Genomic DNA, 98,064 nt, shown 5'->3' on the forward strand with positions numbered 1-98,064 from the left:
CTACGAACGCAAACCCAGCCACTACCTCGCCTTCCTCGCCCTCGGCGCCGCCATCACCTGCTACAAGAAACTCACCAAATGAGACATGCTCTAAGCGTTCGTTGGCGACGGGCGCAAACGTCGGAGCGGCACAGGCCAGCGGCCCTTGTTCCAGAGGGCGCGGATCGCGGTCGATATTGGAAAGGTCGCCTGGTACCGCAGCGGGCCACAATGGCCAGTCGGCCTTCGTGGCCACATGCCCGTTGCTGCCGTTGACAGTCGGCGGAACAAGCATGGCCGTATGAGTGGTAAGCCGGGTCGTGGCCGTCAGATCGATCTCCGCGATCGAAGCGAGCGGAAGGTCGAATGATTGCGCACCGGCGGCAGCAAGTTTTCAGGCGCGTCGACGTTGACGGCACCAGCCAGATCATCAAGCTCAACGAACGATCGGCTGTCGCCGATCACGGTCGCGTCGGCGCGAACTTCCACGATCGGCTCGCAGACGCCGCCTCATCGTGTCGTGGCCTCTCGCGCCGCGCGCCGGAATCCAGTTCAGCTGCCTTCGGCGATCAAGCGCACGACGCGGGCCAGCACCGCCGGGACCACGAGGACCGCTCCCGTCCTGCAAGGTTCACTTCTTCCGCGCCCGCCTCTTTCGACCGGGCGGGTGCTGATCACGCCGGACTCGATCGCGCCTGGCACTCCGACCGCGAAGTTCACATCGGCGCAAGCCGCCAAGCGTTACGGGCGTGCGCGGACGCTATCCGGCGCCGAAGTATCACCGGCGGCAGCCTGGTCGGCATCGCCCGTCGGTCGCGAAGAACCTCGGCGATATCGCCCAATCGGTCGACTGCTCTGGAGCAGAGTCGGTGCCCAAATTCAAATGGGGTCACGGTCTGCTCTAGGATTGCTCCAGCTACTGAACGGTAGCTGAATTTCGGCATCGTAAACCTCAAGATCCGGCAGTACGAAAAAACCGCCCTGCCTGGACCTTTGGATCCCACGGGCGGTTTTTCGTCACTGTGGAGCTAAGGGGACTCGAACCCCTGACCCCCTCACTGCCAGTGGCCGGGGCGCGTCCCTGACCTGCAGTTATCGAGAACCTGCAGAACGGGCGCCGCAGTTGACCGCATCTGAGCGCGGTTCAACGGTGTTCGGCGTCATTGGAACCATGGCCCTGCTCCAGATCTGCTCCAGGAAAATTCGCATGAATGCGCATGCGCATTCATGCCCACCGTGTTGTCTCGCGGTGCGGGTGTGTTGTCCAGAGCCTGGGGTGACGAGGAAGGCCGGGATCGGTCGTCGGTTGTGATCGACGATGTCGGCCCAGGTCGAGCGGGGAAGCACATCGGTGACTTGCGCCGCAAAGTGCGGCCGGCCGGTCATGCCCCCGCTCGCGCGGGGAGTGCGATGCCGCGGTGGCGACTCAGCCGATCGCGCTGGGACCACCCCGCACGCGCGGGGAGAACTGGGACATGACCAGTCCGCAACGGACCGGGCAAGGACCACCTCCGCACGCGAGGTGAAGACAAGACGATGGTGCCGACCGATCGGGAGCGCGAGGGACCACCCCCGCTCGCGCGGGGAGAACTGGAGCGGGGGCTTCGGCCTTTCTGGAGGCAGCGGACCACCCCCGCTCGCGCGGGGGGAACACTTCTTGACCTGGGAGTTTACCTGGCGGTTGGTGGATTTTCATTCGCTTGTGCTGAGTCCGCGCGAGGAAGACGCACGATCGTGCGGCGCGCTGCGGTCGCGGGGCGGACCACCTCCGCTTGAACAGCGGAGGCAGGGATGCGGACAGGGTATTGCAGTGTGTGGTCAAGGTCGGGCAGTTTGGGTGGTGGCGGCGCGCAAGGCTTGTGGCTCTAGGTCCTCGTTTTGCCTGCCAGCTGTTGGGTCGGGCCTCGGTCTCTGAGATCGGCGACGGTCTTCCGCTGATCGGTCTCGTTGGTGCGGATCGGCGTGCAGCATCGGGCGGCGGACGCAGGCTTCTCTGATCTAACGGCACACGCTGTCGGGTCCTAGGCCGGTCAGTGGATAGCCGTGTTAGCGGTCGGCCGGGTTCCGAGTCGAAAGCCCGAACGTGCGAGCTGCGGTGGAACACGCTCTGCACAAGGGCGCGGTGGTCGTGGCGGCAGCAGGCAACACGTCCCAGACAGGCCCCTCGGTCGGATACTCGGCGTCGTTCCCCGGCGTAGTCGCCGTGACCGCGGTCGACGTCGACAAACGCTTCTGGCCCGGAAGCGCATCAGGGCCGCAGGCGGTCGTGGCCGCACCAGGCGTGGACATCCGATCGGCGAACGATCATGGAGGCTATCTTCGCAGCGACGGCACGAGTCTCGCCGCGCCCTACGTGACCGCGACGGCCGCACTTCTGTGGTCGAAATACCCCGAGCTGACCGCAGGACGAATCATTCGCCAGCTTATCGACACCGCGGACTCCCCGAGTTCCGGTCGGCATGACGACCAGCTCGGCTTCGGCATCGTCGATCCGCTGCGTGCGCTGACCGCGCCGGTTGCCGCTGACTCGGGATTGCCGTCGGGCAGACCGGCACCAGCCAGTGCGACGTCCTGGCGGTGGTACGCCGTCGGCGGTGCAATTGGCGTCGTGCTCCTTGTTCTGCTCGGAGCTGTCGTGCGGCGCAGGCGACGAGCTGGAGCTTAAGGCTGGTCGTGTGATTCAGGGGCCACGCTGGCTGGTCGACCGAGCGGGCGTCTCGATCTGCGGGTGAGCGTGCCTGCCGTCGCCCTCGGCTCCCGCGCGGAGCCCCGCTCGAGCGGGAAGATGTCGAGACAGAGGGAATCGGCGCGGTCGCAGCGACTACCCCTGTTGCCTAATGAGAGCAGCAGTCCGGCGAGTATCGCGGAGAGGATCTTGCCTGCGGGCCGCGCGGCCACTCTGACCAGGAATTTCGCTGCCACATCGGTGATCGGATCGAAAGTCACGGCACCGATGACTGCTGGCGGATGACCTCACCCGCATCGGTCGGAATGCAGGTTCGGATCGGCCGGATGGCTGATCCGCAGCTGCGCCGTTGTTACACATTCACTTCCCGTACCACGAGATCGTAACGATTGCCTGCCATGGGAAACGCTCGTCCTGAAACTGGCGACCACCGAAGAAAGCGGAAGTGCCGAAACTGTCGGTGGCCGGGGTTACCGTCTCGGGGAGGTTCGGGTCCGGCACGGGGAGGGTATGTGAGCGAGGTCGTCGGCGAACACGCCCGGGTGCGAGATGCCCTTGAACGGCCCACGCTCCGGCTGCTGGACGGCAAGTGGGCGGCGTTCCGGGTAGCGGTTTTCCGGTGTTCCTTCTCCCGCGATCGTCGTTCGGTGCAAGCCGATCGGCTGCACGTGCAGGTCGACACTCTGCTCGACGAATTGCAGGGGAACGGCGTCGATGTGCCACCGAACACGACTGGACGATCGTTGTGCAACTCGTGGGTGAACGACCAGTGGTTGTTCAGGGACAACGCTCAGGACGGAAGCCTGGAATATTCGCTGACTTCGTTCGCCTTGGAGGCGATCGACCTCGTACAGAGCATGTCCCGAGATCGAGTGCTCGTATCGGAGTCGCGGTTGACGACAATCCTTGACACGGTCCGAAGATGGGCGCTCGAAGCCGCGCCGGACGCCGATGCACGCATCGAGCGGTTGAACGCGCAGATCCACGAGCTAGAAGCCGAGCGGGACCGACTGCAAGCGGGCGGTGAAGTGGCCGCCGCGTCCGACGACCGGATGCTGGACGGCTACACGAACCTCATCGACCTGATCGGGCAACTACCTTCGGACTTCAAGCGCGTCGAGGAATCGGTGCTCGACATGCACCGCAAGATCCTCAGGGACTTTCGCGACGAGGACCGTGCCGTCGCCGAGGTGCTCGACGAATACCTGCGCGACCAAGACGAGCTGGTGAAGGCGACTCCGGAAGGTCGGGCGTTCGATGGAGCTTTCGTGCTGCTGCGCGACGACGTGCTCCTGCTCGAGCTGCGGGAGAACGTCCAAGTGATCCTCGCGCACCCCGCGGCCGCCGTTCTCGAGACCCAGGACCTGAGCGAGATCCGTGGTGCGGAGGCGGTGATCCGGCAGGGAACCAAGGACGTGCTCGCGCAGCGCCGGCGGCTCACCGCGACGCTGAAGGAGCACATCGTGAACCACGACGTCCTCCAGGAGCGTGAGCTGGGGCGGGTGCTGCGCGGCATCGACCGCGAACTGGCGACGTGGATGGAGACAGCCGGGCCTCGGGCGACGGTCCCGGTCGGGCTCCTGCCGCCGACCGCGAAGGTCGGTCACTTTCGTGAGCGCTTGTGGGATCCGGCCTCGGCAGCGCCACCCCCGCCGTTGGAAGAGGCCGAGGAGGACGCCCCGGAACCGCCGACCGTCGAGGAGCTGCGCTTGCGAGGCGGTCCGTCCTTGGAAGAACTGCGGCTCGCCCTTGTCGACGCGTTCGCGACCGGCGATATGGGCACCGTCGGCCGGATGTTCAACGAGCTGCCGGCGCGCCTGCGCCGGCCTGTCGAGGTGCTCGGGCTCCTGCACGTCGTGAACGGGGTTGGTGCTCTTCGGGACGACGCCGGTCCGGAAGTCTTCGAATCCATCCGCCCGGACGGGAATCGACGGAACTTCCTGGTGCCTGCCATCACGCTCACCCCGGACGAGGTGGCGACACTCGATGGCTGGTCGCTCGAAGGAGCCGGCGATGAGTGACGAAACGGCCGACTCTTCCGGGGCGGAGTTCGACGACGACACCGGCTTCATCGACGAACCCGGCGACGCCGTCGAGCCAGAAGAAGGCGAGTCGACGTTCGCGCTTTTCGAGGGGGACACGGGTGGGCTCTCGCTCGCTCAGCGCCGAGCCCTGGTGATCCTGCTCAAGAACCGGTTCATTTCGGCCGCGCAGCACCCCGCGGAATGGCGGGTCATCCGCGAGGATCCCGCGCCGATAAAAGCCCGCCTGAACGACCTATTCCTGGACCTCCACCTGGACCGGCACTTCGAAGTCGCGTTCAAGCGGCAGGCGGTCGCGGAAGGCGGCGCGAAGGAGTTCCCGACGCTCCTGCATGACACGGCGTACACACGGGAAGAGACGATCATGCTGGTCTTCCTCCGGCATCGGTTCCAAAGTGAGCAGGCTGCTGGGCACGACGACGTCACCATCGAGCGGGACGAACTCGTCGCCCACGTCGCCTCGTTCCGCCCCGCCTCCGCGACCAACCGGTCCGGTGATGAGGCAAAGGCCGTCAACGCGGTTGAAAGCCTCCTCAAGGCGAAGGTCCTCGCGCGGACCAACGACTCCACCCGCTTGCGGGTCTCCCCGGTCATCGCGGTGCTGCTGCCGCTGCCCCGGTTGCACGAGCTGTGGGAATGGCTCATCGACGAGAACCGCGCCGATACCGCCGTGACGGAGAGTGAGGTGACGTCGTGACGGCAGATGCGACCCAGCCCTCGGTCCGGTACCTGCCCGGAGCCGGCGAGGGAACGCCGCAGTGGAAGGTCGAGACGCTGCAGCTGGTTAACTGGGGTGGGTTCCACGGCCACTGCACCGTCGAGTTCGCGAGCACCACGACGCTGCTCTCCGGTGCTTCGGGCACTGGTAAGTCGACGCTGCTCGACGGCTACATCGCGCTGGTCATGGACGCGAACACGCCGTTCAACGGGGCGTCGAACGACGCCACCGTCGGCCGGGCGCGCAGCGCCGACCAACGCAGCCTGGTTTCGTACCTGCGAGGCAAACTGGACACCGGCCGGGACACCGGCACCGGCGAGCTTTCCGACCAGGTTCTGCGTGGTCGTGACTCGGCAACCTGGGGCGCCCTGGCGGTGACCTTCATCGACGACAGCGAACGCCGCTACACCCTCGCGCGGCTGTTTTACGTTCCGCGGTCCGCTGCACGAGACAGCGATCTGACCCGCAAGATGTGCACCATCGACGGTGCCATCGACCTGCGGGAACTCGAGCAGTTCGCCGAGGGCAAGTTCGACAAACGTGCCGTGACCGCCCGGTTCCCGAACTTGAAGATGCACGAATCCTATGGCGCCTTCTCCCAAGCGTTCTTCACGCGGCTCGGCATCGGGGCTCAGGGCGACGGTGCCAAGGCCGTCCGGCTGCTTGCCCGGATTCAAGGTGGGCAGCAGGTTCGCACCGTCGACGACCTGTACAAGTCGATGGTCATCGAGACACCGGGAACCTACCAGGCAGCCGACGCGGCGATCGGTCACTTCAAGGACCTCGAAGACGCCTACGAAGCCATGGCGACTGAGGCGAAGAAGGCGGAGGCCCTTGCGCGGGTGCCAGAACTCTGCGAGGAGCGGGAAAAAGCGCTGGCGGACGCCCGGCTCATCGACACCTTCGGGATACACCGCACCGGGGACAGCCCGTTCGAGTTGTGGAAGCTGGCTACCGAGGACACCTTGCTTGAGGAAGCCGAAGACGACCTTCGCGACCAACGCAAGCGAAAATCAGAACAGAAGTCCGTTGCGGAGAAAAGGGAAGCGCGTCTTCACAAGGAGAAGCTAGCCGTCGAAGCCGACCTCGGTGACAACGAATCTCAAGCGACGCTCGAGCGGATCGATGCGGACGTCGCTGTGCTGGAGCAGGATTTCCTGGCTGCCGAAGTACATCGCGGCAGCTTCGACCGATCGACGGCCTGTCTCGGCGCGCGGATCGACACGGAGGCGGAATTCGGAGCGGCGCAGGAGCGAGCGAATGACTTCCTTGCCGGGTTCGGGTCTGCGCTTGAAGCAGTCGAGGAACGCCGAAGGGCGCTTTACACCGACCTTTATGGGCCTAGCAACGAGAAAAAAGAGCTCGGCGAAGAGCTCAGGTCACTGCGGGATCGCGACGGCCGCATGGACCGGGGCCTGCACGACGCTCGGATGCTCATCGCCGAAGCGACCGGCATCGATCCGAAGAACCTCCCGTTCGCCGGAGAGCTCATCGACGTCCGGCCCGAGCACAAACAGTGGCGGAAGGCCGTCGAAACGACGCTGTTCAGCGTCGCCCGGATTCTGCTCGTCGACGTCCGGCACCTCGACCGGATTTCCCGCCTGATCGACGGCGTCCGACTGCCGCGGCGGGTTAACTTCGAAGGGATCGACCTCGCGCAGTTCGAACCGGAGAACATGGACCCGCGGTTCGTGTCGGGCAAGCTCGCCTTCAAGAACACGCCCTTTACCGCTTGGGTGCAGGACCGCATCACCGCTTCGAACACCGATGCGCTGTGCGTCGAAACCGCGGAAGAACTCGGCGGCGGGGGACGCCGGGTCACGGTCAATGGTCAGACCCGGCAGGGTCGTTCCGGTGCTCACGGTGAGCTCAACGCCCCGTACGTGATCGGCTTTTCGAAGGAAGAGCGGGTCGCCGAGATCAAGCTGCGGCTCGGCGAGCTCGAGGACATCCTCGACGGAATGGACCGGCGGCGCCAAGCCGTGGACATCGAGTTCAACGGCCTGCACACCGCGAAGGCAGCACACGAGCTCGTGCTGGCGACCGCGTGGCGCAGTATCGATCCGGACAGCATCCGGGCGGACATCGAGCGGCTTCAGGAGCAGAAGAAGCGTCTTCTCGAGTCGGACGACGCGCTGCGGGCGCTCAACGAGGAACTCGAGCGCCTCAAGTCCGCGTTGACAAACGCCGGCCGGGAAATCGGTGCACTCGGCGCTGAACTCGAAAGACTGGAAGCCGAGCGCGGCAAAGTCATCAAGCGCAAGGACCACGTCGTCGACGAAATCCAGCGCATCGAGCGGGACCAGGTCGTCACCCTGACCGAAGAACAGGCCGAACTGCTGACCGCCGAGTTCGCGCTGGTCGCGACAGTCGGTGACCGCGCCGGATTCCAAGTCGGCGCCGGACGGCTGAAAGGCAAGCTCGCCGAGCGCGGCAAGGGTGCCAGGGGGAAAGCGGACAATGCCGAAAGATCGCTCGAGGAGACGTTCCGGAATTACCTTGGACGGTGGCCCGACCCCAGCCTCTCGGCCTCCGTGGAGGACCATGTCTCGTACCGGCGCATCCTCGACGCGATCACCGGGACCGGATTGCACGAACGCCGGCGGGAGTGGACGAAGCGGCTCACCGACTGGTCCGGCCAGGACCTTGTGCCGCTCGCCGGCGCCTTCAGCCTCGCGGTCGAGGACATCCGTAACCGGCTCGAACCAGTCAATGCGATCCTCGCCCGGCTCCCGTTCGGGGCCCACCGGTACCGACTCAAGATCGATCTCCGGGAGCTGCGCCGTGACGATGTAGTCAAGTTCAAGAGAGAACTCAGCGTTCTTTCCCGGGCGGACACTGACACTTTCAGCGACGAACAGGTCCAGAACTGGTTCACCCGGCTTCGCCGCTTCATGCGGCACATCCGCACCGACGCCCCTGGCAAGTCCCACCGCGACTATTTTCTCGACGTGCGCAAGCACATCGAGATCACCGCGGTGTCCTACGACGACGAAGGTCGCGAACGGTCGACTTACGCGGCTCTCGGGGGTAAATCCGGCGGGGAGACCCAGGAGCTGGTCGCCTTCATCGTCGGAGCCGCGCTCCGGTTCCAGCTGGGCGACGAAGCCCATGCCCGCCCGCGGTTCGCGCCGGTGTTCCTGGACGAAGGGTTCGTCAAGGCCGACAGTGAGTTCGCCGGGCGGGCCGTCGACGCGTGGAAGGGGCTTGGTTTCCAGTTGATCATCGGCGCGCCGTACGGCCAGTTCACCGCACTCGAACCGCACGCCGACCACGTGCTCTACATGGCAAAGAGCGCCAGCGGCTATTCGTCGGTGAAGGCACTGCCGCCGACGACCCGCCGTGCCGTGCGGGCGCTGGCAGCGGAGGAGTCCGCGTGAAGGCGCCCGCTGCCGTCGCCGGTGACATTCGCAGGAGACTCGGCAACACGTGGGCCACCGACCTCACGGGGACGACCGTGTCTTGGCCGCACCGTTTTTCTCTGGGGACGACTACGAAGACCGTCCTGGAGAACGAGTGGCAAACCACGTATGAACCGCTGAGGCGGGCGTGGCGCGAATGGGTGAGCGGTCGCCCGGCTCGACTGCTCACGGCTCCGAAGCGCGTGTACAGCACAACGCAGGACATCCCCACCCACGTCGAAATCGATTCGATTGAGGCGGCGGCCTCGGTTGCCGGGGACGGCTGGGACGTCAAGCTGAGCCGGGCTCGAGAACGGCTTGCGCGTTTGATCGACGCGTTCCCGGCGTCGGAGAACCTTGCCACTGTGATCCGGGCCGTGCACGAATACAGTGACGTCGATTTCGACCTGCTCCAGACCGTCGCTCGCTGGTTCCAGGTGAACGACGCGGCGGGGCTCACCCCGCGGCAAGTGCCTGTGCCCGGGGTGCATGCCAAGTGGTTGAACACTCATCAGTCCTTGATTACGGCGCTCAGCTGCAAGGAGGGACTTGGCCTTCTGCCTCCGCATCCGGCTCGTATCCACTTCACCTATCTGGACCCGGGATACCGCAAGCTGGGTAGGCGTCGCTACGACAGCGCGACGGTCGGCGACGCTTTCGCGCCGACCTACCGCCCGGAGGTCGTCGTGATCTCCGAAAACAAGGATACCGCCCTCAATTTCCCGCCGGTCGAGGGCGGTATCGCAGTGGAGGGCGACGGCTTCGGCGGCAAGACTGCGGCGGCGTTCCCTTGGCTGACCGGCGCGCCCCGCCTCTGCTACTGGGGTGACATCGACACGCACGGTTACGAGATCCTGAACGGCTGGCGCGAGGATGGCGTCGAGGTTGGCAGCATCTTGATGGACCGGGCGACTTACGAGACTTACGAGCGATTCGGCACCGACACAGACAAGAAGGGCGTGCCGTTGAAACCGGCCATTCCCAAAGCCTTGCCGCTGCTCACGCCGGGGGAACGCGAGGTCTACGAGCTGCTGTTGCGCCCCGACCTGCGCGGTCATCGGCGGATCGAGCAGGAGCGCCTACCGCTGTCGGTGGCTGCTGATGCGGTAGCGGAGCTGCGTGGAATAGGGCGGACTCGATCGACCTAGACCCGTCGTCGTGCCTGACCGACGAGCACCAAGCCAGCTCCAGGCCATTCGGGACTTCGTCGGGAGGTGGGGCTGACCCGTTTTGACGGACGGGGTCGTTGAGGTGGTCAGGCTATCCGGTGGGTGGATTCGTAGGTGTTGGAGCTGGGTAGCCGAGGCTAGGAGGCAGCCGGCGGGTGTTGTGCCAGCCTTCGATGTAGCCGAAACCGCCTTGTGCGCGGCAACCCGGGTAGGCCGGCCGCGCCGATCGATCAATTCCGCTTTGATGGTAGCGAAAACTATTCGGCGACGGCGTTATCCCAGCGCTGTCCTTTACGCCCCCGCCGACAAACGTACGCCGTGCTCGTCGGCGAGAGCACCGAACCGACGGAAGCCCTCGACCAGATCCGCCAGATGCTGGAATCCGATCCGCGGTACAGCGTCCGCCATGAACTGGAACGGGGTCCCAGCGAGTAGGCCTCCTGGAGTATCGCTCAAGCCTTCAATGACGCGCTGGAACTGCCTTTATGCAAGCGGCAGCCGGGCGGACGGGCGGCGGCTGACGGAACGACGGGTGTCGCCAGTCGAACTAGGGGCGATTTACTGTCGATTTTGGCCACAGATTGAGGGCGATCGAGATCGAATCAGGGCATGAACTTTTGCAAACGTTCCAGCTGGGATCGAATGGCATCGAATCGAAATTGTTTGCAACAATTAACCGGAGGGTTCTTGGTTCGAGTCCAGGCGGGGGAACAAAGCCCAAGGTCAATGACTTGGGCTTTTTTCCTACCCGTAAGTAGGGGCGATTTAGTGTCGATTTTGACGGTCGTCCAAGCGGTCAGCTGTCGGGGCCGCTGACGGCCGACTGTGGTAGCCGGTGGCAGTTCGGGGCCGTGGGGCGGCGACGCCGCGTTGGCCGCTGGCGGTACTGGCGTGGCTACCCCCCGCTCGACATGTCGACTCGTCGCTCGGCGTGTGCATGCGACGTTCGTGGCAGCTTCGGTTTGCTGATCGAGTCCTGGAACGGTGCCAGGCGTGCACGGTCAGGCAGCCGGTCTCGTGCGGGTCTGCGATGCCTCGCTGCGCGGTTCGGGCCTGGAGATCGTCGGGGTCGTCCGCGGACGAGTTGATCAGTGTGGCCTGCGGGTCAAACGTCGCAGCTGTTTGGAAGAACCGGAGACGTGATGAAGCCGTGGATTGTGCGTTGTCCGGAGATCCTGCGCTAGGACGTCAGTCGTCGTGTTGTGCACCGTGATCGGGTGCCGTACAGGCGTGACGATCGAGCTGGCCGTGCTCGGGGAGCTGCGCTTGTCGTGGTGGCATCGCGGCGTGATCCAGAATTCTAGAGCGGAGTTCCGCTCGGCAGCGCGGTCTTCCAGGTCGCTTGGATATAACGGCGTCGGCCTTAAGACCTGGTCTCAAAACTTAAGGGTGTGTCACTGCGTAACCTGCCGGTCCTGGTCGTCGATCGTGGGCAGTCGTGGCGAGGACGACGCAGCAGCGGCGGGTCGAAGACCGGCTCTGGGAGCTGATCGAACCCCTGATCCCGTCCCGACCAGCGCCGCGCGGGCCGGGTGGGCGGCCCCGGATCGATGACCGTGCTGCGCTAGAGGGGGTCTTGTTCGTGCTCGACACCGGCTGCCGCTGGCGAGACCTACCTGAGCAGCTCGGATGCGGTTCCGGGCACACCGCGTGGCGGCGGTTACGTGAGTGGCAGGACGCCGGCGTGTGGGACCGGCTGCACCAGCTCGTGCTCGACGAGCTGTCTAACATCGACGAGCTCGACTGGACCAGAGGCTGCATCGACGCGGTGTCGGTGCGGTCGGAAAGGGGGGCGAGCTGACCGGCCGCAGCCCCACTGACCGGGGTAAAGCCGGCTCCGAATACCACGTTCTGTGCGACGCGAACGGGCTACCGCTGCACATCATGTTGTCGGCGGCAAACACCCACGACAGCATGCTGTTCGAGCCGCTGCTGGACACGAACCCGACCGTGCGTGGCCACCACGGCCGGGCGGGCCGGCCTCGATGCCGACCGGACAAGCTGCACGCCGACAAGGGCTACGACTACCGCCGCTGCCGCCGCTACCTGGCCCGCCGCGGTATCAAGGTCCGTATCGCCCGGCGCGGGATTGAGGGCAAGTCCCGCCTCGGCCGGGTCCGCTGGGTCGTCGAACGCACCATCTCCTGGCTGCTGCGGTTCAAACGCCTCGAGCTGCGCTACGACCGGACCGAACGCACCACGCTGGCGCTACTCACGCTGGCCTGCACCGTGATCAACGTCCGTCGGCTCATAAAGATCGAGCTCTGCGACCAGGTCTAACGCATCCATTCACTCGTTTGGGATACATCGGTAGCTCTGTGTCGTTGGGTGGGGGTGACTGGTGAGCTTCTGAGCGCGGAGCAGGTCCTCGGGTCGGCACGGGGCCCCCGTCACCACGAGGGAGATCGATCTCCTGGAGGAGACTGCAGCCGCGTTGCTGACGGCACTATCGACGGGGATGAACGAGCACTCTCGTCGGGGAAGTGATCAGCCATCGGTGGGGCCGCCTCTTCAGAGGCGTTCGATGCGGTCGGCCTGCGGGCCCCGGTCGCTCTGACGCACCGCGTACCGGACCCGGTCACCCTTCTGCAGCGGCTCCGACCCCATGATCACGGACGCGTGGGCGAAGAGATCGTCGCCGCCTGCGTCCGGGGTGATGAAGCCGAAGCCGCGGTCGTCGTCGTAGCGCGCGACGACGCCCTCGCCGCCTCGTGCGGGCACGTCCCGCGCCGCCGGCCCTGCGGCCGCGGCAGGTGCCGGCCGCTGCGGCGCCGTCTGGGGCTCGGCGCCCCGGACCAGGTGCACGTCGCGGGCCTGCGGGCCCTTGTCTCCACTGGCCACCTCGTAGGCGACGCGGTCGCCCTCCGCGAGCCACGTCAGCCCCTCGGTCAGGGCCCGGGCGTGAACGAAGACGTCCCCGGCGCCGGAGTCGGGGTTGATGAAGCCGAAGCCCTTGTCCTCGTCGTACCAGGCCACCGTGCCGTCGGCACCGTCCGCGTTACCAGCCGCGGCGGGTGAGCCGGCCCCTGCTCCCAGCGGGATCACGTGCCCGGCCTGCGGGCCGCGCTCGCCTTCGACGATCAGGAAGGCCACCCGCTGCCCCTCGGTGACCACGCCGCCGGTCACGATGGCGGAGCTGTGCACGAAGATGTCGGCGCCACCGCCGTCCGGCGACGCGAAGCCGTACCCCTTGCCCGGCTCGTACCAGTTGATGGTGCCGAGCAGGCCCACGGCGCTGCCGGTGGCCGCATCGGCGGTGACGCGAACGCGCAGCGCCTGGGGACCGCGGTCGTTCTCGCCGACCTCGAACGCGACGGCCTGACCCTCGCGGAGCAGTTTCGCGCCGCCGTCCCCGACGATCTCGGAGGCGTGCACGAACACGTCCGGCGAGCCGTCCTCGGGCGCGAGGAAGCCGAAACCACGTTCGGCGTCGAACCAACGGACGGTTCCTTGCGGCATCAAAGGCTCCAGGTCGAGAGGGCGGGCACTGGCCCCCAGTCTCCCTGACAGACCTCCGGTCCGTCGGGCCGGGCCCACAGGCGGGCGGTGCGGAGCCAGGGGCGGGCCGTTGGTTCACCTAGCGACACGCCGAGTTTTGAGACCAGATCTAAGGAGCCGAAACTGTGCGTTCCGAATACGGGGTGGGTCTTTTCGACGTCTCAGCGACGACTGTCGCGACAGATTCTCGACGGGCTGTGGCCCTGTTCGTGAATTCAGTCGACGAGCAGGAAGGTTCTCGTAGTGATGTCGACGTGCGAGAGTTCGGCTTAATCGACGGCGGAAACATCGTTTCTCGCATTAACGGGCATGGAGGAAGGGTACGGTGACTGGCATGTTCGACTGCATTATTCGAAGAACCGTCGGGAGATAGTTCGCGGCAGTGCGTCCGGCGAGTTGTTCAGCGGGCTACACGTCTTGCGGCACTGCCCCAGGCTGCGGGGAACCGTGTTGGACGGGCAGTTCTGACCTGCGGGAACAGCACTGCTGACCCTCTCACTGCCAGTCTGGCCCGGGCAAGCCTCTGACCTGCAGTTATCGAGGGCCTGCTGGTCGGATGGAGCAGTTGTCCTCTGATCAATGCGGTTCACCGTCGTTGAGCGCAGTCGGAACCGACGCCTTGCTCCAGATCTGCTCCAGGGAAATTGGTGAGAAACGACGCTGGCCGCTTCCTGAGGGGCGAGCACCCTGACTCCCGTCCTGCGTCGGTGCCTGGTTCAACTGTGGGTCGTGCGTTCTATGGCCGTCGATACTGCTTGGCGTTGCTGATCGGTCAGTGTGCAGGAGTGCAGAAGGGTTCCGTAGAGGTCTCGTGCCTGGTGTGGATCTTTGTCTTCGATGTACTCGATGGCGTCGAGGCGATGAGTGCAGGTCACCGTGTCGTCTTTGATGAACAGCTTGAGCAGAGTCGGTGTATAGCCTTCTCGTTGGTCATCGGTGAGAATGGTTGTTAGCCATCGCGTCGTCGTGAAGCTGCGGAGCAGGCGGTATGCCAACTCTTGGTCGTACCTCGCTAGCTCGCAACATGCCTCGATCTGGTGATCCATTGGGAGTTTGGTGCTGCTGGCGATGAGACGGAGCCCGCGTGCTCGGTCTTCATCGGACACCGAGAACGAGACCAGCGGCGCAACCTTGAAGTTCCAGTCGGAATACATCGGGCTGTCGAGGGTCTCAAAGGTCAACCACTGGATGGCGGCAGCAACGTGACCACCGTGACGGACCAGGCCGGCGATGACGTTTAAACGGTCGTCATCTTCCATGTCGAGATTGATGCTCAGCGCGAGCCGCCGTTGGATGCCTTCGCCCGGTTCGATGTCGTCGAGCGCAGCCGCAGCCTGTGCCTGGACTTCTAGCGGCATGTAGCGGTCGTCCGCGATTGCTGTCAGGGCGTTGGCTGTTCGTTTATCGAGGTCGTAGTGCTCGAAGTGCTCGATGACGACGGTGACGGCGCTCGGGTAGGCCTCCAGGATGGCTGCGATCGCGGAGTCCGCGTCGCCGGTTCTCTCCACAAGGAGTTCTAGAGGTTGGAGGTTGGCGCTCACGAGCTCTTCGACGCTGTAGTAGCAGAGTTCTCGATCGGCGAGCATGTCGACGAGGTCGTCGGGGGATGGATCGGGGAACGCGCGTAACGCGTAGTGCTCTTCGAACAAGGCGTGGACGAAATCCAGTTGGTCGCCGCTTTTGGTGATCAGCCCGGATCGGAGCAGGACTTCCTCTACAGTCCGATGCCAGTCGGCCGCGAGGGGGGCGGGGGGAATAATGCCGTGAGCTGCGGCCGACTTGATGGTCAGATCGAGGAGACTGGCTTCGGGGTCCTCGAACAGGCGGTGTGTGGCTGCGTCCTCGACCAGTGTGTGGATCTGGTTTTGGAGGTTGTCGGTGACCGGTTCGCCGGATGGTGTCAGGCGGGAGACGAGTCGCTCGGCGAACTTGGCGTAGATCTGGTCGAGGGTTTCCGGGAGTGGTTGCCCCGGGTCGCTGTCGTCCAGCGTGCAGATCATCAGAAGAAGCAGGGGAGACGGGTCCCACCTGCTTCGATCGAGCAGTGCCTTCAGCGCATATGTGTTTCGTGAGCCGAGCTCGGAGGGGCGGTTGCGAAGTTCGAGCCACCGTCCGATGAATCGGCTCACGTCGGCTGAGTCGAACTGCCGCACCTCGTAGTAGGTAAACGGGCCGGGGATTGTGCTTGCACTGCCTGGTCGGCTTGCGATGACGAACTGCATCGCGGACCTGCTGGCCGCTGACTCGGCAGCTCGGATCGCCTCTTGGCGCTGATCGTCGTCGCGCACTTCGTCGAGCCCGTCGATCAGGACCAGCCATCGCGCGGACAACGGTTCGTGGTCGAAGAAGCCCGTGTCCAGTGGCTGGTGCAGCAGACTGCCGAGTCGCTGTTCGACGCCTTCGCGGATCGCCTGGATCAGGGGCTTTCCCGCAGCGAGATCGCGGGCGTGGATCGGTACGGGCATCCAGGGCTGCGGTTCTTTGCCGAGCCATCGGCTGGAGAGGACGGCTCCGATGTGCCGCATCAGGCTTGACTTGCCTGCTCCCGCGGGGCCGGTGACGAACACATGCTCGGATCGCTCAAGTGCTTCCTGCCAGGTGCAGGTCGAGCGGTCAGCTGCCTCAAGCAGTTGCGGCTGGTACAGCTTGTCCAGATCCGGAATCTGATCGACGAATGACCACGGATGCTGGCTGCTCGCTTCCTTGACCGCGGTCAGGTAGTCATGGAACTCAGGGCGGTACGAGTCGCGAATCGTCTCCCTTGCCCAGGTTCGCGCTTCGTCGGTCGTGCGGACTGCGGTGGCCAGAGACCGTTGGTCGAGGTTGAGCCTGCGGTAGGCGATCTCCGCGAAATCCGCCCGAGCCATCGCTTTCGCCAGGCGATTTCCGTCGAAGACTTCCAGCTTGATGTCGTAGTGTGTTTAGCTTCTTCCTCGAGGCGCTGGATCCGAGTAACCTGCAGGTCGGAAGCGAGGAAGGCGTAGACCGCGACAACGCGCGTATCCGCAGCGACCGCGCGGAGGTCAGCTCGGATCTTCTTGACGAGGTCACCTCTGCCGATGGTGCAGATGCCGACGACCTTGTCCGCGACCTCTATCCCCTTGCCTTCCCAGGTGAGGCGCATGTATGACGCAAAGTCCTGGCCGCCGTCTCCTCCGTCGCCGACCGGGCCTGTGGCAGGCACGAAATGACCGCCCAGGGCCGCGTTGGCGAAGTCGAGGCACAACGCCTCGAACTCATGAAACCCGTTGTTGCGGCGTAATCCTTGCAAGCCGTCATAAATCTGCCGCGCCACCTCAGGGCCCAGCGGCCTGTATCCCCCCACCCTCTCAGGCTATCGACTACTGCACGCTCCGTCGATAGCACTTGCCGCAGGACCGGCCAGACAGCTCCTCACCACTGCGGGTTAGGAGCGCGCGGCTGCTCTGGGCTGCTTCCAGGAAGATTCACGGTAGTGCACGTTGGATGAGTCCTTCATTGCGATGTTCGACTCGGTGCTGCCGTTGGCGTGTCTCCGCCTAGGTCGACGAGCAAGGCGAGAAGGCTGCGCGCGACGGCCGGTGTCAAGTCGGGCGGCTCGGTTGGCAAGAGCACCTTGATCTGCTTGTCGCGGCTGTCATCGGCATGGCTCATCAGTACAGGCCAGCGTTTGCAGCAGCTGGCCGCAAGCTCTCGAATGGCTGAACTCCGAGTCGTTCGTACTACGCTTCGAGGGCGGTCGAGGAGACCTGGGCCTGCCGGTGTCGAACTGTGCTGGCGTGCTCGGTGGCGACGAGGTACCCACTGGGGTTCGTTTCTGACGAGCAGCAGCCGCGCGCAACGACGGCCGGCGGGGCCGAAGGACGCTGGGCGGCCGAAGCTTCGGTCGCCCAGCTGCGCGGTGGTTCATGCGGTGCCGTGCTGGTCTGTCGAATCCGCGCTCGGCGCTCCGCCGGCGTCCGCTCCGTCCAGGGCGATCAGTGCTTCGTCGAGCAGGCGCTGGACGGCTGCGTTCAGGGTCGCGCATTCGCTGTCGATCTTCGTCGCCGACTTCTGAATGTGGCGGAGAGTTTCTTGACGGAGTCGATCTTCGCGAGGTGGGTCAGCGTTTCGGTGATCTTGTCCTCGGCGGTGACGATCTCTTGGACTCCCTTGCGCCCGGACGTCGCGATGGCCGTCGTTCGCAGGAGCATGATGGCGGTGCGCAGCAGGTTCGGGTCGTCGGTTGCCGGGTCGAACGCGAGGATGACCCGCTGCGAGTCGAGGACTCGGATGGTCTGGCCGCTGTTCTGGTCGGCGGTGCGGACCAGGCCGAGCGACGCTGCTCCGTCCCCAGTCGCGTTTGGCGTCGTCCAGCACGCGACAAGCTGGCTAAGCTCCTACGGATCATGCCCGCGCTGCTGGAGGAGTCTAAAAGCGTCTGACCTGCGAAGACGAGAACCGTGCTGTGGTTGACTCGGCCGATCGGAGGCGATGCTGGTCAGTGAGCGGACACTGACGAGCGTTTCACAGCCTGTAGCCAGCCTGGGCCAGCACCGTGCCGGAGTGCGTCAGCACGGGACGTCGGGCCCCGTTGGCGCGATGAGAAGGTGCCTGGCGACCTGTCGGCGATGTGGCAGCCGCGCACCCGCTATTCGGGGGCGTCGGGACTCTTCTTTCGGTCTTCGTCGATAAGGTCAGACCTGTGGGAGTCGAGGAAGGCCATGGGGTCCGGACGGCAGTGCCTGAGCCAGGCCAGATCGTCAACGTCCGGGGTGCCAACTGGGCAGTGACCAGTGTGCAGCAACAAAGCCTGCCGCGCAGCGCGCAGGATGACGCGATGCAGCAGTTGCAGCACGCCGTAGGTCTCCAGTCGGTTGAGGACGATCGTCTCGGGGACGAGCTGCGCGTTGTCTGGGAGCTTGAGCCTGGCCGTAGCCTGACGCCGCCCCAAGACCTCCCAGCCGAGATCAAGCCTGAGCGATTCGACAACCCTGCCCGACTGGCAGCGTTTATCGATGCGCTCCGATGGGGTGCAGTGACCAGTGCGGACGACAGCACGCTCCAAGCCCCGTTTCGCTCCGGTGCCAAGATCGAGCCTTACCAGCTCGAACCGCTCGTTCGGGCACTCCGTGCCCCGCGTGTCAACCTCCTCCTTGCAGACGATGTAGGTCTAGGTAAGACCATCGAAGCAGGCCTGGTAATGCAGGAACTGTTCCTTCGGCACCGTGCCCGCACTGCGATCGTGGTCTGCCCGGCTGGTCTGACCTTCAAGTGGCAGGAAGAGATGGCCGAGAAGTTCGGTCTCGACTTCACCATCATCAATTCCGACACGATGCGCGCGGTCCGCCGCAGCCACGGCGTCCATGCGAACCCATTCACTCTCTTCCCGCGCATCATCGTCTCGATGTCCTGGCTCCCGGGCGCCCGCGCCCAGCGTCAACTTCGCGATGCCTTCCACGCCCAGGATCGCTCCGCCTCCCGGTTCGCCTACGACGTCCTCGTTGTGGACGAGGCCCACCACGTCGCCCCGAGCGCGCCCACGCGGCGCGACAAAGCCGGCCGCACCCAGGGGTACGCTGTCGACTCCCAGCGCACCATCGCAGTCCGCGACCTCGCCGAGCGATGCGAGCATCGCCTCTTCCTCTCAGCGACGCCACACAACGGCTACACCGAGTCCTTTACTGCCTTGTTGGAGATGATCGATCCCCAGCGCTTTGTGCGCGGAACCGCGCTCGATGAGAAGGCTCTCGAGGAGGTCGCCGTACGTCGCCTCAAACGAGACATCGAGGGTCGCTTTGCCCAGCGCGAGGTCAAAGCGCTGCTCTATGAACCGACGACAAGCGAGTCCGACGCGTACGAACGGCTTCTAGCCTTCACCAAACGTCGAGACAAGGCTGTCGCCGACAGCAAGCGAAGCCGTACCGCCAAGGACATAGTGACGCTGTTGCTGAAGAAGCGGTTCTTCTCCTCTCCGGTCTCCTTCGCCAGGACTCTCGATGCCTACCGGCAGACCCGCACGGGCAGCCTGCCCGAGGACTTCGACCGCCTCTACGACGAGACCGTCGGGCTTGATGCTGACGAGACCGAGGAGGGAAAAGTCGAACACCCGGAAATGCAGACGCTGCAGAAGACCAAGAACGCCCTGCCTCCGCTCGCCGACGAAGACAAGCAGGACCTTGAATGGCTGAGCGCCTGGGGCCACAGGTACGACGCCCGCCCCGACTCCCGCCTGACGGCGTTGCTCACCTACCTTGAGGTGGTTTGCCGACCGGACGGCAAGTGGAACAACGAACGCGTTGTGGTTTTCACCGAGTACGTCGATACGCTCGACTGGATCCATTCCCTTCTTCGCCAGAAGGGCTGGGAGCCCGACCGCATCGACGTCATTGCAGGGAGCACGGACACCAGGGACCGCGAGCTGATCCGCGAGCGTTTCAACGCAGACCCGGGCAAGGAGCCCATCCGAATCCTGCTTGCCACCGACGCGGCCGGAGAGGGCATCGACCTGCAGAACCACTGCCACCGGCTGGTCAACTTCGACATCCCGTTCAACCCCAACCGGCTCGAGCAGCGGATCGGCCGTGTCGACCGCTACGGCCAGACCCTCGCGCCGGAGATTCGTCATTTCCGGCCCGCCGTAGCCCATGATGACCTGTCAATGGATGTCGACCTCCTTGCGAGGGTAGCCACCAAGGTCTCGCAGATCATGAAGGACCTCGGCTCGGCCAACGAGATCATCGCGCCGGACATCCAGCGTCAGCTCGGAGGTGTCGACGTGATCCCGAAGAAGGCGAAAGCCGAGAAGGATCCGATGCGTGCCATGCTCGCCGGAGGCCGGGGAATGGGTGCCGAACTCACGAGGCTCGCCGACGAGCTCGCAACCAGTCGCGACACACTGCATTTGCGCCCGGCGAACTTGCAGCGGGTCGTCGAGACCGCCTTCGAACTCGATCGCATTCCGCCGATGGAGGAGGTCGGTTCGGACCGCGCCGACGTGCCGGTTTTCCGGCTTCCGTTACTGGATCAGTCCTGGGACCAGGTAACCCGCGGCCTGAGCACGCGGCTCGACCCCGACAACCTCCGGTCGATCGCTTTCGACCCGCAGATCCTCGCGCCAGTCGACGATGGTGGTGACCCGGATGTGGTCTACCAACACCTCGGCAGCCCGCTCTTGCAACGAGCAACCAAGCGGCTCCGCGCTGCTCTCTGGGGCACCGAACGCTCCCTCGAACGCATAACTGCTGTGATTGTCCCTGGCCTCGACGAGTCTTTCGCCGCTGCCGTCACGCGCATGGTCTTGATCGGCGAGGCCGGGCTCCGGCTCCACGAGGAGGTCTTCCTGGCTGGCACTCGCCTCGCCAAGCGCCAAGCAGTGGGCGAGCGGAAGGCCGAGACCCTGTTGGAGCAAGCGCTGGATTCCGGCAGGCTCCAGACTCCGCCTGAGGGCGTCATCCAGCAGCTCGCCGACGCATGGAGCAATGACGGCGCGGACGGCCTCCGCGCCCGAGTCGCCCGTGCTGTCGAGGACCGAGTCGCACGACGCCGGCGCGACGTCGAACAACAGCTCGCCGAGCGCCACCAAGCCGACCGAGACCGGGTGAAGTCGATCTTCGATCGCTTCGGCCACACACTGACTGAGGCGCTGCGCCAGGCGAAGCGCCTCGCCGACGACGACCAGCTGGCCCTCTTCGACGACGAACGCCGCCAGTCCGAACGTGACCTGCGCCAGATCCGCGAGCGTATCGAGGCCCTCGGTGACGAACGTGAACGCGAACTGGCTGCGGTCGACGCCCGGTACGCCGACATCCGACCCCGCACGTTCCACGCCGCGGTGGTCTTCGCGCTCTCACCCGACGACGCCCACCCCGGGGAGGTGACCATTCGATGAGCAAGCGACGCAAGACCGATGTCGACCACTCCTGGCTCGATCAGTTCGAGACCGACGGCCCGTTCCTCAGCTTTCCGGTGGCGAAGTCGGTCTGGCCCGCTGGCGTGGACCGGATCGGGGACACCGGCGACCGTGCCACCACGTTCAAACAGGCCCACACCGAATGGTTGCGCGCCTACGATGCCCGCACCGCGGACAACTGCGACGAGTACGCCGAGATCACCCGCGCTTGGATCGATACGGTCCTCGACCAATTGGCCGACTGGGACGGTCTCCGCGTCCCCGCCGCCGACCTCCCGCCTGTCTTCGAAATTCACTCACCGGGCGAGCAGATTCGCGTTCGTCCGGATGGGGCCCTCAAAGGCCGTGACACCGAGCATGCGGCCCTGCTGCGCATCGTCGAGCCGAGCGACGACCTCCGCGGCCCCGGTCTCGACGGCTGGTCCGCCACCGAGATCGACCGGATGGCCGTGCTCCTCCGCAAGGCGGATGTAGAGATTGGCATCGTGACCGACGGTCGCTGGTGGGCCGTCGTCTGGGCGCACCACGACAAGCCGACCGGGTCTGCAGTCACCGACTCCGCAACCTGGGGCGAAGAACCTCTGGTCCGTGACGCCTTTCTCGCCCTGATCGACCAGAGGCGATTCCGTGCCAAGGATTCGGACGAGCGCCTTTCGAAGCTGCTAGAACGTAGTGAGCTTGAGGCCGAGGAGATCACCGAGGCTCTCGGTACTCAGGTCCGCAAGGCTGTCGAGCTCCTCGTCGGTTCGTTCTCACGCGCTCGCCTGGAGGCGGCGGCCGGCGACGCGGACCCGCTGCCCGAGGGGGCCGACGACGTATACCAGGCTTCGGTCACTGTCATGATGCGCGTGGTCTTTCTGCTCTTCGCCGAGGAACGCGGGATGCTCCCGGTTGAGCGGCTTTACTGGGATTCCTACGCAATCCGTGACGTCCTCGACGATCTGCAGAAGCGCACCGCTTACGGCGAGGAGCTCCTCGACGAGACCTACGACACCTGGCACCGCCTGCTCGCTGTCAGCAATGCCCTGCACAGCGGCGTCAACTACGACGAGATGCGAATGCCCGCCTACGGGGGCAGCCTGCTCGACCCTGAACGCTTTCCGTGGCTCACCGCGACCGACGACAGAGGCTTGCGTATCAAGGTCAGCGACCGAGTCATGCTCCACATTTTGAAATCGGTCCAGGAAGCCGTCGTCCGAGGCGAGCGCCGCCGCATTTCCTTCCGCGACATCGACGTCGAGCAGATCGGTTACATCTACGAAGGCCTCCTCGGGTACACCTGCACGACAGTGGAGAACGAAGTCGTCATCGGCCTTGAGGGAAAGGACGGCGAAGAGCCCGAGATCGACGTCGCCACCTTGCGCGAGCTGTACGACGCCAGCGCCGACGGCAAGTCCTTCGCCGCAGCGCTCCGAGACTGGGTTAAACACGACCAACCGTCCGCGAAGCCGGACACCGCAGTCAAGATAGCCAAGGCGTGCGACGCCGAACTCTCCGACGAGCAACGTGCCGAGGTCGTCCGCCAACTCAACCCCATCGTGAAGGACGACCAGGCCCTCCTCGATTTTCTCGTCGACTGGAGCGGCCTGATTCGGCGAGATTTGCGTGGCATCCCGCTCGTGGTCCCGGTCGGTGGCCTAGTCGTCACCGAGACGCCGTCGCGCAAGCATGCCGGTGCCCACTACACGCCCCGTTCGCTGGCAGAGGAGGTCGTCCAGCACGCCTTGGAACCTCTGGTCTACGAACCGGGACCGCTGCAAGAGAATGACCGCGACAAATGGCGGCTGAAGGGCAGTACGGCGATCCTCGATCTCAAGGTCGCCGACATCGCGGTCGGCTCAGGTGCCTTCCTCGTCGCTGCAGCACGATTCCTCGCTCACCGGGTCGTCGAAGCGTGGACCGCCGAGGACGCGATGTCCAGGGGAGAGAAGGCGAAGCCCGGCCAGGTCTACGAACGCGCCATCCGTGAGGTCGTCGCCCGCTGCCTGTACGGTGCAGACATCAACCCGATGGCCGTCGAGATGTGCAAGCTTTCCCTCTGGCTGGTCTCCCTCGATCCGACGAAACCATTCTCTTTTGTCGATGACAAGGTCTTCTGCGGCAACTCGCTGCTCGGCATCACCGACCTTGCTCAGCTGAAACGCCTACACATCTATCCTGGCGAGAAGGAAAACGACCTCATAACCGAGTTGGTCGATATCGACGCCAAGCTTACCGAGGCGACTCGGCTTCGCCGGGAACTCGCCAGTCCGGTGGCCGAGCATGATCCAATGCGCTCACGGGTTGGCAAGGAACGGCTGCTTCGCCAGTTCCAGGAGGTCACGTCAGAGCTGCGCGATATTGCCGATGGAATTATCGCCACTGGATTAATTCACGGCGGCAAGCCTGGCAGGAAGCTTGACGACTCGTTCGCCGTGCTTGCGTGGGCGCTAACAGCGGCCTTTCCTCAACGTAGCACCGCTGAAGATGTCCGAGCAAAATTTGAAGCGATCCTCAAGGAAGGGTTGACGCCCACGGTCGAAACCGATTATGCACGGTGGCGACCGTTGCACTGGGTTATTGAAGCCCCTGACGTGTTGGTGGATCATGGAGGCTTCGACGCAGTGATTGGAAATCCTCCTTTCCGGGGTGGAAAAAAGATATCCGGCGACTCGGGATCGAATTTTCGAGAATTCCTCGTGAATGTTTTAGCTGAGGGTAGAACGGGTGAGTGTGATCTCGTTGGATATGTTTTCCTTCGGGCGGCTCAGTTGACGGGGAGGGCGGCGTTTATTGGACTTATAGCTTCAGAATCATTGTCGGAAGGTGAAGCGCGTCGGGTTTCTTTGGCGCCAATGCTTGCTGGCGGTTGGGTCATTTTTTCGTCTCAGAAGAGGCGAAAGTGGCCGACTGAAGCGAGTGTCCACATCTCGATTATCTGGGCGACCCGTCAATCACTCGGGGAGGGGGTGTCCTGTCGATGTGATGGAAACCCTGTTGCGAGGATCAACGAGAGTCTGGAGCCGTCGTCCCGGGTCGAAGGCTCTCCTCTTCGTCTCAGGGCGAATGAAAACCTCGGTTTCATGGGGGTGATCCTTTCCGGTCAGGGGTTTGTTCTGGATGGAGACGAGGCTCGAAATCTGATGGAGTGTGAGCCTGACTCTTCCGCGGTGATTCGTCCCCTCGTGTCGGGCGATGTTAATGCGATGTCTGCGCCCGGGTCGTCGTCGTACGTGATCGACTTTGCGGACCTGAGTCTGGAGGCTGTGCAAGCCCGCCACCCCTTGGCGCTTGATCGTGTCCGAAGGTTGGTCAAGCCAAAACGCGATACTGTAAAAAAGCCTCAGTATCGAGAACGGTGGTGGCAGTTTGCCGAGCGCGGGCGCGGGTTGCACCGTGGGCTCGCGACGGTGGAGTCGGTGCTGGCGCTAGTTCTCACGAGAGGCAGCCTAATGCCTCTCCGGCTCCGATCCGGTGCCGTTTTCACAAATTCTTTGGGAGTTTTCGTGCTTGAGGATTTGGCATCGCTCGCGGTGCTGAGCTCGGCGTGTCACCAAAGTTGGGCGATGAGGTGGGGATCGAGTTTCGATGGAGCCAGCAGGTACACTATTTCGGATGTATTTGAGACTTTCCCGCGACCGGATTCGTCCAACCGCCTACAGGCGGTGGGACAGACGCTCGACGCGGAGCGCAGGGCGACCATGTTGCGCCGCGAACTTGGTTTGACCAAGCTCTACGGTTTGGTTAACGACAGGGACGTCCATGGTGCCGCGGACGTCGACAGAATGCGCGAGATCCATGTCGAGGTCGACGAGGCCACTATGGACGCCTATGGTTGGGACGACGTCCCTCTCGAACACGGTTTCCATACCTACCGCCACATGGAACGCTGGACCGTCTCACCTGCAGCGCGTGTTGAAATCCTTGACCGCCTCCTGGAACTGAACCACAAACGCGCGCGCGCCGAGGGACAAGATGTGCCCCACCAAGGGCAACTGTTCGAGGTAGAGGGATGAGGGGAAAACAGCGCAGCGTCGTGAGGCAGTCATGCTCGCCGATTTGATCGGCGCTAACACGGCAGAGCAAGATGCCGTGTTGTCTGTGTCGGTGCATCGGCTGTGACACCGGCGAATACGCCGCGTCGGGTCAGCTGGCGGCCCGGCTGACAGCGCGACTCGGCATTGATGCGCCGGGTGGGTGAGCGGCTCGATCGCGTGTCGGCTGGTGTGGCAAATTGGCAGTGCTTGAACCCTTGGAGGACTCGTTGATGGCTGGTACTTCGTCGACCCAAATCCGGGCCGATCTCGTAGATCTCATCGAGCAGGAGTTGCTCGGGCCGCGCGAGGGTGCCGAGGAGGAGATCGTCGGAACTCCGCGGGCGCAGTACAACGTCGGGGCATTGGCACCGGTCACCATCGATCCGGAACTGCAAGAGGTCTCGGCGTTGGCTGTCGGAGGCGATGCATGGGATCCGGGGGAGACTGGCGAGGCCATCTCCGACGTCGACCGACAGCACTTGCCGCAACAAGGGGTGCCGGTCGACACGAATGAGGAGACTGGAACTGCGGATGACGACGAGGATCGTGACGAGGGGCCCAAGGGTGCGCTGACGCACCCATCATCGATGGGACTGAGGTTCCAGGTTCCGCGAGATTGTGGCGTTCTCGCTGTGACGGCCGTCTGGGGGAGATACGAAGGCAGTCGGCGTGAGAACGCGGACGGGCGCAAGATCCTCTACTCGCAGCGGACGCCGTTTGAGCGATCGGCCGAAATCGATGTCCAGGACCCCGACGAGCACGCGATCCTGGAACCGATCGAGCTTGACCGTGACGTCACGCTGCGGGTCGAGCTGTTCCCGCTCGCGGACCGCACAATCGTCGAAATTGCCCTCTCCAACGACCGGGTTACCGGCATGGATGCGCCGCCGAGGGACTGGTTGTTCCAGACCAAGCTGAGGGTCGAGGCAAACAGCGGTGAGGCTGTCTTCCTGCCCACGCGGGACGTCATGGAGGGCAACTACGACGAGGACGACGACGAGCGACGACGCTTGGACCTGCAGTACCGGCATCGACTCGAATTCGCCATCGGCCGGACCTGTTCTGCCACCTGGACCGCCGACGAGCGGGTGCGGAAGGCTTATTCGGTCGAGACCACGTGGCTCCCCACCGCTGACGTTGCCCAGACCGTGCCGGGCGGTGCCGCCGACGCAATCACGGCGATGAAGGCGCTCGCGGAGCTTGACGCCGATGGTGCCGAGGCGGCATTCGGGCCATTGATCGTCGGGTACTCCGAGTGGCTGACTGAACAACAGGCGATCGCCGAAGAGTTGCCCGAGCACCTGCGAGAGACCGCCGAAGACGCGATCGGGGAGGCCGAGGTCGTCGCAGAGCGGCTCCGCGAAGGCGTGCAGCTCTTGAAGAAGGACCGACAGGCGCTGCAGGCGTTCCAGTTCATGAACCGGGCCATGCGGGACCAACGGATCCACAGCCAGATCGCCGCCACCCGTGCCGGCGCCGAGTCCAAGAAGATCAACGACGTTCTCGCTGAACTCATCGCACGAGAGCCGGATGACCCGTCGGTCGCGTCGTGGCGGCCGTTCCAGCTCGCGTTCGTACTGCTCCAGCTGCCGGCCCTTACCGAACCGGCGCATCCCTACCGCAGCGGTGACGCAGCTAACGTCGAGTTGCTGTTCTTCCCGACCGGTGGCGGCAAGACGGAGGCCTATCTTGGGCTCGCTGCGTACACGTTCGCGATCCGGCGGTTGCAGGGCAAAATTGAGACCGACGACGGCATGCTCGACGGTGGCGACGGTGTCGCCGTCCTCATGCGCTACACGCTGCGGCTCCTCACCTCGCAGCAGTTCCAACGCGCCGCTGCGCTCGTGTGCGCCGCTGAGCTGATCCGGCAGGAGGACATCGCGACCTGGGGCGAGAAACCGTTCACCATCGGCCTGTGGGTGGGTTCGGCTGTCAGTCCTAAACGCTACAAGGATGCCGAACGCCAGGTCGTCGAGGCGCGGGGCGAGAATTCGTGGCGCGCTCACGGCCTCACCGTGCTTCAGCTTCAGCGCTGCCCCTGGTGCGGAACCAAGATCGACCCCAAGCGTGACGTCGACCCCGATCCCGTCACCGAACGCGTGCAGGTCTACTGCGGTGATCGCAAGGGAGGCGACTGCGCGTTCTCCATTGATGGTGACGCCGACGGCGCACTTCCCATCACCACCGTCGACGACGAGATCTACCGCAACCCTCCCACCTTCCTCCTCGCCACCGTCGACAAGTTTGCTCGACTCGCCCGCGAAGGCGAGGCAGCCAGCCTGTTCGGCTATGTCGACGAGTGGTGTCCCCGCCACGGCTACCGGCATCCAGACGCCCGCAGCGGGTGCGGGCAAGCGCAATCACACAACGCCAGGGGCATTCTCCCCAAGGTCGTCATGCAGAAGGTCGACCGACTACGCCCACCCGACCTGATCATCCAGGACGAACTGCACCTCATCACGGGTGCGCTCGGCACCGCTGTCGGCGTCTTCGAAAACGCCGTCGACCTCCTGTCGTGGTACCCGCGCGACGGCAGGACGATCCGCCCGCTCGTAGTTGCCTCCACCGCAACGGTCGCCAACGCCGACCGGCAGGTCGAAGCGCTCTACGGTCGCGGCATCGACGTTTTCCCGCCCCAGGTGCTCGACGTCCGCGACACGTATTTCTCCAAAGAAAAGCCGGTCTCCGACGACGATCCTGGGAGGAAGTACCTCGGCGTCTGCGCTCACGGCATCCGGCTCACCCTGGCCGAGATCCGGCTCGCGGAAGTTCTGCTGCTCGCCGGCCAGAAGCTGCTGGACACTCATGGCGACGCTGCAGATCCCTACCTGACGACCGTCGGCTACTTCTCCGCCACTCGCGAGCTCGCTGGCATGCGACGCTATCTCGACGACGACGTCACCACACGCGTCACCGGGAACACCGAGCCCTTCCCCCGCCGCACAACCGATCGGGAAGGCCTGGAGATCGGCGAACTCACCTCACGCATCTCAGCTGAGGACATCGCCAAGACGCTCGACAAGCTGTCACGGCCGTTCAGCCGCCGCTGGAGTACGCACGGCCGAGCGGAGCACCGCAGGGCGGCCGCCGAGGCCAAGGAAGCGGGGAAGGCACCGCCGCCGTGGGGGGAAAAGCCGTACGACGTCGTCCTCGCCACCTCGATGCTGCAGGTCGGTGTCGACGTGCCTCGGCTGGGTCTGATGCTCGTGGTAGGTCAGCCGAAGAACACCGCAGAGTACATCCAGGCATCCTCACGTGTCGGTCGTGACGCGAAGAAGCCCGGGCTCGTGGTGTCGCTGGCGAACTGGTCGCGGCCGCGCGACATGGCGCATTTCGAGCAGTTCCGGCACTACCACGAGACCTTCTACGCGCAGGTCGAGGCGCTCAGCGTCACGCCGTACTCCGACACTGCGATGGAGCGAGGCCTGATGGGTGTGCTCGTCGGCGTGGCACGGGTCACCCAACGATCGCTGTCCGCGGAAGGCGGTGCCGGACGGGTGGCCAGCAAAATGCAGGTGGTGCAGAACCTGATCGAGCAGCTGGTCGGTCGGGCGGGGCCGGCGGCGGACACGCCCGAGGCCGCAGATCGGATGCGGCTGAAGCTGCTGCAGCGGCTCGACCGCTGGCACGACAAGGCTGAAGAGGTCTACGGACAGCTGTTCTACGAGCGCCCGCCGCAGAACAAGGCCGGTTGGCCGCTGTTGATCAGCCCCGAAACCAAGCTGCCCACACAGGCCGACCGGGTGTTCGTCGTCGCCAATTCGATGCGCGAGGTCCAGCCCGAGATCAACCTGCTGGTCAGCCCCAGCGCGGATCGGCTCGCCTTCAAGGAGCCGCGGGAGCGGCCGGATTGGAAGTTCCCCGAGGAGGTCACGCAGTGACTGAGCAGGCCACGGACAACGCTCTCGTCAACGCATCCGAACCGGTCTCTGTCGGAGTCGCCGATCTGGACCCGACAGGCGATGTCGAAGAGAACAATCCCAAGAACCGGGCACGTGTCGGATCGATCCGCCCGTCGGCGATGCTCTACACCAACGGCATCGGTGCGACCATCGACCTGCCCCACCTCGCCGTGATGCCACACGGCCTCGAGGCATGGGACCGGATCTACGACCGCCGCCCTGTTATCGACGTGATCCTCGAGCGACGCCTCCTGGACCTCGTCCGTTCCCACCTCGGCGACCAGGTCAGCGAGCTCCGGAAGCCGCCGTGGGCCCCAGAAGAGAAGGGACATGCTGGCACCGACGCTGTCGACCTCGGCATACCCAGCCGCATCTTCCCGCAGTGGCTGCGCTGCACGGGCTGCGGTCTGCTCGCGCCGGTCTCGCACGAAATGTTCGCCTACCAGAACACCAACCGCTACCGCCCTGACCAAGCGAAATTCGTGCACAAGCGATGCAAGGGGTTTCAAGGCAAGGGCAGTGGTGCCGACCAGGCCGTCGTTCCAGCGCGCTACCTGATCGCCTGCGTAGCCGGCCACCTCGACGAGTTTCCGTACGTCGCCTGGGTGCATCGTGGTCGCACATGCGCGAGCGGCGACGCACTCCCACAGCTGCGCATGCGGGAATGGAAGAGCAACATCGGTCCGGACGTCCAGCTCATGTGCCTCTCTTGCGACTCTCGACGCGGTATGCGGGAAGCGACTGGTCGCGCGGCGGAAGACAAACTCCCGTATTGCCGCGGTCGCCACGCACATCTCGACGCGTTCTATCCCTGTGAGCACCAAGGCCGGTTGATGATGCTCGGTGCGGCCAACCAGTGGTTCCCCTCCACGCTGAGCCTGCTGGCGCTGCCGCGCGAAGAAGCAGCGACGCCGGAGGAACTCGTGCCGGAGTTGCGGGCACTCCCCAAACACGCGTTGGACGCACCGCAGGACGAATCGGCCATCGGCATGTTTCGGATGATGGTGTCGAGCATCGCGCAGACCGACGCGTTCGACGACGTACCCGACGACGTGCTGTGGCAGGCCGTGCAGCTCGCCCGCGGCGAGTCGGTACCCAGCGCGGTGACAGCACCCGAGAAGCGTGCTGATCCACGGACGATTCTCGGCCCCGAATGGGCAGTCCTGACCGACGAGCAGAAGTACACCCGCCACTCCGGCATGGCCGACTTCCGCGCCGTGCGACGCGACGTCACTGCCCTGTTGTCGGACGTCGTCGTCGAGACTGTCGCGGTCGAGAAGCTGAAGAAGGTCAACGCCTTCATCGGCTTCACCCGCATCGATGCGCTCGACCGCATGGACGATGCAAGGGAGCGGGTCGTGCCCTTGACCCGGAACGGGAGGCCGACCTGGGTCCCCGCCACCGAGGACAGAGGCGAGGGAGTGTTCCTGCGCTTCGACGAATCCGTGATCGCTCAATGGGAAGAATCGGTCAAGAATCTCGGGGTATGGGGCCGGTTCGAGGAGGCGCATCGCCTCAACTTCCGGCGCCGAACTAGCAGGACCGCGGACGACCTGGACCCGGACGAGCGGTTTCCGCCGCCGCGTTACTGGGCGATCCATACGTTGTCGCACCTGTTGATCCGCGAGGCAGCGATGTCGAGCGGCTATGGGTCGGCGAGCCTCACGGAGCGGATATATGCGTGGAAGGGCGATGACAAGCACCCGCCGGCTGCAGGGTTGCTGATCAGCACCACAGCGTCCGACAGCGAGGGAACGCTTGGGGGGCTCGTGGAGCTTGCCAAGCCGGACAAGCTGGAAGACCTGGCCGCGAAGGCGCTTCGTCGAGGACTGCGTTGTTCATCGGACCCGATCTGCAGTCACCGCGTGCCCGAGGGAAAGGAGGAGTTCCTGCACGGAGCGGCCTGCCATTTCTGCCTCTTCCTGAGCGAGACCAGCTGTGAGCGGACCAACCGCTTCCTCGACCGGCGAATGTTGCTCGGGCTTGTGGACGATCAGAAGGTTAAGACCCCCGGACTGCTCGAGAGCCTGGTCGAGGTGCGCTGAGGTGTCAGCAATCGCGCGACTGGGTGCGCTGCTCACGCCGGAGGAAGCCGCGCGTATCGCTGCCGATCTCCGGCAGCGCCGCCGCACGAACCTCGCGGCGAAGAAGGCGTACCGCGTCAACCAGATGGATGTAAAGATGCTGTTGCGAGACCTAGTTCGCAGCGACGCAGACGTCGACTGCGCCGTCGCGGCACTTGAGGGCATAGCAGCGGTGCCGAGGATCTCGCGGCCAGATATCGTTTGGACCAACCCTCGCGACGTGCCTGGCGCCGAAGGAAGGACGACCAAGGCCGCTCTCGACCTCATCAACCGGGCGGAAGGTTCGGTGTACGCTGCGACATATTCCGCGAGCTGGGGTTCACCACACCTAGTCGCGCTGCGAAACGCGCTCAAGCGCGGCGTCGAAGTCACAGTCGTGGTCGACACCGCCCAACGTCGTGAGACGGCGGAGATGGTCGCGGGTATGCTCGTCGGGGCCCAGATCTGGACCCTTGAGCAACCCGCCAACGAAGCCTACGCCATACAACATGCCAAGCTGATCACCGTCGATGATCGTGAAGCCCTGGTCACCAGCGCCAACTTCTCCAAAGCTGCTGCCGAACGCAGCCTTGAATGCGGTTTGTTGAGCACTGATATTGCCATTTCCACCGGCCTGCGCGAGCGCCTAGAGCTGCTGCACCAGCACGGCGTCCTGGTCGACCTGGACTGACAGCAAGGAACAGGACGGAGATGGCGCGTTCAGAAGCTTCGTGAAGGCCGCCGAGAACGTCAGGTGCGTCCCGGGAGGTGGACTGCTCGTGTCAGGCAATCACGGCAGCGGTCCGCTCGCGGCTCCTGCATCTGAAGACCTTCAGATCGAACCATCGGCGCAGCGGGCTGAAGATCAGCCAGTACCTCCAGTCGACGAGCCGACCGTGCCAGAGATCATGAAAGTCATCACGGGTGCCTTCCCGAAGATTGAAAAGAATCGGAGCGGCGCCTTGCTTCTTCCCCCGAATCGCTCGAGGATGTCCCCGTGAGGTCAGTGGGACTGTTTTCAGGCATCGGCGGGCTCGAACTCGGGTTGGACAGGGCTGGGATCGAAACCGAGTTGCTGTGCGAGTACTGGGAGCCCGCGGCCACCACGCTCCGGCGACGATTCGACGCACCTGTCGTGGGTGATATCCGCGAACTCGGAGCCTTACCTGACTCTGACGTCGTGACAGCAGGGTTCCCATGCACCGATCTGAGCCAGGTCGGTCGAACGGCCGGAATCACAGGCGGCGAGTCGGGCCTCATCCGCGAGGTCTTTCGTCTGATCGCTGATTCTCCGCCGACGTGGCTAGTCCTGGAAAACGTGCCCAACATGTTGACGCTCCATGGCGGGGCACCGATCCGCCACATCACCGAGTGGCTGGATGAGAACGATTGGAACTGGGCTTACCGGACGGTGGATTCTCAACACTTCGGGGTACGACAGCGCCGCCGCAGAGTCTTCCTCGTGGCTTCACAGCTTGAGGACCCCCGCCAGGTCCTTCTGGCCGATGAGGTCGGTGCGCCGGTCGCCCGGAAGCGCCACAGCGCCTACGGCTTCTACTGGACTGAGGGCAACCGTGGCATCGGCTGGGGCGAAGGAGTCACTCCGACCCTCAAAGGCGGCTCGAAGCTGGGCATCGCCTCGCCTCCCGGCGTGTGGATTCCCGGCGCAGAAATCGGCAAGGCGATCTGCCGCCCCAGCATTCATGCCGGTGAGCGGTTGCAAGGTTTCAGAGCAGGTTGGACCGAGGGTGCTGGCAAGCTCGGGGAGCGCTGGAAGATGGTTGGCAACGCTGTCACGGTGCCCGTGGCGGAGTGGATTGGTCGTCGTCTCGTGTCTCCAGGGGTGCCTGTGGACGTCGACCGCCGTGTGTTGACCCCGGGGCAGCGCTGGCCGGCTGCTGCGTCGTCGGTGGCAGGGAAACGGGAGGCATGGCAGCTCAGCGAACGGCCAATCGTCTTGCGACCGCGTATGTCGCTGGCGGCCCTTTTGGAGCGATTCTCTTCCGAGCCGCTCAGCCTCGGAGCAACGACCGGATTCACCGAGCGGTTGAAGGCCAGCACTTTGCGGCGCGACGACCATTTCGTGGCGGCACTCGATACGCACATCGCCGCAATGGCCGCGAATTGATACGCCTGAGCGACTCCACGCTATGAGGTTCCCCTCGGTGGGTCGGACACCCTGATCCATGGCTTCGGCTTGGGGAAGGATGCGTTTGTATGTGGTTCGTCGAAGTATCCGCAGGAGTATCAGAGGATGCGGCCGCGTTGACGTGTTCCGCGTTCCTCCGGTGGCGCAGGTAACTTGTCAGCTGGAGGTTAACCACCAGCCGCTGCGGAGGTGGGCGCGGACTGCCGATCGTGCCGGTGTGGAGCCGAACGTCGGTGCCAGGCGGATGTGAAGCTCGTGCTGCACGAGGGCAAGCTGACGGGACGGAGCGGGATCTGAGCTGAGCCTGGGACCCGTCCCGTTCTGCCCGCGTCAGCGACGTGAGGCGGCCCAGTCTGCTGTGCCGTGCCGCTTTTCCTTTCGGTCGTGACGACCTGGACGAACTTGGCGGCCCGGGTTTGACCGCCCGCGGCATCGAGCACAGACGCCGTTACAACGGAAGCTTGAGTGCGGGTGAGGTGCGACGTTGAGCCGCAGCGTGCACCAGATGATGTCTGGGCAGACCCTTCTTGGCTGCCATGGGTTGACTTCTCGGTTGTCTGGGCGCATGACGGAAACGGCGTGTTGTCGCGTGTCGGGAGGTTGTGATGGCGTGGGTGGAGCAGTCTGGGCGGTGTTCGTGGCGGGTTCGTTATCGCCGTGCGGGTGGTGGTGTTGGTTCGGTGCCGGGGTTCGCGTCGCGCAGGGCGGCTGCCGGGTATGCCGGGGACATGGAGTCTGACCAGCGCCGCAAGGTGTGGATCGATCCGGCGGATGGTCGTGTGTTGTTTGGGGATTGGGTGCGGCGGTGGTGGCAGGCGCAGGATCTTGATCCGCGGACGGTGGACAACTACGACAGTTACTTGCGGTGTCATCTGCTGGCGCGTTTCGGGTCGATGCCGATCGGGGAGATCACCGCGCTGGAGGTGGACGGGTGGAAGACGGCGGCTGCTGAGGCCGGTTACGCGGCGGCGACGGTGTCGAGTTGGGCGAAGCTGTTGTCGATGATTTTGGCTGATGCGGTGGACGAGCGGTTGATCGCGGTGAATCCGGTGCGGCAGCGCCGTCGCCGCGGCCGGCGCTGCAGGACTCTGGTGCGGGAGCGGGTGTGGGCGACGCCGGAGCAGGTGCTGCGGATCGCCGATCAGGCAGCCGCGCTGGGCGGTGACATCGCGCGTCTGCTGGTCATCACCGCGGCGTGGACGGGGTGCCGGTGGGGCGAGCTCGCCGCGCTGCACCGCGACAACCTCGACCTCGACACCGGGCATCTCGTCGTGGACCCGGAGCGGGGGTCGTTGCACGAGAGCCGGGGCCGGCGATGGCTGGGGCCGCCGAAGACGCCGTCGTCGGCGCGGCGGGTCGCGTTGCCGCCGTTCCTGGTCCGGTTGCTGTGCCGGCACTTGGACAGCCATCCGTTCGAGTTCGTGTTCACCACCTCGCGCGGGACCTGGCTGTGGCGCTCCACCTTCGACCGCAGGGTGTTGCGTCCGGCGATCGAAGGCTGCCACCGGCCCGGGGTCCGGGCCTACTCGGTGTGTCCCGGGCTGACGTTCCACGGGTTGCGGCACAGCCACAAGACCTGGCTGATCGCGGGCGGGGCTCCGGAGATCGCGCAGGCCCGCCGTCTGGGTCACCATCTGCCCGACCGGGTCGTGGAGACGTATTCGCACGTGGCGCGCGAAGTGGAGACCCGGTTGCTGGCCGACCTGCAGCGGCGCTGGCGCAAAGCCTCCCGCAGCCCGCGTCCCACCCGGCCCGCGCAACAGGAAAGGGCATCGGCGAAATCTCGTCCTCCCATTCCGCCGTCCCGGACACGCCGGCAAAGGCCGAATCTTCCCGCCCCTATCACCGATGGAAAGAGGGACAACTCCCGCCTTGCCCGGCAGGGGAGAGGAAACGGCACTGCCCGCAAGCGCGTGCCCTGGAGCAGCACGCCCCAGAAACTCCCCACCTGGGGCACCCCGGATCGGCTCCACTCGATCACGCAAGATCAACCTGCGGACACGAGAAAACCCCTCCGACCAGCGCCAACCGCGTGATCAAAGGGGTTCACCGAACCTGTGGAGCTAAGGGGACTCGAACCCCTGACCCCCTCACTGCCAGCCGGACGCGTCCCTGACCTGTGGTTATCGAGAACCCGCAGGAAGGATGCCGCAGTTGACCGCACGTGATTGCGGTTCAACGCTGTTCGGCGTCGTTGGAACCACGGCCCTGCTCCAGTTCTGCTCCAGGAAAATTCGCATGAATGTGCATTGCGAATTTCCCGCATTGTCTCGCGGTGCGGACGTGTTGTCTAGAGTCTGGGGCGACGAGGAAGGCCGGTGTTCGGGTCGCCGGCCGAAGAGTTCGAAGATGTCAACCTTAGTTCGAGCGAGGAGCACAGCGCCCGAGGTCACGCGGGACGTTGATCCAGTCAGGCCACCCCTGCTCACCCGAGGGCAACACTTCTTGACCTGGGAGTTTGCCACCCTGAGGTTGTATTTTCCTTCACTTCTGGCTGGAGGCGGTGATGGGCGGGCTCAGGCGAGTGTGGTCGTTCGGCGCGCGGTGTCTGCGCTGGTGCAGTGTGCCGATGGCAGGAGTTGTCGCCGGGGGCCCCGAGCCTTTAGCGAGTTGCCGTCGGCTTGATGTGGCTGGCGAGGGTGCTGAGCAGTCGCGTGGCTCGGGTTTCGGTCAGACGCTGTAGCAGCTGATGTCGAGGTTGTCGGCGCAGCGGTATCCGTCCACTTTGTCCTCGTCGGACCAGTTCGCGTCAGCGGGCAGCGGGCCGGTGAGCGGCTTGGCCAGTATCAGCTCCACCCATGTCGGAACACCGGGCGGGTCTGATATCAAGGTGGCCATCGCGATCTTCCGGTTTCAGCTAGTGATCACTGCTGTCACTGTCAAGGCGTGTTGTGTCACCCTCTTCTTGTATGAATGATTCATTTATGTTAAGAGAGGAGGGTTTGGCCGGGTCGAAAATTTCGGTGCGAAGTTCTTCTGATGCATGCCAAATGCTGGAAAGTTCGGCATAGGGGTCGCGGCCGGACTGGCTGGATGCGGGAATGTGAAGGCGAATCAGGTCTGTATAGTGTGGACGGGAGCCGAACCAGATGTCCGAGAGCTTGAGTGCTGTGGTTATTCCAGTGCTGTCGTGCACGTGCAGGATGGTGAGTCCGTCGCTGGCGGATTCTCCTGCTGAACGGGAATTGGATACGAAGATCTTCCATAAACGGTCTGCGCCGGTGCCCGGTTCGCGGGCGATCGGATTTTCTCCGATGCGGGCCAAAGCTGTCTCGATGGCGGGGATTAGCTCATCGAAGGAAGATGGCAGCTGTACCTCTGTGTTGCGAGCTCGCGACACCGGCAAGACGTCTGTTTCGAAGAGTTCGCGTAGCCGGGAGATGCCGTCGGTGCTTGCGTAGCTGGTGTCCCGCCATAGGGCGGCGACCTGGGCGCAGAGGGCTTCTTGTTCTTTGAGCCGGGCTGATCCGTGCACGAACAAGGTATGCCTGTCGAATACTTCGCCAACCTGCGAGGTGCGATGAATCTTCATCGCACCTGTCAGCACGAACGCGTCCATCGAGGTCACAAGGCCGCGTTCCTGCGGATCGACGCGGCGGACGAAGGCAGCTTCTCCCGATCTGGCCAGGTCCCGCTGTTCGACTGGTACGTCCCGGCCGGTGTGCTGGAAGGTGTCGGGGCCAATGTGTTCGGCGGGTCTCGGCAAGTCGACGACGAAGTCGATTCCGTCGTCGGCTAGAACGTCGGCAAAAGGACTGTAGGCGTAGGTAATGTGCTGAGCATTTGGAAGAGTGCGGAGCAATTTGTTGACATGTCGGTAAACGGCGGATCCTGGCTGTGCTATGTCGGTGTCCAGGTCGACAATGAGGGCTGGGATCTCGGCAAGCGAGAAACTGGCGTTCAGATCGACGTTTAGCTTTCGTAATACCGCAGCGTTTTTCTTGACCACGAGCAGGCGTACTGCGGTGTTATTCAGGTTTTCCGGTGAGTTCAGTGGCTGGTCCGGCCGCTGCTTCTCGAACTCCAGCGCGCGCAAGCGCGGGCCCAGCCTGCTGTAGTCGAGGTCCGCGCCGGTTAGCCGGACGATGGCAGGCTCACCTGGCAATGAGGGGAGCGCTTCGTCGAGGCGTTCCTGGACCTGTCGACGGAGTACGTTCCGGTTGCCGCCGAGGACGATGACCAAGCGGTATCCTGTGTCAATAGCCTTCGCGATGAGGCCGATAGCGGCGGCGGTTCGGCCGCTTCCTGGCTGGCCGATCACCAGCCCTTTGCTGTGACCAGGCGCGATGGTGGAAGGGGTTGCTAGGTGCGAGAGTACCGAGGCGGCCACGGAATCGGCATTGGCGATCGCCTGAGTAGACCAGCCCTGGGCTTGCAAGGATTCCCGGTAGAAGCGCCAGTATCCTCCGTCGATCACCCGCGTGCCCGGCGGATGGGCGGCGGCCGAGTCGTCAAGACGCGCGAGGAGAGTGGCGCGTTCATTCTCGAGTTTGGTGATCCGGTTCTGCGCTACCCGCAGCTGCTGGCGTATGGACTCGCTCGCTGCGGACTGGCCGTTTCTGAGCTCGCGGTTCTCTTCGAGCAACTCCTGACGGCTCAGCTCGAGAGACTCGAGACGAGCTCGGAGAGCTGCCGCCTGCTTCTGCAGCCCCACGTCCCGCTCTGAGCGTCTTGAGCGGCGTACAGCAGGCTCAACAGCTGTCGGGGCTGCCCAGGTTGTGGTGCGTGGAGCCGAAGCTGGACCTCGTCGACGAGGTCGTTGATGAAGTCTTCGGACGGTAGCACCGCGCCGGCCAAGTAGCGGGTCACCGTGCTTGCCTGGAGTGCTTGCTTCCTTGCATATTCACGCAGGGACATCGGAAGCAGCACCCTGAACTGCGCGCGTAGCGCATTCGCGAGCGCGGCTCGCTCGGCGGGGAGGTTCGTTCTAAGCGGCTCAAGGTGACCAGAGGTGTGCCGCACTCGCCAAGTAAACCCCAGCAGCTGCGCGTCGGCCAGCTGTTGCACAAGCTTTTGCAACGCGCTGCAATCGCTGCAACATCAGCTCGGACGGCAGTGTGACCTGCATCGACCCACGACAAGGAGGAACGGGCATGACTGAGAAGAAGGCTGAACAGTTGCAGGGGACGTGGCGGCGGGCAGGCGCGGAGATCGCGCTGGGGTTGCTGAAGGGGCTCGCCAGCGGTTGCGGGGGACTGATCATCACCGCGATCAGCTGGTGGGTCGCATGCCGGTAGCAGGCGCGAATTACGGAGACGGTCCTTTGCCCTGACAATGGCCGATCCGCGGCGCAGCACCCTGGCGATCTGCCGGCTTGCGACAAACCGGCAGATCGGGCGGGGTCAGGCCCGCTGTGGGCCTGAACCGCGATCGGTAGCCGACTTGTGTCGTATGGGCGCGATGGTCGAGCACTCCGGGCCCGGGGAGTTTTGATTGTCGTGAGGTGGCGGTATCGCGACGCAATCCAGAATTTCTGGAGCGAATTCCCGCTCGGTGCTGCGGTCTTGCGGACGATCCTCGATGGCCCCTGCCCTTGTTCTTGAATTCAGTCGGCGGAAAGGTAGTCAGAGCAGCCGGCACCTGGTTCCGGATGGCCGAGGACGCCTACCTCGCCGAGAACTGCTGGGCTGAAGTGGCCGAAGCGACCACTCCGGAAGAGGTCAAGCACGAAGCCGGACAGGCGTGGAAACAGGCGGTCGAGGACGACCTGAACTAACGGCGGACCACGAAGCCCTCACGGACCGCGTGGGGCTTCGCCGTGTCGAGGATCAGCTTTAGTCCTCCGGCAGCGCGGTCCGGACGAATCAGTCCTTCGCCTCTAAGAGCTTCCGCAGCCCGGTCGTCAGCTCCAGCCCGTTCGGCAAAGCATCGGTCACCGCGCGCGAAGTCGTGGCACTGCTAGGCCACCGAGCGCGTGCTCTCGGCAACCAGGTGCTCGGAACGGAAGCACCGGGCTGGCTCCAAAGGCTCCAACCGATAACGGGACGCAAGCTACGTCGGCGCGTTCGTGCTGAAGCTCGCCAAGATCCACGCCGAGCCGTTCGACGCGTGGCTGAAGCGGGCGATCGAATACGACACGATGCGGCGCCATCCGAACGAAGCGGCCAAGCCGGCCTGAACCGCTTTCGGCGGAGTCGATCCGGTCAATCGAAGCGGACCGTCTCCGCGAGCGGCAGCTGCCAGGTGACCACCGCCCTCGCCGCCCGCGCGGGCGGCGAGGGCGAAGTCTCCGCCGAACCGCGTGCTGTGGCTGGCCGACACCGTTGGAGTTCCGTCGTCCTCGACTCGCGCGTAGACGCGGCCAGGCGCCGGTTCGGGGCGCAGTTCGGCGATGACGAGGATGTGCCGGGCACCGGGACGGCCCGCTACGTCGGACAATGCGGTGTTCAGCATTTCCAGCAAGGCCGCCGCGGCCTGATCGCCGAGTGCGGTGCCCAGCCTGCTGTCGGCCCGGGTCGTGGTGGCGACCCCGAGCGTCGCCGCGGCGCTGTCGACGAGGTCGTGGATCCGCCGGTGCAGGTGGCGTTGCGGGGCGGGGTCTTCCGGTGCCTCGAAGACGGCGGAGTTCAGCAACCGGATGACGTGGTCCAGTGCTTCGACCGCGTCGTGCACGCGCTCGGCCGCGGCCGGACGCTGGATGAGCTTCAGCGCCGCGGTCAGCTCCATGCCGATGCCGGAGAGCCGCGCGACCACGGACGTGTTGAGCTCGCGGGCGATCCGTTCCCGGTCGTCGAGCAGCGACAAACGCACCGTGTCCGACCTCCGCTCGGCCAGTTCCAAGGCGATCGCCGCCTGCGCGGCGAACAGCTCCAGCGACCGCACGGCCTGGTGCGCGGCGACGGTGTGTCCGGGTTCGTTGACGACGGCGAGGACGCCGCGCACCGCGCCCGGCGACCCCAGCGGCACCCCGAGCGCCGAGCCCACGGCGACCTCCGGGGCAAGGCCGGCGTCACGGCCGGCTTGAGCGGCGTTCTCGTTGACCGCTGACTCGCCGGTCCGATAGACCCGCACGGCCAGCGGTTCCGCGCCGGAGCCCCCGGCGAGCGGCAACCGCAGCGCCCGGTACGCCTGCGACTGCGCGCCGGCCGCGGCCGCGGTGACGAGATGGTCTCCGTTGTCGTCGGGAGCCAGCAGCAGCGTCTGGTCGACTTCGGCGATCTCGCGCGCCCGGGCCGCGATCAGGTCCAGCACCTCGGCGGGCGGGACGTCCGCCAGCAGCGCCGTGGAGATGTCCGCGGCCGCGGCGAGCTGCTGATTGGCCTGGTGCAGTTCCCGGCTGCGCGCGAACACCTCGGCCTGCATCGCCTGCACCTCCCCGGTCTCCGGTGCGGGCCCGGCCGCGCGCAGCTGACGCAGGAAGCCCGTCACTTCCTCGACGCGGTGCAGGATGAACCGCACCGAACCGCCGGACCCGAGGACCGGTGCGTTGACCGGGCTCCGATAACGCTGCTCCACGACGCCCGGTCGCTCGGGGACCTCGACGTCGTAACGCTGCAGCGGCATCGTGTGCCGTTGCCGGGTGGACCGCACCCGTTCGAGCGATGCGCGCAGCGCCCGCGCCCCGCGCGGGTCCTGCGGATCGTCCGGGAACGCCTCGAACACGTTCCGCCCGACCAGATCGTCCCGGCGGCGGCCCGAAACCGCCTCGTAAGCGTCATTGACCGCGAGGATGACGAATTCCCGCGACAGCACCGCGGTCGGCGACGGCGCGGCCAGGAACACCGCTTCGAAATCAACTGAGTCCGACATGACGCCCCGATCTTCCTCCGCGCGGGACCCCCGCTCGACAACCATGCCATTCGGGCAACGGGGATGACCTGGGGCGCGCCGGAATCGGGACTGTCCCCGCGGAGAGAGGCGTCGCTTGGAGGTCACCGGTGGATCGCGCGGGTACGCCTCGACGATTTCGCGAGGGTGACTTTGGTCCCCGTTCTCAGGTCGCATGTCTCTGCCGGTACCGGTGCTCGCCCGGCACGCTCATAGCGGCAGGGACGGGTGCGTGGGGCGAGGGGACGACCGCGGTGGCAGACGAGCAGGGCTTCAGAGGTTCGACCGGCTATTGCCCGGCCGGTTCCCGCGGTGCCGACGTCCTGTCGCGCACCGAGTTCCGGTCCGGCACCGGAGTTTCGGTGCTCGACGTTCCCGCCGCGGAGGAGGCGGTTGGCCGGGTCTCCGGGCGGCTGGCCGACGAGGACCTGGCCTCGCTGGTGCGCGCGGCCGGGAACCGCGACCAGACCGCGATCGCCCGCCTGCTCGCGGTTCTTCGTCCGGCGGTCACGCGATACTGCCGGGCCCGGATGGGCGGGCGGGATCTGCGGTACGTGTCCGCGGACGATGTCGCCCAGGAAGTGTGTGTCGCCGTCCTGCGAGCGCTGCCCGCCTACCAGGACCGCGGCGGCTCGTTCCTGAGCCTGGTGTTCGCGATCGCGGCGAACAAGGTGGCCGACGCCTACCGGGCCGCGGCGCGCGACCGGCTTCAGCCCGTCGCCGAGCTGCCCGAGGTCGAGGTGTCGGGAAACGAGCCCGAAACGCAGGCGCTGCGCCTCGACCTGGGCAGCACCCTGCGGGAGCTGCTCGCCCGGCTCGCCCCGATCCAGCAGGAGATCCTGACGCTGCGCGTCGTGGTCGGCCACAGCGCCGACGAGACCGCGCGGGCGCTGGGCATCTCGGCGGTCAACGTCCGCGTCACCCAGCATCGCGCGCTGGCCAAACTGCGCGAGATGCTCAAGGACCGGGACTGGTGACCCGAGCGGACGGCCTTGGCACACCGCTCGCCCGATGCCCGTCGGCCGAGTGGGGATGGCACTCGCGGATGTCCGGGCGGCTCGGCCGGTATCGGCTGGTGCAACTGCCCGGCAGGTCGGGCAGTTCCCGCTGGCCGCCGAGGTTGGCGGCAAGTCCGCGCGGTGGTGGCGGTGTCGTCGGCATGGTCGGAATTCGTGACGGACATGTCGTGGCCGGCGATGATCTGGATCGGCGGTGCGCAGGGAGCGGGCCACCAGGAGCGACTTCCCGCAGCGAGCACGACCTTGGACGAGCAACTCGCTCAAGGTCCGGAGCATGCTGCTGCCGCATTCCTCGCCACCGCGCACGCGCGTCTCCCGCTCATCATCGCCGACGTGCGCGCCCGAGCCGTCGAATCCGTGCCGGTGCTGGTCGAAGGTCCGCAGTTGATGCCGTCGATGGCTGTCGCTCCCGATGGGAAGCGCCGTGTTTCTCCTTCCCTCGCAAGGGCGGACACGCTCGGCACGCGCGGCTCGGGCGGATGCTGAACCGGAGCTTCTCGAGCGCCTCGTCGCTCGCGACGCCGTGTACTCGGCTCTCGAATCCGGCATCACCGGCAAGCTCGCCGCAGGGCGCGAACTAGCGGAGCAGCGAGCGTTCGAGAACGACGTCGCGGCCACCGCGATAAAGCCACGGCACCGGCTCTTGCCCGCGACGAATGCGGCGAGGGGCCGCGCTAGCGCTGGATCATTCGCGGCAGGGTCGCCCGGTGATTGCGATATTCGCTTACGAATGCTTGCACTATGCGGAAAAACTGCTGAATCCGCTCCGGCTGCGTGCTTTGGCGACGATTTCATCTATCCATGGGGGAGAGGCGGGTGTTTCGTTGAAGGTTTACGGCGGCTCCGGTTCGGTTGCCTGTCATGGCGGTCCGAGTCCTGCTGTCATCGAATGGATCAGCAACCGCCGCGAAGCACATTGATTTGCGACAACTAGGTGACTCTGGGTTTTGCTGAAAGGCTGGACGAGTGGCCGTCTCGGAATGGTGCGACATCAACGTGCAATTGCCGGTCACAGAACCCCGTCACTAAAATCCCTCCCGACCCGTCGAATCGGGTCGTGCCCGTAGTGACAGGAGGCTGATCGTGTCACATCGTCGAATATTCAAGCGATTTCTCGCCTTCGCTCTCGCGGGCCTCATCGTGGGCATGGGGCTCACCGGCAGCGCGTCGGCCGCGCCGAGGCTGGCTGCCGAGGGACCGGTCCTCACCGCCGTGCTCGCGCGCGACGGCGGCGCCGACGTGTCGTTCATTCCCTACTGCCGGCTGGGACCGCCGCTGGGCGGCAATGACAGGAACAAGCTCGTCATCGTGGCTTCCCCCGGCGGCGCCACCGCGAGCACTGTCCAGGCCGGCGTGCTCACGTTGCGTTTCAACGGGTTGGCCAACGGCACCAAATACACCTTCACCGCCTACGAGGTGAACGGGCGCAACGTCGGGATCACCCCGGACTCCGAACCGTCCAACCCGGTGGTCCCGCATCCGGCGGCGCCGCCCGTGGCGCCGGTGATCACCTCGCTGCACGGCCGGACGGCTTCCGCTGCCGTCGCCTGGGACCCGGCGAACGACAACGGTTCCCCGGTCACCGGCTACACCGTCACCGCAAATCCCGACGGTCGCACGGTGACCACCGACGCGAACGCCAGGAGCGCCGTAATCCCCGGGCTGGCCAATGGCACCGAGTATCGCGTCTCCGTCGCGGCGCGCAATGCCAAAGGCACTGGCCCCGCGGCGACCGAGCCCGTCACCCCTCGCGCCCCGTATGCCCCGAGCGCGCCACGAGAGCTGCGGGTCTTGCCGGTCCAGGGGCAAGCCGCGCTGGACGTGTCCTGGCTTCCGCCGGAGGACGACGGCGGCAGCCCTGTCCTCAGCTACACCGTGTCCGGCGGACCGCGCCCGCAAACGGTTCTCGGCACGTCCACCCGACTGTCCGGTTTGGACCCGAAGACGCGGTACACCCTCTCGGTCGCAGCCACTACCGCGGCCGGTGCCGGTGCCGGTGCCGCCGACAGTTCGTCGCACGGCGTCCGTCCCGTGGCGGAAACCAGCCCGGACACGGTGGTGCTGTCCGCCGAGTCGGCGCGGACGCTCACCGGGAACACTCCGGACCGGCTGGTGTTCAACCCGGCGACCGCTCAGGTCAAGGGCGTCAAAACCGGTGCGATCCTGGTGGCACCGGCGCTTCCGGACAGCAACGCCGATCAGGACGGGCTGCTGCGCAAGATCACGAAGGCGGCCGCCAGCGGCAACCAGGTCACCCTGGACACCACGAGCGCCACGCTCGACCAGGCCGCGCCCAAAGCGGAAGCCGAGGTCGCCGGCGAACTGAACGCCAACCAGATCACCGGCTTCCGGCCGCTGCGGCCGGGCGTGCGCATGGCCGAGCCTTCGCTCAGCGGGAATCTCGGGCTCGACGTGAGCTTCCCGGTCAGCGAGGAGGGTTCCGCCCAGGTCGCCCTGCACAGCGAGCTGCACGGAGAGCTGTCGGTGAAACCGACCTGGGATTTCTATCTGAGCCTCGGCGTCTTCAGTTCCCCGGTATTCCGTTTCGCCGCGGCGGCGGAGGTCAAAGCCGGGGTCGACGGAAAACTCGCCGCTTACATCCAGCAGACGCTGGCGAAAAAGGATCTCGCCGAAGTCCGGTACGCCTGCCAGACCTTCTTCGTCGGACCGGTGCCGGTCGTCGTGTGCCCCGTGTTCACCCTCTCCGCCCAGCTCAATGCCAAGGGCGGGCTGGAACTGGCCTTCCGCGGCACTTACGAACAAACTGTCGGCGGGCGGATCAGCTACGAGAACGGCGCCTGGGCCAGCACGAATCTCACCACGAAACCCAAGGCCTCGTTCCAAGCCGATTTCGGCGCGACGGCCGGCATCGGCATCGAGTTCCCCGCCAACCTGACCTTCCTGCTCTACGACGTGGCGGGACCAGGACTCAGCCTGACCCCGTTCCTCGCCCTCACCGCCAGCACCGCCGGCAATCCGTGGGCCGCCGTCGAGGTCGGGATCCGCGCCGATCTCACCTTCAGGGTTTCCTTGCTCAAAGCGGACTACTCCACTGTCCTCGGGCAGGTGTCCGCACGAGTGCGGGACAGCGGCGGACCCTACGACGGGCTCGAACTGAACCCGGTTGTCGCCGAGGTCAAGGTGAAACAGACCGTGCGACTGTCGGCCAAACGGGACGGCTGTGCCAGCACCGCGCCCATCACCTTCCGGCTCGCGCCCGGCGCGCTGGGCACCATCACCCCGGACGGCGCCTACACCGCTCCCGGCAAGATCGATGGTCTGTCCGATTCGGACGTCGTCCTGGCCGGCCAAGCGGCCGCGGGCAACTGCCCGGCCAAAACGACCAAGGGCGTGCTGCACATCGGCGCGCTCAAACCCGGCGAGCCTCGCAACGTTCATCTGAAGGCCGGCCCCGGCGCCGATCAGGTCACCATCGCCTGGGATCCGCCGGGGAGCGACGGCGGCAACTCCATCACCGGTTGCGCGCTCATCATGCACAACGATCTCCGCGCGCTGTACGGACCCTACGTGCAGCAGCGTCTCACCGGAACCAGCATCACCATGGACGGAGCGAAGGTCCTCTCCTACGTCAGGACCGGCTACCAGGTGATCGCCAAGAACCAGGTCGGGTGGGGACCGCTGTCGGGCGACGCCACCTGACCGGAGTCCGGCGTGGCCCGGCCGTGGGGGAGGCCGGCCCACGGCGGACATTCCGGTGATCGGTGGGGGCTGAGCACAGAAATCGCCGAAATCGGAACAGTCCTGCGCACTGGACCTCAAAGAACGGCGCCGGGGGAGTGCGACGCCGTCCGCATCGCCGGGAATCTTGATTCGCGCGGCGTCCGGCCGGGGCTGATCAGCAGTGCGATATAGGTGCTGCTGAACGGTTTTCGGCCTTTCTTCGCCGACCGGCCGGAACCGATCTTCATTCGGTTGGCCTAGCTCTGTAACGCCGTCCGCCTGCTCGCGACCCATTCGTGTGCGAGCCGGCCCCTGCCGGTGCGACAGTGGGGAGGACGGGTGGTCGAACCGGGCACTCGCGTCGACGTCGCCGGTGATTTCCGCGGGCAGTTGGTGGTCGGGGACCACAACATCACCGTCTACGCCGAGCAGTCGGTGGTCACTATCGTGCCTCCGGGCCAGCATCCGCGGCCGCTGCGGCGGACCAGCGCACGGCTGCTGCCGCGGCGGACGAACCCGCCGGTCGGCCGGGAGCGGGATTTGGCCGCGGTCCGCGCCGCGGTGACCGAGCACAGCTTGGTGCAGCTGCACGGGGTTCCCGGCGGGGGCAAGAGCACGTTGCTGCGCTACGCCGCCGGCGTGCTGGCCGAGGACCGTGCGGACGTGGTGTTCCTGCCTGCCCGCGGCCGGGACGTCGCGGATCTGGTGCAGGAGGTGTTCGAGGCTTGCTTCGAGGCACCCGGTTATCGCCCGTCCCGAGCGGAACTTCGCCGGCTGATGGCCGATGTGCCGTTGCTGATCCTGGTCGACGATCTCGACTGGTCCGCCGACGAGCGGGCCGTGCTCCTGGACGGAGCGCCCGAGGCCACCGTGGTGTGCACGGCCGTCGAGCGCAGCGTGTGGAACGAGGGCGCGGCGCTGCCCGTGTCCGGCCTGACCGAGGAATCCGCTCGCACGCTGCTGGCCACCGCGTTGGGGAGGCCGTTGCGGGACGAGGAACAGGCCATCGCGGCGGAATTGTGGCGGGTGAGTGACGGTCTTCCCTTGTTGCTGCTGCGTGCGGCGGGGGCGGCGGGAGCCGATGGCGAGGGGACGTTGCCTCGGGCGGCGGACATCGGCGAATTGCTGCCCCGGGTGCTGAGCGGCCTGAGCGGATCCGCGCGGGAAGCGCTCACGCTGCTGAACCTGCCCGGGAAGCCGGTGCTCTCTCCCGCGGTGCTGCCCTGGATGGTCGGTGATGCGGCCGCACTGCCCGCGGCATTGGCAGAATTGGCCGCGCACGGCCTGGTGCTGGAGGACGGCTTCGGTTACCAGCTGGCCTCCGGCGTCGCCGATGCGCTCGGCTCAGCTGTCTCGCCTGGCACTGCGGAACGTATGGCCGCCGGCCTGCTGTCCTGGATCGCTTCGCCGCAACCATCGCCGCAACTGGTGGCTGAGCACGCCGAATTGATCAGCGCGGTCGTCGACGCCACTGTGGCCGCCGGAGCGGCCGGTGCGGGCGCGCGGCTGGCCAAGGCGGCCGCGCCGTTCGCCGCGTGTTCGCTGCGGATGGGCGCGTGGCAACGCATCCTCGATCGCGGGAAGATCGCCGCCGAGCGCGCCGGGGACCGTTCGATCCTGGCGTATCTCACCCACGAGGACGGGATTCGCAGCCTGGTCACGGGCAAACGCGTGGCCGCGGCGGCCGCGATCGGGGCGGCGGTGGCGGTTTGGCACGAACTGGGGCAGGCCTCGCACGTCGCGCTGGCACACCAGATCCCGGCGATCATCGGCTCGGTCGCGCACGCAGGTGTGGGCGGTCAGGCTGCCGCGCATGCAGTCGCTCCAGCGGCGAAGACCGTTGCGGTCAGCGCGAAAGCCGCCGCGGGCGGGGCCAAAGGGACCGCGCTCGGGGTCAAGGCCGGTGTCGGGCTGAGCGCGAAACTCGCTGTCGCCGGGGTGGCGACAGTGGTCGTCGGCGGGGCGAGCTACCTGGGAGTGCAAGCCCTCCTGCCCGCCGCCCCGCCCCCGGCGGCGCAGGAACAGCCGGCGGCGGTGACCGCGCCACAGTTGACCGGTATCCAATTGAAGGACGCGTTGGCGCCGCAGTCCTCGTTCCCGGACGACATGGGGGTCGCGGAGGGCAGCGAGGTCACCAGCGGCGCGACCCTGAGCACGGCTCAGCCGCAGCACAACCTGGCCACGATGAGCTGCACCGACTGGTCGACGCTGCTGCTGAAAACCACATTCGTGCCCGGTTTCGGCGAATCGGCGTTCGCCGCGAACACCCATGCCACCGATCCGGACCGCCAGCAGTCCATTTATGTGGACCAGGCCATCTATCAATTCCCCTCGGCCACCGCCGCGTCGGCGTTCTTCACCGGGGTGCGCCGGGTGCTGTCCAGCTGCGGAAAACCGGACAGCCAAAGCGGGCCGCCGCTGAGCGATGCCGCCTTCGAAGGGCATTCGGGGTTCACCGTCGGCCTGACCCCGTTGCTGCGCACGGCCAACAGCTACGACCTGTACGGCACGACCGATCCGCATTACGTGCTCGACGACGACTACGTGTACGCGATGGCCCAGGGAATCGGCCGCAACAGTCTCGTCGGCACCCTCCACGGCCTCGATTACCTTGTCCCGCAAGGACTCTCCCGGATGATCAGCAATGTCACCGCGGCGAACCCGGCCGCGCGAACCGGCCCGGCGACCACCTCGCCCACCGGCACGGCACCGAGCGCCACGGACCCGGTGCCGACCGGGCCTGCCGCCGTGGTGCGGAACTACATCGACGCGATCAACGCCCGCCACTACCAGCAAGCGTGGGCGCTGGGCGGCGACAAACTGCACGAGACCTACAGCCAGTTCGTCGCCGGCTTCGCCCGCACCGACCACGACGAACTGACGATCGTGGCCACCCAGGGCGACGTCGTCACCATCAGCCTGACCGCCGTGCAGACCGATCACACCCGCCAGACCTACGCCGGCACCTACACCGTCAGCGGCGGCGCCATCACCGCCCACTCGATCCACCGCACCGGCTGATTCCCACGACCGCAGGAAGGCCAGACCCGATGACCGAACCGGGACAGGACCGGATCACCATCCACGTCGGAGGAGACCTCTCCGGCCAGATGGTCCTCGGCAACGACAACATCACCACCGGCGGCGACCACCACGCCGCGGGCTCGCCCGGCCAGTCCGATCTGGCCGCTGTCGCCGCGTTGCTCGAAGAGATCCGCGCGGCGCTGCCCGCCGACCTCGCCGGGGCAGGCGGCGCCCAGATCGACGACCTCGAAGAGGCGATCACCGCGGACCCGCCGGATCTGTCCACAATGGAGCGAGTGCGTAACTGGTTCTCCCAGCACATTCCCGCGCTCGCCAGCGCGATCGGGCGGACGGTGCTGCACCCGGTGGTGGTCCGGCTGGTCACCGCGGCCGGTGACACCCTGGTCGCCGATTTCCGCCGCCGCTTCGGCAGCTGAAACCCCGTTGCCGCAATACCTTGGGCGGATCCCGTGTTCACCGTCGCTCGCGAGCAAAACGGACTGGACGGCGCACGACGGTCCGAGGCATCCGTCGACCAAGTCCTGCGCAGCCCTCCGGGCAGCAGCGTCTGTCGCACAGGGTTTCAGCCAGCTCCCATGGCGGCGATGTGAAACGGCTTGTAGTGGGCGAGGGATCGCTCTTGCACGGGATATTGACTCTGTCCGTTCCCTCGCCGCATCAAGCAATTTCGCACCTGCCCACGGCACCCCCCGCGTCCGGAGCTCTCAACGGGACCCCGACCTCGGGATGCGGACACCGGCGGAGCGGAGCTTGCTCTCGACAAGCGCGAGGGCCTTCGCCGCGGCCGATCCCTGTTCTTCGCCGTGGTGGGCGATCAGCTCGTAGCGGGTCGCGGCTTCGGTGCGGGCTTGCAGGCCGGTCACGATCCTCAGGTGGGCGGGGTTGGCGAGATAGTGCTCGGCCATCTCGGTGGCGAGTTCGTCGATGCGGGGGTCGTCCGGTTCCCAGGCCGCGGCTTCGGCGCCGCGCTTGATCAAGGTGACGTAGCGGGGGTCGTCGAGGGCGTGTTCGAGGTCGGCGAGGTACTCGTCGAAGGCTTCGGGGGCGAGGGCTTTGGCCAGCACCCAGCCCTCCCTGGCAGCCGCCACCTCGGATGCGGGGAAGCCGAGGCCGGGCATCCGCTCCAGCAGCGCCGCGGCGCGGTCCGGCAGCAGGGCCCGGTCGCCGTCGGCGAGGCGGCCCAGCAGGTCGCGTCGCTCGGTCAGTTCCTCGATCTGTTCGGTGAGCTGCCGTTCGACGTCGGCGAGCGCGGTGGCCAGCGTGGCGGCGTCGGCGTCGAGCAGGGTTCCGATCTCGGCCAGCGGCACCCCGGCGGAGGCCAGGGTCCGGGCCTGGACCAGCCGCAACAGCTCGGCCGATCCGTACCGCCGGTACCCGGAGCTGTCGCGTTCGGGCTCCGCGACCAGGCCGAGTTTGTGGTAGTGCCGCACCGTCTTCACCGTGACGCCGACGAATGCCGCCGCCTGCCCGATGGTGACCCCGTTCTTCATCCGCTCAGCCTGCCCTGTCCTCCCGCGGCATGGTCCGGTTCCCGTCAGAACACTTGACGGAGAAGGCTTCGCTGCGCGCTCTGGAAGGCCGCCGCGATGGACATGCTGGCGTCGTCCACACAGTTCAGGGCGGCAGTCAGGGTCTTGCTTCCGTCGGGAGTGCTGTACATCAGCGCCGCGTGGCCGCCTTGGGCTCCGTTGTGGGAGATGACGGTGCCGCCGTCCTCCGTGGTCAGCACGAAGACTCCCAGGCCGTAGTCCATGTCCGGGATGCCCGTCGGATGCGGGGCGCACATCTCGGCCAGCAGCTCAGCCGGCAGGAGTTTGCCGCCCAGCAGTGCGGGGAGGAACGCGGCCAGGTCCTGGACGGTCGAGATCATGTCGCCGCCGGCGGACACCCAGGAGGGGTCCTGCCGAGTGATGTCGACGGTCTTCTGCGCGCCGCTGTCCTCGTGCCGGTAGTAGGCGTGCGCGTGCGGTTCGGGGATCTCCGGGTCGCTGGGCACCAGTGTGCCCGACAGCCCGAGCGGCTCCACGATCCGCAGCCGCGTCTCCTCGGCGGCCGATCGCCCGGTGACCTTCTCGACCAGCAGCCGGGCCAGCACGTAGTTGGTGTTGGAGTAGCTCCAGCCCGTCCCCGGCTCGAACCGCGCCGGGCCGGCCAGCGCCAGCTCGACCAGTTCCCGCGGCCGGTACGTCGTGAACCGGCGGTCCAGCCACTCCTCGCCCCGGGGGCCGTAGGGCACGGGAATCCCCAGCGCGAGGGTCCCGTCCTCGTTGACCTCGCCGGTGAAGTTGAACAGCCCGCTGGTGTGCCGCAACAGCATCCGCACCGTGATCCGCTCGTCCAGGCCGAACTCGGGCAGGTAGCTGAGCACCGGGGTGTCCAGCCCGATGCGGCCCTCGGCCACCAGCTGCAGCACCAGGGTCGCGGTGAACGTCTTGGTGTTGCTGCCGATCCGGACGTGCCCGCCGGCCGGCGGCTTCGCGCTTCCGCCCAGCTCGGCCGCTCCGGCGCTGCCGGTCCACACGCCGCGCTCGTCCTGTACCCGCAGCGACACCCCGACGAAGCCGGAATCGACGATCTCCTCGAGCGCCTGCCGCAGCTCCGGACGGTTCTGGTCGGAAAGGGTGCTCGTCATGGTGTTTCGCTCCTGCGGATCGGTACTGGCGGGTCGGCTTCGTGCCGCTGCGACGAGCCTCCACCCTGACCCGAGGTCAACCTCAACCATGACCTGGCTCACACCTCCTCTTGGCCGGGCCGACGCCGTCCAAGCGGCCAGCCGGGCGCAGTTCGGCTGATGGCCCGCGTGCCTGTCGGCGGGAGAACACGACCGCATCCCCGCCCGGCAGCTCCCGGTTTGCTGCCGGTTTGCGGGCTGGTCTGGGACGCGCCGCGGTCGCATGGTGGTCGGTGGCATTCCGGCAACCGATTCCCGCTCGCCCCGCGGAGTCCGCCGCAGTCCGCCGTGAACCGCGCGGCCGGGGCTTGCTCTCTCGGAAGGGATTCTCGCGATGACCCTTGTTGCGCGTGGCAGCCGTTCGCGCTGCTTGGCCGGGGACCACGGGGCCGCGCTGCGTACGCTGCGCGCGGCGGCCGAGAACTACGCCGCGCGGGGCTGGCCGGTGCTGCCGGGGCCGGTGTGCGACGGGCTGACGAGCTGGGATCCGGTCACTCTCGAGTTGCTCGGCGGCCGGGAGCCGGCGGTGTCCCCGTCCGGCGCCACTGTCGACCGCCGCGTTATTTCGGAATGGTGGTCGGTGCATCGGCAGGCGATTCTCGCGCCGGTCGGGCCGCGCTTCGACGTCCTGCGCACTCCGACCCACCTCGGCTGGCGCACGCTCGCGGCCTTCGACGGCGGCCGTCCGCTCGGTCCGATGGCGCTGTCGCCGCACGGGGCGTTCTTCTTCGTGGAGCCCGGCACCCGCGTGGACCGCGATCTGGCGCCCGGGGTCGAGATCCTTTCGACGGGAGACCTCGTCGTCCTTCCGCCGAGCAGGGTTGTCTCAGGGGTCGTGTGGTGGCGCATCTCCCCGTTGGATCGCGACGCGCTCGGCGACGGCGCCGGGATTCTGGGCAAGCTTGCCGAACTTTCCCGCGAATCCGGGTAGTTCATCCCCCTGGAAGAAACGCGACCGCCCGTGCCGGAGGGGAGGCGCACCAACCCCTCCGGCACGGGCGCGACGATCAGACCCCGGAGGTCTGCTGGATCCAGTCCCGCCCCGCGGCCACGCTGCCGTAGGTCGTCACGCTGGAGCGGTCGCTCGTCGAGCACACGCCGACCTGCACTCCGTCGTCCACCATCGGGCCGCCCGAGTCCCCGCCGGCCACCGCGCCGTTCGGCGTGCTCGCGGTGATCGCGGGTCCGCCGGAGTTGTCGCTGTCCTGCGTGTTGGAGATCGTGACCACGGCCTGCTTCAGCACGCTCGACTGGTGGTGGCCCTCGTCGGTGCTCTGCGTCGCGCCCCAGCCGTACACGGTGGCGCTGTCGCCCTCCTGCGCGTCGCTGGAGCTGCTGGCGAGACGGGCGAACGTGCTGCCGCCGTCGGTGTCCAGTTTGATCAGCGCCAAGTCGCCGCCGGAGTAGACGTAGGTGGAGGAGGCTTTGGCGTGCACGCCGCCGCTGGCGCTGTTGGAACCGATGTACAGGTCGATGTCCTTGAGGCGCTGGCCGTTGTTGTCGTACATGCAGTGTTTCGCGGTCAGCACCCAGCGGCTGCCGATGAGCGTGCTGGTGCAGAAGAATGTGTACCCGTTGGCGTGGCCGTTGAACCGCGTGAGGTAGCCGGGGTTCTGCGCGGTGCTGCCGCCGATGATCGACGGCTGGGCGTCGGGCGTGGCGGGGCTCGCGGACGCGGGGGTCACCGCGACCGCGCCGAGCACCGCGCAGGAACCGGTCAGCACGGCGAGGGCACGGGTGAGTGCGCGCATGTCGCTCCTTGGGGAAGGCGTTTCCGATAGGGACGCTCCCGAACGTAAGCAGCGCGGCCGGACAGCGGAATCCGCCGAAACGCCCGTGGCGGGCAAGCGGCGGCGACGCGACTTTCGACGGGTTGCCAACCGGTGAAACAGTGCCGACAATCCGTCTCAGTCCGTTTTTCCAGGAGGGGCGAAATGCGGTTGTTCGCCCCTGCTCCGGCGCGGGAGCGGCTGGCCAAGGCGCTGGCCGAGGGCCCGTTCGAGCGCGCCCTCTCGCTGGCGATCGAGCGCAGCGGCCTCGGCCTGGCACGGCTGCGCGAACGGCTCGCGGCGTCCGGCGTGCCCGTCAGCACGACCACGCTCAGCTCGTGGCGCACCGGCCGCAGCCGTCCGGAACGGCCGGAATCGTTGCGGGCGCTGGCCTTGCTGGAACCCGTGCTGGACGTGCCGCCGGGTTCGCTGCGCGCGCTGCTGGACCGTCCGCGCACCGGCACCCCGGCCCCGCGCGCGGCGCGGTGGGACCGGCTGTGGGAAAACCGCAGCCTGCTTCCGATGGTGCTGAACTCGTTTGAGGACTCGTCGCCGGAATCGGTCAGCGTGCACGAGACGCTGCGTGTCGACGCCAAAGGCCGGCTGCGCAGTCTCCACGTGCGGGAAGTGCTGCGCGCGCTGGACGAACCGGCGTTCGTGCGAATCGTGGCGCTGCGGGGATTCACTCTCGGACAGTCGCCGCAGCTGGTGTCGGCGCGGTATTGCCGTCCGGGGATCGTGCAGGCGACGCCGGAGCAGGCGTTCTCGGTGACGGAGCTGGTGCTGGACCATCCGCTGGCCCCGGGCGAGACGGCGATCGTGGAGTACCGGTTCGCGTTCCGGGACGAGGAGCCGGACTCGCGCTACGACCGGCGGTTCCGGCTGCCGATCGCGGAACACCTCCTGGAGGTGCGTTTCGATCCGGCGGCGCTGCCCGCGGAATGCGTGTCGTACCGCCAGGATTCCCCTGCGGGGCCGGAGCTGGAGACCGCGGAGGCGCGGGTGCGGTCCGGTGTGCCCGTCCACGTGATCCGGACCGGGCAGGGGCCCGGAATCCACGGGATGCGGTGGCGGTGGTGATCCGGTGACCGTCCGCGATCCCGCCGCGATCCACTGAGGACACCGGTGCCGGGTTCTCCGCTGACTGGCGGGGCGGCGCTGCGCTGTTCGGCCCGATTTCGATTTTCCTGACGAGTAGCCAGTTCTGGCCGGGTCGGCCCGGGCAGCCGACTCCACATGTTTGATCGGACTGGCGAAAGTGGACTCGGCGACGGCCGGGGGCGGCATGGCTGAGGAACGCCGGTCGCCCGCCGGTCTGCTGCGTGACGCGCGTTCGGTGTTCGAGGAACTGACCGAAAAGGACATCGAGTCCGTGTCGGCGTTCACCAAGGACGGCGACGGATGGAAGCTGCTGGTGGAAGTGCTTGAGCTGGAACGGGTTCCGGACACCACCAGCCTGATGGCCACGTACTGCGTCCGGGTCGACGCGCGGGGCGGCTTCCTCGGCTACGAGCAGGTGCGGCGGTACGCGCGCGGCCAGACCGACGCGTGAGGAAGGAAAGGGGATTTCATGACCATGGCGACCGGACGGTCGGGCTCGGGCAGTCAGCTGCAGCGCGGGCCGGGAACCGGGAACCTCTACGACATTCTCGAGCTGATCCTGGACAAGGGTCTGGTGATCGACGCGTTCGTCAGGGTTTCGCTGGTAGGCATCGAATTGCTCACGGTGGACGCGCGGGTCGTGGTGGCCAGTGTGGACACTTACCTGCGGTTCGCCGAGGCCTGCAACCGGCTTGACCTCACCCGCGCTTCGAGCGCGACGACGCTGCCCGACCTGCTGGGCGAGGTGACCGAGAAAGGCGCCAAAGGAAAGTCCAAAGGCGCGCTGACCGGTGCGGTCGAGACCTTTGCCGAGCAGTTCCAGAAGTCCAGCGACAAGGACGGTGAAGAGGCCGAGGAGCGGCCTCGCGGCCGCAGTCGGCGCAGCAGTGCGAGGTTGAGCGAATGAGCACTTACCTGTACGGAATCACGTTCGCTGATCATCCGGCCGAGGTGGGCAGTCTGCGCGGCGTCGGACCGGTGCCGGCGCCCGCGCGGGTGCTGCCTGCCGGAGGCGAGCTCAGCGCGGTAGTCGGCGATGTCGAAGGCGAACTGCGGGCGAAACGCCGGGATCTTCTTGCCCACCAAGAGATCCTGCAGGCGTTGTGCGACGGCGGGCCGACGTTGCCGATGCGTTTCGGGGTCGTCGCCGACGACGACACCGCTGTGGCGCAGGAGATCGCGGCCAAATCCGAGGTGTATACGGCCGTGCTGCACCGCGTTCGCGGGCACGTGGAGATGAACGTCAAGGTCACGCACCGGGAAGAGGTCGTCCTCGGCCAGATTCTCGCCGGCGACGAGGAGATCCGGAATCTGGCCGCGAGCCTGCGGGAGGACGCCGGACGCCGGACGCGGGGAAGCGGACCAGGTCCGGTTCGGCGAACTGGCCGCCGGGCGGCTGGAGGAACGCGAGGCCGAGGACGCCGACGCGGTTCTCGGATATCTGCTTCCGCTGGCGTCCGAGCACGCTCCGGGGCCGCAGGTCGCCGGATGCTTTTTCAACTGCTCGTTCCTGGTGCCCCAGGAGAAAACGGCCGAATTCCAGGACGCGGTGCGGAAGCTGACGACTCTCGTCGAAGAAGTCGCGGAGGTACGGGTGCAGGGACCGTTGCCGCCCTACAGTTTCACCGAGGATAACTAGTGGGTCTGCTCGGCGAGCTTCTCCTGCTTCCGCTGGCGCCGGTGCGGGGCGTCGCCTGGGTGGCGGAACGGGTCGTCGACGCCGCCGAGCGGGAACAAATCGCGCAATTGCGGAGAGAGCTGGTCTCCCTGGAAAAGGAGCCGATGGCCGGCGGCCTCAGCGAGGAGGAGTTCGACCGCAGGGAAGACGAAATACTCGAACTGCTCGAAGAATTCGACCGGGGGGTTGCCGGATGAACGGAGCGAAGAGATGACACCGGGAATGAAGGTCGCGGCCGCCCTGGTCGGCGGATACGTGCTCGGGAGAAGGAAAAAAGCCAAGCTGGCCATCACCATGGGCGCGTGGCTCGTCGGGAGGAAACTGAATCTCGACCCGAAGAAGCTGCTGTCGGACATCGCGCACGAGCTGGCCTCGTCGCCCGAACTGGCCGGGGTGCGGGATCAGGTGCGGGACGAGGTAGTGGGAGCGGGCAAGACGCTGGCCGCGGACATCCTGGCGCATCAGGCGGGGCGGCTCGCCGGTTCGCTGCAGGGGCACACCGAGAACCTGCGCGACAAAGCCGCCGGTCTTCCCCTCGGCGGCAGCAGCCAGGACGAAGACGCGGAAGACTCGCATGATCGAGAGCCGGAGGACGGCGACGACAGCGAGGACGGCGGTGCGGAAGAAAGCAATGCCCGGCCGCGCAAACGTCCGGCGAAACCGCGCAGTACGGCTCAAGGGGAACGCAAGCCCGCGCGCAAGACGTCCGGCAGCTCGGCTAGTTCGTCGTCGCGCAAACGGGCTTCTTCCAGCAGCCGGACGCAGAAGCGTTCGGGCGCTTCGGGGGTGAACCGTGGCTGAATCCCGTTCTGGCAGCGACGAAATCGGACCCTTGGCGAAGCTCCGGGAACTGGCCTCGCGCAATCCCGCGACCGAGCAACTGCTCCACGCCGGCGAGGAATACGCGCAGGCGAAGGTGGAACAGGTGATGTCCTCCGCGGGCACCAAACTGGGCGAGGCGTCCCGGAAGCTGGCCGACGCGGGCGGAAGCGGCTCGCTTAAGGGCTTGTTCAGTGCGAGCGAGAAAATCGCCCAAGGGAAAACCCCGGTCAAATCGATAGTCGAGGCCGGCGGCAAAGCATTGAAGAACTCCGTGTCGGGTCTCTTCGGCAAACGCGGGGGAGGCTCCGGCGGCAAGAAGGTCATCAACATCATCGAGGACATCGACGTCGGCGTGCCGGTCCGCGAGGCGTATGACCAGTGGACGGAGTTCCAGAAGTTCAGCAGCTTCACCAAGGGCGTCGTCAGCGCCGAGCAGACCGGCGACATCACTTCGCAGTGGCGGTTCAAGATCTTCTGGTCGAACCGGTCGATGAAGGCCACGGTCACCGAGCAGGTTCCCGACGAACGCATCGTGTGGAGCACCGAAGGGGCCAAGGGCACGATCAAAGGCGCGGTGACTTTCCACGAACTCGCCCCGAACCTGACAAAGGTCCTGCTGGTCATCGAGTACTACCCGTCCGGCCTGTTCGAGAAGACCGGCAACATCTGGCGCGCGCAGGGCCGCCGGGCGCGGCTGGACCTCAAGCACTTCCGCCGGTTCATCACGATGGCCGGGCAGGCTTCAGGTGACGGCTGGCGCGGCGAGATCCGCGACGGCGAGGTCGTGCGCACGCCCGAGCAGGTGCACGAGGACGAGCACGGCTCGCCCGAGGACGAACCGCGCGAGGAGGAGGACACCGGCGAGGAGCCCGAGGACGAGGAGTTCGCCGGCGAGGAACCCGACGACGTCGAGGAAGACGAAGATCCGGACGACGCCGAGGAAGACGACGCCGAAGCCGAGGACGAACGGCCCCGCGGCCGCCGGGCAGTTTCGGCGCGGTGACGAGGAGGCAGCAGATGAGCGAGCCCAGCCTGCCGACCGGGAGACCGCTCGGCGTGTCCCGCCAGCCGGGTTCCGGCGGCGGCGCGAACCTCGCCGACATCCTGGAACGGGTGCTGGACAAGGGAATCGTGATCGCCGGGGACCTCCAGGTCAACCTGCTCGACATCGAGCTGCTGACCATCAAGATCCGGTTGCTGGTCGCGTCGGTCGACCGGGCCGGGGAAATGGGCATCGACTGGTGGGAGCACGATCCGTCGCTGACGTCGGGCTCGCGGCGGAACGATCTGCTGGAGGAGAACGAACGACTGCGCGCGCAACTCGAACTCGCGCGGGGAGAGCGAGCGGAACAGTGAGCTGGTATTGCTACGCGGTCGCCGAATTCTCGCCGGGAAATCCGGTCGAGGGCCTGACCGGGCTCCGCGACCGCCCGGTTTCCGCGATTTCCGGGGCTGGGCTGACCGCGCTGGTCAGCCCGGTCCCGGACGAGGAGTTCGACGAGGCCGCCCTGCAGGCCAATCTGGAACACCTTCCGCGGCTGGAAGAAATCGCCCGCGCGCACAACGCCCGTGGTGGACGAGGCGAGCCGTCGCACCGGAGTGCTGCCGCTGCGGATGGCGACGATCTATCGGGACGCGGATCGGGTGCGCGAAATGCTCGCGGAGCATTCCGTGCAATTTACCGCAGCGTTGCGTCGGGTCCGGGATCATGCCGAATGGGGCGTCAAAGTCTTCGTCTCGCTCCGCGATTCTGTCGAGGACGAGGCACCCGCCGACGGTCGTTCCTATTTGCGGCAACGACTTCGCCAGCGCAAGGCGCGGGATGCCCGTACTGACGAGGCGGTCGATGCCGCCGAGCGGATCGAGCGAGAACTCGCGCGGCTGTCCGCGGAAATCCATCGGCACCGCAACCGGGATCCCGCCCTGACCGGCCGCGAGGACAGCAACATCCTCAACCTGGCGTGTCTGGTGCCCGACACCGGCCGTGAACGATTCCTGGCCCGCATCGAGGAACTGCGGCAATCGGAGGCGGCCGGAATCGAGGCCACCGGCCCGTGGGCCCCGTACTCCTTCGCGGGGCTCTCGTGAGCGCCGCGGTGGAGCGGAACCGATCGGCTCGCGCTGGTCGATCTGCTGGACCGGTTGCTGGCCGGCGGTGTAGTGCTCAGCGGCGACTTGGTGCTGTCGGTCGCCGAGGTCGACCTGGTGCATATTTCCTTGCGCGCACTGATCACCTCGGTCCGCGAAGACCGCCCGGCGCCGTGGTGAAAGGAGCGACGATGGACGAGGCTGAGGAACTCCTCGGAGCAGCGCTCCGCGACGCGCCCGCTCGCCTCGAGACCGATGCCGATTCGGTGGAACGCGACCTGATGAAACTGGTCCTGACCATCATCGAACTGCTCCGGCAGCTGATGGAACGCCAGGCCCTGCGACGCGTCGAGGAAGGCGGGCTGACCGAGGACCAGGAGGAGCGGCTCGGCCTGACCCTGATGCTGCTCGAACGACGGCTGACCGAACTTCGCGACCAGTACGGTCTTTCGGCGGCGGATCTGAACCTCGACCTGGGTCCGTTGGGGACGTTGTTGTGAGAAAGGCGTATCTCCGCGGTGTCTAGCGCGCCCCGAGAAACGCCCTCCCCAACGGCGTAAGCGAATGATGCACCCCCGCCCCCTCCCGAGTCGTCGTAATCAACCCAGCCGTTCGCAAAGTCCTCGTATGCTGGCTAACCGCCGCCGGCGAAACCCCCAACCGCGCGGCCAGCGCAGTCGTAGACGCCTCCGCCGCCAATTCGCACAGCAACCGCGCCCGCGTGCGGCCCACGAGCCCGGCCAGCTGATCCTCCCGAGTGCCCACCGGTTCAGGCGGCACCAGCCCCACCGCCGGGCAGACCAGCATCGGCTGTTGCGCGGCATCGATGAACGTCACCGGCCCGCCCCAGCAAAAATGGGCAGGCACCAAAACCAGACCCCGGCCCTCCAGGGCCACCGTGCGATCGCGCGGGTAGTCCGCCTCCAAAACCGGATTGCGCCACCGGATCGACGGGTGCAGATTCCCCAGCAGCGCCTCGACCCCGCCGCTCAGCACATGCTCCGCATACCGGCCGCGGTCAGTCCCGACCCGGCGGTCCAGGACCGATCGCGCGGGATCGAGGACCAGGTCGCTGTACTCGCGCAGGGCATGCACGACATCGCGGGTGCTGCCGTCGGCGTAGACCGTGCGGGCCCAGCGCGGTACGCGGCGGTGCCGGGCGAACGTGCGGACGATGTCCTCGCGCAGGGCGGCTTTCGGCTGGGACAGGATGGTTTCGAAGTGGGCTCCGACGTCCGTTTCGTCCAGCGCGGGCGTCAGGAAGTCCGGGAAGTTCCCGGCCGGGACCAGCTCCGCGGCGGCTTTCAGGCAGCGCCAGCGGGCGGGGGAGCGCCGGGCGCCGGTCAGGACCGCCGCTCGCCAGCCGCGGTACTCCAGGGGCAGGTGAGGGTCCTGGAGACTGTTGATGCTCAGGATCAGCTCCCACGTCGGGTGCACGCCGCCGGCGACTCGCACCCGGCACAGGTCTTCGGCGGTGAAAATCATCCGCAGCATAGAAACCACCCCTGGTCCGCGCCTCCCCAGCGCGGCTCTGCGTCCAGGATGCGGCCCGGGACCGCGGTCTGGGAAGGGGCCTCCGACGACCGGCGCGGATCCGTCGGCGGGCGGGGCCGCGACTTCGGCCGGGCTTAACGGCGACGGCTTCCCAGACCGCGGGCGGATCAAGCCTTGCTGCGGATCACGTCGATCAGGCTGGTCCAGCTGTCCCGTCCGCGCCCGGCGGCGACGGCGCGGTCGTAGTGCTCCTTGACCGCCGCGGGCAGTGACACGTCGATGCCCGCGTCCCGGCTCGCGGCGAGGATGTGGTCGGCCGTCGCGCCCATCATCTGGGCGTTCGCCTGGTCGCCGGGGTGGGTGCCGCTGTCGACGTTCTTCGCGGCCTCGTCCAGGAACGTCTGCACGAGCGTCAGCAGTTCGGTCGCGTACGGCACCAGCGTCGCCGCGGGCACCCCGGCCGTCCCGACGAGCGCGACGGAGTGCATGAACGCCGAGAGCGTGGTGAGGAACAGGTCCAGCAGCGACTGGTAGTACAGCTGCGCCAGGCCCGGGTCCGCGCCCCGGTAGTCCGGCCGTCCGATGACGCGCAGGGCGGGCTCGATCCGGTCGAACGTCGGCTGCGCGCCGCTGTAGAACACGAACGAGCCCTCGGTGCCGACGACCGTCGCGGGCACCATGATCCCGCCGGCGATCATCTCCGCGCCGCGCGCGGCCAGCCATTCCGCGGCCACCCGGGTCCGCTCCGGCGTGTCCGAGCTGAGGTTCACCACGATCTTGCCCCGCAGCGCGTCCTCGGTCGGCGCGAGAATGTCGTACATCGCCTGATAATCGGTGAGGCTGAGGAGCACCAGTTCATTCGCGGCCAGCGCTTCGGTGACGGTCGCCGCGCGCTTCGCGCCTTCGGCCACCACCCCGTCGGCCCGGCTCGCGGTGCGGTTCCACACCGTCACTTCGCGGCCCGCCGCCAGGTAGGCCCGCACCATGGCCTGGCCCATCGGGCCGAGGCCGAGCAACGTCACATTCACGGGTTTCTCCTTATTTCTTCAGCAGTTCGATGACGCTCGTGAGGTTTTCCGCGCCGTGGCCGTCGGCGGCCCGGCGCAGGAGCAGCTGGTGCAGCGGCGCGAGCAGTTCGGAGCTGACGCCCTGGTCGGCGGCCGCGGCGGGCAGGTTGTCGAACGCGGCGGCCTGCATCCCGAGGTTCGACACGACGCCCTGGGTGTAGTCGCCGCTGTCGATCTCCTCGGCGGCGCGTTCGGCGAAGGTGCCCATCGCGGTCAGCCATCCGCTCAGCAGCGGCGCGAACTCGACCGCCGAGAGCCCTTCGCTGCGGATCAGCGCGTAGGCCTGCAAGATGCCGACGAACTGGCCATACATCCCCGACAGCAGCGCGAGGTCGTGCAACGCGGCGAGCCCCGGGTCCTCGCCGACGTAGTTGCTGCCGCCGAACGCGTCGAACGCCGCGCGGTGCGTGTCGAACAGATCCTTGGGCCCGCTGTAGAACACGAACGCGCCCGGCTGCCCGATCATCGGCGGAACCGCCATGATGCCGCCGTCGAGGAACGTCCCGCCCCGCTCTGACACCCATTCGGCCAGCTCACGCGCCTGTCGAGGGGTGCCGTTGGCCAGGTTCACCACCGCCCGGCCCGTCAGCGAAGCCGTGCCGAGCACCTCGCGCACCGACGCGTCGTCCAGCAGGCAGACGATCACCAGCTCGCTCGCCGCGACCGCTTCAGCGGCCGACTCCGCCGCCACCGCACCCCGTGCCACCAGCGGTTTCGTCTTGTCCGCCGAGCGGTTCCAGACCGTCACCGGCCGTCCCGTTCCCAGCAGCGCGCCGGCCAGCGCGCTGCCCATCGCACCGAGCCCCAGCACGGTCGCCGAGGTCGCATTCCCGGACATGTCGTCCCTCCAGTTCGTTGATCTGCCGACCACGGTGCCGAGGCGCGCGCACGGTTCGCTGGGGGTCCGCGCACGGGTGCGGTTACGGTGGATCTGTGCGATTCGGCATCCTGGGGCCCTTGGCCGTGAGCAGCGACGACGGCCGGCCGGTCCGGGTGCCCGAGGCCAAGGTCCGGACCCTGCTCGCGGTCCTTCTCGTGCACGAGGGCCGCCCGGTGCCGGCGGACCGGCTGGCGGACGACCTGTGGGGCGACCAGCTGCCCGGCAACCCGGTCAACACTCTGCAGACGAAGGTCTCGCAGCTGCGCCGTGCCCTCGAAGGCGCCGAACCGGGGCAGGGCGGCGCGCTCGTGTTTCAGGCACCCGGTTACATCCTGCGGATCGAGCCGGAGGCGCTCGACGTCGGACGGTTCCGGGCATTGGCCGCGGAGGCGGACACGTCGGCGGACCCGCGGTCGAAGGCCACGCTGCTCACCGAAGCGCTGGCGTTGTGGCGGGGCCCGGCGCTCGCCGAGTTCGCCGACGAACCCTTCGCGCGGCCGGTGATCCAGCGGCTGGAAGAGAATCGTCTTGTCGCGACAGAAAACCTCGCCGACGCCCGGCTCGCGCTGGGCGAACCTGCCGCGCTCACCGCGGAACTCGCCGATCTCGTCCGGCAGCATCCGTTGCGGGAACGACTGCGTGCGCTCCAAGTGCGCGCACTCTATGCGGCGGGGCGGCAGAGCGAAGCGCTGGCCTCGTACGACGACCTGCGCCGCCGCCTCGCCGACGAGCTAGGCCTCGACCCCGGCCCCGAACTCACCGCGCTCCACCGGTCGATCCTGGCCCAGGACCCGGCGCTGACCGCCGTCGTCCCGCAGCTTCCGGTGCCGCTCACCGAACTGGTCGGGCGGACCGCCGCGGTGCGCGCGGTCAGCACGCTCGTCGGCGAATCCCGGCTGGTGACGCTCACCGGGCCCGGCGGCGTCGGCAAAACCCGGCTCGCGCTGGAGACCGCGCACCGGCTCGGCGGGGACTTCGCCGCGGGCGCGTGGCTCGTGGAGCTGACCGGCATGGACCGGCACGAATGCGCGTTGAGCCAGTGCCCGCCGATCGAGTGGGTCGTGGAGGCGATCGCCGCGACAATGGGAATCCGGGACGCGGCGGCGCCCGCACCGGCGGATCCGGCGCGGCGGCTGGCCGAATCGTTGCGCGGCAAGGAAACCCTGGTCGTCCTGGACAACTGCGAGCAGCTGATCGAACCGGTCGCCGCGACCGCCGCGCACCTGCTGGCGGCCGCGCCCGGGCTGCGGATTCTCGCCACCAGCCGGGAACCGCTCGGGCTCGCCGGGGAAACGCAATTCCCGGTGCCGCCGCTGGACCACGACAGCGCCGCGCGATTGTTCACCGCACGGGCCGCCGACACCGGATCCACTGTGGACAGTGCTGATGCGGCCGCGGTCGCGGAGATCTGCCGGAAACTGGACGGATTGCCGCTGGCGCTCGAACTCGCCGCGACTCGCGTGCGCGCGCTGGGCGTGCCGGAGTTGCTGCGCCGTCTGGACGATCGCTTCCGGCTGCTGGACACCAATCGCCGCGGCGTGCCCGCCCGGCAGCAGACTCTGCGTGCGATGATCGACTGGAGCTGGGAACTCCTGAGCACGTCGGAACGCCTTGTGCTGCAACGCTTGTCAGTGCACACGGAGGATTGCGCGCTCGACGCGGCCGAAGCGGTTTGTGCGGGTGACGGCGTCGAAGAAGGCGAGGTGCTGGGTCTGCTGGCGAAGCTCGTCGACCGCTCGCTGGTCGTGCCCGCGAACACCGGCGTGCCGCGGTACCGGCTGCTCGAATCGGTGGCGGTTTACGGGCTGGAGCGGTTGCGCGAAGCCGGTGAAGTCGAAAAGACGCGGCGTCGGCATGCGGAGTATTACGTCCGGCTCGCCGGTGCCGCGGACGCCGGTCTCCGTGGCCGCGATCAACGTCGCTGGCTGCAACGGCTCGACGCGGACTTGCCGAATCTCCGTGCCGCAGCGGAGAATCTGGCCGGTTGGGGAAGCGCCGACGATGCGTTGCGGCTGGCGAACCGGCTGTCCTGGTACCGGTTCCTGCGCGGCCGGATGGCCGAGGCGATGCGCTCCCTGCACGCCGCGCTCGGCTTGCCCGGCGGCGATCTCGGACTGCGTGCGGAAGCACAGGCGACGCTCACCGCGCTCGGCGTCCTGGCCGGCGACCGGCCCGACTGGCGTCCGGTGGCCGAACAGCCGATGAGCGGCCGGGCCAAGTGGTTCATCGGCTACGCACTGTCCACAGTGGCCGACCTGCCCGGTGCCGAACCGCTGACCCTGGACGCTCTTGCCGTCTTCGAAGCCGAAGGCGACCGGTGGGGGATCGCCGCCGCCAGTGGCGATCGCGCTAGCCAAGTGTTGTCGAGAGGCGATATCGCCGGAGCGCGGCGTTACGCCGATCGCTGCGCGGAACTGTTCGCCGAAATCGGCGACAAATGGGGCCAGCTGCAGGCAATTTTCGCGCAGGGCACGCTCGGCACGCTTTCCGGGGATTACGCTCGATCCGAGGCCGGGTACACCGAAGGATTGCGGATCGCCGAGGAACTGGGCTTGTGGCCGGAAGCGTCGTACCAGCTCTCGTGGCTGGGACGGGTTGCGTTGCTGCGCAAGGAATACCCCGCGGCCAGGGAGCTGCATCACCGAGCGCGAGACCTCGCCGCGGAGCACGGCTTCACGCCGGGGGAGATGTATGCGTTGACCGGGCTCGCTCTCGGCGCCCGGCGCGAGGGCGACCTCGATCTCGCCGAGGAGCATTTGCGGACGCTGCTCGCGTGGAACCGGCAGGTCGATTTCGAGCCGGGAAACACGCTGATCCTCGCGGAACTCGGTTTCGTCGCCGAATTGCGCGACGATCCGGAGACTGCGTTGCTGCGGCAACGAGAAGGTTATGAGATCGCGCGCCGGACGAGGGATCCGCGGGCGATCGCGTTGGCGTTGGAAGGTTTGGCGGGCGCGCACGCGCTGGCCGGTGCGGCTCGCGACGCCGCGCGGTTGCTGGGCGCGGCTGCGGCTTCGAGGGCTGGTGTCGGCGCTCCGCTGCCAGCAGCGGAGCGGGAGGACGTGGACCGGATCACCGCCCGCGCGAGTGACATTCTCGGTGCGGAGGAGTTCGCGGCTGAGTTCCGCGCGGGCGGCGAGACGGGTGCCTCAGAAGACGGGCCGCTGATTCCCGTACCCGGTGGCCTGCTCGAAAGCGTGCGCGGCGCGCAACAGTCCTAGCTCGCCCCGCAGCGGTGCGATGATCTGCAGCCCCACCGGACGTCCGTCGCCGGTGAACCCCGCGGGCACCGACAGCGCCGGGCAGCCGGTCGCCGAGATCGAGTACGCCGAGCGCATCCACTCCAGGTAGTCGTGCATCGGTTGCCCGGCAACGGTTTCCGGATACTCCCACTCCACCGGGAACGGCGGCACCTGGCTCACCGGCGCGAGCAGCAGGTCGTATTGGGTGAAGAACTCCCGCATCCCGGTGATGAGCCGCAGCTGCCGCGTCTGCGCGTGCGCGATGTCGGCGCCGGAAAGCGTCGCGCCGAACGCGATGTTGTCCGCGAGTGTCTGCTTCATCTTGCCGGGATGTTCTTCGAGCAGACCGCTGAACCCGGCGTGGAAAAGCCATCCGCGCAAGGTGCGGAACACCTCGTCGGCGGCGGCGAGGTCCGGGCAGGCCGGTTCGACGCGGCAGCCGAGATCGGCGAACACCTGCACCGCCGGTTCGAGCACCGCGCTGACCGCCGGGTCGACCGGCAGACCGCCCAGATCCGGCGACCACGCCACGCGCAGACCGGAGAGGTCGGCGTCGAGCGGCCCGGCGAAGGGCGCGGCAGGCTGGTCGAGCGCGATCGGGTTGCGCTCGTCGTGCCCGGCGATCACGGAGAGGAGCAGCGCGACGTCCGCGACCGTCCGGCCCATCGGCCCCTGCACGCCCAGCGCTTCCCATGGCAGCGTCGCCGGCCAGGTCGGCACGCGTCCGGGCGACGGACGCAGGCCGACGACATTGCAGAACGACGCCGGATTGCGCAGTGAACCGCCCATGTCACTGCCCTCGGCGAGCGGCTGCAGGCCCGCGGCCAGCGCCGCCGCCGCGCCGCCACTGCTGCCGCCAGCGGACAGATCCCGCCGGTACGGGTTGCGCGTAGCCCCGAAGACCGGGTTCATCGTGTGCGAACCGGCACCGAACTCCGGCGCGTTCGTCTTGCCGAGCGTGATCGCGCCCGCGTTTCGGATCCGTTCGACGACGAGCGTGTCGCTGTCCGGCACATGGTCGGCGAAAATGGGGGAGCCGTAGGTGGTGCGGACCCCGGCGACGTCGTGGGTGTCCTTGTGCGCCACCGGAATCCCGTGCAGCGGACCGACCTCCTCGCCGTGCGCGAGGCGTTCGTCGGCGGCCGCGGCTTCGCTCAGCGCGCGCTCGGCGGTGAGCGTGACGATGGCGTTGATCTGGGGGTTGACCTGCTCGATCCGGTCGAGATGGGCGCGCAGCACCTCACGCGCGGACAGCTCGCGGGTGCGCAGCCGCCGGGCCAGTTCGCGGGCGGACAGGTAACAGATCTCCTCGGCGCTCACTGGCTTCCTTCCTGACCACGGTGTCCGTTCGCGACGTCAGCTTCGCGCGTCGTGCCGGGGCCGGACAAGAGCTGCTCGACAAATGACGAAATCAGCCACAGTATTGGCTGATGACCGCACGGTTGGACCCCCTCGACCGCCGGATCGCCGGCGCGCTGCAGGTCGACGGCCGCGCGTCCTGGCGACGGATCGCCGAGGTGCTGGACGCGCCGGAGCGCACGGTGGCCCGGCGCGGGACGCACCTGCTGCGCACCGGCGTCGTGACGGTTGTCGCCGTTTCGCCGCACGGCGTGCCGCTGCTGGTCCGCGGCCGCTGCCGGCCCGGGCTCGGCCGTCCCGCGGGCACCGCGCTCGCAGGACGGCCGGAGACGAGCTTCTGCTACCTGATCACCGGGCCGGGAGAACTGGTCGCCGAGGTCTTCTGCGACCGCAACCGGCTGCCGACCTTCATGTTCGACGAGATGGCGGCAATCCCCGGCCTGCACGATCTGACGGCCGATACCGTCACCCGCTACTACCGCACCATCCACGAATGGCAGCCCGGCCTGCTGAGCCCGGCCGAGTCAGCGGCGATCTCCTCGCTGCCGCAGCCGACCCCGCAGCCCCGGCAGCCCGACGGCGTCTCCTTCAGCGGCGACGAACGCTCCCTCGTGCGAGCGCTGCGCGAGGACGGCAGGCGGACCCACGAGGAACTCGCCCGCGCCGCCGGGATCTCGGAATCGACCGTCCGCCGCCGGCTGGAAGCGTTGCGGCGGGAGGAAAAGGTGTTCATCCGGGCGGTGGTGGAGCCTGCCGTGCTCGGGCTGCCCGTCGAGGCACTGCTGTGGATCCGGTGCCGCCCGCACGACGTCGACGACCTCGGCCGGGCGTTGCTGGGCTCGCCGTACGTGCGGTACGCGGCGGCGATGACGGGCGAGTATCAGCTGCTGGCTGACGTGACCTTGCCCGACATCGCCGCGTTGCACGAGTTCGTCGGCAGCTCCGGATGGTCCCGGCAGGCGGATTCGGTGCATACCGGGGTGGTGCTGAAGGCGTTGAAGCGCAGCAGCGTCCTGACCCCCGAGCTGCGCCCCTGACGGTTACCCTCGCTCCTCCAACCCGTTCAGCACCGACGGCAACGCGCCCCGGTGCAGCACGCCGAGCCGTTGCGTCGCACGCGTGAGCGCCACGTACAGCTCGGCCGCGCCGCGCGGACCGTCCGCGAGAATCCGGTCCGGGTCCACGAGAAGCACGGCGTCGTACTCCAGCCCCTTCGTGTCCGACGCCTGCACCGCACCCGGCACATCAGGCGGCCCGATCACGACACTGGTCCCTTCCCGGCCCGCCTCGTCGCGGACGAATTCCTCGACCGCGGCAGGCAGCTCGTCGTCAGTGACTTTCCGAGACCACGGCCGGACTCCGCACGCGCGAACCGATTCCGGCGGCTCGACCCCCGGCGCGAACTCGGCCAGCACCGTGCCCGCGATGGCCATGATTTCCGCCGGGGTGCGGTAGTTGACGGTCAGGGATCGGTAGACCCAGCGGCCCGGGACGTACGGATCCAGCATCGTGCCCCAGTCCGTCGCCCCGGCCGCCGAGCGACGCTGCGCCAGGTCGCCGACCACAGTGAACGACCGGCTCGGACAGCGCCGCATCAGCACCCGCCAGTCCATTTCGGACAGTTCCTGCGCCTCGTCGACCACGACGTGCCGGTAGGTCCAGTCCCGGTCCGCGGCGGCGCGTTCGGCGAGGTCGCGGGTGTCGTACTCGACGAACCGCTCGGCCAGATCGGTGTCGTAGAGCAGGTGCTCCGCCGACAGGCCGATGTCCTCGTCCATCTCCTCGCGGTCGAGCCGCATGATGTCCAGCACGCCGGCCGCGTACTCGGCCTCCGCCTCGCGTTCGGCCTTGTCCTCCTTCTGTTTCGCGCGGTCCGGCGCCTTGCCCAGGAGGTCGATCAGCTCGTCCAGGAGCGGGACGTCCGACACCGTCCAGGCGTCGCCCTGCTCGCGCAGCAGCGCCGGGCTGGCACCGGCCGCGGCGAGCCGGGCGGGGGAGGAATACAGCGTGGCCAGCAGGCTTTCCGGGGTCAGGATCGGCCAGAGGCGGTCGATGGCCTTGACGAACGCCTTGTCGGCGAGGAGTTCCTTGACGAGCGTGGAACGGAGGTCCTCCCATTCCTCCTTGTCGTCGCGAGTGAGCCAACCGCGCCCGATGCGGGCCATGGCGCGTTCCGTGAGCACGTACGTGACGATCTCGACGAACACCGCCCGCGCCTCGTTGTGCGGCCGTCCGCTCTGCCGCGCCTCGTCGCGGGCCCACTCGGCGGTCGCCGCGTCGATCCGGACCGTGGTGTCGCGGAGCTCGATCAGGATGGGTTCGCCGGGCAGCTCCTGCCGGTCCGCGACCGCCGCGCCGAGGACGTCGAGCATCCGCAGAGATCCCTTGAACCGCGCGATTTCCGGCTCGTCCTCGGCGTGCGCGCGCAGCCCCGGGAGCAGCCCGCCCGGGGTGGTGAACACCACGTCGGACTCGCCGAGCGACGGCAGCACCCGGCCGATGTGGTTCAGGAACGACGGATTCGGCCCGAGGACGAGGACGCCGTGGCGCTCCATCCGCTCGCGCTGCGTGTAGAGCAGATACGCGACGCGGTGGAGCGCCACGACGGTTTTCCCGGTTCCCGGTCCTCCCTCGATGACCAGGACGCCGGGATGGTCGAGCCGGATGATGCGGTCCTGCTCGGCCTGGATCGTCGCGACGATGTCCCGCATCCCCTCGCCGCGGGGCGCGTTGACCGCGGCGAGCAGCGCGGCGTCGGCGTCGTTCTCCTCGTCGCTGCCCGGACGGCCGAAAACCTCGTCGGTGAAGGACGTGACGTGCCGCCCGTGCGTGTGGAACTGCCGCCTTCGCCGCATGTCCTCCGGGGTGGCGGCGGTAGCGGTGTAAAACGCGCTCGACGCCGGGGCGCGCCAGTCGAGAAGGACAGGTTTGTACTCGTCGTCCTGGTCGAAAAGCCCGATCCGGCCGATGTAGGAATGGTCGCCTTCGAGCGTGTCGAGCCGCCCGAAACACAACCCGGAGTCGGCGACCGACAGCCGCCGCGTTTCGCGAGTGAGCGCACGCACCTCGACGTCGCGCTCGCCCGGAGTCTCGTCGTTTCGCTTGAGGGCAGCGGCATAGCGCTCGCCGGCCCGCCGGCGCTCGTCGTCGAGCCGCCGGTACAGACCGGCGACGTAGTCCTGTTCGGACCGCAGTTCTTCTTCGTACCCCTGAGTTGACACGTGCCCCTCGCTGCTGCTATTCTGAACACAGATTCGGCGCGAACTTCTGCTTTCTTGGTGAAGACGCGTCGATTTTTTATTGTCCACCTTGTGTCAAGTGGCGTGGTTGGGCTGCTGCTTTTCCGGCTTTTGCCTCGGCGGGAGGCTGGGTCGATGGGTGTCGGCTGTCGGCTGTCGGCGAGCCAGGTTCGTCGCGGACGTCTAGGTGCTGGCGAGTTCGGGAGCGGCGGGCTTGGGTCGAGTCCTCGGGCGGGCTGAGCTGAGTTCCCGGGCTAGGCGGCGGAGTTCCCAGGTGAGCCGAGTCCTCAGGCAGGCAGGCTGAGCCGAGTCCTCAGGCGGGCCTGGGCCGAGTCGCCGGGTGGGCTGGGCCGAGTCCCTGGGCGGGGCTGCGGAATCCCCAAGGGAGCGGAGTCCTCAGTCGGGTTGAGCCGCGTCCTCGGGCAGGGTGGCGGAGTCCTCGGACGAGACGAGCCGAGTTCCCCAGGCGGACTGAGGATCCGGGCGCGGCAAGCTTGGGCCGAGTCCTCAGTCGGGTTGAGCTGAGTTCCCGGGCCGGGCGGGGGAGTTCCCAGGTGAGCCGAGTCCCAAGACGAGCCGAGCCCCCAGTCGGGTTGAGCCGATCCGGGCAAGGCAGCTGAGCCGAGTCCCCAGGCAAGGCGGTCGAGTCCCTGATGGGCTGAGCCGAGTCTCCGGGCGAGCCGAGCCAACTTCCCGGGGGGCCGGCCGAGTCCCCCGCACGCTCCGCGTGCAAGAGGGCGAGCCGAGCCAGGCCCTCAGCAGGGCGGCCGAGTCCGCACGCGGGCTGAGCCGAGTCCTGCGGCAGAGCAGCAGAGTCCTCAGGCGAGCGGAGCCGTGTCCCCAGGCGAGGCGAGCCGGAGGCCCCGGGCAGGCGGGGCTCGTGACGGCGAGGACCGAGCCCCGAGCCGGGGTATGCCAAGCCGTCCCGATGTGGCGGGCGGGCTGGCTCCTGCCATGTGGACGTCTCGTCGGCGGAGCGCCCTGCCCGTCTTCTCGCATGCCCCGAGTCCTGATCTTGCCCGCGCCAACCGCACGCTCGCTCCCGACAGCTCGAATTCCGTGGACGAGCAGCGATTCTGCGGCATCCCCCGGGGCTTGCGGCAAGCCCCGGGGTGCGCTATATCTTAGAAAGGGCGGAGGAAATCATTCTTCACAATGCGCGGAATCCCGCGCGGTTCACGGCTGCCCCGCCGGCACCCAGTTGCGCACTGCCGGCCGATAGCCCTCCGGCTTGTCGCCCACCTTCGCGCCCGGGTTGACCAGCCACGACTGGTAGTCCGGCGTGAACATCCGGTACGGCCCGGCCGGCGGCACCTCGCTCGCGCGGTCCAGGGCGTCGCGCAGGTCGGCGGGCAGGGTGAAGTCGAGCGCGTGCATCGTCGCGTCCAGCTGGTCCGCGCTGCTCGCACCGACGATCGCCGACGCGATGCCCGGCTGCGTCGCCACCCAGTTGATCGCGACCTGCGCCATCGTCGCGTTCAGCTCGTCGGCGACTGTCTCGAGCGTCTTCAGCAGCTCCCACTGGCGCGCCGTCCAGGTCCCGGACGCGCCGGTGCCGGTCAACCGCCCTTCGCCGCTCAGCCCCTCTGACGAGCTGCGATATTTGCCGCTCAGGAATCCGCTGCCGAGCGGGCTCCACGCGGTGATTCCCAGCCCCAGCTCCTGGCCCGCCGGGACGTGCTCGGTCTCGATCGTCCGCTCGATCAACGAGTACGGCAGCTGAAGACTGATCATCGGCGGCAGCGAATGCGCGTCGGCGAGTGTCTGCGCGCGGCTGGCGTACCACGCGGGCACGTCGGACAGCCCGGCGTACCGGATCTTCCCCGCCCGCACCAGATCGTCGAATGTTCGCAGCACTTCCTCGACCGGCGTGATCCGGTCCCACGTGTGCAGCAGGAACAGGTCGAGATAATCGGTGCCCAGCCGGCGCAGCGACGCCTCCACCGACCGGATCATGTGCTTGCGCCCGTTGCCGCCCGCGTTCGGATCGCCCGGGTCGACGCTGTTGGTGAACTTCGACGTCACCACGAGCCGATCCCGGTCTCCCGTCTCGGCGATGAACTTGCCGAGCAGCCGCTCGCTCTCGCCCGCGGTGTAGAAATCAGCGGTGTCGATGAAGTTGCCGCCTTCCTCGACGTACTTGCGAAAGATCGGCCGCGCCTGCTCCTCGGACTTCCCGTAGGCCGCGTGGAACCCGTCGGTGCCGAAATTCATCGTGCCGAGCGCGAGCCTGCTGACCCGCAATCCGGACCGGCCGAGCAGGTAATACTGGTCAAGAGACATCGGGGTCCTCGCTCCGTTCCACTAACACGCGCGGGCCGCGCCCGCCTGGCTCGGCCAGCGTGCCCGCGGAAAAATGGACCAGCAAGTCCAAAATCTGAGGGTGTCGGGCAGGCGGGTAGGGGTTGTCAGGGAACCAGCCACGGCAGGCCGGGGTTCTGGAGAAACTGGCACCCGTGAAGGGCCGCTCGACGCCGGGCGACCTCGAGCGGATCGCGAAGCGGACCGGAGTAGCAGCGCCAGCGAAAGAAGTGTCGGCTGAAGCGAGCGACAAGCCGAATGTTCCGCGCCGAATAATCCACCCCGCAGTGCTCTCGCTTCCTTGCCTACCAATGACTTCGCTGAAGGAACACCGCCTGTTCCGTCCGCCTGTGAGCCGCCGAGCCGCTACACGTCTAACCCCTGCCCGCCGAGCCCGCCGACGCAGCCGCTACTCGCCGAGTAGTAACCGGCCCAGCCGCAACCCGACCGCGATCGGCCCAGCAGCAACCCTGCCGTGCCCCGCCGAGTCGCGACCGGCCGAGCCGCAACCCGCCGAACTGCGCCCCGTCCAGCCGCGACCCACCCAGCCGAGCCGCGCCAGCCGCGGCCCAGCTCACCTCGCCCGCCGCAACCCGCCCCGCCCGAACCCCCACCAGGACGTAAGCTGCGGAACATGCCGTCGAACATGATCAGCCTCCGCGGCGTGCGCACGCACAACCTCGCCGACGTGGACGTCGACATCCCGAAGCACCAGCTGGTCGCGGTCACCGGCGTTTCCGGGTCCGGCAAGTCGTCGCTGGCGTTCGCGACGCTGGCGGCCGAGTCGCGGCGGCAGCTCTACTCGACGATGCCCGCGTTCGTCCGGACCAAACTGCCGCACGATCCGGCTCCCGAGGCCAGTTCGCTCAGCGGGCTGACCACCGTCGTCGTGGTGGATCAGCGGCCGCTCGGGACTAACTCGCGGTCGACGGTCGGCACCGCCACCGAGGTGTGGACGATGCTGCGGATGTTGTTCTCCCGCCTGGGAGAACCGTCCGCGGGCTACTCGCCCGCCTACTCCTTCAACGATCCGTCCGGCATGTGCCCGGCTTGCGCGGGGCTCGGCACGGTCACCGACATCGACGGCGAGCGGATGATCGACCGCAGCCGTTCGCTCAACGACGGGGCGATGGTCTTCCCCAGCTTCGCGGTCGACAGCTGGATCTGGAAGCGCTATGTCTACTCAGGATTCTTCGACAACGATCTGCCGTTGCGGGAGTGGCCTGAGGAACTGGTGCAGTTCCTGCTGCACGGGCCGACGCAGAAGCCGCCGAATCCGTTGCCCCGCTTCCCGGCCAGCGCCAAGTACCAGTCGATGGTGCCGCGGATCCGGCGGCTGCTGGTCGAACGCGAGGCCAAGATGGGACCTGCGGTGCGGGCGGCGCTGGCCGACGTGACCCGGCAGCGGCCGTGCCCGGACTGCGGCGGCAGCAGGCTCGCTCCGGCCGCCCGGGAGAGCCGGATCAACGGGGTGTCCATTGTGGACCTCGGGTATCGCGACGCGGCGGGACTGCTGGAATTCTGCGCCGGAGTCGCGCACGAGTGGGCGCGTCCGCTGGTGGCGGCGCTGCGGTTGCGGCTGGAATCGATGATCACGCTCGGTCTCGGCCATCTGCACTGTTACCGCGCGACGCCGACGTTGTCCGGCGGCGAATCGCAGCGGCTGAAGCTGGTGCGGCACTTGGGGTCGAGCCTCACCGACCTCACCTACGTGCTCGACGAACCGACGGACGGGCTGCATCCGGCCGATGTCGCGTCCCTCGTTGACGTATTACGGCGGCTGCGTGATCACGGCAACACGGTGCTGGTGGTGGATCACCACGAAGCTGTGATGGTGGCCGCGGACCACGTGATCGACTTGGGCCCGGGAGCGGGGGAAGCCGGTGGACGCGTGGTGTTTCACGGTTCGCCGGCGGAGTTGCGGAAGGCGGACACGACGACCGCGCGGGCGTTGCGCACGGGGGTTCGGCTCAAGGACACGCTGCGGGAACCGACCGGCTGGCTGCCGTTGCGCGGGCTGGACCGGCACACTCTGCGCGACATCGACGTCGATGTGCCGACGGGCGTGCTCACGGTGATCACCGGGGTGGCCGGCTCCGGGAAGTCGACGCTGGCCGGCGAACTCGCCGAGCGGCACCCGCGGTTCACCGTCGTCGACCAGAGCCAGATCGTCGCGACGGCGCGCTCGACGGTCGGCACCTGGCTCGGGCTGGCGGATCCGGTCCAGCGCGCGTTCGCGGAGGTGAGCGGCGAGTCGCCGAGGCTGTTCAACCCGCGCTCGCAGGGCGGGTGCCCGGCCTGTCGCGGCACCGGCGTCCGGCGGACCGATCTGGCCTTCCTGGAGGACGTCGACACCCCCTGCGAGGAGTGCGACGCGACCGGATTCCGGGCCGAGGCACTGGAAACGCGGCTCGAAGGGCGGACTGTGCTGGAGGTGCTGGGCACGCCGGTGTCGGCGCTGGCACGGTACGTGCCGCATCCGGACGTGGTCCGGCTGGCCGCGCTGCTCGGCGAACTGGGGCTCGGGCACCTGGCGAGCGGCCGTACGCTCGACACGCTTTCCGGCGGCGAGCGGCAGCGGCTGAAACTCGCCCGCCAGCTCGACTCGACCAGCGACGACCTGCTCGTCGACGAACCCACCGCGGGCCTGCATCCCAGCGATACGACGCGGATGGTGGCGCTGCTGGACCGGCTCGTCGACGAAGGCCGCACGCTCGTCGTGGTCGAGCATTCGCTGCACGTGGTCGCCGCGGCGGACTGGGTGCTCGACCTCGGCCCCGGCGCGGGTGAGAACGGCGGCCAGGTGCTCTACACCGGCACGCCGAAGGGGCTCGCTGAGCACGACGGGGCGACGGGACGGTATTTCCGGGCGGCGCTCGGCGGATAGCGGCGGCCCGCCGGGACGAGGGTCTGGTGCTCACGCTGCCGCCGCCCGTTGGTTCCGTGAGGGCCACCTTCAGGGACACTGATTCCCTCAGGGTTCCCCTCACAGCCCAAGCGACCCATGGGGCGTGACGTGGGGGAGCGCGGCTAATGCGGGAACCGGCGCGCCCCCGCGCCGCCCTGCCCGAGAACGTCGTCCGGATTCGAGTAAGGGCAGGACTTCAGCGACAGGCAGCCGCAGCCGATGCAGTCGGTGAAGCGGTCTCGCAGCGCGGCCAGTTCCTCGATCCGGGCGGTGAGGCGGTCGTGCCGGCGGCGGGAGAAGCGGGCCCAGTCGCGTTTGGTGGGGATGCGGCGGTCCGGCAGTTCGGCGAGCGCGTCCTTGATCTCCTCCTGCGACACCCCGACCCGCTGCGCGGTCTGCGCAGCGGGTCGCGGCGGTACTCGCGCCGGTTGCCGCTTGTTCGCCTGCTCGCGATGAGCCCGCGGCTCTCGTAATAGTGCAGCGTCGGGACGCTCACGCCGGCGCGTTCGGCGATCTGTCCCGGCTTCAGCCAGACGACCTCGCGCGTGATCTGGGGCATGGCAGCTCTTTCCGTGCTTGACATCAAGTCCGCTTGATGAAGTCCACTGTGAGCACCGCCCGGCAAGCGGCGGCGGATCGCTGAGGCCGCGGTTGTGGAATGGGGGCGGCGCCGGGACCGGATCGAGCAGGCGGGGCGCGCGGACGAGCTGACGATTCGCATGGATACCGCGGCGCTCGAATTGCAGCGCGACGAGGTGTTCGCGCTCAGGGATAATGAGGACTACGCCGCGGAAGTACAAGCGGATCACGAAGAAGAACAAGTGCGCGGGATCAATTCCGTGCCGACAGTCGTGCATGGCAGCCGCGTTGTCGCCGGGGCACAAAGCGTCGCGGAATTGACGGAATTCGTTCGGTCGGCAGCGAAGGCGGTGGCGTGATGTCCGGGATTCCGGCTGTGATGCGTGCTGCCGCGATTGACGAGTTCGGACCTGCTGAACGGCTGACCGTTCACCAGTTGCCGACGCCGGTCGCGGGGCCGGGACAGCTGCTGGTGCGCGTCGAAGCTGCTGGCGTTCAGCCGACCGACGTCGCGATCCGGGACGGCTGGACGCCACCGGGGGCGACTATCGAATTCCCGCAGATTCTGGGCAACGAGTTCGCTGGGACGATCGTTCAAGTCGGCACGGGGTGACCGAATTCGAGACAGGTCAACAGATTGCCGGGTTTCGATCGCTGGGCTGCTACGCCGAGTACGTCGCCGTGCCAGCCAGCCAAGCGACGCTCAAACCGGAGAAGGTCGATTGGCTGACGGCGGAGCGTTGTCTGCTTCCGGGCAGACGGCGCATACCGCGTTGGAACGGCTCGGCGCACGGTCCGGTGAGACGATCCTGATTCACGGCGCGGCTGGTGGCGTCGGCTCGATGGCAGTCCAGCTGGCGCGCCATCGCGGTCTGCGGGTGATCGGGACCGGCAGTGCGCAGAACCAGGAATATCTCCGCGCACTTGGTGCCATACCAGTGATATACGGCGAAGGCGAGCTAGCTCGCGTGCGGGAAGCCGCTCCGGACGGTATAGGCCTCGCTTTCGACACGGCCGGGCACGGAAACCTTCCCACCGCGGCGGAAATCGTGGCTGATCGTGGCCGGATCGGGTCCATTGTGGAGCCGGTGTTGACCGCGGAACTCGGCGCGCAGTGGATCACCAGCGACCGATCCACCCGGCGGCTCCGCGAACTTCTCGACCTGTGCGCAGGAGGCGAACTGCGGGTCACCGTACGGGCGGAGTATCCGCTCGACGCCGCCGCGAGCGCCCATCGCGAGGTAGCCGCCGGGCACGGTCGCGGCAAGGTGGTGCTGCGGATCGGCTGAATTAAATCGGTGGACGGGGGCATAAGGCGCCGTTATGGTTCGCCCCGACCGTGACTCGACACCGGGAGGTGAGCCCCATGAACGCTGTTTCGATGTGGGTGCTCCCCGTGTCGTCACGGTCGGGCGACTGACGTAGGGGTTGCCAGGAGCGCCTTGAGCTGAAGGCACTCCGAAAGGTGACCATCATGGACACTGTGCGTTTCACCGAGGGCGAGCCCGCGGTGAGCATCACCCGGGTCGAACCCGGACTGTGGCAGGCGCTGGACGACGGCAGGCTGGCCGGTCGCGGCGAGGCCACCACGCGGCCCGACGGGCGGGTTTTCCTGAGCGTCGACGCCTGGCATCGCTCCGTCTTCGACCAGCTCGCCCGCGAAATGCTGGCAGCGCTGCCGGAGCCCCTCCACACCGTGGTCGACGAGACCGACCACGAAGTGCTGGACGGCTGGCAACAGGTCGGTTTGACGATCCGCCGGCGCGAATGGGAGTACGTCGTGCCTACCGATCCGCGCGGCACCGAGCCGGTTGTCCCGCTTGGCGTCACGCTCGTGCCTGCCGGTTCCGCTGAAGAGGGTCCGTTGCGCGAGCTGGACCGTGTCGTCCGCGCCGAGGTCGAGGCGACCGTCGGCTGGTCGGAAATGCCAGCCGAGGTGCTGCCGCGCCCGGCTGGCGACACTGTTGTGGATCCGTCGAAGTACGCCGTGGCTGTCGAGGACGGCGAATACGTGGGCCTGGTCCGCGTGGTTCAGGTGACGCGGCTGCCCCGGATCGGGCTCATCGCCGTCCGTGCGGACCGGCAACGCCGCGGCATCGCGCGCGGGTTGCTGCTCCATACGCTCGGCGTCCTGCGCCGTGCGGGGATCAAGACGGCGTCGGCCGAGGTCAACGAGTCCAACGCGGCGGCGACGGCCCTGTTCGAGGGCATCGGCGCGCGGCGGGCGAACAGCACGGTGGAGCTGATGCGCGATGGCCGGTAAAGGCGGGATCGAAGTGGAAGGAACCGTGGTCGAGTGCCTGCGCGACGCCCGGTTCACCGTCGAACTGGCGAACGGGCACCACGTGCTGGCCCACATCAGCGGCAAGATCAGGAAGAACTTCATCAAGATCGTGCCGTACGACCGGGTTCTGGTGGAGCTGAGCCCGTACGACCTCGACCGGGGCCGGATCCTGTTCCGGTACCGGAACTAGCTTGACCGGCTCCTGCGGTCCGCGCCGGGACCGCGGGAGCCGGTCAGCTCGTTTTCGCGGTGGCGAGCCGGGTCAGCGCGGCGCATTTCCGGTCGAAGTTCGCCACGATGTCGCCGCAGATGATCCGCACCATCACCGCCCGCAGCGGGGTGTCGAGGACGAGGTGCTGGGTCAGTTCGGCGCCGCCGGGGACGGCCGCGACGCTCAGGCCGAGGTCCATCCGCCCCAGCGGAACCGGCTGGCGGAGCCGGATCTCGTGCCCGGGCCGCCAGCCGGTGAAGGTGAAGTCCTGCGCGATTCTCGCGTGCACGCGGCCGCGGATTCCGCCGGTGGGGTAAAGGAATCCGGTCGACCCGGCCGCGATCGGCCCGTGCAGTTCGACGCGCGCGACGTCCGGGTCCCAGCGCGGCCAGTTCTCGACGTCGGCGAGGACGTCCCAGAGCGCGGCCGGGTCGACGGCGAGGCTCCGGGCGGAGGTTCTGTCCCAAGTCATGCCCCCGAAGATATACGGAACTGTCAGTCTCGTAAACTGTGCTCCATGACGCACACCCGGCGCGGACGGCCGCGGGAACAGGGGATCGACGAGGCGGTGCGGGCCGCGGTCAACGAACTGCTGGAGGAGGTCGGCTACCAGCGGTGCACGGTCGACGCGATCGCCGCGCGCGCCGGGGTCGGCAAGGCGGCGCTCTACCGGCGCTGGAAGTCGAAGGCGGAACTCGTCTTCGCGGCCGTCGTGCACGACGACGCACTGGCACCGCCGCCCGACACCGGCACCTTGCGCGGTGACGTGGCGGGCGTTCTCGCCGCCATTCAGTCCGCTTTGGACGGACCGCAGGTGCGAAACGCGTTGCCGGGCCTGCTCGCCGACCTGCGCGCCGACGACGCGCCCACAGCCCGGATCGGCGAGCTGTTCCTGGTGCGGGAACGGGCTTATCTGGCAGAGGTGCTCGACCGCGCAGTCAACCGCGGCGAGCTGGTTCGACGCCCCGAGGTGCCCGTAGTGCACGCGATGCTTCTCGGTTCAGTTTTCGCCTGGCTGCACCTCTTGCGCGAGGCAATACCGCCGGGCGGTCTTGCCGAGACGCTCGCGCCAGGCCTGTACGTCGCCATTGCCGAGCTAGGAGGCGTTGCTCATTTTCCCACGTAACCGCAACGGATTCCGCGTCATCGACGAGGTCGCGGCGAGGGTTTGCGCCGCGCCAGCTCGTCCGCGATTATCGCGTCCAGACGGGTGTTCGCACTGCGAAGCGCACGGTATCCCCGGTGTGCCACCACGATTACCGCAATCCCGACAACCAGCGCGATCGACAGGACCGGCCCGTGCGAGACCAGGGCGTCCCGGTAGTCGCGGGCGAGATAACCCAGCCCGAGCCCGGCGGCGAGAGCGTCGAGGAGCGCGAGCGGAACCCGTCCGGGGATGTGCATGGCGGTCTCCTCTCGGGACCCGACTCCAGCAATGTAGGCGACCGGAGGCCCCCGCGAGGGTTCCCGACCCGATCGGCCTACGCCCCCGGCCCGCGCGGGCCCTGTGCTAAGTTGACCTGAACTGGGGGGATCGACCTGCGGAAGCGAACCCAGGGGCCGGTAGCTCAGTTGGTTAGAGCAGGGGACTCATAATCCCTTGGCCGTCGGTTCGAGCCCGACCCGGCCCACTCTGCCACCCTTTGCGTAGGGTCTGACCTGGGGAAACAGCCTCGAAAACGATCTTGAGACGAGGTCTCGCGGAGGCGCTGGAGACGAGCACAGCGCTGGTAACCCAAGGGATCTTTCGAGTACGACTGATTCCATGACCGCTGTTGAGGCACCCGTGGAGGTGCTCGAGCCCGATGACATCCGGGAGCTCGTCCCGGACTGGAGAACGCATCTGAGGGCCAAGAACCGCGCCGACTCGACGATCGACGCGTACCTCGACAGCGTGGCCATGCTGGTCAACTACCTCGACGACGAAGACCTCTCAATGCTCGCCCCGGAAATCGGGCGACGGGAGCTGGAGCGGTATTTCGAATACCTCCGCCAGCGTCCGAATTTCCGCACCGGCGAGTCGCTGTCGCACAGCTATATCGCGAAGCAGTATCGGCACCTGCAACAGTTCTGGCGCTGGCTCGACGATGTGGAAGAGATCGTCGACATGTCTCCGTTTTACAAAATGGAGGTGCCCCACGTCTCGGACGATCCTCCGGCGGTTCTGCGTGGTTCTGAACTGAAGTCGCTGCTCGACACTACAAAAGGGAAGGGTTTCGCCGAACTCCGGGACCGGGCGATTATGTTGGTGCTGATCGACTGCGGAGTCCGGATCGGCGAACTCGCCCCGTTGTGCGTGGCGAACCCGGCGGAGCAGGACCGCGGGAGTTTCGATTTCGATGTCGACGTGATACGCGTTCTGGGGAAGGGCCGCCGCGCGCGCGACGTGCCTTTCAACCCGGCGACGGCGGAGGCGCTCAGACGCTACTTCCGTGCCCGTGCACGCCATCCTTACGGCAGGCGCACGACCGCGGCGTGGCTAGGTCGCTCCCGCCCGATGACCGAGTGGGGAATCAGGTCGATGCTCGACCGTCGCGCGGAGCAAGCTGGCATCAGACCGGTGTTCCCGCACCTCTTCCGCCACACCTGGGCGCACCGGTGCAAGCTGGCGGGCATGAGCGACGAAGCGATCATGCGGATCGCGGGCTGGCGCACCCGCCAGATGCTTGACCGGTACGGGGCTTCGGCGGCGGACGAGCGGGCGCAGGAGGCGCACCGGAAGCTGAACCTCGTCGAGTCGCTGCTCTAACCGTCAGTGGGCTCAGCGGTGACGTCCGCGTGCCCGAGAGCTGCGGTAGGCCAGCTTTTGGAAGTATGCGCGTTTGGCTGCCAATGCTTGCTTCTGCCGCGTCGCGTCGTCCATGACGCCTTCTGGATCCACCATCCGCTCGAATCGATCGAGCGCGGCTTTCCGCGCCGGCGCGGTCCGTGCTGCTCGGTCGGTGGTACGCGACCAGGACACATGCGCGGCGGCGCGCGCTCGCATGGACCGTTGAGCAGGGGTCAGCCCTTGGTTCTCTGTTTCATAGCTGCCCATCTGGCCCTCCAGTTGGTGCGGAAGAAGCTGGGGAAGGGCAAGCGACGTTGACGTCGGCGCGGTTCGAAGGCCTGCTTCGTGGGCGAAGCAGATGCCGTGCGGGAAGGGAGACCGCCTTGCCGGTCGAATAGATTTCGCTTGTGCTGCGCAGTATTTCGGCCGGGTGGCAGTTCGGACAGCGTCGGACGTCGCCGTTGTGGTCGGTGGTGGAGCGGGTGGCTACCGGGTCGCCGGGGCGTGCGTCGCAGTGGCCGCAGGGCGGTGGAATGCGGATCGCCTCGCGCGAGACCGGATGGTTTATTGACGGTTCATGGATGGTTTGGCGGCAGGGTTTGCCCCTCGCCGGGCCATTGTTTGCCGCCCGTTCGGTCGCGTTTTGCCCCCCGTGCTGTTCTGCGGGCGGCAGTGCCTGCCCCTGGCTGGAGGCTGGGTGTTCGTCGCCTGCGGTCCGGTCGGAGCTGTCGATCCGCTCTGGCGTCGTCATGCGCAGGTCGTAGCCGTTGGGCCGACGGTCGGCGCGCTGTACGTGGGCTGCGACGATTCGGGGGTCGGCGGGGGCGATGAGGCCGAGCTTCTCCAGACCTCGGAGGGCGTAGCGGACCGAGCGTTCCGAGAGACGGGTGTATCCGGCGAGGGTGGTCAGAGACGGGAACGCGTTGCGACCGTCCGGGTCGGCGTGATTGGCCAGGCCGATCAAGACGACGGCGAGGCTTGACGAATCACGCCGGTCCACGGGGATGGGGGCGTGTCTAAGCGCCCAGTTGATTGCTTCGATGCTCATGGCTTGCCTGCTCGCGGTCGCGTTTGGACTGCGTGCGGGACTGTGCTGTTGCCGCACGCAGCTGGGTTAGGCGGATTGAGGAATTTCCCTCCGCCAGGGCGTTCTGAGCGGGGGCGCTTGTGCTCGGATTGAACTGGGCACGCGTTCGATTCGGATGATCGCCGCGGTCCAGGTCATGCCGACGCCTACACCGACGAGGGCGACGTGGTCGCCAGGCTGGACCGCGTCTCGTGCGAGCACGTGCGTGAGACCGACGATCTGATCATTGGGGCCTAGGTGTCCCCATTGACTGCCGACGTCGTGCAGCGTGCGTTCAGCGGGGATGCCGAGCGGGCGGAGACAGTGGGTGTCGAGCAGGTGGCGTCCATAGTGCGGCAGGAGGGTCCAAACCAGCTGATCAAGCGGCACGCATGCGTCGGTCAGCGCACGGTCCATGACCGCGCGGATGCCTCGGGCATTGCGGGTCCTGATCGAGTCCGCGCCGACCGCAGTGACGTACTGGAGTTTGCGTTCGCGGACGCGTTCCGGACCGGATTCGATGGTTCCGGCGGGAAGGAATCGGTGGTGCCCGCGGTGGAGCTGTTCCAGACTGGGATCGGCGTAGGACGCGGTGGCCAGGACCCGCGCAAGTCCGGGGCGGTCGCCGAGGATGAGTGCTGAACCGCCGTCCCCGTATGCGATGCCGTGGTCGGCGGTGAGGTGGTCGAAAGCTGGCGGACCGAACACTTCTCCGCCGGTGAGCATGAGGTGGTGGATGTCGTGGCTGCCGGTGAGGATGCGTGCACCGAGGTCGATGCCGCCGACGAGCGAATTCGACATCGCGTTGAGCTCCGCGGTGATGCCAGGACCGGCGGGGAGACCGAGCTTGGCGCGGATGTAGCTGGCGCGCGACCAGAAGTCGATGCCGCGGCTGCCGCGCCAGATGGCGCTGTGCAGATGCAGTTCGGGCACAGGGAGCGGCCCGTTGGTGACCTGCGCCAATGCGGAGAGCGCGGCAGTGCCCGCTTGGACAGCAAGATCCATGCCTGTTGTGCGCTGCGCGACTGAGATGGATTGCTGTCCAGTCGGATGGCCTTGATCTACAGGTGCAAGTTCGCCGAGGGCTGCGCCGATGCCTCGGACGTGGAGCGACGGCCACCTCATGAGCGTTCCTCTGCACGCAAGTCGGCTTCGATTGCGGCCATCGAGGTGTAGTAGGCGCGAAGTTGACTGCGGGTGATGCCTGCCTGGGCCGCGACTTCGTCAAGGCTGACAGTCGGCAGGCCGGGCTGGGATTGAGCGGTGAGAAGTTCGCGGGCGGCACGCAGGATCAGGGTCCGCACGGCTTCCTCCCTGGCGGGCTCTTGCGCTGGCGGCACGTTTGTCAGCGCTGGAGGGAGGGGAGGGCGGGGCAGAGTGTGCCGGTCGTGGGAGCGGCTGTTGTTGTCAGCGGCGTCGGCGTGGGTTGCTCGCCCGGCGCTGGGTGATCCGCTCGAGGTGTTCTGCACGCAGGGCGACGGCGCGATCCGCGACACTGTTCGAATGCTCATCGGCCGCGACTGTTCCGACGTCGAAGTCCGGGTCCGTGGTGATCGCCAGCAGCAGGACAGCGGCATTACGACTGAGGTTGACCACGGCGTAAGGCACTCCGACGGGAATGTAGATGAGGTCGCCTATTGCGGGCAGAGCCGCGGCCATGGTCGGGCCGGACAGGACGGCGGCGTACCCGCTGAGCATGACCAAGGCGCTCTCGGCTGTGCGATGCCGTTGCGGCGGCAGGATGCGGCCGCCCGGAAGAAGGACCCGCGTCGCGGACATTCTCTCGACCGGAACTGTTGGTGCGTAGAGAAGATGGGTGGCCAGCCCTCCATCGGGCAACGGTCTGGTCTCGGCACCACGGGGGCGGCAATGCACAGCGAATTGTGGCTCGGTCATGCAGTCCTCCCGGCCTTGTGATGGCGCGCGAATCGGCGGTGAGGCGTGTCAGCGAGGTTGCGGGCAAGCGCGGTGTTGGCTTCGGAGTCTTTGGGGGTGCGGCGGCCGTGGCCGCAGGCTGCGGCGACGGCGGTGATCGGGCGTCCGAGGGCGTTCTCGGCGAGTTCGAGGGCTCGGGCTGATTCGGGTTTGTGGTGTTCGTCGACGAGTCCGGCGATGATCTCGACGTCGTCGGGGAGTCGGCGGAGGGCGCGGTAGTAGGCGGCGTTGGTGGAGGGGGCGCTTGTCCCGGTGCACATGGGGATGTGCATGCGCGGGATGGGCAGCTGGAGCTGGGTCAGTTGGCGGTGGAGGGCTCGGATGACGCGGACGGCGAGGGCGAGGGTCGGCGGGGTGACGAGCGGTTCGTGGTTGAGGTCGCCGTGGCAGAGGTGGACGATCCAGGTCGCGTCGCGAGGGCTGTCGCGGATTATGCGGGTGATCTGTTCGGCGAGCAGCCCGGCGGCGGCGGATTGCATGGAGCGGGGCACGCGGTCGAGGAGGGTGAGGGTGGCCGGGGTTTCGAGCTGGAAGACGATCTCGTTGCCCCATCGGCGGTGGATGTCGTCGATGTCGTCGAGCAGTGCCTGGCGGAGGACGCCGAGGTTGGCGAGGGTGCGGAACGGGGCGCCGAAGCAGATGTAGGCCAGGTCGAGCGGGCCGGGGATCGAGACTTGCGCGGGAGGCAGTTCGGAGGGGCTGTCGAGGGAGCGGCGGGCGGCCATGACGGTGGAGGTGTGGCTGGCGCGGCGGAGGGACATGTCTTCGGGAGCGAGGTGGTGACCGGGCGCGATGCGGTAGCGGGGGTAGTCGTCGTAGCCGGTGGCGTCGCCGGTGCGGACGGGTTCGAGGGCGTCGACGTTCTCGAGGGCGTAGAGCCAGTCGACGATCCATCGTGGGTCGGCGTCGCAGGGGAGCGTGGCGAGGGTGTGGCCACGGGTCTGGTCGAGCATCCACTGCATGCCGGCTTGCGGAGTTGGCGCCAGTTGCGGCGGCAGGGAGCCGACGAAGTGGATGGCGCGGGGCGTGCTGTCGGCAGTGGTGGTCTGTGCTTCGGGTTGTGTGGCGGTCATGCGTGTCCTCCCGAGGGCGTTTTGATCTGCGGGTGACGGGGAGGGCGTCACGACGAAGGGGTGCTGTGGTCCGCCCGGTTGGGGCGGGGCGGACCACAGCGGGTGGGTCAGCCGGTGACCGGCAGGTGGCCGGGGCGCGGCGTGGGGGAGGGCGCGGGCCGGTAGCCGGGGTGTCCGTCCGGTCCGCGGTCGATGGGCTGGCCGCCGGGGCCGGGTTGTTCGGATGGCACCGGGCCGTGGCCTGGCCGGGTGGGTTTGCTGGTCGGCTCGGGCGTTCCGGTGGGCTCGGGGTGCGTGGTGGGCGGCGGTTCGGTGGGCGGGGTGCCGGTGCCACAGGAGACGGTCGCGACCGAGACGGTGATTGCCGGTGCTCCGGGGGTTTTCACGGTGATGGTGGCGGCGGTGGCGTGCGGGCCGCCGGATGCGCCGGGGGTGACGGTGAGGTTGCCGGTGGAGCGTGTCGGGGCTTTGACCGTGGTGGCGCCGTTGCGACAGGTGGCCGAGAACGGGCCGACGCTGGTGGTGCCGACTCGGACGCTGCTGACGGTCGCCTCGGCGATGCCCGCACCGGCGCGCAGGCTGATTCCGCTGGCGACTACGGCACTGCTGGGGGAGGAGACGGATCCTCCGCCGGTTTTGACGCTGCCGCTGCTGGACACGGAGGGCGCTGGCCCGACCTTTTCTCCGCCGCTGACAGTGATTCCGGACGCGCTGGAGCTTGCCGTCGCGGCGAGCGCGGCAGATTTCTGTGCCAGTGAGGTGGTTCCGATCGCGATGGCGGTGGCTCCTGCGCCGGCCAATGCGACGCCGGCGGTGAGGATGAAGCGCTGTGACAGTGCGGACATGGTTGTTCCTTCGTGCGAGGTCGTCAGTGGATGAGGACGGGAGTGCCCAGCGGCACGTCGGCGGCCAGGCGCTGCAGCGCGTCGGCGGGGACGCGGATGCAGCCGTCGCTTGAGCCGGTTCCGAACACGCTGTGGTCCGGCCAGGTGTGGATGCCGGTCGTTCCGGGTCCGCCGCCGAAGGTTTCGTGGCTGGTCGAGTGGATCCCGAGCGGGAGGATCACCCGGCTGTAGGCCTGTTTCGGGTCGGTGAGGGACGCCATCACGAACGTGCGGCCGGGCGGGGTCGGTGCGGACTTCTTGCCCACGCCGACTGTCCAGGTGCCGACCGGCGTGGTGTCGCGCGTCAGCGTGAGGCGGAATGCTGCCCGGTCGACGTCGATCCGGAAGGGAGTGCGGCTGACGGTCAATGCGGTGTCCTGTGTGGACATCCAGCCGACCGATCCGTTCGGGCGCGAGGGCAACAGGACCTGTACCCAGCCGTTTTCTCTTGCCACGACGGGAACCCAGGTGTCGGAGCTGATTTCCCGTGCCGGCAGTACCGCGAATGGCGCCGCGCCGGGGGCTCGGTAGAGCGGGACGGGCCATTGTGGATGCACGACAGTCCCGTCGGGTGCGTCGGCTTCGTTCACGTCTGTCGGTGCGCCTGCGAGCGTGGCGTAGGTGGTGGCCTGAGGGAACGAATCGAGGTGCGCGACAGCTCTCGGCACGATCATCGGAGCTGTCCGTGTGCCCGATTCCGGCGAGCCGTCGTCGGTCGCCGGAGGAACGTCGACAAGAGCGTTGCTCAGGTACGTCGCCAGCAGTTGGCCACACAGGATCGCGCCCGCTGCCGCAAAGAGGGTGCGTCGGGACATACGCACGGGTATCGGCCTCCGTGGTGAGATCGGGAAGGAAAGCGGTGCGGGCCAGCCCCCTGGCCGGGCCCGCGCCGCCGGTTCACTTCGCGGCCAGCGCCGCGACGAAACCGCGGTCGGGCGTGCCGACGCCGGTGACGTTGTCCCAGCCCGGGCCGCTCTGCAGGGTCTGCGGACGGGCGTCGAAGTCGACCAGGTACTGGCCTTGCTGGCCTGGCACTCCGGTCCCGGGGAGCCCGTGCATCGACGGTGTGAAAACGCCGGCCTTGACGGGAGCGACGTCCCTGATTCCCTTGCGGAGGGCGTACAGCGCGGGTGTCAGCAGCCCGCCCCGCGAGCCGCGTGCCCGCTGCGCGTCGGCAGACAGTCCGGCGAGGATGGGTGCCGCCAGCGAGGTGCCGCCGAAGGAGTAGAGACCGAACTGTCCTCGCGTCGTCTGTCCGACCAGGAAACCGGTGTAGGAGTCGGCCAGCGCTGCGATGTCCGGCACCGCGCGGTGCCCGCGGCTCGAGGAGGCGGGCACGACGCCGTTCTGCCAATCCGGGGTGCCGTAGAGCGCGGACGTTCCGCCGCCAGCACCGCCGGCGAACGATCCGTCGGTGTTGCGCTGCGGAACCCACTTTCCGCCGGACAGGGTGTTACCGCTGTTTTCCCACCCGGTCACGATGACAGGTTTGTTCTGCTGGTCGAGTCCGACGCTGGTGCCGCCGACCGCGGTCACCCATGGGCTGGACGCGGGGAAGCTCGCGGTCGCGGATCCGGTGACCCCGGCGTTCGTGCCGGCGTCGCCGGTGGAAACCATGATCGACTGTCCTTGGATCGCGGCCTGCAAGGCGATGGAGTTGAACTGGTCCCGCACGGCAGGCGCCATGTTCCGCTCGCCGTCCGCGTTGCCCCAGGAGAACGACAGGACGTCCGCGGAGTTCTCGGTCACTGCTTTCGTGACAGCGTCGTACAGGCCGCCGAGGCAGGTTTTCGCCGCGTAGTACCGGATTTTCGCGTTCGGCGCGATCGAATGGGACGTTTGGACGTCGAGAGCTTGCTCGCCTGCCCACGAATCCGGATTGCACTGCTGCTGATCGGTGAACCCGCCGTCCGGCAGAACTGCGGTGTACTGGCCGGGTTTCAGAGGCGGCACGCCGACCTGGCTCGCGGCACGGTTGGCGTCCTCGGCGACGGAGGGCCCGTTGTAGGCGCCAACGATTCCGATGGTGGTGGCAGATCCCTGGTCCCCGGCGTCGAGTCCGTACATCGCACGCAACGAGGTGCCGTTGTAGCCGCACAGCGAGTTCGACTGCGCACCGGCGGGGTACTTCTGCGGGACGTCGGTGTTGTTCTGCTCGCCCCACCAGCGAGCGCAGTGCTGGTCGGAGCCGGCCGCGTGCGGAGCGGTGTGGTGAGGCCGGATCGTCTTGCCGCTGTCGTCCAGTCCGATCACTGCCGTCACTGCTCCGTGCAGTGCGCGGGGAATCGTGACAGGACTTTCCGGTGCGGTCAGCGTCCGGGCTGCACCGCCGACCTTGCTGCGGAACGAGGCCAGACGGGTGCCGAAGGCTTGTTCCAGGTCGCCGGTGCTGCCTTCGGCGTCGACGAACATCCTGTTCGGACTCGTGCCCGTGACCTTCAGCCCGACGCTTTTCAGCCAGTCCTGCACCTTGCGGACAGTGACGTCGGTGGGGCCGAACCGGTCGGTGAACTGCGCAGCGGTCAGGAAGCGGCCCCGTTCGGCTGAGCCCGGCGTGGATACCGCGGCAGCCAGGCGTTCGGCACCGCGGGCGTCTCGCAGCGACAGTGCGACCTGAACGCGGCGGACGGCCGACGCATCGGCCGCCGCGACCTTCGCGGACGGTGTTGCCCACGCCGGAGTGCTCCCGGCGATCGGGCTGCGATCGCCGTTTCCGTCCGGTGTGCCGTCGGCGATTACCGGCGCCGCGACAGCTGACGCGAGCGTCAGGGCCGCGGCGAACACCGCAGTAGGCGGAGAAAAACGCATGAGTGTCCTTACGGTCGATTCAGAGCATGACAAATACGCGCCGGTCGACGGCGCAGAGCGAAAGAGAAGCGAACGATGAAATGTGTCGCCGTATCTCGGCGAGATTTACTGATCTCTGTCCAGATGGGACGGAAAAGAAGAAATTCCTGTTGGAGTCAAACAGATAGCGGTGGATGGCAAGGTGCTCGGCGGCCCTCGCGCACCATGCACTATTAGTCGCCGGTTGTTTGAATTCAGGTGGTTTTTCGGCGGAATGACGATGCTGCCGGAGCGCCGGGGAACGGTCGAGAACAAGCGGTAGCCCGATGCGTGCGGGTGCATCGCCGGCGCGACGTAGGTCGGCACGACAACTCCCGGGTCAGCGGTCGCCGGGCCTGGTGCGTCGCACCCTCCCTGATGCGACGGCCGCGGCGGCCAACTCGGTGTAAACCTACCTGTCGGCGATCATTTGTCAACAGGTGAAGTCAAAGTGGCCGTCGTCGAGGCGTCGAGGGCGGTCAGTCTCGCTCGCCGGACGACTTCTGGTCCTCGGAGATTGCCGAGAGGATCTCGATCAGCGCCTGCTTGTGGGCCCGCGAGGAACCGTCGAGGGCGGGACCGATTTCGCGCGCCTGGACGCTTTGCAGGCCGATCTGATTCATCAGTTCGAGGATCCGCCAGTCCGTGGCAGCGAGCTTCGTCTCGGTGTCCGCGAGGCCGGCGATGCGCTCCGCGGGCGTGGCGGGGTCGAGCACGCGCGCGTCGATGCGCCAGAAGTCGGCGAAGGCGTTCATCGCCGAGGCGCGCGGCATCGGCCGAATCCCGGTTCCCATGTTGCTGATGTGCTGGCGGCTGATCGAGATGCCGCGCTGTGCCAGAAGCCAGTCCGCGATCGTCTGCGCCGAGGCTCGACGCGCCCGCAGCGCGGAGCGGTTTTCCTCGATGGATCCGGGCTCGGTCACCGGGGTGCGGTCGCGGTCGTAGTAGACAACCGATTCTTCGGTCAGCATGTGCGTGAAGCGTTCGGCGAAGCTGTCGAGCGACAGAAGCACTCGGTAGAGCTCGGCCTGCTGGTCGGGGGTGCGCAGGGGAATCGGCGAATCCGCGGATCCGCGTGCGCTGCCGTCCTGGTCCGCAGGCTGGTCGTTCATCGTCCCCCTCCGGACGTGCTTGACAAGCTGCGCCGCGTCGCTACGCTGACCCTTGTCGTGACAACAACGCGCGACAAATATCCCATTAGCAGCCCTCCCTGGCAACAGCTGAAGGCGTCATGTCCTCGAATGAGGCGTGAGGCAGTCAGACGACGTCCAGGAGCATCGAGATGGCTGGCTCGTCCGTACAACCCCCAACACTGGGCAGTTCTCTTGTCGCGCATGCGCCGCAAGACGGCGTCGGTGCATGCGGTGCTCGGCTTGGGCTGATAATGCCGATCTTGGGCGCGTCCGGGGGTGCCGGGGTCAGCGTGGTTGCCGCCGCGTTGTCGGATGCTCTGCAGCTGGCCGGATACACCGTGCTGCTTGCCGATACGGCGGGTCCGGTGCGGTCAGGACTCGGCAGAGCAGCGCGCGTGGACGGCCCTGTGGTCCGGGTTCCGGAACCGGCGGCGCGCGTGCGGTTCTCCTGGCGAGCGCAAGCTCTGGTGGGGCGTGTGGAGCGTGCTGGGCCGGACCGGTCCGTCGCGCCGTCGTTGTGGTGGCTGCCGGGCGACTGCCGTGTGCAGGTCACGGTGGTCGACATGGCTGGTGACGCGTGGGAATTGGCCGCGGACGTGCGGCTGGGCATTGGGCGTTGGCTGACGCTCGCTGCGTGCCCGCTGCTGGTGCTGCGTCCCACTGTTCCTGGGCTGATGCAGGCCGAACAGGTTCTGGCCCGGCTTGAGCCGTGGGTGCTGCGGCGGACGATCCCGCCGATGGCGAATCTTGTGGTGTCGGGCGCGCGGCGATGGCCGCCGCGGGTCGCGGCGACAGCGGGGAACCGAGTTCATTCCATGTTGGACAGCGCGGTCTTCGTGCCGTACGAGAAGGACGTCGCGGCAGCCGGGATCACTGCAGACGTCACGCCCGCCAAGATCCGCTCCGCCCTTGCCCCGCTGATGTATCGGTGGCGTGCCGAGGGCTGGCTGCCGCCCCCGGCATTGGCGGATCCCGGAAAACCTTCGTAGCGCCAACACTTCTCGCCTTCCCCGTGTGAAGCCCTCCCGCTTCCGCACCTGGCCCTGGCTGGGTGCTGAGCAGGAGCCGCGATGTTCGCCCACGTGGTCTGGGGATGGATGGCCTACCTCGCCGATCTTCCGAACCCGGAACCGTCCAAGCCGCCGGGCGCCGAGCAAATGCTGGGTCTGGTCGGCAATGTCAAGTGGGCAGCGGGGATCGCGTTGCTGGTGGGCTTTTTCATGGGCCTGGTGGTGTGGGCGGGCGGCCGATGGGTCGACCACCATCGTGCGGGCAAGGTCGGGCTGGTCATGATGCTGTGCGCGGTCGGCGGCGCGCTGCTGTACGGCATCGGCTGGACCGTCATCAACGGCTTCGCGGGGACCCCCAAATGACCGGGGCGGCCGACCGATCCATGGCCCGCGCCCGCAGGCGGCTGTTGGTGTCGGCTTTTCTGATTCTCCTTCTCGTCGCTGCATTGGTCGTCGTCGCGCATTCCCGGACGTCGTCCGTTGGGTCTTCGGGCCCGCCGGAGGCGTCGGCCCGTCCGCAACCTGTAGGGGTGCCAGGGGATCCCGAGACTGCGCTGGCTGTTCGGCCGATGGCCTGGCTGCCCGCCGCTGCGGCGCAGCCGCATTCCCAGACCACCAGAACCGCCGGGCCGCCGATCCCTCTGCCAGCTCCAGCGCTGCGTGCAGGGCGCTGGATTCCTGACGGTTTTCCAGCGAGCCCGGAGGGCGCTCTCGCGCAACTGGTCGCGTTCAACCAGGCCGCGATGTCTGGCGGCGATCCTGAGACCTATGACCGCGCCTACGCGCAGCTCGCGCTGCCGGGTGCGCCGCCGGTCGCCGACGCGGGCCTGCACGTGCTGCTGCGCGAATTCCGCAAAGCCGCGCAGCTGGCTCCCGGCGACATGACGGACGGTCTGACCGTGCGTTACGAGATCACCCACGGTCTGATCAAGGGCAGCACCGGCGACGGACGGTACGTCGTGGCGTGCGCACTCGGCCAGTTCTCCGCGGATTACCAGGGCCAGGGAACGAGCGTCGGTGTCGGCGACTGCCAAGCGCTGCGCTGGACCGGAAGCAGCTGGCGGATCAGTCCCGGTGCTCGGGCCGCCTACGCGCCGACGGCGTGGCCGGGCACCAGCGAAGCCGTGGACGCCGGATACCGGCCGCTGGGCGGTGCGCGATGAACCCGATCGACTGGCTCTCCACCCTGGGGAACCTCGGTAAGATGGCGGGCGACGCAGCGAGCAAGGGCTTGTCGGTCGTCGCCGGCAATGTGTTCGACTCGATCATGGCCGGCTTGTGGGGTTCCGGGCTGCTCGTGCTCAGGCTTGTCTTGGAGGGCGTCGACTACTACTCGCGATTCACGGTGTCCAAAACGGACGGTCCGATCGGCGTGGTGTGGCCGTTGATGCTGTGGATCAGCGGTGTTCTCGCGCTGGGCTTGTTCTTCTGGCAGATCCTGACCGCGGTGTTGCGCGGAGGCCGGGGATTCAGCCGCCTGTTGCTCGGACCGATGCAGTACTGCGTGGCCCTGGCGGCCTCGGTCGGGATCGTGGCCGCGGTGCTGGCCGCGGCGGACGGGCTGACGACGGTCCTGCTGAGCTACGGCCTGGGCAGTGAGCGGTTCGCTGACGCGTTGCACGCGTTCAACTTCCCTGACGGGGTGTCCAAAGCGCTGACCGCGGTCGTGCTCGGCGTGTCCGCGGTGCTGGGCACTTTTCCGGCCGGCTTCGGCATGGCGTTCGAGATGATCCTGCGACAGGCCGGGATTTACGTCATCGTCGCGACGATCCCGATCCTGGCCGCCGGTCTGCTGGCCAACACCACCGCACGCTGGTTCTGGAAGGGCGCCCGGGGGCTGCTGGCGCTGGTGTTCCTCAAACCGGCCATCGCTCTGGTCATTGTCATCGGCGTGGCGACGATGGCCGGCCGCCAGGGGCTGTTCGGGCTGCTGTCCGGCGTTGTGACGCTGCTGATCGCGCTGTTCATGCCGCTCGTGCTGTTCAAACTGTTCTCGTTCATCGACCCGAACGCAGGCAGCGGGCTGCGCGACCAGATGTCCGACCTCGGGGCCGACACCTACGGGCCGGACAGCCTCCCCGCCCGCACCTACGACACTGCGCTCGACAAGCTGAAAAAGGCCTGGCAGGACTGGAAATCACCCGATGACGACGAGGGCTGCGGCGACAACGACCCGCAGGAAGCGGCGAACGCCGAGCGGTTCGATCTCGCGGACGTGGAACCGGACATCGAGCCCGGCGATGACGACGACGAACCCCGTGACAAGGAAGACGAGCCGGGCGAGGAAGGCGAACAGGAAGAAGATCCGGACGACGACAGCAGCGAGGGCGCGCAACCGCTTGATGACGACGACACCCCTCCTCTGGTAGCGGACGCGAGGGACGACGCGATCGACGCAGTGACGCCGGACGACGATCCACCCGATGACGACGGCGACGATGACGACGGCCCGGTCGAAAAGGCGGCAGTCGAATGACCGCCGGACCCAGGCTCTACACCGGATTGAGTCGCCGTGAGCACGACGGCTGGCTGCTGGGCTTGCGCCCGGTACAAGCAGTCACCTGCGTGTTGCTCACCCTGCCCGTCGTGCTCCCTCTTGCCGGGGGAGACCTCGCGGGTTCGCTCGCCGCTGCCTTGGTCGCCTTCCCTGCGATCGCGTTGGTGGCGGTTCCGGTCCGCGGACGTCCCGCGGTGCGGTGGCTCCGGGACTTGTTGCTGCTCCAAGTCGGGATCGCGTTCGGCTGGTCGCGATGGCAGTCGCGCGCGGCCACCGGCGCCGCGGTCGACCCGGCAACGCCGGACTTGCCCGGAACGCTCGCGCGGCTGCGGTTCCCGGACGGGCCGCCGATGCGGGACCTCGGCCGGATCTGCCTGATCCACGACACGGGCGGGGCCCGCTGGGGTGCCACTGCGAAGCTGACGCACGGCGGAGTCGGGATGCTGTCCGACGCCCAATGCCAGCGCCTCGCCAACCGTCTGGGCAACCTGCTGGCGACCCTCGCGCATCGCGAGGTCGTCGACCGCATGACGCTGCTGGTGCGCACCGTGCCCGACACCGGTGCGGAGTACGAAGCCTGGCGGTCCGCGCACGAACGTGCCGACGCACCGGCGGCGGCGCGCCGTGCCGCTCGTGAGCTCGACCGTACTGTCGGGGCGGTCTCGGTCCGGCACGAGGTGTTTGTGACCTTCAGCGGCTCGGAGCATGCTCTTCGCCGCCCGGCCGCGGCTGCGGGCGGTGGCATCGACGGACGCGCGGTCGTGCTGTACCGGGCACTGGACGGCCTCGCTGAAGGGCTCCGGGCACTCGGTGCCCGACGGGTCGCTTGGCTGTCGGGCGCGGGTCTGGCCGAAGCGATCCGGACCGGCTTCAACCCGGGATCTGCTGGTTCTCTGCAGGCGCGGCAGCCGGGTGTCGTGTGGGCAGCGGCCGGCCCTGGCCAGGCACCGGTGCCGAGCGCACGGGTCTACCGGCACGACGGATTCGCCACTGTGTCCTATGCAGTGCTGATGCCTGAGGCAGGAACGACATTCGGCTCGTTGAGCGGCCTGCTCGCGGTCCGCACGACCGGGGAGCGGCGCGCGCTGGCCATCCACTACGAGACGCTGTCTCCACGCCGCGCTCGCACCACGGCCCGGGCAGGCCGATTTCGCGCCGGAGCGATACGGGACTGGAAGCGCTCCAAGGGATTCAGCGCCGCCGCTTCCGAGTCCCGTGCCGTGGCTGGCGCGCGTGCGCAGGAGCAGGCTGTCGCCGCCGGGCACGGGTTGGTGCGTTTCGCGGTCGCGACCGCGATCACGGTGCCGGGGGAGTGGAGCGTCGAAGACCACGCCGCGCGCATGGAAAACGACATCGCGGGCCGCTTCGAGCTGCTGCGCCTCGATCTCGCGCAAGACGCGGGGTTCGTCACCGCGGTTCTCCCAGTCGGGATCGGCCTGCCCCGGCTGCGCGGAGGTGTCGTCTGATGCCCTCGCGTCCACCGGAAAGAACTGCAGCCGACCTGCTGTCGACGTTCGGCGGTGTCCCGCAGTTGGTTCCAAGGCGATCTCCGTCGTCTCGAAGGGAACGTGACCGGCTCAACCGTCCGGTGGCACCGGTGCGCGGACATGCCCGGGCGGGGCACGGGTGGTCGCCAGTCCTGGCTCCGTTGCCGGTGTACCACGCCAGCACGCGCGAAATCGGCGGACTGTTCCCGCTGCTGGTAGCCAGCCCGATGCCCGCGGTCGGAGCGCGAATCGGCTACGACGTCCAGTCCGGCGGAGCGTTCTACTGCCACCCCGTCGAATGGGTGCTCCGCAACGGGCTCGCGACCAACCCGAACATCGCGCTGTTCGGCGAACCCGGACGGGGCAAGTCCTCGACGGTTGTCGCCTTCGTGCTGAGGATGCTCAACTTCGGCGTCCGCACTTTGATCAGCGGCGATGTCAAAGGCGAATACACCCCGGTCGTGCGCGCTCTGGGTGCCACGCCGATCGAACTCGGCTCCGGCAACCACGCCAGGGTCAACGCCCTCGACCTCGGACCGCTCGCTGCTCGCTGGGACTCCTGGACCGCGCGGCGACAGCGGGACGAGCTTTCCAGCGTGCTCGGCCGCTGGGTGCAGCTTCTGGCTGCGCTGGCAGAGTCACAGGGACACGCGCCGACCGTCAGCGACGAAGCCGCGATCGCCGCGGCCCTGCATCGGCTGGTGGGTGCCAGCGACGGCAACAGCCGCCTTCGGCCGATCACGATCCCCGACGTCCACCGCGAACTTGCACACGCGGATACCGAGCTGTGGCGCGACCTGCGTTACGCAGACCGACACGACTTCCTCGACCGCCTCCGTCCGATGACCGACGCCCTGGCCAATCTCATCTCGGGCGCGCTCGCCGGGCTGTTCGACGCGCCGACTACGGTCGCCATCGACTGGAACGCGCCGGTGCAGAGCATGGATCTCTCGCGACTGCGTTCTCGCGGTGACACCGCCGTCGCCATCGCGCTGACCTGCCTCGGAGCCTGGTCATCCCTGGCCACCGACCTCCGCAACGACGGCGAAATCCGCATCGTCGTGCGCGACGAACTCTGGCGACAGCTGCGCCTCGGCCCCCGCGCGGTCGCCGCGATCGACGCGGAACTCCGGCTGTCGCGGCTGGAGCAGATCATCCAGATCCTGGTGCTGCACAAGCTTTCCGACCTGCTGTCGGTCGGAGCGACCGGCTCGCAAGCTGCCGCCATCGCCAAGGACCTGATCGCGCTCTGCTCGACGAGAGTCCTGTTCGGACACTCAACGCGCGCCGCCGACGAACTCGCCGAAGCTCTGGCGCTGACCGGACCGGAACATCAACGGCTGACGGGGCCGGTGAACGAACGACGCGGTCGAGCGCTGTGGAAGACGGAGAACCACCCTGCTCATCTGGTCCAGACCGTGCTGTCCAGCTTCGAAAAACGCCTCTTCGACACCAACGCGCAACTGCGGCCAGCTGCCAACAGCGGAGGACGCCATGGCTAACAGCCGTATCCGACTGGAACCTTTGTCTGCCGTCCTGCACCGTGACCGCGAGGTCTACATCGGCTGGGACGACCCGTTGCAGACCTACTTCGCCCAGGTTCTCGACGGAACGGACGAACACGGAGACGACCGTCTCACCGTCGATGTCGGCGGAGGATTCGGCGACATCACCTACCCGGGTGGTGCGATCGAAGCGATCCGCCCGTACGCCGAGGTCCCGGAGGACTTGGGTGAGCTGCTGAACATCAGCCGCGTGTCGACGACACCGACTTACACCGACCTGCGGCCTGATTCGCGGAGCTATCAACGAGACCGCTACCTCGAGTCCGAGTTAAGCAGGCTCTACCGTCCCGAAGGCTTCGTCACCGAACTCACCCACGATGACGTCGCGCCTGTGCTCAGCGAACATGGCTGGACTTCCGCAGACATCCGCGCCACCAATGGCGGGCACGCCGAGACCTACCACCGCGACGACCAGCAGCTGACCCTTTCCTGGACCTGGCCCGACCAAGACTACGACACCGAGCGCTTGCTGAGCCCGATCAATGTCGACGGCCAGCGCTACGGCGTGGGTTCGCGCGAGGAGTTGTCCAGCACGCTCGCCGAAGGCAGCCCGGATTCGCAGACTCTCACTCCAGCAAGTGAAGAGCGGGTCGAGTCGCTGCTGACCGAAATCTTCGCTGCCGGCCAGACACAGACGGACTCCGAACGGCTGGACAACGACGCCGATGCTGGGCTGGACGCATCGTGGTTCGACGATCCGCCCTCCGATGACCACGGATTCCACTCAGGACTCGGAACCTAGGCGTGGTCCGCGTAAGCCGAACGAAGCGGAAGAGGTTCTGAAATGGACGATGAAACAGTACAACGGATTCGCCGAGCCGCGCAGGTCGCGAGCATGGATGTCTGGGAGACCTCTGTTCCCCCGACCGGTGTGCATTCCGGAGGGCTGCAGTCCGCGATGAATGCTGTCGAAGACCGGGCCGAGGCGGTGTACCGGGACACGGTCAGCGAGATGTGCGCTGAACTCGGTGCTGACGAACGCGACTACTACCGGGCCGATCCGGACGCTGCGGAGCGATACGAGCCTAAGAGCATGTCTCATTTGGTGAGTTTCTTGTAGCAGGTGATGGCGGCGCCGAGGGCGAGGAAGGCGAGGTAGTGGCTGGGTTTGCGTTCGTAG

At 67.3% G+C, this 98,064-nt stretch carries 78 protein-coding genes, 1 tRNA gene and 4 pseudogenes; 55 read left to right on the top strand and 28 right to left on the bottom strand.

What is annotated here, in order from left to right:
- Together ACZ7SW_RS38995 and ACZ7SW_RS39000 are read right to left on the bottom strand one after the other, a co-directional pair.
- The coding region (locus ACZ7SW_RS38995) for a hypothetical protein (RefSeq protein WP_470235388.1) at positions 1 to 274 on the bottom strand (274 nt) is incomplete at its 3' end.
- Positions 275 to 306: 32 nt separating this feature from the next.
- Complete coding sequence (locus tag ACZ7SW_RS39000) at positions 307 to 468, bottom strand: hypothetical protein (protein ID WP_470235389.1); 162 nt, start codon at positions 466 to 468, stop codon at positions 307 to 309.
- A 1,588-nt stretch (positions 469 to 2,056) separates the two neighbouring features.
- On the opposite strand from ACZ7SW_RS39000, the pseudogene ACZ7SW_RS39005 reads away from it, so the two are divergent.
- The 6 genes and pseudogenes from ACZ7SW_RS39005 to ACZ7SW_RS39030 form a co-directional block, all read left to right on the top strand.
- Positions 2,057 to 2,644, top strand: a pseudogene (locus tag ACZ7SW_RS39005) (S8 family serine peptidase); the annotation flags it as partial.
- Positions 2,645 to 3,177: 533 nt separating this feature from the next.
- Positions 3,178 to 4,686, top strand: coding sequence for a DUF3375 family protein (locus ACZ7SW_RS39010; RefSeq protein WP_470235390.1), 1,509 nt, complete (start codon positions 3,178 to 3,180; stop codon positions 4,684 to 4,686).
- On the top strand, positions 4,679 to 5,404 hold the full coding sequence (locus tag ACZ7SW_RS39015; protein ID WP_470235391.1) for a DUF4194 domain-containing protein: 726 nt from the start codon (positions 4,679 to 4,681) through the stop codon (positions 5,402 to 5,404). Before ACZ7SW_RS39010 ends, ACZ7SW_RS39015 begins: the two co-directional genes overlap by 8 nt.
- Entirely contained in the window at positions 5,401 to 8,805 is a 3,405-nt protein-coding gene (locus ACZ7SW_RS39020; protein ID WP_470235392.1) for an ATP-binding protein, read from the top strand. The genes ACZ7SW_RS39015 and ACZ7SW_RS39020 overlap by 4 nt, the downstream gene beginning before the upstream one ends.
- On the top strand, positions 8,802 to 9,974 hold the full coding sequence (locus tag ACZ7SW_RS39025) for a Wadjet anti-phage system protein JetD domain-containing protein (protein WP_470235393.1): 1,173 nt from the start codon (positions 8,802 to 8,804) through the stop codon (positions 9,972 to 9,974). Before ACZ7SW_RS39020 ends, ACZ7SW_RS39025 begins: the two co-directional genes overlap by 4 nt.
- Before the next feature lie 1,459 nt (positions 9,975 to 11,433).
- Positions 11,434 to 12,275 (top strand): IS5 family transposase gene (locus ACZ7SW_RS39030; protein ID WP_470235394.1). Its coding sequence is split into 2 segments (ribosomal slippage): positions 11,434 to 11,779 and positions 11,779 to 12,275, totalling 843 coding nucleotides; the frame shifts between segments, so codons are not numbered across the junction.
- A gap of 231 nt (positions 12,276 to 12,506) precedes the next feature.
- Here ACZ7SW_RS39030 and ACZ7SW_RS39035 read toward each other — a convergent pair.
- Positions 12,507 to 13,454, bottom strand: coding sequence for a cold-shock protein (locus ACZ7SW_RS39035; protein WP_470235395.1), 948 nt, complete (start codon positions 13,452 to 13,454; stop codon positions 12,507 to 12,509).
- 755 nt (positions 13,455 to 14,209) lie between these two features.
- Positions 14,210 to 16,360, bottom strand: coding sequence for an NACHT domain-containing protein (locus ACZ7SW_RS39040; RefSeq protein WP_470235396.1), 2,151 nt, complete (start codon positions 16,358 to 16,360; stop codon positions 14,210 to 14,212).
- 50 nt (positions 16,361 to 16,410) lie between these two features.
- Here ACZ7SW_RS39040 and ACZ7SW_RS39045 point away from each other — a divergent pair, with 50 nt between their 5' ends.
- From ACZ7SW_RS39045 to ACZ7SW_RS39080, 8 genes are all read left to right on the top strand, one after another.
- The gene (locus ACZ7SW_RS39045; RefSeq protein ID WP_470235397.1) at positions 16,411 to 16,623 is read left to right on the top strand and encodes a hypothetical protein; all 213 of its coding nucleotides are present in this window, start codon (positions 16,411 to 16,413) and stop codon (positions 16,621 to 16,623) included.
- A 1,533-nt stretch (positions 16,624 to 18,156) separates the two neighbouring features.
- Complete coding sequence (gene drmD / locus ACZ7SW_RS39050; RefSeq protein ID WP_470235398.1) at positions 18,157 to 21,342, top strand: DISARM system SNF2-like helicase DrmD; 3,186 nt, start codon at positions 18,157 to 18,159, stop codon at positions 21,340 to 21,342.
- Complete coding sequence (locus ACZ7SW_RS39055) at positions 21,339 to 25,358, top strand: Eco57I restriction-modification methylase domain-containing protein (RefSeq protein WP_470235399.1); 4,020 nt, start codon at positions 21,339 to 21,341, stop codon at positions 25,356 to 25,358. Before drmD ends, ACZ7SW_RS39055 begins: the two co-directional genes overlap by 4 nt.
- 251 nt (positions 25,359 to 25,609) lie before the next feature.
- Positions 25,610 to 29,260, top strand: a complete 3,651-nt coding sequence (gene drmA / locus ACZ7SW_RS39060) for a DISARM system helicase DrmA (protein WP_470235400.1) — start codon at positions 25,610 to 25,612, stop codon at positions 29,258 to 29,260.
- On the top strand, positions 29,257 to 31,326 hold the full coding sequence (drmB, locus tag ACZ7SW_RS39065) for a DrmB family protein (RefSeq protein ID WP_470235401.1): 2,070 nt from the start codon (positions 29,257 to 29,259) through the stop codon (positions 31,324 to 31,326). Before drmA ends, drmB begins: the two co-directional genes overlap by 4 nt.
- 1 nt (position 31,327) lies before the next feature.
- Entirely contained in the window at positions 31,328 to 32,035 is a 708-nt protein-coding gene (gene drmC / locus ACZ7SW_RS39070) for a DISARM system phospholipase D-like protein DrmC (RefSeq protein ID WP_470235402.1), read from the top strand.
- A gap of 306 nt (positions 32,036 to 32,341) precedes the next feature.
- A complete protein-coding gene (locus ACZ7SW_RS39075) occupies positions 32,342 to 33,472 on the top strand; it encodes a DNA cytosine methyltransferase (protein WP_470235403.1) in 1,131 nt (376 codons plus the stop codon).
- A gap of 749 nt (positions 33,473 to 34,221) precedes the next feature.
- Positions 34,222 to 35,529, top strand: a complete 1,308-nt coding sequence (locus ACZ7SW_RS39080; protein WP_470235404.1) for a tyrosine-type recombinase/integrase — start codon at positions 34,222 to 34,224, stop codon at positions 35,527 to 35,529.
- 634 nt (positions 35,530 to 36,163) lie between these two features.
- Here the strand turns inward: ACZ7SW_RS39080 and ACZ7SW_RS39085 are convergent.
- Both ACZ7SW_RS39085 and ACZ7SW_RS39090 read right to left on the bottom strand, forming a co-directional pair.
- Complete coding sequence (locus ACZ7SW_RS39085) at positions 36,164 to 36,289, bottom strand: hypothetical protein (RefSeq protein WP_470235405.1); 126 nt, start codon at positions 36,287 to 36,289, stop codon at positions 36,164 to 36,166.
- 61 nt (positions 36,290 to 36,350) lie between these two features.
- Positions 36,351 to 38,147: a Z1 domain-containing protein gene (locus tag ACZ7SW_RS39090; RefSeq protein WP_470235406.1), complete on the bottom strand. Its 1,797-nt coding sequence runs from the start codon at positions 38,145 to 38,147 to the stop codon at positions 36,351 to 36,353.
- 439 nt (positions 38,148 to 38,586) lie between these two features.
- Between ACZ7SW_RS39090 and ACZ7SW_RS39095 the strand changes: the two genes are divergently transcribed.
- Together ACZ7SW_RS39095 and ACZ7SW_RS39100 are read left to right on the top strand one after the other, a co-directional pair.
- Entirely contained in the window at positions 38,587 to 38,730 is a 144-nt protein-coding gene (locus ACZ7SW_RS39095; RefSeq protein WP_470235407.1) for a hypothetical protein, read from the top strand.
- 353 nt (positions 38,731 to 39,083) lie between these two features.
- The gene (locus ACZ7SW_RS39100; RefSeq protein WP_470235408.1) at positions 39,084 to 39,209 is read left to right on the top strand and encodes a hypothetical protein; all 126 of its coding nucleotides are present in this window, start codon (positions 39,084 to 39,086) and stop codon (positions 39,207 to 39,209) included.
- Between the two features lie 275 nt (positions 39,210 to 39,484).
- Here ACZ7SW_RS39100 and ACZ7SW_RS39105 read toward each other — a convergent pair whose 3' ends face one another.
- Positions 39,485 to 41,242: a GAF domain-containing protein gene (locus ACZ7SW_RS39105; RefSeq protein WP_470235409.1), complete on the bottom strand. Its 1,758-nt coding sequence runs from the start codon at positions 41,240 to 41,242 to the stop codon at positions 39,485 to 39,487.
- A gap of 380 nt (positions 41,243 to 41,622) precedes the next feature.
- On the opposite strand from ACZ7SW_RS39105, the gene shbA reads away from it, so the two are divergent.
- From shbA to ACZ7SW_RS39135, 6 genes are all read left to right on the top strand, one after another.
- Positions 41,623 to 42,237, top strand: coding sequence for an RNA polymerase sigma factor ShbA (shbA, locus tag ACZ7SW_RS39110; RefSeq protein WP_470235463.1), 615 nt, complete (start codon positions 41,623 to 41,625; stop codon positions 42,235 to 42,237).
- Positions 42,238 to 42,432: 195 nt separating this feature from the next.
- Positions 42,433 to 42,765: a hypothetical protein gene (locus tag ACZ7SW_RS39115; protein ID WP_470235410.1), complete on the top strand. Its 333-nt coding sequence runs from the start codon at positions 42,433 to 42,435 to the stop codon at positions 42,763 to 42,765.
- Positions 42,766 to 42,986: 221 nt separating this feature from the next.
- Positions 42,987 to 43,199, top strand: coding sequence for a hypothetical protein (locus ACZ7SW_RS39120; RefSeq protein WP_470235411.1), 213 nt, complete (start codon positions 42,987 to 42,989; stop codon positions 43,197 to 43,199).
- 163 nt (positions 43,200 to 43,362) lie between these two features.
- Positions 43,363 to 45,939 carry a fibronectin type III domain-containing protein gene (locus ACZ7SW_RS39125; protein WP_470235412.1) on the top strand — a complete coding sequence of 859 codons (2,577 nt, stop codon included), beginning with the start codon at positions 43,363 to 43,365 and terminating at the stop codon, positions 45,937 to 45,939.
- A 360-nt stretch (positions 45,940 to 46,299) separates the two neighbouring features.
- Positions 46,300 to 48,981: an ATP-binding protein gene (locus ACZ7SW_RS39130; RefSeq protein ID WP_470235413.1), complete on the top strand. Its 2,682-nt coding sequence runs from the start codon at positions 46,300 to 46,302 to the stop codon at positions 48,979 to 48,981.
- Between the two features lie 29 nt (positions 48,982 to 49,010).
- On the top strand, positions 49,011 to 49,421 hold the full coding sequence (locus ACZ7SW_RS39135) for a hypothetical protein (RefSeq protein WP_470235414.1): 411 nt from the start codon (positions 49,011 to 49,013) through the stop codon (positions 49,419 to 49,421).
- Positions 49,422 to 49,709: 288 nt separating this feature from the next.
- On the opposite strand, the gene ACZ7SW_RS39140 is transcribed toward ACZ7SW_RS39135, so the two are convergent.
- Both ACZ7SW_RS39140 and ACZ7SW_RS39145 read right to left on the bottom strand, forming a co-directional pair.
- Positions 49,710 to 50,495 (bottom strand): MerR family transcriptional regulator, encoded by a 786-nt coding sequence (locus tag ACZ7SW_RS39140; RefSeq protein ID WP_470235415.1) that lies wholly within the window; start codon positions 50,493 to 50,495, stop codon positions 49,710 to 49,712.
- A 44-nt stretch (positions 50,496 to 50,539) separates the two neighbouring features.
- Positions 50,540 to 51,637, bottom strand: a complete 1,098-nt coding sequence (locus ACZ7SW_RS39145; protein WP_470235416.1) for a serine hydrolase domain-containing protein — start codon at positions 51,635 to 51,637, stop codon at positions 50,540 to 50,542.
- Between the two features lie 373 nt (positions 51,638 to 52,010).
- Here ACZ7SW_RS39145 and ACZ7SW_RS39150 point away from each other — a divergent pair, with 373 nt between their 5' ends.
- Positions 52,011 to 52,607, top strand: a complete 597-nt coding sequence (locus ACZ7SW_RS39150; RefSeq protein WP_470235417.1) for a bifunctional DNA primase/polymerase — start codon at positions 52,011 to 52,013, stop codon at positions 52,605 to 52,607.
- 76 nt (positions 52,608 to 52,683) lie between these two features.
- On the opposite strand, the gene ACZ7SW_RS39155 is transcribed toward ACZ7SW_RS39150, so the two are convergent.
- Entirely contained in the window at positions 52,684 to 53,427 is a 744-nt protein-coding gene (locus ACZ7SW_RS39155) for a S1 family peptidase (RefSeq protein WP_470235418.1), read from the bottom strand.
- Between the two features lie 183 nt (positions 53,428 to 53,610).
- Between ACZ7SW_RS39155 and ACZ7SW_RS39160 the strand changes: the two genes are divergently transcribed.
- The 12 genes and pseudogenes from ACZ7SW_RS39160 to ACZ7SW_RS39215 all read left to right on the top strand — a co-directional run bounded on the left by ACZ7SW_RS39160 (position 53,611) and on the right by ACZ7SW_RS39215 (position 59,634).
- On the top strand, positions 53,611 to 54,525 hold the full coding sequence (locus tag ACZ7SW_RS39160) for a hypothetical protein (RefSeq protein ID WP_470235419.1): 915 nt from the start codon (positions 53,611 to 53,613) through the stop codon (positions 54,523 to 54,525).
- A 205-nt stretch (positions 54,526 to 54,730) separates the two neighbouring features.
- Entirely contained in the window at positions 54,731 to 54,997 is a 267-nt protein-coding gene (locus ACZ7SW_RS39165) for a gas vesicle protein GvpO (RefSeq protein ID WP_470235420.1), read from the top strand.
- 18 nt (positions 54,998 to 55,015) lie between these two features.
- Positions 55,016 to 55,453 (top strand): gas vesicle structural protein GvpA, encoded by a 438-nt coding sequence (locus tag ACZ7SW_RS39170; protein ID WP_470235421.1) that lies wholly within the window; start codon positions 55,016 to 55,018, stop codon positions 55,451 to 55,453.
- Positions 55,450 to 56,185 (top strand): annotated as a pseudogene (locus ACZ7SW_RS39175) (GvpL/GvpF family gas vesicle protein). The gene ACZ7SW_RS39170 and the pseudogene ACZ7SW_RS39175 overlap by 4 nt, the downstream one beginning before the upstream one ends.
- Entirely contained in the window at positions 56,185 to 56,421 is a 237-nt protein-coding gene (locus ACZ7SW_RS39180) for a gas vesicle protein GvpG (RefSeq protein WP_470235422.1), read from the top strand. The pseudogene ACZ7SW_RS39175 and the gene ACZ7SW_RS39180 overlap by 1 nt, the downstream one beginning before the upstream one ends.
- 13 nt (positions 56,422 to 56,434) lie before the next feature.
- A complete protein-coding gene (locus ACZ7SW_RS39185) occupies positions 56,435 to 57,025 on the top strand; it encodes a hypothetical protein (protein WP_470235423.1) in 591 nt (196 codons plus the stop codon).
- Positions 57,018 to 58,049, top strand: coding sequence for an SRPBCC family protein (locus ACZ7SW_RS39190; protein WP_470235424.1), 1,032 nt, complete (start codon positions 57,018 to 57,020; stop codon positions 58,047 to 58,049). The genes ACZ7SW_RS39185 and ACZ7SW_RS39190 overlap by 8 nt, the downstream gene beginning before the upstream one ends.
- A 14-nt stretch (positions 58,050 to 58,063) precedes the next feature.
- On the top strand, positions 58,064 to 58,402 hold the full coding sequence (locus ACZ7SW_RS39195; protein WP_470235425.1) for a gas vesicle protein: 339 nt from the start codon (positions 58,064 to 58,066) through the stop codon (positions 58,400 to 58,402).
- Positions 58,399 to 58,599, top strand: a pseudogene (locus ACZ7SW_RS39200) (GvpL/GvpF family gas vesicle protein); the annotation flags it as partial. The gene ACZ7SW_RS39195 and the pseudogene ACZ7SW_RS39200, both read left to right, overlap by 4 nt.
- Before the next feature lie 19 nt (positions 58,600 to 58,618).
- A complete protein-coding gene (locus ACZ7SW_RS39205; RefSeq protein WP_470235426.1) occupies positions 58,619 to 59,134 on the top strand; it encodes a GvpL/GvpF family gas vesicle protein in 516 nt (171 codons plus the stop codon).
- A 33-nt stretch (positions 59,135 to 59,167) separates the two neighbouring features.
- Positions 59,168 to 59,314 (top strand): gas vesicle protein, encoded by a 147-nt coding sequence (locus ACZ7SW_RS39210; protein WP_470235464.1) that lies wholly within the window; start codon positions 59,168 to 59,170, stop codon positions 59,312 to 59,314.
- A gap of 11 nt (positions 59,315 to 59,325) precedes the next feature.
- The gene (locus ACZ7SW_RS39215; RefSeq protein ID WP_470235427.1) at positions 59,326 to 59,634 is read left to right on the top strand and encodes a gas vesicle protein K; all 309 of its coding nucleotides are present in this window, start codon (positions 59,326 to 59,328) and stop codon (positions 59,632 to 59,634) included.
- Between the two features lie 22 nt (positions 59,635 to 59,656).
- On the opposite strand, the gene ACZ7SW_RS39220 is transcribed toward ACZ7SW_RS39215, so the two are convergent.
- The 3 genes from ACZ7SW_RS39220 to ACZ7SW_RS39230 all read right to left on the bottom strand — a co-directional run bounded on the left by ACZ7SW_RS39220 (position 59,657) and on the right by ACZ7SW_RS39230 (position 62,533).
- The gene (locus tag ACZ7SW_RS39220; protein WP_470235428.1) at positions 59,657 to 60,628 is read right to left on the bottom strand and encodes an ArsR/SmtB family transcription factor; all 972 of its coding nucleotides are present in this window, start codon (positions 60,626 to 60,628) and stop codon (positions 59,657 to 59,659) included.
- Between the two features lie 167 nt (positions 60,629 to 60,795).
- Positions 60,796 to 61,656, bottom strand: a complete 861-nt coding sequence (locus tag ACZ7SW_RS39225) for an NAD(P)-dependent oxidoreductase (RefSeq protein WP_470235429.1) — start codon at positions 61,654 to 61,656, stop codon at positions 60,796 to 60,798.
- A gap of 10 nt (positions 61,657 to 61,666) precedes the next feature.
- The gene (locus tag ACZ7SW_RS39230) at positions 61,667 to 62,533 is read right to left on the bottom strand and encodes an NAD(P)-dependent oxidoreductase (RefSeq protein ID WP_470235430.1); all 867 of its coding nucleotides are present in this window, start codon (positions 62,531 to 62,533) and stop codon (positions 61,667 to 61,669) included.
- A gap of 95 nt (positions 62,534 to 62,628) precedes the next feature.
- Between ACZ7SW_RS39230 and ACZ7SW_RS39235 the strand changes: the two genes are divergently transcribed.
- Positions 62,629 to 65,796 carry an AfsR/SARP family transcriptional regulator gene (locus ACZ7SW_RS39235; RefSeq protein WP_470235431.1) on the top strand — a complete coding sequence of 1,056 codons (3,168 nt, stop codon included), beginning with the start codon at positions 62,629 to 62,631 and terminating at the stop codon, positions 65,794 to 65,796.
- On the opposite strand, the gene ACZ7SW_RS39240 is transcribed toward ACZ7SW_RS39235, so the two are convergent.
- Positions 65,725 to 67,137 carry an amidase gene (locus tag ACZ7SW_RS39240; RefSeq protein WP_470235432.1) on the bottom strand — a complete coding sequence of 471 codons (1,413 nt, stop codon included), beginning with the start codon at positions 67,135 to 67,137 and terminating at the stop codon, positions 65,725 to 65,727. The two genes, ACZ7SW_RS39235 and ACZ7SW_RS39240, sit on opposite strands and share 72 nt — an antisense overlap.
- A gap of 110 nt (positions 67,138 to 67,247) precedes the next feature.
- Here ACZ7SW_RS39240 and ACZ7SW_RS39245 point away from each other — a divergent pair, with 110 nt between their 5' ends.
- The gene (locus tag ACZ7SW_RS39245) at positions 67,248 to 68,213 is read left to right on the top strand and encodes an Lrp/AsnC family transcriptional regulator (RefSeq protein WP_470235433.1); all 966 of its coding nucleotides are present in this window, start codon (positions 67,248 to 67,250) and stop codon (positions 68,211 to 68,213) included.
- Between the two features lie 3 nt (positions 68,214 to 68,216).
- On the opposite strand, the gene helR is transcribed toward ACZ7SW_RS39245, so the two are convergent.
- Together helR and ACZ7SW_RS39255 are read right to left on the bottom strand one after the other, a co-directional pair.
- The gene (helR, locus tag ACZ7SW_RS39250; protein WP_470235434.1) at positions 68,217 to 70,397 is read right to left on the bottom strand and encodes an RNA polymerase recycling motor ATPase HelR; all 2,181 of its coding nucleotides are present in this window, start codon (positions 70,395 to 70,397) and stop codon (positions 68,217 to 68,219) included.
- Positions 70,398 to 71,591: 1,194 nt separating this feature from the next.
- Positions 71,592 to 72,698, bottom strand: a complete 1,107-nt coding sequence (locus ACZ7SW_RS39255; RefSeq protein WP_470235435.1) for an aldo/keto reductase — start codon at positions 72,696 to 72,698, stop codon at positions 71,592 to 71,594.
- A gap of 652 nt (positions 72,699 to 73,350) precedes the next feature.
- Here ACZ7SW_RS39255 and ACZ7SW_RS39260 point away from each other — a divergent pair.
- Positions 73,351 to 75,603, top strand: a complete 2,253-nt coding sequence (locus tag ACZ7SW_RS39260) for an ATP-binding cassette domain-containing protein (protein ID WP_470235436.1) — start codon at positions 73,351 to 73,353, stop codon at positions 75,601 to 75,603.
- A 143-nt stretch (positions 75,604 to 75,746) separates the two neighbouring features.
- Here ACZ7SW_RS39260 and soxR read toward each other — a convergent pair.
- Positions 75,747 to 76,183 (bottom strand): annotated as a pseudogene (gene soxR, locus ACZ7SW_RS39265) (redox-sensitive transcriptional activator SoxR).
- Between the two features lie 94 nt (positions 76,184 to 76,277).
- On the opposite strand from soxR, the gene ACZ7SW_RS39270 reads away from it, so the two are divergent.
- From ACZ7SW_RS39270 to infA, 5 genes are all read left to right on the top strand, one after another.
- A complete protein-coding gene (locus tag ACZ7SW_RS39270; protein ID WP_470235437.1) occupies positions 76,278 to 76,562 on the top strand; it encodes a thioredoxin domain-containing protein in 285 nt (94 codons plus the stop codon).
- Positions 76,562 to 76,816, top strand: coding sequence for an alcohol dehydrogenase catalytic domain-containing protein (locus tag ACZ7SW_RS39275; RefSeq protein WP_470235438.1), 255 nt, complete (start codon positions 76,562 to 76,564; stop codon positions 76,814 to 76,816). Before ACZ7SW_RS39270 ends, ACZ7SW_RS39275 begins: the two co-directional genes overlap by 1 nt.
- Positions 76,817 to 76,925: 109 nt before the next feature.
- The gene (locus ACZ7SW_RS39280) at positions 76,926 to 77,492 is read left to right on the top strand and encodes a zinc-binding dehydrogenase (RefSeq protein WP_470235439.1); all 567 of its coding nucleotides are present in this window, start codon (positions 76,926 to 76,928) and stop codon (positions 77,490 to 77,492) included.
- Between the two features lie 185 nt (positions 77,493 to 77,677).
- Complete coding sequence (locus ACZ7SW_RS39285) at positions 77,678 to 78,466, top strand: GNAT family N-acetyltransferase (RefSeq protein ID WP_470235440.1); 789 nt, start codon at positions 77,678 to 77,680, stop codon at positions 78,464 to 78,466.
- A complete protein-coding gene (gene infA, locus ACZ7SW_RS39290) occupies positions 78,456 to 78,677 on the top strand; it encodes a translation initiation factor IF-1 (protein ID WP_116202922.1) in 222 nt (73 codons plus the stop codon). The genes ACZ7SW_RS39285 and infA overlap by 11 nt, the downstream gene beginning before the upstream one ends.
- A 43-nt stretch (positions 78,678 to 78,720) precedes the next feature.
- Here infA and ACZ7SW_RS39295 read toward each other — a convergent pair whose 3' ends face one another.
- Positions 78,721 to 79,170, bottom strand: a complete 450-nt coding sequence (locus ACZ7SW_RS39295) for an SRPBCC family protein (RefSeq protein ID WP_470235441.1) — start codon at positions 79,168 to 79,170, stop codon at positions 78,721 to 78,723.
- Between the two features lie 45 nt (positions 79,171 to 79,215).
- Here ACZ7SW_RS39295 and ACZ7SW_RS39300 point away from each other — a divergent pair, with 45 nt between their 5' ends.
- Complete coding sequence (locus ACZ7SW_RS39300; protein ID WP_470235442.1) at positions 79,216 to 79,824, top strand: TetR/AcrR family transcriptional regulator; 609 nt, start codon at positions 79,216 to 79,218, stop codon at positions 79,822 to 79,824.
- A 17-nt stretch (positions 79,825 to 79,841) separates the two neighbouring features.
- Here the strand turns inward: ACZ7SW_RS39300 and ACZ7SW_RS39305 are convergent, their stop codons facing one another.
- Positions 79,842 to 80,102, bottom strand: coding sequence for a hypothetical protein (locus tag ACZ7SW_RS39305; RefSeq protein ID WP_470235443.1), 261 nt, complete (start codon positions 80,100 to 80,102; stop codon positions 79,842 to 79,844).
- Positions 80,103 to 80,255: 153 nt separating this feature from the next.
- On the opposite strand from ACZ7SW_RS39305, the gene ACZ7SW_RS39310 reads away from it, so the two are divergent.
- Positions 80,256 to 80,329 (top strand) — tRNA-Ile (locus ACZ7SW_RS39310).
- A gap of 134 nt (positions 80,330 to 80,463) precedes the next feature.
- Positions 80,464 to 81,447 carry a tyrosine-type recombinase/integrase gene (locus ACZ7SW_RS39315; RefSeq protein WP_470235444.1) on the top strand — a complete coding sequence of 328 codons (984 nt, stop codon included), beginning with the start codon at positions 80,464 to 80,466 and terminating at the stop codon, positions 81,445 to 81,447.
- A gap of 12 nt (positions 81,448 to 81,459) precedes the next feature.
- On the opposite strand, the gene ACZ7SW_RS39320 is transcribed toward ACZ7SW_RS39315, so the two are convergent.
- From ACZ7SW_RS39320 to ACZ7SW_RS39345, 6 genes are all read right to left on the bottom strand, one after another.
- Positions 81,460 to 81,735: a hypothetical protein gene (locus tag ACZ7SW_RS39320; RefSeq protein WP_470235445.1), complete on the bottom strand. Its 276-nt coding sequence runs from the start codon at positions 81,733 to 81,735 to the stop codon at positions 81,460 to 81,462.
- Complete coding sequence (locus ACZ7SW_RS39325) at positions 81,722 to 82,516, bottom strand: helix-turn-helix domain-containing protein (RefSeq protein ID WP_470235446.1); 795 nt, start codon at positions 82,514 to 82,516, stop codon at positions 81,722 to 81,724. The genes ACZ7SW_RS39320 and ACZ7SW_RS39325 overlap by 14 nt, the downstream gene beginning before the upstream one ends.
- 66 nt (positions 82,517 to 82,582) lie before the next feature.
- Positions 82,583 to 83,539 carry a 3-oxoacyl-[acyl-carrier-protein] synthase III C-terminal domain-containing protein gene (locus ACZ7SW_RS39330; RefSeq protein ID WP_470235447.1) on the bottom strand — a complete coding sequence of 319 codons (957 nt, stop codon included), beginning with the start codon at positions 83,537 to 83,539 and terminating at the stop codon, positions 82,583 to 82,585.
- A gap of 116 nt (positions 83,540 to 83,655) precedes the next feature.
- Positions 83,656 to 83,838, bottom strand: coding sequence for a hypothetical protein (locus tag ACZ7SW_RS39335; protein ID WP_470235448.1), 183 nt, complete (start codon positions 83,836 to 83,838; stop codon positions 83,656 to 83,658).
- A gap of 103 nt (positions 83,839 to 83,941) precedes the next feature.
- Positions 83,942 to 84,313 (bottom strand): cupin domain-containing protein, encoded by a 372-nt coding sequence (locus ACZ7SW_RS39340; RefSeq protein WP_470235449.1) that lies wholly within the window; start codon positions 84,311 to 84,313, stop codon positions 83,942 to 83,944.
- 113 nt (positions 84,314 to 84,426) lie between these two features.
- Positions 84,427 to 85,542: a hypothetical protein gene (locus tag ACZ7SW_RS39345; protein WP_470235450.1), complete on the bottom strand. Its 1,116-nt coding sequence runs from the start codon at positions 85,540 to 85,542 to the stop codon at positions 84,427 to 84,429.
- A gap of 249 nt (positions 85,543 to 85,791) precedes the next feature.
- Here ACZ7SW_RS39345 and ACZ7SW_RS39350 point away from each other — a divergent pair, with 249 nt between their 5' ends.
- Positions 85,792 to 86,421: a hypothetical protein gene (locus tag ACZ7SW_RS39350; protein WP_470235451.1), complete on the top strand. Its 630-nt coding sequence runs from the start codon at positions 85,792 to 85,794 to the stop codon at positions 86,419 to 86,421.
- Here ACZ7SW_RS39350 and ACZ7SW_RS39355 read toward each other — a convergent pair.
- The 3 genes from ACZ7SW_RS39355 to ACZ7SW_RS39365 all read right to left on the bottom strand — a co-directional run bounded on the left by ACZ7SW_RS39355 (position 86,411) and on the right by ACZ7SW_RS39365 (position 90,364).
- Positions 86,411 to 87,100 carry a L,D-transpeptidase gene (locus ACZ7SW_RS39355; protein WP_470235452.1) on the bottom strand — a complete coding sequence of 230 codons (690 nt, stop codon included), beginning with the start codon at positions 87,098 to 87,100 and terminating at the stop codon, positions 86,411 to 86,413. The two genes, ACZ7SW_RS39350 and ACZ7SW_RS39355, sit on opposite strands and share 11 nt — an antisense overlap.
- Positions 87,101 to 87,323: 223 nt before the next feature.
- Complete coding sequence (locus tag ACZ7SW_RS39360) at positions 87,324 to 89,234, bottom strand: S53 family peptidase (RefSeq protein ID WP_470235453.1); 1,911 nt, start codon at positions 89,232 to 89,234, stop codon at positions 87,324 to 87,326.
- A 497-nt stretch (positions 89,235 to 89,731) separates the two neighbouring features.
- Positions 89,732 to 90,364: a hypothetical protein gene (locus tag ACZ7SW_RS39365; protein ID WP_470235454.1), complete on the bottom strand. Its 633-nt coding sequence runs from the start codon at positions 90,362 to 90,364 to the stop codon at positions 89,732 to 89,734.
- A 416-nt stretch (positions 90,365 to 90,780) separates the two neighbouring features.
- On the opposite strand from ACZ7SW_RS39365, the gene ACZ7SW_RS39370 reads away from it, so the two are divergent.
- From ACZ7SW_RS39370 to ACZ7SW_RS39405, 8 genes are all read left to right on the top strand, one after another.
- Positions 90,781 to 91,374: a hypothetical protein gene (locus tag ACZ7SW_RS39370; RefSeq protein ID WP_470235455.1), complete on the top strand. Its 594-nt coding sequence runs from the start codon at positions 90,781 to 90,783 to the stop codon at positions 91,372 to 91,374.
- A gap of 81 nt (positions 91,375 to 91,455) precedes the next feature.
- Positions 91,456 to 91,758 (top strand): hypothetical protein, encoded by a 303-nt coding sequence (locus ACZ7SW_RS39375; protein ID WP_470235456.1) that lies wholly within the window; start codon positions 91,456 to 91,458, stop codon positions 91,756 to 91,758.
- Between the two features lie 380 nt (positions 91,759 to 92,138).
- Entirely contained in the window at positions 92,139 to 92,558 is a 420-nt protein-coding gene (locus ACZ7SW_RS39380) for a hypothetical protein (RefSeq protein ID WP_470235457.1), read from the top strand.
- Positions 92,555 to 93,871, top strand: a complete 1,317-nt coding sequence (locus ACZ7SW_RS39385) for a TrbL/VirB6 family protein (protein WP_470235458.1) — start codon at positions 92,555 to 92,557, stop codon at positions 93,869 to 93,871. The genes ACZ7SW_RS39380 and ACZ7SW_RS39385 overlap by 4 nt, the downstream gene beginning before the upstream one ends.
- The gene (locus ACZ7SW_RS39390) at positions 93,868 to 95,358 is read left to right on the top strand and encodes an SCO6880 family protein (protein WP_470235459.1); all 1,491 of its coding nucleotides are present in this window, start codon (positions 93,868 to 93,870) and stop codon (positions 95,356 to 95,358) included. Before ACZ7SW_RS39385 ends, ACZ7SW_RS39390 begins: the two co-directional genes overlap by 4 nt.
- Positions 95,359 to 95,489: 131 nt before the next feature.
- Positions 95,490 to 96,881, top strand: a complete 1,392-nt coding sequence (locus tag ACZ7SW_RS39395; protein ID WP_470235460.1) for an ATP-binding protein — start codon at positions 95,490 to 95,492, stop codon at positions 96,879 to 96,881.
- Positions 96,874 to 97,686, top strand: a complete 813-nt coding sequence (locus ACZ7SW_RS39400) for a hypothetical protein (protein WP_470235461.1) — start codon at positions 96,874 to 96,876, stop codon at positions 97,684 to 97,686. The genes ACZ7SW_RS39395 and ACZ7SW_RS39400 overlap by 8 nt, the downstream gene beginning before the upstream one ends.
- Before the next feature lie 42 nt (positions 97,687 to 97,728).
- Complete coding sequence (locus tag ACZ7SW_RS39405; protein WP_470235462.1) at positions 97,729 to 98,004, top strand: hypothetical protein; 276 nt, start codon at positions 97,729 to 97,731, stop codon at positions 98,002 to 98,004.
- The last annotated feature ends 60 nt before the right edge of the window (positions 98,005 to 98,064 follow it).

Source organism: Amycolatopsis sp. NPDC114484 (assembly GCF_055633755.1).

Bases quoted from the DNA above. Each gene is read 5' to 3' on its own strand.
- ACZ7SW_RS39015 (WP_470235391.1), top strand. From the start codon at position 4,679: ATGAGTGACGAAACGGCCGACTCTTCCGGGGCGGAGTTCGACGACGAC.
- ACZ7SW_RS39035 (WP_470235395.1), bottom strand. From the start codon at position 13,454: ATGCCGCAAGGAACCGTCCGTTGGTTCGACGCCGAACGTGGTTTCGGC.
- ACZ7SW_RS39040 (WP_470235396.1), bottom strand. From the start codon at position 16,360: ATGGCTCGGGCGGATTTCGCGGAGATCGCCTACCGCAGGCTCAACCTC.
- ACZ7SW_RS39055 (WP_470235399.1), top strand. From the start codon at position 21,339: ATGAGCAAGCGACGCAAGACCGATGTCGACCACTCCTGGCTCGATCAG.
- drmA (WP_470235400.1), top strand. From the start codon at position 25,610: ATGGCTGGTACTTCGTCGACCCAAATCCGGGCCGATCTCGTAGATCTC.
- ACZ7SW_RS39080 (WP_470235404.1), top strand. From the start codon at position 34,222: ATGGAGTCTGACCAGCGCCGCAAGGTGTGGATCGATCCGGCGGATGGT.
- ACZ7SW_RS39095 (WP_470235407.1), top strand. From the start codon at position 38,587: ATGACTGAGAAGAAGGCTGAACAGTTGCAGGGGACGTGGCGGCGGGCA.
- ACZ7SW_RS39100 (WP_470235408.1), top strand. From the start codon at position 39,084: ATGGCCGAGGACGCCTACCTCGCCGAGAACTGCTGGGCTGAAGTGGCC.
- ACZ7SW_RS39105 (WP_470235409.1), bottom strand. From the start codon at position 41,242: ATGTCGGACTCAGTTGATTTCGAAGCGGTGTTCCTGGCCGCGCCGTCG.
- ACZ7SW_RS39135 (WP_470235414.1), top strand. From the start codon at position 49,011: ATGACCGAACCGGGACAGGACCGGATCACCATCCACGTCGGAGGAGAC.
- ACZ7SW_RS39140 (WP_470235415.1), bottom strand. From the start codon at position 50,495: ATGAAGAACGGGGTCACCATCGGGCAGGCGGCGGCATTCGTCGGCGTC.
- ACZ7SW_RS39145 (WP_470235416.1), bottom strand. From the start codon at position 51,637: ATGACGAGCACCCTTTCCGACCAGAACCGTCCGGAGCTGCGGCAGGCG.
- ACZ7SW_RS39150 (WP_470235417.1), top strand. From the start codon at position 52,011: ATGACCCTTGTTGCGCGTGGCAGCCGTTCGCGCTGCTTGGCCGGGGAC.
- ACZ7SW_RS39155 (WP_470235418.1), bottom strand. From the start codon at position 53,427: ATGCGCGCACTCACCCGTGCCCTCGCCGTGCTGACCGGTTCCTGCGCG.
- ACZ7SW_RS39160 (WP_470235419.1), top strand. From the start codon at position 53,611: ATGCGGTTGTTCGCCCCTGCTCCGGCGCGGGAGCGGCTGGCCAAGGCG.
- ACZ7SW_RS39165 (WP_470235420.1), top strand. From the start codon at position 54,731: ATGGCTGAGGAACGCCGGTCGCCCGCCGGTCTGCTGCGTGACGCGCGT.
- ACZ7SW_RS39170 (WP_470235421.1), top strand. From the start codon at position 55,016: ATGACCATGGCGACCGGACGGTCGGGCTCGGGCAGTCAGCTGCAGCGC.
- ACZ7SW_RS39185 (WP_470235423.1), top strand. From the start codon at position 56,435: ATGACACCGGGAATGAAGGTCGCGGCCGCCCTGGTCGGCGGATACGTG.
- ACZ7SW_RS39195 (WP_470235425.1), top strand. From the start codon at position 58,064: ATGAGCGAGCCCAGCCTGCCGACCGGGAGACCGCTCGGCGTGTCCCGC.
- ACZ7SW_RS39215 (WP_470235427.1), top strand. From the start codon at position 59,326: ATGGACGAGGCTGAGGAACTCCTCGGAGCAGCGCTCCGCGACGCGCCC.
- ACZ7SW_RS39220 (WP_470235428.1), bottom strand. From the start codon at position 60,628: ATGCTGCGGATGATTTTCACCGCCGAAGACCTGTGCCGGGTGCGAGTC.
- ACZ7SW_RS39230 (WP_470235430.1), bottom strand. From the start codon at position 62,533: ATGTCCGGGAATGCGACCTCGGCGACCGTGCTGGGGCTCGGTGCGATG.
- ACZ7SW_RS39245 (WP_470235433.1), top strand. From the start codon at position 67,248: ATGACCGCACGGTTGGACCCCCTCGACCGCCGGATCGCCGGCGCGCTG.
- ACZ7SW_RS39255 (WP_470235435.1), bottom strand. From the start codon at position 72,698: ATGTCTCTTGACCAGTATTACCTGCTCGGCCGGTCCGGATTGCGGGTC.
- ACZ7SW_RS39260 (WP_470235436.1), top strand. From the start codon at position 73,351: ATGCCGTCGAACATGATCAGCCTCCGCGGCGTGCGCACGCACAACCTC.
- ACZ7SW_RS39275 (WP_470235438.1), top strand. From the start codon at position 76,562: ATGTCCGGGATTCCGGCTGTGATGCGTGCTGCCGCGATTGACGAGTTC.
- ACZ7SW_RS39285 (WP_470235440.1), top strand. From the start codon at position 77,678: ATGGACACTGTGCGTTTCACCGAGGGCGAGCCCGCGGTGAGCATCACC.
- infA (WP_116202922.1), top strand. From the start codon at position 78,456: ATGGCCGGTAAAGGCGGGATCGAAGTGGAAGGAACCGTGGTCGAGTGC.
- ACZ7SW_RS39295 (WP_470235441.1), bottom strand. From the start codon at position 79,170: ATGACTTGGGACAGAACCTCCGCCCGGAGCCTCGCCGTCGACCCGGCC.
- ACZ7SW_RS39300 (WP_470235442.1), top strand. From the start codon at position 79,216: ATGACGCACACCCGGCGCGGACGGCCGCGGGAACAGGGGATCGACGAG.
- ACZ7SW_RS39305 (WP_470235443.1), bottom strand. From the start codon at position 80,102: ATGCACATCCCCGGACGGGTTCCGCTCGCGCTCCTCGACGCTCTCGCC.
- ACZ7SW_RS39315 (WP_470235444.1), top strand. From the start codon at position 80,464: ATGACCGCTGTTGAGGCACCCGTGGAGGTGCTCGAGCCCGATGACATC.
- ACZ7SW_RS39320 (WP_470235445.1), bottom strand. From the start codon at position 81,735: ATGGGCAGCTATGAAACAGAGAACCAAGGGCTGACCCCTGCTCAACGG.
- ACZ7SW_RS39325 (WP_470235446.1), bottom strand. From the start codon at position 82,516: ATGAGCATCGAAGCAATCAACTGGGCGCTTAGACACGCCCCCATCCCC.
- ACZ7SW_RS39330 (WP_470235447.1), bottom strand. From the start codon at position 83,539: ATGGATCTTGCTGTCCAAGCGGGCACTGCCGCGCTCTCCGCATTGGCG.
- ACZ7SW_RS39340 (WP_470235449.1), bottom strand. From the start codon at position 84,313: ATGTCCGCGACGCGGGTCCTTCTTCCGGGCGGCCGCATCCTGCCGCCG.
- ACZ7SW_RS39345 (WP_470235450.1), bottom strand. From the start codon at position 85,542: ATGACCGCCACACAACCCGAAGCACAGACCACCACTGCCGACAGCACG.
- ACZ7SW_RS39355 (WP_470235452.1), bottom strand. From the start codon at position 87,100: ATGATCGTGCCGAGAGCTGTCGCGCACCTCGATTCGTTCCCTCAGGCC.
- ACZ7SW_RS39360 (WP_470235453.1), bottom strand. From the start codon at position 89,234: ATGCGTTTTTCTCCGCCTACTGCGGTGTTCGCCGCGGCCCTGACGCTC.
- ACZ7SW_RS39365 (WP_470235454.1), bottom strand. From the start codon at position 90,364: ATGAACGACCAGCCTGCGGACCAGGACGGCAGCGCACGCGGATCCGCG.
- ACZ7SW_RS39375 (WP_470235456.1), top strand. From the start codon at position 91,456: ATGTTCGCCCACGTGGTCTGGGGATGGATGGCCTACCTCGCCGATCTT.
- ACZ7SW_RS39380 (WP_470235457.1), top strand. From the start codon at position 92,139: ATGTCTGGCGGCGATCCTGAGACCTATGACCGCGCCTACGCGCAGCTC.
- ACZ7SW_RS39385 (WP_470235458.1), top strand. From the start codon at position 92,555: ATGAACCCGATCGACTGGCTCTCCACCCTGGGGAACCTCGGTAAGATG.
- ACZ7SW_RS39390 (WP_470235459.1), top strand. From the start codon at position 93,868: ATGACCGCCGGACCCAGGCTCTACACCGGATTGAGTCGCCGTGAGCAC.
- ACZ7SW_RS39400 (WP_470235461.1), top strand. From the start codon at position 96,874: ATGGCTAACAGCCGTATCCGACTGGAACCTTTGTCTGCCGTCCTGCAC.
- ACZ7SW_RS39405 (WP_470235462.1), top strand. From the start codon at position 97,729: ATGGACGATGAAACAGTACAACGGATTCGCCGAGCCGCGCAGGTCGCG.